The following is an 82,967-nucleotide window of genomic DNA, read 5'->3' on the forward strand; positions in this document are numbered from 1 at the left end:
CGGAGACCGGGCCGGCTCGTAGCGCAGGCCATCGGTCCGGTCGTCGTAGACCGAGAGCTTTTCGGGCACGACCGTGTGGACGCAGCGGATGCCGAGAGCCTGCGCGCGGGCACTGCGCCGCGCGATCAGCCGCGCCCAGGCCCGCAGGCGCAGCCCGTGCAAGGACAGGCGGCGATACTGGCTCAGCACGGCATTGCTGCCGCCGACCAGGAACAGCCAGCCGTCCCGGCCGACATGGACGGTTTCCAGGGGATCGGGGGGGAGCATCGTGGGTGTCTAGCGGGGGCGGAGCGGGGTGAACAGCGCCCGCGCGCCTGCCCCATGCTGGAACCCCGCGGCGCGAGCGCCATTTCGACTGGGCCATGTCCGAGCACGCACCGCCCCTGATCCTGACCCTCCAGATGGAAGAGGATGCCTTCGCGCGGTTCGATGCGTTGCGCCGCCGGCATTTTCCGAAGGCGCTCAACCACATTCCCGCGCATGCCACGCTGTTCCACGCGCTCCCCGGCGACCGGGAGGCCGCGATCACCGACAGGATCGACGCCCTGGCACGCGGGATGGAGGTGCCGGAGGTGACGGTGACGGGCCTGCGCTTCATCGGCCGCGGCGTCGCCTTCGTGCTCGAATCCGAGGCGCTCGCCGCGTTTCGCGGAGGGCTCGCCGCCTCTTTTGCCGATGCGCTGACGCCGCAGGACCGGCAGGGCTGGCGCCCGCACGTCACCGTGCAGAACAAGGTCGCCCCCGAGACGGCGCGCGCCCTGCAGGCGGATCTGGAGCGGGACTTCGCGCCCTTCCGGTTCACCGCGCCGGGGGTGCTGCTATGGCGCTATCTCGGCGGCCCCTGGGAGCCGCGGGCGGCGCTGCTGTTCGGCGGCAGCCGATGAGGGTAAGCCGGCCGCCGATGAGAATCCCCGACATCGCCCGCCGCACGGGCGCGCCCATCGCCGGCAGTGCCGTCCAGGTCTGGCGGCGCTTCCACCTCAACGAGGTGGGTCCCCTGGTCTCCCTGCTGGTGCTGAGCCTCCTCGGCTATGGCTTCTTCGCCCTGGCGCACGAGGTCGGCGAGGGCTCGACGGAGGCGCTCGACCGCAAGCTCCTACTGGCGCTGCGCAACCCTGCCGACCTCTCCGACCCGATCGGGCCGCCCTGGCTCGAGGAGACCATGCGCGACATCACGGGCTGGGGCAGCGTGGTCACCATCGTCTTCATCACCGTGAGTGCCTGCATCTATCTGATGCTGACGCGGCGCCGGCGCATCGCACTGTTCGTGCTGGCCGCCATCGGCGGCGGCGAGGCCGTCTCGACCGTGCTCAAGCTGTTCTATCACCGGCCGCGGCCGGATCTCGTCCCGCACGGCATGGAGGTGTTCACGGCGAGCTTTCCGAGCGGCCACGCCATGATGTCGGCCATCGCCTACCTGACGCTGGCGACGCTGCTCGCGCGGATCGAGCGGAGCCGCCGGGTCAGCATCCTGGTGATCGCGCTCGGGGTGGCCATGACGGTCTCGGTCGGCATCAGCCGGGTCTATCTCGGCGTGCACTGGCCGAGCGACGTGCTCGCCGGCTGGTGCGTCGGGGCGGCCTGGGCGGCGCTCTGCTGGTTCGTCGCCCTCCAGCTCCAGCGCAGCGGCGACGTCGAGCCGACGGGCCCGCCTTCTGCATGACGGCTCCGCGCCGTAAAGGTTAAAGCGGGGTAAAGATTGGCCGAACGCATCATTTGTTGTTTTATCGCATTGTCGATCTGACTGCAGCCGACTGTTCGAAAGCCATCCCTATGAGCGAGCGTCGCGAAGCCACCCGAAGGCGCGTCTTCATCGGCGGTCGGATCGTCCACAGCTGCATCCTGTCCGACACCAACTGCATTCTGCGCAATCTCTCCCCCGCCGGGGCGCGGGTCGTCGTCAGCGGGACGATCCCGCTTCCCGATCGCTTCGCCATCGTCGTCGACAGCCGCGGCACCACGCGGGCCGTCGAGACGGTCTGGCGTTCCGGCGACGAGATGGGTGTGCGCTTCGTGAGCGAGGCGCATGAGCGGGAGGGCGTCGGCATGCTGGAGGACAGCCTCAGGCAGAGCCGGGCCGAGTTGGCGCGGCTGCGGGCGCGGATCGCGGAGATCGAACTGCAGGCTCGTCCCGCCGAATGGGCGCTGCATTGATAGCGGCGGCCCTGACGGCCGACGTCTCCAGGGCCGTACGCCGCGCCGTGACGTTTGTCGGCGGCCGATCGCGCGAAGGGGCGATGTTAACGGCCCCTGGTATGATCCGTTGGCAGGCCGGCACGATCGAGGGGATAGGCCGGCCTGCCCGTCGTCCGCGGACCGCGTGACAGGGCGAACAGCCCGACGACAGTGAGGCAGACGCTTCGCGCAGCCGATTTCATCCCCGGCCCGAGACGCAGAATCGCGAAGCGGTCACTTGCCGATGCAGAAGCCGGCAAACAGGTGGTCGAGCATTTCCTCGACGCCGACATGCCCGACGACTTCACCGAGGGCACGAACCGCGAGCCGCAGGTCTTCCGCCACGAGTTCGGGCGCAGATGTGATGCGGCTCGCGACGCGGTCGAGATGGCTGCAGGCACGGGTCAGGGCATCCCGGTGGCGCTCCCGGGTGACGAGCCCGTCGCCGCCGCCGAGGGAGACCTCGGCGGCGGCCCGGATCGCGTCGAGCAGCGCGTCGAGCCCCGCACCGCTGAGGGCGCAGACGCCGAGGTCGTCGCCGGACCGGAGGGCCGCAAGGAGATCGATCTTGGTCTGCACCGCGAGGCCGCGCTGCGGCGGCGTCGCCGCTTCGCCGGCTTCGTCAGCCGGCAACAGGTGGAGAACGAGGTCCGCATCCTCCATCCGGCGCCGGGTGCGGCGGATGCCCTCGGACTCGACGGGATCGTCGGTCTCGCGCAGGCCCGCCGTGTCGACGAGCACCACCGGCAGGCCGCCGAGGTCGCAGCGCACCTCGATGGCGTCGCGTGTGGTGCCGGGCAGGCTCGACACGATCGCCGCCTCGCGGCCGGCCAGGGCATTCAGCAGCGTCGACTTTCCGGCATTCGGCGGTCCGGCCAAAACCACGAAAAAGCCTTCGCGCAGCCGCTCGCCGCGCCGGCCGTCACCGAGCGCCGCTTGGATCTGCTTCGAGAGCGCCTCGGCGTTGCCGGCGAGCGCCGCGTCGAGGCCGTCGTCGTCGACATCGCCTTCGTCGGAGAAGTCGAGGGCGGCCTCGGTGCGGGCCAGCAGGTCGATCGCGGTCTCGCGCCAGGCGCCGACCTGCCGTCCGAGCGCCCCGTCGAGCTGGCGCAGGGCCTGCCGGCGCTGGGCCTCGGTCTCGGCATCGATGAGGTCGGCGATGCCCTCGGCCTGCGCGAGGTCGAGGCGGCCGTTCAGCGCCGCGCGGCGGGTGAAGTCGCCCGGGCCGGCGGCTTGGCAGCCCGGAAGTCGCGCCAGGATGCGCAACACGGCCGTCCGCACGGCGAGCCCGCCATGCAGGTGGAACTCGGCCATGTCCTCGCCGGTGAAGCTGTTCGGACCGGGAAACCAGCCCACCAGCCCGCGGTCGATCGTTTCTCGTGAGTCGGGGTCACGGATGGCCCGCAGCGAGAGGCGGCGCGGCGCGGGCAGGGAACCGGAGATCGCCTCCAGGGCACGGCGACAGGCCGGCCCGCTGATGCGGATCACGGAGACGGCGGCGCGGCCGAACCCGCTCGCGGGTGCGAACAGGGTGAGGCCGTCGTGGTCTGCCGGATCCGCCATCGCCGAGAGTCCCGCCACCCGCAACGGGTGGCGAGATCGCCGTTCAGGTGTTCATCGAGTCGAAGAAGTCGCCGTTGCTCTTGGTCTGGCGCAGCTTGTCCATGAGGAACTCGATCGCGTCCGTGACGCCCATCGGGTTGAGGATGCGGCGCAGCACGTAGGTCTTCTTGAGGGCGTCGGCCGGAACCAGCAACTCCTCCTTGCGGGTGCCCGAGCGGGTGATGTCGATGGCCGGGAAAATGCGGCGGTCGGAGACCTTGCGGTCGAGGATGATCTCCGAGTTGCCAGTGCCCTTGAACTCCTCGAAGATCACCTCGTCCATGCGCGATCCGGTGTCGATCAGCGCGGTGGCGATGATGGAGAGCGAGCCGCCCTCCTCGATGTTGCGGGCCGCGCCGAAGAAGCGCTTGGGGCGCTGCAGGGCGTTGGCGTCGACACCGCCGGTGAGCACCTTGCCGGACGAGGGCACGACCGTGTTGTAGGCGCGTCCCAGGCGGGTAATCGAGTCCAGTAGGATGACCACGTCGCGGCCGTGCTCGACGAGGCGCTTGGCCTTCTCGATCACCATTTCGGCGACCTGCACGTGACGGGTGGCCGGCTCGTCGAAGGTCGAGGCGATGACTTCGCCCTTCACCGAGCGGATCATGTCGGTGACCTCCTCCGGGCGCTCGTCGATGAGCAGCACGATGAGATAGCACTCGGGGTGATTGATGGTGATCGACTGCGCGATGTTCTGCATCAGCACGGTCTTGCCGGTGCGCGGCGGCGCGACGATCAGCGCGCGCTGGCCCTTACCGATCGGCGCGACGATGTCGATGATGCGCGGGCTGAAGTCTTTCTTCGGCGGCGCGTCGAGTTCGAGCTTGAAGCGCTGCGTCGGGAACAGCGGCGTCAGGTTGTCGAAATGGACCTTGTGCTTGATCTTCTCCGGGTTCTCGAAGTTGATCGTGTTCACTTTGAGCAATGCGAAGTAACGCTCGCCGTCCTTGGGGCCTCGGATCGGACCGTCGACGGTGTCGCCGGTGCGCAGGCCGAAGCGGCGGATCTGCAGCGGCGAGATGTAGATGTCGTCCGGGCCGGGCAGGTAGTTCGAATCCGACGAGCGCAGGAAGCCGAAGCCGTCCTGCAGCACCTCGACGGTGCCCGAGCCGATGATCTCGACCTCCTTGGCAGCGAGCTGCTTCAGGATCGCGAACATCAGCTCCTGCTTGCGCATGGTCGAGGCGTTCTCGACCTCGACCTCCTCGGCGAAGGTGATGAGCTCGGTCGGCGTCTTCGACTTGAGATCCTGGAGCTTGACCTCGCGCACGGCATCGAGATCGGAAGCCGCGAGCGGCCCCTCGACGACGGCTTCGTCGACAGGGGTCGGAGCGTCGTTCTGTGACGTCATGTGAGGATTTCGAGCCGACGGAGTGCGGGAACGGGACGGTGAGGTCGGGAGGTATCGAGCCGGGCGCGCAACGAGCGCCTCAGGTCGAGTTCATCATCGCCAGAAGCGATCGGCCCCTGCAACGCCGTGAGCGGGACCTCGGGTGTCCCTGAATGCGATGCAGCTTCGATCGAAGAGCATGTGTCGTTACCGCGTTTCGTGATCCGGCTCAAGTGCCGGCGATCTTGCGAGATCTGATCAGCGGCGGCGCAGGCGTACGTAGAGCGCGCCGGCTCCGCCATGGTGGCGCGCGGCCTCCTCGAAGCCGAGGACGAAATGGCCGAGTTCCGCGCCGCGCAGCCAATGCGGCACACTGCGCCGGAGCACGCCGCGCTCCGAGAACGCCGACGCCGGTCCTTTGTCGCCGCCCTTGCCGGTGACGACGAGGACGCGGGCATGGCCCGCCTCGCGGGCGCGCAGCAGGAAGCCGACCAGGGCGGCATGGGCGTCGGCCTGATAGAGACCGTGCAGGTCGATGCGGGCGTCGATGGCGAGCGACCCGCGGCGGAGGCCCATCCGCTCGCGGCGCTCCAGGCCCGGCGGCTTGGAAGCGTTCGTCAACTTGAAGGGACGCGGTTGCGCCGCCATCGGCATCGGAGCCAGATCGGCGAGCTTGACCGGCCGCTGCGCGGCCGGCTTCGGCGCCGGTTTGGCCGCAGGCGGGATCGGCCGCGGAGCCTCGGCTGCCTTCGCGGCGACGGCCGGGCGGCGGCTCTCGGGCTTGGACGGTGTCGGCTTCGGCACGTCCGGCTCGGGCTTCGGCTTCGCCCGGCCGCGCAGGGGCGTGATCAGCTTGGCGATCTCGCTCCAGAGACGCGCCTCCTCGCCGGAGAGGAGGCGCAGGCGTCGCGGCGGTCTCATCGCGTCGCCTCAGCGGGCATCCGCCGAAACCGGCGCTGCCGCCGGTTTCGGGAGCAGAACGACGAAGCCGATCGCATGGCGCAGGTTGCCGGCGGCGGCCCCCGCGGCATCGCCCGTCCCCAGATAGAGATCGCCGCGCGCCGGGCCGACGATGGCCGAGCCGGTATCCTGCGCGACGACGAGCTGCCCCGGCGTCTGGCTACCCGGCGAAACCCGCCCGTCGAGCCAGAACGGCAGGCCGTAGCGCCACAGCGTGGAATCGACGGCGAGGCTTCGGCCCGGGGTCAAAGGCACGCCGGCTGCGCCGGGGGGGCCGAGCGCGGCGTCCGCCGCTGCCTCGACCTTGAAGAAGACATAGGCCGCGTTCGTGCGCATCAGCCGGCGGGCTTCGACCGGATGGGCACGCAGCCATCCGGCCCAGCGGGCGAAGGTCAGGCCTTCCAGCGGCAGATGACCTTCGGTCACGATCGTCTTGACCACGGAACTGTAGGGACGTCCGTTCTTGCCGTCGTAGCGCACCCGCAGGCTGCGGCCGTCGGGCAGTCGCACGCGTCCCGATCCCTGCACCTGCAGCACGAACAGGTCGACGGGATCGCGCAGCCAGAGCAGCGGCCTGGCCCGGTCGCCGAGCGCGCCGTCCTCGATCGCGGCGCGGTCCGGATAGGGCTCGAAGCCGGAGGCCGTCCGCCGGGCCGCGCGCAGCGACGGGTCGAGGCCGGGCGGAACCTGTCCCGGCTCGAAGGTCACCAAGTCGTCGGGCCGCGCCAGGATGGCCGCGGTGAATCCGGGGCCGGGAACCGCCGACGCGCTGAGTTCCGGCTCGAAGTAGCCGGTGAGGAAACCCGCACGCCGCTCGGCCTCGATGACGCGCGCCGGCCGCGTCACGCGGTAGGCGCTGAAGGCGGTCTCGAAGAAGCTGCGCGCCGCCTCGCGCGGAAGATCGCGCGCCTTGGCGCAGGCGGCCGCCAGATCGGTCAACGATCCGCGAACGCCCGCCGGCTGGCTCGACGAGGCGAGCGGTGCGCCGCAGGTCAGGCGGAACGCATCGAGCCCGGCGGCGTGGTCGTCGTCCGCGAAGCCCGGCAGGCTTGCGAGTTCGACGGGTTCGAGGACGGCGTCGCCGATCCGCACAGGTTCAGCGGCGAAAGCCCCGGGACTGAAGAGGAGGAATGCCGCCCCGAACGCGGTGGAGGCCGTGTGCCTTGGGGCGGACATGGTTCGCGCGCCCGATCAGCTGCCGGCTTCCGTGGCGACGAGCTGCCAGTTCGGATCGCGGCTGCCCATGGTGCGGGCGAAGGTCCAGACGTCGGGCACCTCGACTACGGCCTCGGCGCTGCCGTCCACCACCTTGCCCTCGGCGTCCCGCGTCGCGGTGATGAGGTTCGACAGGAAGCGCACGGTGATCTGCGCCACGCGGTTCTTCACGTCGACGGCGACGATCTCGGCCTTGTCGATCGACACGAAGGTGGTCTCGGCCGTCTCCTTGCGCTGCTCGCGCTCGGTGATCGCCCGCTCGAAGCCTTCGGCCACCTCGCGCGAAAGCAGCGTCCGCAGGGTCTTGCGGTCGCCCTTGTTGAAGGCGAGGACGATGGCCTCGTAGGCCTTCTTCGAGCCTTCGACGAAGGCGCGCGGATCGAAGGCCGGCTCCAGCTGAAGCACCTGCTCGAGGCCGCCGGCCACCGGCGAACCCGGCTCGGCGATGCCGCGCCAGTCGCGGGCCGGCGCGACGGCCGCAGCGGCGGCGGGCGCCTGTCCGCGATCGGCGCCGGGCAGGCGGACGACGTTGTCGCCGTCGGAGCGCCCGTCCGGCCGGCCGGACGGCGGCTCGGTCCTGTTCCGCTCCACCGGGCGGAACGGCGAGCGCTCGGCCCCCGTCTTCTGTCCCAGCACCGAGCGCAGCCGCCAGATCACGAAGACCGCCAGCGCCAGGAAGATGATCGTCGTAACGTCGAAGGAATCCTGCATCACCGATCCGGGTCGTGGTCACCGCACGAACTTGACAGACACGAACGTGCTCTGGCCGCGAGGCGCTGCGAACCGCCCCGCCCGCGCCCTTTAGCCGAGCCCCGCGCAAGGATCGAGCCGCCAGAACACGGGCCGGCGCGGAGGGGCACGCTCGCGATGATAGCCGGATATGGGGCGACATCGCGAGCGGTTCCAGACGGCGTGAGGGCGCAGGCGCATGGCAGCCGTGATCTCGGCTCGCCGGCGCACCGGATTTCCGGCCGTTCGCAGGTCCGGGATCTCCCGGCGGCCCGCCGGGCTTTCGCTTGTTCGCCTCATGCGGGCATGGTAGCGCGCTCGCGCCCCGGCGGCCGGATCGAGACCCGGCCTGCAAGAGGGCACGGGCGTCGAGGCCCGGAAATGTCCAGGAAGGAGACACGTCATGGCCGATACTTCGGCACCGAACGGCGGCGCGCCGCAGACCGAAGACGTCGCGCCGGCGATCAACGCCCTCGCGCAATACGCCAAGGACCTCTCCTTCGAGAACCCGCTCGCACCGCGCTCGCCGCAGCAGCAGGACGGCGGACCGCAGATCAACATCCAGGTGAACGTCAACGCGCAGCAGCTCGCCGAGCAGGATTTCGAAGTCGTGCTGACGCTCGAAGGCGACGCGAAGGTTAAGAACGAGGTGCTGTTCGCCTTCGAGTTGAAATATGCCGGCGTCTTCCGGATGCGCAACATCCCGCAGGACCAAATCCATCCGGCCGTGATGATCGAGTGCCCGCGGCTGCTCTTCCCGTTCGCCCGGCAGATCGTCGCCGACGCGGTGCGCAACGGCGGCTTCCCGCCCCTCTACATCGATCCGATCGACTTCGTCGGCCTCTACCGCCAGAAGGCCGAGGAAGCGCAGAGCGCAGCGGGTGCCCAGCCCACCGGGCCGCTGGCCTCCTGATCGATACGCCCTCGGCCGCTCGGGCGCACTCCGCGGAAGCGGCAACCGGGTCGGCGCAGCAGTGCGCGACACGATAATCGCTTTGGGGCCGTGGCCGATTGCAACGCGATCGGGCACGGCGCCGAAGGCCCGGGGCGTCAGCCCGCGACGGTCTCGCGTTCGAGGCGGCGGCGGAGGCGGGTGGCTCCGTAGACGGCGGCCAGATGCCGGCGTGCCGCGTGGATCGGCGGCGCCTCGCGCTCGGCGCGGGCGGCTGCGATGACCAGCAGCGTCGATGCGATGGAATGCTGAAGACGTCCCTGGGCGGTCGCCCATGCCAGGACGTCGCCGGATTTCGCCTGTCCGGCGTTACCCGGCGTCGATTCGACGGTCGTCATGATCAGCCCCTTCGAGTCGTTACGACCCCGTCGCCCTCTGGTGGGGCGATCGGGGCAGTATTCGCGGTCCGCTTGGCGCGATCAAGGCAGCTTGGCCGTAAGCCGGCCGATCAGGCGCCGCAGACCGCCTCGATCTTGCTCTTCAGGGTCGCCGCGTTGAACGGCTTGACGATGTAGTTGTTCACGCCGGCCTTCTTGGCCGCGATGACGTTCTCGGTCTTGGACTCGGCCGTGACCATGATGAACGGCGTGGTGCGCAGGCCCTCGTCGGCGCGGACGTGGCGCAGCAACTCGTAGCCGGTCATCGGCTCCATGTTCCAGTCTGAGATCACGAGGCCGTACTTGCGGGTCTTGAGCCGCCCGAGCGCGGCCGTGCCGTCCGAGGCATCGTCGACGTCCTCGAAGCCGAGCTGCTTCAGCAGGTTGCGAATGATGCGGACCATCGTCTGGTAATCGTCGACGACGAGGATCGGCATGCCGAGGTCGAGGGCCATGGAAGGACTGCTCCGGGAGCGGTGCCGGTGCCGTGAGGCGGCTCCGTGATCGGCATCAGATTATGCGGACGGCGTTGCAAAGCGGTTAATCCGCGGCGTCCGGCGCCGCGCCGACCCGATCGCGTCGTCGTATCCGCCGACGCATGTCGTTCGCCGATGGATCCGAGACATCTTACTGTCCTCGGTAGTCGAACCCGGGCCGTCCTGCGCAGAAACAAAAGAACAGGCTTCCGTAATAGGGCGGCCGTGCTGCATATCGTCTTCGTTGCACGTGAAATTCAGTGCGGACGTGCCATGGAAACGACCTGTGGCTGAGATTGAGATTGTTTATGTCACTACAAGTCGCAATGATCAGCGTGGAGCCCCGCCAAAGCGTCGGGCTTTGCCGTATGAACTCGGCGATCCGCTGCCGCGCATCGGCGAGAGCGTGATCATCGATTTCGATGCAGGGGCGCCTGCGCGCTGGATCGTTCAGGATGTCGCCCACGTGATCGAGGATGACCGGCACGGCGTCGTGGTACGCCTCGCGCTCCCGTTCCTGCCGTGAGACCAGGGCGGCTCGCTTGACCCGCCCTCCGCTTTTCGACAGGGACGGCGCCGGAATCGCAACGCGCAGGACCCGATGTCGTCTGGAGAGGAGACCGTCCGGAAGGCCGGCGCCGCGGGTGACCCGAGCGATTCCACGGCCTGGCCCCCGGACCGGACGGCGCGCTTCGTCATCGCGCGCGACGTCGAGCCGCTGCCGCCGGAACTCGCCGGAGCCGTCGTCGCCCTGGGCAATTTCGACGGGGTCCATCGCGGGCACCGCGCGCTGATCGACGCCGTGCGCGAAGAGGCCTGCCGCATCGCGCCCCGGCGCCCGGCGGCGGCGCTGACCTTCGAGCCGCATCCGCGCGCCTATTTCGCGCCCGACCAGCCGATGTTCCGCCTCACCGGCCCGGCGGCGAAGGAGATCGTGTTCGCCCGGCTCGGCCTCGACGGGCTGATCGAGCGTCGGTTCGACGCGGACCTCGCCGGCCAGAGCCCGGCGGATTTCGTCGACGGCCTCCTCAAGACTCAGCTCGGCCTGTCGGGTGTCGTCATCGGGCACGATTTCCACTTCGGACGCGGCCGGTCGGGAACGCCGGCGATCCTGGCGGATCTCTGCGCGACGGCCGGGCTGGCCTGTCGCATCGTGCCCGCCGTCTCGCCCGAGCCCGGGCAGCCGCCGATCTCGTCGAGCGCGATCCGGGCCGCCCTCGGCGCCGGTGCGGTCACGGCTGCGAACGCGCTGCTCGGCTATCGCTGGTTCGTGCTGGGGACCGTCCGTCACGGCGAAAAGCGCGGCCGCGAACTCGGCTTCCCGACGGCGAATCTCGCGCTCGATTCTTGCGGTCTGGCGCATGGCATCTACGCCGTGCGCGTGCGCCTACCCGACGGCACCCTGCGCGACGGCGTCGCGAGCTACGGCCGGCGGCCGACCTTCGACGACGGCGCGCCGTTGCTCGAGACGTATCTGTTCGATTTTTCGGGCGATCTCTACGAGCAGGAGATCGCGGTGGAATTCGTCGGCTTCATCCGCGGCGAGGAACGCTTCGCGAGTGCGGAGGCTCTGGTCGCTCGCATGCATGTCGACGCGGCCGAGGCGCGCGCGATGCTCGTCGGCGACGCTGCCGCCTCGATGCTCGGTTAGGCTCTCTCCCAAAGCACGATCCGGACAGTGGAATCCGGTTGCTCGAGAACATGACGCGATAACGGAGGGCTGAAGCGTGCGGCTGCGTCCTCGAAGGTGCAGCACGCTCCGGCGTTCAGGAACATCCGGCTATGCTGTTGCGTATCGGTTGGCCCGCGCCGTCCCGTGCGTCGAGCGCCGGCCCCGCGGAGACTCGCCCATGAACGCCTTCATCGCCGTCGTCCTCGTCTGCGCGAACGGCATCCCGCAGGCCGACTGCACCGACGACAGGGCCAGCGAGGTGCGCAAGGTCAGGGTCGCGAACGAGCTCGGCTGCACGAGCGGCTGGCAGGAGATCATTGCCCGCACCGATCTGCGCGACGAGATCGGCAAGACCTCCTACCTCAAGACCGAGTGTCGCCGGGTAAAGGAGTAGAGCCGGCCGATCGCCGCCTCCACCCGGTGACATCATACCAGCGGCCCATACGGCTGACGCCTTCAGGGCCGTCCGCCGCACCAGCTGCAGCGTGCATTCGTGCTTACCGACGGCCGCCGCCGGAAGGCGTCGAAGCTTTCGGCCGTCGGTATCAGGCCTCCGGAAGCCCTGGGGCGATCCCGAGGGCGTCGAGGCCTTCCTCCAGCAGGTTTCCGGCATCGGGCGTGCGCAGCAGCTCCTTGACGGCGCCGTCGCCCGCCGCCTCGCGCTCGCGGGCGAAGGCCACCGCGCCGTCCCAGTCCAGCGCATCCATGTCGCCGCGGCCGACATAGAGCAGCGCCAGGAGTTCGGCGCGGCGATCGTCGTCGAGACCGCGGATCATGCCGCGAACCTCGCTCTCCGTGGCATCGTCCGTGCCGGCGGTGAGCACGTCGGTGGCGCCGTCATCGATCGGGTTCGAGCCCGAATCCGGGTCGGTGGCGCCCTCCTTCACCTCGATCGCCCTCAGCCGTAGGACGATCTCGGTGACGGTGTCGACGGCGATGTCCATGGAAACTCCTGACGCGGTGTCGTGAACGGGACGGTGGGTCCGGCCGCCGCGGCCGCAGGCAGGCAGGGAGCCGGAAGCGGGTCCGGTGCGTTCGGAATGCGTCCGGGGGACGCTGCCGAGGCTCGGTGGCCGGAGACCTCCTAACTCACGAAGACCGCCGCGGGTTCGATCCGTCCGGCACGAAAGCCTCCCTCGACCTCCTCGGTACTACGCCCCAGGCCTCATGCCGCGACCGTCCATGTTTTCAGCCGCACGTTCGCTTTCTCCCATCCGGAGAGCGCGCTACCGCATGCCTGTGTATCCTCCGATCCTCACCCTCCCGCAGCCCCGCCTGGCGCGTCGGCTCACTCTGGCGGCCTTGGCCCTCGCCTGGGCCTCGCCGGCCCGTGCCGAGCCCGAGACGACGGCGCCGGCCTGCTATCCGACGGCCGGCGGGGCGCTGGAGATCTGCCGGTCCGGCAGCGAACCCGAGGGCGTGCTCTATGCGCCGCCACCCTGTCGCTTCGGCTACGGCGTTCAGATCGTTCGGCTGAAGGCGCGCAGCGCGCCAGGTCCTCTCCAGGTCGTGTTCCATGCCGAGCCGTTGCGCGAGGGCGGCAAGCGCCGGGAGGACGAGGCCTGCGCGGCGGATCTGCGGGCGACCGATCCGAATGCCGGCGGCTCGGTCCGGTCCGGCCGTCTGGCGGAGCAGCTCGCCGGGACGATGCCGCCGACGGCGTACCGCTTCTGGGGGACCTCCGCTCGCGAGGAGACGCGCCAGCCCCGGCCGAGGCGCCGTGGCCGCCGGAGCCGCGAGGCGAAGCCGGAGGCGGCCCGCCCCGTCCAAGCCGTGCGCGAGGGCAGCGGCGCCCGCGACCCGATGACCGTGGCCGGACGCGACTGGGCCGGCGACGACTATCAATACGTCTTCATGATCGCCACCGAAGCCGTCGAGGAAAATCTCCGCCACGTCCTGATCCAGGCGCGAACCCTCGATTTCGAGAACTTCGACGTCAAATCCCGGCGCGAGGGCTCCGAGGCGGCCGAATGGGTGCCGTTCGGCGAGCAGGAGACGGCGCCGCGCGGTCGCCGCGCGCGTCGGGCGCGACGCCCCGAGCCGGCGGCCCTGGCGCCGGTCATGGACGAGGCCGGCAAGCCGATCGTCGGCAATTGCGCAGGCCGGGGCTTCGACGTGCAGGGGCTGGTCGGCTCGATCAGCGTGGTCGAACAGACCTACCACTACTTCTACACCGACGTGCTCCCGGCGGATTGCGCCGAGCCGACGTCCAAGCGCCGGCTCGGGCTGTACCTCCGCACCAGCCGCGACGTCGGCGCCGAGAGGGCGTGGTCTGCGCCCCGGACCGTCATCGAGACCCTGCCGCCGGACACGCTGGTGCGGGTCGGCAAGGCCAAGGGCATGGAGCGCTGGGTTCTGGCCTATTCCTGCTTCCGGCCGGCCAACGCCGCCGGCGGTCCGGTGGCCGACATCTGCCTGCACTACACCGCGGACCTGTCGCTCGGTGCGTTCAAGGACCTGCCGCTGTTCGCGGAACCGGCGAGCGCGGCACGCTCGCCGGCCCATCTCGGCCTGCGCTCGGGCGGTGACGGCGGCGGGCGCTACGGTCGCGACGGCTTCTTCTGGATGACCGACCGCTACGGCAACGTCGACACGCCGGCAGCCTACCCGACCAAGGGCGGATTCCTCACCTGGCTCGACCGGCTCGCCCCGCGCTCGGACGGCAGCGCCGGGTCGAGCCTCTACGGCCGCCCGGTCTACTGGTCCACCTGGACGGTGCGCTCGCGCTAGCTCAAGCGGCGGCGGATGTGCTCGTCGCGACAGGCGCCGGCTCGTTCGCCGCATGGTCCGGCCCACCGAACAGGGTCGATGGCTCGGAGCGCCATTGCCCCGTCGTGGGATCCTCGGCGCGCCTGTGCGCCCACAGCATCATCACGGCGACGAGCAGCCAGGAACATCCGATCCCGATGAAGAACGACATGCGACTTGAACTCCCGTGCGGCGCTCCGCCGATCCGCGACACCGGGATGATAGGCGGTCGCTCGCGGCCGGCAAGACTTGCCATTGCGCAGGTTCTTGCGAAGGTTCGGGCGCCAAACTTGCCTTCCGGGGACATGGCCCGCGCCCGTCCTGTCCCACCCTCGCGATCCGGTGCCGCATGAAACACATCAAATGGCTCGGCCTGCTGCCGTTCCTCGGCATGCTCGGGGGGCCGTTCGTGTTCAACCGGGTCGAGCCGATGATCTTCGGCATGCCGCTGCTGCTCACATGGCTCGTCGCCTGCGTCGTCGCGAGTTCCGCGATCATGGGCGTGATCTATCTCTGCGATCCGGCCCGCTCCGAGATCGAGCGATGAACGCCGCGCTGCCGATCATCGCGCTCGCCGTATGCGTCATCCTCGGCCTCGGCCTGTGGGCGCGCTCCGGCCACGACATGGATCTCGAACAATGGACGGTCGGCGGCCGCGGCTTCGGGACGATGCTCGTGTTCCTGCTGATGGCGGGCGAGGTCTACACGACCTTCACCTTCCTCGGCGCCTCGGGCTGGGCCTACGGCAAAGGCGGGCCGACCTACTACATCCTCTGCTACCTCTGCCTGATCTACCTGATTTCCTATTGGCTGCTGCCGCCGGTCTGGCGTTACGCCAAGGCCCGCAAGCTCTTCTCGCAGCCCGACTTCTTCGCCGCGAAATACGACAGCCCAGCGCTCGGCATCCTCGTGGCGTTGGTCGGGATCGTTGCGCTGGTCCCGTACATGGTGCTGCAGCTCAAGGGCCTCGGCATCATCGTGGCCACCGCCTCCTACGGGGCGATCTCGCCCACGATCGCGGTCTGGATCGGCGCGGGGACGGTGACGGCCTACGTCATGGCGTCGGGCGTGCGCGGCTCGGCCTGGAACGCCGTCATCAAGGACGTGCTGATCCTGTCCGTGGTGGTCTTTCTCGGGCTCTACCTGCCCTACCATTATTATGGCGGCATCGAGCCGATGTTCCGGGCGATCGACCAAGCCAAGCCCGGTTTCCTGGCGCTGCCCGAACGCGGTCAGAGCGCGAGCTGGTTCGCCTCGACGACGCTGCTCACCGCGCTCGGCGGCTGGATGTTCCCGCACATCTTCGGCTCGGTCTACACGGCGCGCGAGGCGAACGTGTTTCGCCGCAACGCGGTGTTCCTGCCGCTCTACCAGCTGATGCTGCTGTTCGTGTTCTTCGCGGGTTTCGCGGCGGTGCTGCAGGTGCCGGGGCTGAAGGGGCCCGACGTCGACCTCGCCCTGTTCAAGCTCGCGATCGAGACGTTCCCGCCCTGGTTCGTCGGCGTGATCGGCGCGACCGGCGTGTTCACGGCCCTGGTGCCAGGCTCGATGATCCTGATCTCGGGTGCGACCCTCGTGGCGCACAACCTCTACCGGCCGCTGCGCCCCGCCGCGACGGACGCCTCGACGGGCCGGCTCGCCAAGCTGGTGGCGCCGGTCCTCGCGCTCGTCTGCGTGGGCTTCACTCTGCACGGCGGCGAGACGATCGTGCAGCTGCTGCTGATGGGCTACGCCTTCGTCACGCAGCTGTTTCCCGCCCTGCTCGCGAGCCTGATGGCGCGCAATCCGCTCTCGAAGGAGGGCGCGGCGGCGGGCATCGTGGCGGGGGTCGGTGCGGTGGCGGTGACCGCGATCGGCGGTCACACGATGGCGAGCCTGTTTCCGATGCTGCCCGGCCCGGTCCAGGACCTCAACATCGGCGTCGTCGCGCTGGTGTTGAACGTCGTGGTTGCGGTGGTTGTCAGTGTCGCGTCACGGCGAGCGGGCGCAAATGCGCGTGCGGTGACGGACTAGAGGGCAGGTCGGCTCACAGCGTCATTCCGGGGCTCGCTCAAGGCGAGAACCCGGAATCCAGAACCGTCGACGGGTCGAATTGATCGGGATCCGCGCGTCGTACGGACGACCGTCGGCCGATGCGCCGGCCGAGAATCAGGCGGCGCGGGCGGCGGCGTGGCTCCGGTAGAGCCCCCGGACGGCGGAGAACGGAAGCAGAAGGGTCTTCACCACGGCGGTGACGGCCAGGACGGCGAGAACCGGAAGGATCGCTACGCAGATTCCGATCACGGGCATCGCAAGCTCCAATTTTTTACGCGGCGACGCCGTGGCGTTGCCTGGGGGTGACATACCGCGACCCAATCGCGGCAATACGAAGGACGGTTTCCGCATTCCTGCGGAATTCTACCGAGACGGCGCCCCCGGCCCGACGGCGGCGACCCGGCCCGCGCGCGGATGCGCGGCGTCGAAGGCGCTCATCAGGCGGTCGGCATCGACACGGGTGTAGAGCTGGGTCGTCGAGAGCGAGGCGTGTCCCAGGAGCTCCTGGATCGCCCGCAGCTCGCCCTGGCGCGCCAGCAGGTGCGTCGCGAAAGAGTGGCGCAGCGCATGCGGCGTCGCGCTGTCCGGCAGCCCGAGGGCGCCGCGCAAGGCCGCCATGGCGTATTGGACGACGCGCGGCGAGAGCGGCCCGCCCTTCACGCCGACGAAGAGCGGCCCCTCCGGATCGAGGGGATGGGGACAGGCCGCGAGATAGGCGGCCACGGCCTGCGACACCGCCGGCAGCACCGGCACGGCGCGGGTTTTGCCGCCCTTGCCGACGACGCGGACCTCGTCGATGCCCGGCGACGGCGCGTCCTTGCGGACGATGCCCAGCGCCTCCGAGATGCGCAGGCCCGAGCCGTAGAGCAGGGCGATCACGGCCGCGTCGCGGGCGAGCACCCAGGGCTCACGGTCGTCGTCGGGGCGGCTCTCCGACCGTGTGACCGCGATGGCGGATTCCATCGAGAGCGGACGCGGCAGGCGGCGTTCGACCTTGGGCGAGCGCACCGCGCCGAGCGCGGCGACGCCGCCATGGCCCTCGCGTTCGAGATAGCGGGCGAAGGAGCGGATGCCGGCGAGCACCCGCATCAGCGAGCGGCCGGTCAGCCCGTCGGCGCGCCGCGCCGCCATGAAGCCGCGCACGTCGCGCGGTTTCAGCGACACCAGCTTTGCGATCGTCGGCGTGCCGGCGCGGCGGTCGAGATGGCTCAGGAACTGGTGGAGATCGCGGGCATACGCCTCGCAGGTGTTGCCGGCCATCCGCCGCTCGCGGGCGAGCCCGTCGATCCAGGCCTCGGCTGTCGCGCGCAGCAGCGCATCGCCGGCGAACGACACGGGGCCGCCGTCATCGGGCGGTTCGTCGGTTTGGGAGGGGAGGGCTGCCATCGCTGGCGCCCATCAAGGGTCGTTATGGTTGAGGAGGTGTTAACGCGGCGCGTGGCGGACCCTCGCCAACGAAAAAGCGCGCCGGAAGGGCGCGCTGAGTTTCGATCGTTGGGACACTTCCTGGGAAGAAGCGTCGGGATCATAACAAAGCATCACCGGCGCTCAAAGCGTATTCATTGTGCATCATGGGGCGAATGGCGGCGTCCATGCGGTCGGCACATGACGCCGTCGTCAGACCCCGATGCGTTCGATGATCTTCCGGGCCTCGTGCGCGTCGATCGGCATGCTGAAGATGCGGCCCTGCACTTCGGTACAGCCTTCGCCGGTGAGATGCGCGAGCTGGTCCTCGGTCTCGACGCCCTCGGCGATGGTCGGGATGCCGAAGCTGGTGCCGAGCCCCAGGATCGCGCTGACGATGGCGCTGCAGTCGCGGTTGCTGGTGACGTCCTCGATGAACGAACGGTCGATCTTGAGCTTGTCGAACTGGAACATCCGCAGATAGCTCAGGCTCGAATAGCCGGTGCCGAAATCGTCCATCGAGATGCGGACGCCGAGCGCGCGCAACTGGTTCAGCATGTCGAGGTTCTTGTCGGTCTTCTGAAGCAGGACCGATTCCGTGATCTCGATCTCCAGGCGTTCGGCCGGCAGGCCCGAATTCGCGAGCGCGCTGACCACGGCCGGCACCAGGCTGCCGCGCACGAACTGCACGGAGGAGACGTTGACCGCGATCGTCAGCGCGGCCGGCCAGCCGGCCGCCTCGCGGCAGGCCTCGCGCAGCACCCATTCGCCGATCGGAACGATCAGGCCGATCTCCTCCGCGAGGGGAATGAACTCGGCCGGCGAGACCATGCCGCGGATCGGGTGACGCCAGCGCAGCAGCGCCTCGAAGCCCGAGACCTTGCGGGAGCTCAGCGAGATCTGCGGCTGATAGAACACCTCGAACTGGCCGAGGCCCTGGGCGTTGCGCAGGTCGAGTTCCAGCGAGCGCCGCGCCTGGACATGGGCGTCCATGGCCGGGTCGAAGATCCGGAAGGTGCCGCGGCCCTCGATCTTGGCGCGGTACATCGCGAGGTCGGCCGACTTCAGCAGCTCCTCCGGGTCGTCGTCCCCGCCCGATCCGATCACGATGCCGACGCTGGCGCCGATGGTGGTGAGGTGGCCGTGGATCACGCGCTCGCGGCTGGCGATCTCGATCAGCCGGGTCGCCAGGGCGATGGCGCCGTCCGGCTGCTTGTTGCCGACCTGCAATATGGCGAATTCGTCGCCGCCGAGCCGCGCGATCCGGTCCGAGCGCTCCATGACGGCCCGGAAATCCTCGCCGACCGCCTGGAGCAGCATGTCGCCGATCGCATGGCCGAGGGTGTCGTTGACGCCCTTGAAGCCGTCGAGGTCGACGAACAGGATCGCCACCGACTGGCCGGGCTCGTTGCGGACCGCCGCGATGCCGCTGACGAGCTCGTCGCGGAACTGGCGGCGGTTCGGCAGGCCGGTCAACGGATCGTGCAGGGCGAGGAAGCGCGAGCGGGCTTCCGATTGCTGGCGCTGGACGATCTCGCCCTGCAGCTGTTGGTTGATCTCGACGAGTTCGCGGGTGCGCTCCTCGACGCGCTGCTCGAGCTGGTCGTTGACCTGCCGGAGCTCGTTGGCGGCCGAGGCGATCTTGGCCTCGGCACGCTTGCGGTCGACCTGGGCGTTCACCCGGGCCAGCGCCACCTCGAAGTCGACGGGCTTGGTGACGTAGTCGTTGGCCTCGAGGTTCAGGGCCTCGACGACGTTCTCGGATTCGGCCTTGGCCGTCACCATGATCACGGGGAGCTGCAGCGGCGTGTACTTGGCCCGGATCGCCTTCAGCACGGCGATACCGTCGACATCCGGCATCATCACGTCGAGCAGGATCACGTCGTAGCTGTGCCGCTCGATCATCTCGAGGGCGCGGGCGCCGCCATCGGCCTCGGCGACCTCGAAACCGCGGCGCCCGAAGCGGCGCAGCAGGATCGTGCGGTTGTCGGCGATGTCGTCGACGATGAGCAGGCGCGCGGCCTTCTGCGGCTCGCCGGCCGGAGCGTTCGCCAGATAGCTCTGGTCGAACGCAAGATTGTCGCGAAAGTTCATCAGAACTGGACCCCGAGGGCGGCAGGCACGAGAGCGGAAGGCAGACGAGCAGTCGGCAGAAGAGCGGCAGGCGCGAGAGCGTGGTCGGACGCGACGTCGGGCTGGGGCTCGGCGACTTCGGCCGGGATGCAGAAGCTGAACACGGATCCCTTTTCGAGTTCGCTGGTGACGCCGATGCTGCCGCCCATCAGGGTGCAGAGCTTCTGGCTGAGCGCCAAGCCGAGTCCGGTCCCGCCGTATTGCTGGGCGGTCGCGGCCGAGACCTGACGGAAGTTCTGGAACAGGCGGCCGATATCGGTCTGCGAGATGCCGATGCCGGTGTCGCGCACCCGCACGTCGAGCCAGGTACCCGTCGGCTTGCGGTCCATCCGCACCGAGAGGGTGACGCTGCCGTTCCGCGTGAACTTCGAGGCGTTGCTCAGCAGGTTCACCAGGATCTGGCGGAGCTTGGTCTGGTCCGTGTGCATCGTGCCGAACGGCGTCAGCTGCTGGACGGTGAGCGCGTTGCCGTTGGCGTCGGCAAGCGGCTTCACCGTGGCGACGACCTGCTCCAGCAGGTGGCCGAGATCGAAGGTCTCGACGTTGAGTTCGATCGTCTCGGCCTCGATCTTCGACAGGTCGAGCACGTCGACCACCAGCGAGAGCAGGTGGCGCCCGGCGGCGTTGATGCTGCGCACGTCCTTCTGCTTGGTCGCGTCGCTGCCGGGGGGGATGTTTTCGAGGATCAGCTCGCTGTAGCCGATCACCGCATTCAGCGGCGTCCGCAACTCGTGGCTCATCTTGGCGAGAAACACGGATTTCGCCCGGTTGGCGGCGTCGGCGAGCTCCTTGACGATCTGAAGCTGCTCGTTAGCCGCCAGGTAGCGCTCGGTCTCCTTCTCGATCTGCGAGCGCATCGACATCACGTGCGAGTAGTAGATCGCCATCCAGGACATGTAGAGCGTCGCCGAGACGATCGAGATCCAACTCACGATCGCGAGATCGGCCACCGGTACGATCTGCGGGAAGCCGGTACTCAGATAGGCGACGAAGAACACCGTCACGTTGAGCGCGAACAGCCCGACGATCAGCATCTGTTGTTCGGAGAAGTAGAAGAACCCGAGCAGCAGGGCGATGATCAGCCACGGCAGGCAGGGCGAACTCGCGCCGCCGTAATGGTAGGTTCCGAACAGGGCGGTGAAGGCGAGCATCTCGACCGACAGAAAGGCCGCGAGCTTGATGCTTTGCGTATATTTGAGGACGAAGGGCAGCGTCCAGAACAGACACACACAGGCGATGACCGTGTAGCAAGGAAATCCGGGATCGGGATCGGTGCGATAGAGAAACACGCACATCGACTGCGACATCAGCGGCCCGAAGACGTGCGTCAGGACGAAATTGCGCGTGACCGAGAGATCCGAACGCTCGAGATGAGCGGATTGGGGAATGAACCAGTCGACGATGTGCTCGAAGGTGTGTCGCATCGCCACATCCGGGGAATTTCCACCCTGCTAAGTATGAGTTCACACGTTAATTTTCAGTATATCGACCCTCTTGCGTAGATCAGACAGGGCATTAATTAGCCGTAAAACATACCGGAGAGATTGTTGCATCATTAAGCATTCAACAGCATTGTCCAATGCATGCATTCGCCGGCTGCGGCTCGGCGGATCATCGAACGGTTCGATTGCCGTCCTGTCGGAGGTTCGGAAAGTCGACCATGATGGGGAAGCAGACGCTCGAGACGTTCGACCGGTTCGTCGACTGGTTTCTCCATCCGAGCATGGTCGACGACAAGTCGATGCGGAAGCAGGCGCGGCTCTTCCTGCTGAGCCACATCCTCGGGCCGTTCCTCGGCAACGGCGTCGCCCTGGTGCTCTTCCTCGCCGAGCCGGAGCCGGGCTTCGAGGTCGGCGTGATGTTCCTCGCGATCAGCGGCTTCTGGCTGTTCCCGCTGCTGCTGCGCTGCTTCGGCCGGCTCGAACTGCTCGCCCTGATCTCGATCCAGAACCTCACCTTCAGCGTGCTCTGGGTGACGTATTTCTACGGCGGCGCCACGTCGCCGTTCCTGGCCTGGATGATCACCATCCCGCTGCTGGCCTTCTTCTATGTCGGCGACTCCCGGGCGATGCGCCTCGCCATCCTGGTGCTGCTCGGCGTCAACGCCGCCGGGTTCTATGCCGTCTACCACCTGTTCGACGCGCCGGCGCACGGCATCTCGGCGGTGGCCATGCAGCGTCTCGGCCTGCTCTCGACGGCGGCGATCGCGGTCTACGTGACGATGATGGCGCTGTACTACGCCAAGGCGCTGGCCTCGCAGGCCGAACTCGAAACGGTGATGCGCAGCCACAAGGCGACGGCCTCCGCCCTGAAGCAGGCGGCGCTCCAATCCGAGCGCGCGAGCGCCGCCAAGGTCGAGTTCGTCGCCAAGATGAGCCACGAACTGCGCACGCCGCTCAACGCCATCATCGGCTATTCGCAGATGCTGATCGAGGAGGCCGAGGGCGAGGCGGAAGACGAGGATTTCGCCGACCTGCAGCGGATCCAGGGCGCGGGCCAGCACCTGCTCAAGCTCGTCAACCAGATCCTCGAACTCGCCAAGATCGATTCCGGCCGCATGGAGGTCTTCAACGAGACCTTTTCGGTGGCCGAGATCGTCGAGGCCCTTGCCAACGGCCTGCGCGCCAGCGCGGCGGAGCGCGGCAACGTGCTCACCGTCGCCCTCGATCCCGAGATCGGCGCCATCACCGGCGACCGGATGAAGATCGAGAACGCGCTGTCCCAGATCCTGCACAACGCGATTAAGTACACGGAGAACGGGACCATCACGGTCACCGGCGCGCGCGTCGCCGGCCTGCACGGCGAGACCTTCCGGATCGCGATCCAGGATACCGGCATCGGCATCGCGGCCGAGCACCTGCCGAGCCTGTTCGAGCAATTCGCCGTCAACGACGAGCAGACCGCGACGAAGTACGGCGGCACCGGCCTCGGGCTGGCGCTGGCGCGCAAGCTCTGCCGCCTGATGCACGGCGACATCGCCGTCGAGACCGAACTCGGCCACGGCAGCCGCTTCACCCTGACCTTCCCCGTGGAGCCGCCGGCCTCAATCGCCGCGGCGGCGTCCGAGCTCCCGGCACTGCCGGCGCCATCGCAGGATCTCGGCTATCCGCAAGCCGTCGCCGCCTGACACGCGAGGCCGCAGACCATGGCAAAAATCCTGATCGTCGAAGACAACCCGATGAACAGCGACATGCTGTCCCGGCGCCTCGTGCGTCAGGGCTTCGCCACGGTGATCGCCGAGGACGGGCCGAAGGGCGTCGCCATGGCGGTCTCGGAGGCCCCCGACCTGATCCTGATGGACGTGGCGCTCGGCGACATGGACGGCTGGGAGGCCACCACCGCGATCCGCGCCGATCCGCGATCCGCGCAGGTGCCGATCATCGCGCTCACCGCGCATGCGCTGTCGAGCGACCGTGCCCGCAGCATCGAGGTCGGCTGCTGCGATTTCGACACCAAGCCCGTCGACATGCCGCGGCTGCTGGCCAAGATCGCCAGGTGCCTGGGGACCGCCTGAGGCCGTCTCCCGTCAGAGATCGCCGAGCGAGAGTTCGCCCTGTCGCTCGGGCTTCTTCGCCCGCGTCGGCCGCACCCGCATCTCGGGCTTGGCGCGCTTCGGCCGCGGTTTCGGCTCCGCGCGCAGACGCGCCTTGGCCTTGTCGCGGGCGATGGCCTCCGGCGCCTGCGGGTCGTCGGTCAGCCACTTGCCGTGCTTGATCACCTCGTTGACCCGGCCCTGGTTGACCCCGACCTTGAAGGCGATCTCCTGCTGGGTCATCCCCGTCGAGCCGTGCAGTTCGAGGATCGAGCGGGCGAGCTCCGGCGTCATCTTCTGGCCCGTCAGCCGCCGCGCCGGCCGGACGGTCCGGGTGGCGCGGTCGCGGTCCCGCAGGCGCTGCAAGATGGCCAGCGCCATGTTCATGCCCTGCTCGCGCAACGCGTCCTCGAATTCCTTCAGGGTCGCCATGGACGGCTCCTCAGCAGGTCTCGGAAAGGCGCACTGCGGCTTTCCGACAAAAACCTGCGACAACACAAAAACCCACGCCGGCGAGATCGGACGCCTCTCGGCAAACGATCCGGCCCCCGCATGGGTTGCCGCAACATGACAGTCAGAAACCCGCCCGACACCGCACGCAACGGCGCGATCGCGTCATCCACCGGGTTTCGCATCGGCTGCGCGCAAACGCCGCCCGCTTGGCACCCGATCGCAGCCTCGGCTACACCGCTGGCTTTCCCGCGCGAGGTCCCCGCTCATGATCAGCCCGATCCTCCCCGTCAGCAGCGGCGGCGCGGCGCCCGGCGGCAGCCTCGTCGACGCCCTGGAGAGCGGCTCGGTCCTCGTCTTCCGCGATCTCGACTTCCCGTTCAGCCCCTTCGAGCAGCGCTTTCTCGAGCGCCCCTTCGCCGACGGCAAGGCCAAGAACGTCAACATCCGCGGAGCCGACGCCGCGCTGAAGGGCGCGGCCGGCACGGAGGAGGAGCAGGAGGCCTTGCGCCAACTCCTGGTCCGTTATCGCAGCTTCGCCAAGGCGCTGATCGACCGGTACCTCCCCGCCTATAGCGGCACCGTCTCGCTCGCCGGCACCTCGTACCGGCCCTTCGACGTCGACAAGCGCAAGATGAGCTGGCGACGCGACGACACGCGCATGCATGTCGACGCCTTCCCCTCGAACCCGCTCGGCGAGAGGCGCATCCTCCGGATCTTCCGCAACATCAACGCCAACGGCGAGCCGCGCCTGTGGCGGGTCGGCGAGGATTTCGGTGCGATGGCCGAGAAATTCCTGCCGAAGCTGCCCGGCTATTCCGGCCTCAAGGCCAGCGCGCTCGCCGCCCTGAAGATCACCAAGGCCAAGCGCACCGAATACGACCACCTCATGCTGCACCTGCACGACGCCCTGAAACAGGACCTCGCCTACCAGGCCGAGGCCCCGCAGGCGGACGTCCAGTTCAAGCCCGGCGAGACCTGGGTGACGTTTTCGGACCTCGTCATGCACGGCGCCATGGGCGGCAAGTACATGCTCGAGCAGACCGCCTACATTGCGGTGGCGGACCAGGCCGACCCCGAGAAGAGCCCGCAGCGGATCCTGGCGCGGAAGCTGGGGCGGGCGTTGCGGCATTAGTCTCGATCGGATCCTCCGTCATTGCGAGCGAAGCGAAGCAATCCAGGGTCCCATCCTCGACGGTAGCGTGTTGGCCCTGGATTGCTTCGCTTCGCTCGCAATGACGGCAAGGGCACCGAACGATTTAACTTGAACCTTTATGATCGGATCTTTTAACGAACTCTGATCAGTAGAATACTTCCAACATGCTGCGTCTTTGCCTACCGTCATATGAGACCCGATGATGGCTATCGAACTGGAAACGACAGCGATCCTGCCGCCGATGCACCCTGGCGAAGTCTTGCGCGAAGAGTTCATGGTGCCGCTCGGGCTCAGCGCCTACGCGGTCGCCAAGGCTTGCGGTGTGCCCCGCACGCGGATCGAGCGTATCGCCCGCGAGGCGATGGGCATCACGGCCGACACGGCGCTTCGGCTCGGCCGGTATTTCGGCATGGACGCGCAGGTCTGGATCAATCTCCAGGGCCGATACGACATCCTCACCGCGCGCAACGCGATCGGCGAGGATGTGGAGCGCATAGCGCCGCTGGTCAGAGAAGCCGCCTGATCAGGGGGAGCCGGCCTCGCCCTCCGTGAACTCCCGCCACAACAGGATCAGCGCCGCCATTACAGCCGGCCCGACGAAGAGGCCGAGCAGCCCGAAGGTCTCGACGCCGCCGAGGATGCCGAGCAGCACCCAGAGGAAGGGAAGCCGCGTCGTGCCCCCGATCAGCGCCGGCCGCACGAAATGGTCGGCGACGAAGGTGACGACGAAGCCCGCGGCGACCACGACGATCGCCGGCACGAGGTTGCCGTCACCGAGGAGCAGCAGCGCCGCGAGGCCGAAGGCGAGCGGCGCGCCGAAGGGAATCATCGCGGCCACCGCCGTCGCCGCCCCGAACAGCACGGGATGGGGCACGCCGGCGAACCAGTAGACGATGCCGAGCAGGATGCCCTCGCCGATGCCGACGAGGACGAGCCCGTCGACGGTGCCGTGCACGGAGGCCACCATCTGCCGCGCCACCCGCTCGCCGCGCGGGCCGAAGAGGCGCTGGCTGGCCGTCAGGCTCTGCTCGACCACCGTTCGCCCGTCGCGAAACAGGAAGAACAGCGTCAGCAGGGCGAACCCGAACAGCACGATCCGGTGGACGAGGTTCGCGCCGACGGTCTTGGTGAGGTCGCGGTTGGACGCGGTGTTGACGTGCTCCAGCGCTTCCTTGGCCCAGCCGGCATGGGCGAGGTTGGCGTTCCACCAATCCGTCACCGCCTGGGCGCCGAAGGGCAGCCGGGCGACTATGGCCGGGACCGGCAGGCCGGCTTCCTCCGCCGCCTTGGCGTAGTCGAGGAGGTCGTGCGCCTCCCGCGCGGCCTCGACCGCCAGCAAAACCACCGGCACCAGGAAGGCCAGCGCCACCAGGGCCGTGAACAGTCCGGGCCAGAGGATGTTGTGCCTGCCAGGCGGAAACCGGCGTTCCGCCCTGGCGAAAAGCGGCCACAGGGCGATCGCGAGAACCACGGCCCAGACCAGCGCCCGCAGGAAGTCGGACAGGATGTAGAGCCCGAGCGCGAGCAGCGCCGCCGCCAGGACCAGTCGCGCCACGCCCTGCGCCCGCCCGGTTGCCGGATCCGCGGTGAAGGGCCGTTTTTCGGATCTGTCGACCGCCTGCATCGCTTGGCTCCACCCTGCACCCCGTCGTGCCGGGATGGCTCGCTGCATCTAGGCTTTGCCCGGCCGCGACGGAATAAGCACCGGCGGGAAACGTGTGAGCGCCCGATCGGCAGAGCCTCTGGGCCGGTCGTTTCCGGCCGTGCCCCAGGTCCGCGCATCCGGCAAGGTTGCCCGTGCTCCATCGCTTCGTGTAAGGGGTCGCGTTCCTCGCCAGGGCCACCGGGAACCGGCGAAGATCCCCGACCGACGGGCCGAGACACGAGAAAGCGGCGAGCCACGCATGTCCACCGAGTCCGCCACCGGCACGACCGCCACCTTCGACCGCGTCGCCGACATCATCGCCGACACCGCCGACATCCCGCGTGAGAAGATCACGCCGGAGAGCCACGCGATCGACGATCTCGGCATCGATTCCCTCGCCTTCCTCGACATCGCCTTCGCGGTCGACAAGGCGTTCGGCATCAAGCTGCCGCTCGAGCGCTGGACCCAGGAAGTCAACGAGGGCAAGGTTCCGGCCGAAGAGTACTTCGTGCTGAAGAACCTCTGCGCACGCATCGATGCGCTCGTCGCCGAGAAGGCCGCCAAAGTCTGACGAAGCGATTTCGAGCGAAGTGGATCCGGTTCGCGTGAAGAAGTCGCGTCACACGAGAAATGCCAGCTTTCTTCCCGATCCTTCGGGGTCGGGAAGAAAGCTGGCGTAGAGCCTCACATCATGCGGCTCGAATATTTCGAGATGATCGACCAGGTGGTGCGGCTCGACCGCGCCGCCGGCCGGATCGAGTGCGTCGCCCAGGTGCCCGAGGCGAGCCCGGTCTTCGAGGGGCACTTCCCCGGCCATCCGCTCGTGCCCGGCGTCCTGCTCACCGAGACCATGGCGCAGGCCTCCGGCTATCTCGTGCTGGCTCATCTCGACTTCGCGCAGATGCCGTTCCTGATGGCCGTCGACAAGGCGCGGTTCCGCTCCTTCGTCGGTCCTGGCGCGCGACTCGAGATCACGGCGAGCCTGGAGCATGACGGCTCGGGCTACGCGGTGACGAAGGCCGCGATCCGCCACGAGGGCAAGGCGCTCTGCGACGCCGAGCTGCGCTTCCGAACCATGCCGTTCCCCGACGGCCTCGACGCGCCGATGCGCGAGCGGGCGCAGAAGATCGGGCTGCTCGACGGAGCCGGGGCGTGAGCGCGCGAAAGGTCGTCGTCACCGGCATCGGCGTCGTCTCCTGCGCCGGCGAGGGCATCGAAGCGCATCTCGCGGCCTACGAAGCCGGCGAAGCACCGCGCACGGATGCCGAGACCTTCGCGCCCTATCCGGTCCATCCCGTGGTGCCGCTGTCGCTCGACACGCAAATTCCCAAAAAATCGGACCAGCGCCAGATGGAGCCGTGGCAGCGGCTCGGCGTCTATGCCGCCGGTCTGGCGCTCGATTCCGCCGGCCTCAAGGATGACGCCGCCCGCAAGGCCGCGCTCCATCTCATCGTCGCCTCCGGCGGCGGCGAGCGCGATTACGCCGTCGACGGCGCAATCCTCACGGGGCTGCGCGATGCAGCCGATCCCGGCGCCTACCTCAACGAGCACCTGCAGAACGACCTGCGGCCGACGCTCTTCCTGGCGCAGCTCTCGAACCTCCTCGCCGGCAACATCGCCATCGTCCACGGCGTCACCGGCGCCTCGCGCACCTTCATGGGCGAGGAATCGGCCGGGGTCGACGCCCTGCGGATCGCGCAGGCGCGCATCGCCTCGGGCCAGCTCGACGCGATGCTGGTCGGCGGCTCCTATAATGCCGAGCGGGCCGACGTGCTGCTCGTCCACGAGATGGGCGGCTTCCTCCACACGCCGGACTATCGCCCGGTGTTTTCACGCGGCGGTGCGGAGAACGGCGGCTTCATCCTCGGCAGCGGCGCGGCCTTCCTGCTGCTGGAATCGGCCGAGCACGCCGCGGCTCGCGGCGCGAAGGCCTTCGCGGTGATCGATGCGGTCGCCAACGATCGCGTGCGCCGCAAGCCGGGTGCCGTCGCCGAGGCCCTGCCGCGCCTGCTGCGCGAGGCCGGCATCGAGAACCCCGACGTGATCCTGTCCGGCGCCACCGGCGTCGCCAGTCTCGCGGAGGAGGAAGCGCAGGCCCTGAAATCCGCCCTGCCCGACACCCGCATCCGCGCCACCGGCGACGTGATCGGCCATCCGATCGAGGCGGTGCCGCCCTTCGGCGCGGCGATCGCCGCAGCACTCTGTGCGGCCGGCAAGGCCCGCGAGGTCGCGATCACCTCCGTCGGCCACCGAAGCGGCGAGGGCGTCATCCGGGTCACAGCTGCCTGATCGTTCTGAATCACACCGTCATTCCGGGGCCGCGCAGCGGAACCCGGAATCCACCCGTGATGCGCCGCTTCGGCACACCGTCATGCCTAGTCGTAGATTCCGGGTTCGCCTTCGGCGCCCCGGAATGACGGCTAGGGGGAGCGTCGTGCACACTGCGAAAACTTGCGTTAAGGCGATGGCATGAGCGCTTCCTCCACCCGTGACGCCAAGGGCCGCCCGCTCGTCGCCGTGACCGGGCTCGGGATCGTGACGTCGCTCGGCTGCGGCGCGGCCGACACCTGGGAGGCCCTGACGGCGGGGCGCTCCGGCATTCGCACGATCTCGCGCTTTCCCATCGACGGCCTGCGCACCTCCATCGCCGGCACGGTCGACGCCTTCGAGACCGATCCGCTCTGCGCGCCGCTGCTCTCGGAGCGCTTCGCCGAGGTCGCCGCCGAGGAGGCCGTGACCCAGGCCGGGATCGGAGCGGAGTTTCCGGGCGCCCTGTTCATCGCCGTGCCGCCGGTGGAGCTCGAATGGCCGCAGCGCCAGGCACTCGCCCAGGCCTCCGGCGAGACCGGTGACATCACCTATCGCAGCCTGCTGAAGGCGGCCGCCGGCCGGGGCTTCGACGCCTGGCACGACCTGTTCATCTTCGGCACCGTGGCCGATCGCATCGCCGACCGTTTCGGCACCAGGGGTTCGCCGATCTCGCTCTCCACCGCCTGCTCATCGGGTGCCACCGCGATCCAGCTCGGCGTCGAGGCGATCCGGCGCGGCGAGATGAAAGCCGCGCTCTGCATCGGCACCGACGGCTCGGTGAACCCGGAATCGCTGATCCGGTTCTCGCTGCTCTCGGCCCTCTCGACGCAGAACGACAATCCCGAGACCGCCTCGAAGCCGTTCTCGAAGAACCGCGACGGCTTCGTCATGGGCGAGGGCGCCGCCGCCCTGGTGCTGGAAGACGCCGAAGCCGCCCGCGCGCGCGGCGCGAAGATCCTCGGCTACGTGCTCGGTTGCGGCGAGAAGGGCGACGGCTTCCATCGCACCCGCTCGAGCCCCAACGGCGAGCCGGTGATCGCGGCGATCCGCGCGGCCCTCGACGATGCGGGCGTCGGTCCCGACAGCATCGACACGGTCAACGCCCACGGCACCTCGACGCCGGAGAACGACAAGATGGAGGCGCTCGGCTGCGCCGCCGTGTTCGGCGAGCGCATCGCCCGGCTTCCGATCTCCTCGAACAAGTCGATGATCGGCCACACCCTCACGGCGGCCGGCGCCATCGAGGCGGTGGTCTCGCTGCTGACCATCCAGCACGGCCGCATCCCGCCGACCATCAACCACCGCGTGCCCGACCCGTCCCTGACCCTCGACGTCGTCTCGACGGCGCGGGACGCCAAGGTCTCGCGGGTGCTCTCGAACTCCTTCGGGTTCGGCGGGCAGAACACCTGCCTCGTGCTGGCGGACGAGCCGGCATGAGTGAGCCGAAACAGGTCCTCGTCGTCGGCGGGTCCGGCGGCCTCGGCACGGCGATGGTGCGCACGCTCGCCGCGGCGGGGCACAGTGTCAGCTTCACCTACCGCTCGAAGCCAGAGGAGGCGGAGGCGCTCGCCACCGAACTCGGCGCGGCACATCCCGGCGCCGTCTTCGCGGCACACCGCCTCGATCTCGCCGACCGCGACGCGGTCGAGGCCTTCTGCGAGGCGATCGAGGACACGGCCTTTTACGGCTACGTCCACAATGCCGGCCAGTCCGCCGACGCCCTCGCCATGATGCTCGACCGCGACCGGTCGGATCTCGCCATGCAGGTGAACTTCTGGTCGCTGACCCGGATCGCCAAGGTGCTGGTGCGGGGCATGATCCGGGCGCGCTCCGGCCGCATCGTCGCGGTCGGCTCGGTGGCGGCGCTTCGCGGCAACACGGGCAACGCGGCCTATGCCGCCACCAAGGGTGCGATGATCGCCTATTGCCGCACGCTGGCGGTCGAATCGGCCAAGCGCGGCGTCACGGTCAACGTGCTCGCCCCCGGCTTCATCGACACCGGCATGATGGCCTCCTACGCCGCCTATCGCGACACGATGGAGAAGCAGATCCCGGCCGGGCGCTTCGCCGCTCCCGACGAGGTCGCGGCGCTGGCGGCCTTCCTGATGAGCGAACCTGCCGCCTACATCACCGGCGCCGTCCTGCCCGTCGATGGCGGTCTGACCGCGATGATGGGCGTGCACCGCTGATTGTTTCACTCTGTCCCGCAGGGTCCGCGCCCATCGGGTCGTGTCCCCTGCAACCGCCTGCGAACGAGTAGCATTCCTCCCCACAGCGATCGCAACGCGCTCGCGAGCGAGGCCGCAGGAAGAAGGGCGCAGCGATGAATGACAAGCTCATGAAGACGGTGATCGGGGCGATCGTCGCCGTAGGTCTGGCCATCGCCGTGTCCTACGGGCTCATCAGCCAGCAGACCGCCGACAAGGTGCAGACCCAGACGAACGAGGCCCTCTCGGGCAACCAGTCCGGCCAGACGACGGCGCCCCAGCAGCCGGCTCCTGCGCCGCAGAGCCCCACGACCCAGGCACCGGCTCCGAATGCGCCCGCGCCGCAGAATCCTGCACCACGCCCGTGATCGCCGACCTCGAGACCGCGATGCGCCGTCTTCCCCTGCTCGCCGCCGCGGCTCTCCTCATCGGCGCGACCCCGGCCCATGCCGCACCGGAGCCGTTCCGGGTCGAGGGGCTGCCGCGCGGCGGCTTCCTGACCATCCGCGAGGCTCCCGATCCGGACTCTGCCCCCGTGGAGACCATCCCGGTCGGCCGCCGGCTTCTCGGCTTCGGCTGCACCAACGACACGCCGAGCGGCAACACCTGGTGCCGGGTGAAATTCGGCCGCAGCGTCGGCTGGGCGCGGCGGCGGTATCTGACGCCGGATTGAGTTGTTACAGGGTCCTGTCTGCCCCAACGGCTGCGGAACCCGCCACTTGTCATTCCGGGGCCGCGCAGCGGAACCCGGAATCCAGAGCCGCCGGCGCATTCAAACGAACGACCACTGTCCCGAACACAGATGGTGCGTTGGCGGTTCTGGATTCCGGGTTCTCGCCTTCGGCGAGCCCCGGAATGACAGCGGGGAATGCCGAGCCAGCTAAAGTACACGTGCCAAGGACATCCGATGCAAGCCCTCCAACTCTTCGGCGACCGTGACCTGCGCCTGATCGAGGTCGAGGCGCCGCCTCCACCCCCTCCCGGCGAAGTGCAGGTGCGCGTGCGCGCCGTCGGCCTCAACTTCATCGACGTCTGGGGCTTTCGCGGCATGGCCTTCGCCAAGCGCAAGCTGCCGCTCACCGTCGGGGCTGAGGGCGCCGGCGAGGTCGCCGCCATCGGCGAGGGTGTCGAGGGCTTGAAGGTGGGCGATCCGGTCGCGCTCTACGGCGCTGTGACCTGCGGCACGTGCAAGGCGTGCGCGCAGGGCCGTGACAATCTCTGCGAGAATGTCGGCGGGGTTTTCGGCTTTCACATCGACGGGTTTTCGCGCGAACTCATCAACATGCCCGCCCGGCTCTGCGTGAAGGTGCCGGCCGGCGTCGATCACGTCCAGGCGGCCTGCGCCGGCATCGCCTTCGGCACTGTCCAGCACATGCTGTTCGACAATGCCAGGCTGGAGCCCGGCGAGAGCATCCTGGTCCATGCCGGCGGGTCGGGCATCGGCACGACGGCGATCAAGATGGCGAAAGCCATCGGCTGCACGGTCTACACGACGGTCGGCGACGACGCGAAGGGCGAGAAGGCCAAGGCGCTCGGCGCCGATTTCGTCGTCAATTATCGCGAAGAACGCTTCGAGGGCGAGGTCCGGCGGCTGACGAAGCGCAAGGGCGTCGATGTGGTATTCGAGCATGTCGGGGCCGAGACCTGGAACGGCTCGCTGCTCTGCCTCAAGCGCGGCGGGCGGCTCGTGACCTGCGGCTCGACCTCCGGTCCCTCGACCACGATCAATCTGATGCAGTTGTTTCAGCAGCAATACCGCATCACCGGCTCGTTCGGCTGCCGTATCGAAAACATCCGCGACTCGCTCGCGAAGATGGCGGACGGGCTGACGCCGGTCGTCGACACGGTGCTGCCGCTCGCAGACTTCGCTCAGGGGCTCGAACGCCTGGAATCGCGAAAGGTGTTCGGGAAGATCATCGTCACCCTGTGAAACATTGCTTGGGCCGGCACCTCAGGTGTAAAGCCTGACCGCGTCTTCGCCCATCGCCACACCCATGAGCCGCCCGTGCTGCGCCTTGCGCTGATCCTGCAGCGCCATCTGCCCCGCATGGCCGGGCTCGCGACGATTCCGCTGATCCGTGGGCTTTTCCTGATCGCGCGGGCGCTCGGCGCAGATCGCGCCAGCAACACCGGCGCCTGGATCACCCGGAATGTCGGCCCCTGGCTGCCCTCGCACCGGATCGCGGTGGCGAACATCCGCGCCGCCTTCCCCGATCTCGACGAGGCCGGAATCCAGCGCATCGCCCGCGAGGCCTGGGACAACCTCGGCCGCACGGGGGCCGAATACGCCCATCTCGACACCCTGTTCGACTTCGATCCGGACGGGCCGGAAAGGCGCGTTTCGGTGCAGGGCATCGACCAGTTCGTCGCGGTGCGCGACGACGGCAAGCCGGGCCTGCTGTTCTCGGCCCACCTCGCCAACTGGGAGCTGCCCGCGATCTGCGCGGCGAAGTTCGACCTCGAAACCACCGCCGTGTTCCGGCCGCCGAACAACCCGGCCGCGGCGCAGTTCGTCCACGAAGTGCGCCGCAAGACCATGGGCGGGCTTGCGGCCTCGCGGCCCGGCGCCGTCTTCGCGATGCAGGGGGTGATCGAGCGCGGCGGCCATCTCGGCCAGCTCATCGACCAGCATTTCACCCGCGGCGTGGTGGTCGAATTCTTCGGCCGTCCGGTGCTGGCGAACCCGCTGCTCGGCAAGCTCGTGCGCCACCACGAATGCCCGGTCCACGGCGCCCGCGTGGTGCGCCGGCCCGGCGGCCGGTTCACGCTCGAACTCACCCCGGCCCTCGACCTGCCGCGCGACGCCTCCGGGCAGATCGACGTCCAGGGCGCGATGCAGGCGATGACGCGGGTCGTCGAGGGCTGGGTGCGCGAGAATCCGGGCCAGTGGCTCTGGATGCACCGGCGCTGGCGGCCGAACATGCTGCCGAAGCCGAAACCGGCGGCTCCGGTCGCCGCGCCGGCCGCAGCCGTAGAGGTGGCTCAGGCCGGTTCCTGATCCGCCAGATCGTCGAGGAACGTGATGATCGGCGGTTCCGCCAGCCACGTTTCGTAACGGCGATAGACCGCGCGGGTGTACTCCTGCGCGTGGTGCGTCTCGAAGGCTGCGGCATCCCGCCAGCGCTCGTAGAGGAACAGGCGCGGCGAGCCGTCGGCCGCCCTGTGGATCAGGAAGGTCTCGCAACCGGGCTCGGCCCGGGTCTGCGGAACGATTCCGAGGACGGCGGCGCACGCCGCGTCCATGTGCTCCGGCTTTACACGGACTTCGGCGACGGCGACGTAGCTCATGCAATCGGTCCTCTGCAGGTGGCCACGGCCCGGCTCATCGCGCGGCCGTCAGCTGATCCATTCGCCCCTGCGCATCACCGGAACGGCGCGTCCGTCCGGTGCGAGGCCGTCCACGTCGATCTCGGCCGAGCCGATCATCCAGTCGATGTGAATCAGGCTGCGGTTGGCGCCGCGCGCCGCGAGGTCGTCTTCGCTCAGGCCCTCGCCGCCGTTGCGGAAACACTTGGAATAGGCTTGGCCGAGCGCGATGTGGCTCGCGGCGTTCTCGTCGTAGAGCGTGTTGTAGAATAGCAGCCCCGAGGCCGAGATCGCCGAGGAGGCCGGCACCAGGGCGACCTCGCCGAGGCGCGCGGCGCCCTCGTCCGTGTCGAGCACGCGGGCCAGAACGTCGTTTCCGGTCCGGGCGCTCGCCTCGACGATGCGGCCTTCCCGGAAGGTCACGCGGATGCCGTCGATCAGCGTGCCCTGGTAGGAGAGCGGCTTCGTGCTCGTCACATGGCCCTCGACCCGCGCCTTGTGCGGCGTGGTGAAGACCTCTTCGGTGGGGATGTTGGCGTTGCAGACGACGCCGTTCTTCGCGGTCGTCGCGCCGCCGCACCATTCGTGATCGTCGGCGAGGCCCACCGTCAGGTCGGTGCCGGGGCCGCGGAAGCGGAGGGCCGCGAAGCGGTGGCCGTTGAGCCACTCGGTGCGGCTGCGGAGATGGGCGTTGTGGGCGTCCCATGCGGCGACCGCATCGAGCCCGTCGACGCGAGACGCCGAAAAAACTGCGTCCCAGAGCCGGGCCAGCGCCTCGTCCTCTGGCAGATCCGGAAAAACCGTGCGCGCCCAGGGGAGCGTGGCGGCCGAAACGATGGTCCAGTTGGTGGAGAAGCCCGCGATCAGCTCCAGGGCCGGCAGATAGGCCTTCGAGCGCGCTCGGTTGGCGCGCGAGACCTTGTCTGGATCCTGACCGGTGAGGAGGGAGGGATCGTCGCCCGAGATGGCGAGGCGGGCGGCACCGTTGCGGTAGGCATCGGCCATGCCGTTGAAGAGCCAGCCGGCCGCCGTGTCGAAGGCCTCGCTGCTGGCGTGGCTGAACCGGGCGAGCGTCGCGACGTCGTCCGTGTAGAGCGTGGTGACCAGAGAGGCGCCGGCCTTATAGGCCTGCGCGGTGATCGCCCTGGCCAGACCCACCGATTCGAGGGGCGCGGTGAGGATCAGCTCCTGCCCCGGCCGCAACCCGAGCCCGACCTTGACGGCGACCTCGGCCAGCCTGTCGAGGCGCTCGGAAAAGCTCAGGGCGGCATCCTGCGCCCCGCGAACGGCCACGGTCATCTCGATTCCCTCACCCGATCGAAGGCCTCAAGATCGGGCGACGGCGGTGCGGTTCAAGCCGCGCGCGACCAGGTGATGTCGCCGAGGTTCTCGCGGAAGGCGAAGCGCAGGAGGTGGTCGGCGACGACGTTCTCGAGCCGCGTCAGGCCGGCGGGATCGGGCGTCGCGACCTTCATCACGAGGGCGTCGGCGCTCGCCTCGAAGGTGCAGATGCGGTCTTCACCGAACGGCACGACGCCATGGTCGCTGGTCGTCTCGACGGGAAACTTGTGGCTCCAGTGCCGGCAGAGCTGCGTCAGGTAGCGGCTCGCTTCGGAGGTAGGCACCCGTGCCTGTGAGGTCGGCATCGAAATAGTTCCTTCTTCGCGTGGTGCGGTTCAATGTTCGAACGGAATATGGGAACGAAACGCAGTGTCCGGCATGTCAGTCGAGCCGGGCGACATTGCGGCGCACCCTAGAGCGCGCAGCGGGGATTGTGGATCGGCCATCGATCGGGTCTGCGGCACTCCCCACATCTCGGCGGCAAGGGCTCCGAGCCTCATCGTTGCCGAAGGCGGTGCCGAAACCGTTAAGCCTGTGTCACCCATCGCCTCGACCTCCAGGTCTGGGGAAGGCTGCAGCATGCCCGGACGAACGCCGTGGACCGAATCCGATGGCGCAGTGCAGTAGCCGATTATGCCTCCGGTTTGTGCGCTGCACAACAGCCGTCGTCGCGGCAAAACACGGAGACGGTGTGCTGTTGCACCTTTCGCGCAGCCTCGGACCGCGGCGGTCCTTCCGGAATGCGGCGCGTACCCGCGGCGCCCGCCTGCCTGTACAACGCCGTCACAGCCTCGGCGCCGGGTGCCAAACGGCAAAACGCCCCGGCCGGATGGCCGGGGCGCCCGTCATGGAACGTGCGAAACGCCGAAGGCTTACGCGGCCTGCTGGACCGAGCCCTCGATGGTCGGCTGGCTCGTGGGCGTACTGCCCGCGATCTCGATCCGACGGGGCTTCTTGGCCTCCGGGACCTCGCGGACGAGCTCGACATGGAGCAGGCCGTGCTCCAGCGAGGCGCCGGTGACCTGGACGTAGTCGGCGAGCTGGAAGCGGCGCTCGAAGGCGCGGGCGGCGATGCCCTGATGCAGGACCTCCGCCTTCCCTTCGACGGGCTTGCGCTCGCCCTTGATGGTCAACGTGCTCTCGCGCGTCTCGATCGACAGATCGGATTCCGTGAAGCCGGCTACCGCGACCGTGACGCGATAGGCGTTCTCGGCAGTCCGCTCGATGTTGTAGGGCGGATAGGTGGGGGCCTGCTCGGCACTGACGAAACCGTCGAGGGCGGCGAAGAGCCGGTCGAAGCCGACGGTGGAGCGGTAGAGCGGGGCGAGATCGTACTGGCGCATGACATATCCTCTCGATGAGCAACATGTAGACTGGGTCGGTCCGCCCGAGGGCCGGACCGTCGCGCCGCCGCAGCGGCCGGCGCACGATTGATATCGGGACGGTTTTTCACGGCTTCAAGAGTTTTCGCACGCACGCTCGGCAAGGCCCCATTCTCGGAAGTTCCCATTCGACGATGCTGACGCTCAAGCCCACGCCCGGGAACCCGGTCCCGCCCGGCGCGACCCTCATTCCCGTCAGGACGGCCGACGGCCTGACGCTGCGGGCTGCCCATTGGCGGCCGCTGACCCGCACCGAGAAGGGCACCGTCTGCCTGCTCCAGGGCCGGGCGGAGTTCATCGAAAAATACTACGAGCCGATCGGCGAGCTGCGCCGGCGCGGCTTCCACGTCGTTGCCTTCGACTGGCGCGGCCAGGGCGAATCCTCGCGGCAGGTGAGCGACGCCCACAAGGGCCACGTCGCCCGCTTCGACGATTACCGCCTCGACATGGCGGCGATCGCCGAGACCGTGCTGGTGCCCTCGACGCCGGAGCCGCATTTCGGCCTCGCCCATTCCATGGGGGGCGCCATCGCCTTCACCGGGGCGCTGGAGGGCTGGCTGCCCTTCGCGCGGCTGGTGACGGTGGCGCCGATGCTCTCGATCCGGATGGTCAAATATCCGCTCGCCGCCTCGCTGCTGTCGCGCGGGCTGCACCGCCTCGGGCTCGGCAAGGCCTACATCCCGTTCGGCAGCGCGGTCTCGATCGCGACGAAGCCCTTCGCGGGCAACCGGCTCTCGGGCGATCCGGTGCGCTACGCCCGCAACGCCGCTGCCGCGCAGGAGGTCGGCGCGGGCGCGGTGGGCGATCCCACCATCGCCTGGCTCGCCTCGGCCTTCCGCGCCATGCGCCGCCTGCGCGATCCGCGCGTCGCCCCACGCATCGAGATGCCGGTGCTCGTCGTCGGAGCGGGCGCCGACCCCGTCTGCGGACTGCCCACCACCGAGCGCTTCGCCGGACGCCTGCGCGCCGGCCACCTGATCGTGCTGCCGGGCTCGCGCCACGAGATCCTGACCGAGAGCGATGCGATCCGCGCGGATTTCTGGGCGGCCTTCGATGCCTTCATCCCGGGCCATACCCGGTTGGAGAGCGGCACGGCGCGGCAGTCCGTCTCCGAGCCAGCCTGAGAGACCGAGCGAGGAGCGGCGTATGGACAGGCGCGACTTCACGGCTGCAGCCCTCGCCGCAGCGCTGTTGCCGAGGCATGCGGCGGCGCTGGCGGCTCCCGCCTCGGCGCCGGAGGCCACCACCGCGATCGCCATGCTGCTCTATCCCGGCATGACGGCGCTCGACGTGGTCGGTCCGCAGGAAGTGCTGGCGGGCCTGACCGGCGGCACCCTCCACCTCGTCGCGAAGAACATCGGACCCGTGGAGAGCGACACCGGGCTCGCGATCGTCGCCACGCACGACTTCACGACCTGCCCACGCGACGTCGCGGTGCTGTTCGTGCCGGGCGGCGACGGCACGCCGGCGCAGATGCGCGATGCCGATACCCTCGGCTTCCTGCGCGACCGGGCCGCCCGTGCGGCCTGGATCACCAGCGTCTGCACCGGATCGCTGATCCTCGGCGCGGCGGGCCTGCTCGACGGCTATCGCGCCACCTCGCACTGGTGCGTGCGCGACGCGGTGCTGCCGCTGCTCGGCGCGATGCCCGTCGACGCCCGCGTGGTGTTCGACCGCAACCGCGTCACGGGCGCCGGCATTTCCGCCGGGCTCGACTTCGCCCTGGCACTCGCCGCCCGGCTGAAGGGCGACTCCTACGCGCAGACCGCCCAGCTCGTCGCCGAATACGCCCCGCAGCCGCCTTTCCATGCCGGCACGCCGGCTGACGCCGGCCCCGAGATCACTCGGGCGGCCGGCGCGATTCTGGCGGAGTTGGTCGAGGGTTCGCGCAAGGCTGCCGAACGGCGCTGAAGGCGCAGCTTTACCGGGGACGGCGGCCGGCGGATCGCAGGGCAATCCTGGCAGGACCCTTGCGCCGACGGTTTTTTGAACGCCTGATCGTGCCTGACGAAACGGCGGTTCGGGCCGGAGGAAGCGCACATGGCGGCAGGCATCGCGGGCGATCTGTTCCGCATCAAATCCCTGGAACGGCTCAACAAGGATGCGGAGGACGGCGAGAACTCGCTGCAGCGGACGCTGGGTCCCTGGAGCCTGATCGGCCTCGGCATCGGCGCGGTCATCGGCGCCGGCCTGTTTTCCCTCACCGGCATCGCCGCGGCGGAGCATGCGGGACCTGCCGTCGTCATCTCCTTCGCCATCGCCGCCATCGGCTGCGCCTTCGCCGGCATGTGCTACAGCGAGCTCGCCGGCATGATCCCGGTAGCGGGCTCGGCCTACACCTACAGCTACGCCACCATGGGCGAGTTCGTCGCCTGGATCATCGGCTGGGATCTCGTGCTCGAATACGCGGTCGGCGCGGCCACCGTCTCGGTGAGCTGGGCGCGCTACGTCACCCGCTTCCTGCGCGACACGTTGGGGATCAACCTGCCGGGTTCGCTGGTGAACTCGCCCTTCGAGACCTACCAGCTCGCCGACGGCTCCACCGCGCACGGCCTCGTCAACCTGCCGGCGATCTTCATCATCGTGGCGGCGTCCGCCCTGCTGATGATCGGCATCCGGGAATCGGCCCGGGTCAACGGCGTCATCGTGATGGTGAAGCTCGCCGTGGTGCTCACGGTGATCGGCGTCGGCCTGTTCTACATCAAGGCGCAGAACTACGACCCCTTCCTGCCGCCCAACACCGGCACCTTCGGCGAGTACGGCATCTCGGGCGTGATGCGCGCGGCCGGCGTGGTGTTCTTCGCCTATGTCGGGTTCGATGCGGTCTCCACCGCGGCGCAGGAGGCCAAGAACCCCCAGCGCAACATGATGATCGGCATCCTCGGCTCGCTCGCGATCTGCACGGTGCTCTACATCGCCTTCGCCGGCGTGCTCACCGGGCTCGTCCACTATGACCAGATGAAGGGCGACGCCGCCCCGGTGAACACCGCCATCGCGCAGACGCCGTTCCCGTGGCTGCGCGGCCTCGTGACCTTCGGCGTGATCTGCGGCTTCTCCACCGTGATCCTGGTGCTGCTGATGGGCCAGAGCCGGGTGTTCTACACCATGAGCCAGGACCGCTTGCTGCCCGGCTTCTTCTCGGCGATCCACCCGAAGTGGAAGACGCCCTACCGCTCGAACCTGTTCTTCATGGTGTTCACCGGGGCACTCGGCGGCTTCCTGCCGATCAGCCAACTCGGCCACATGACCTCGATCGGCACCCTGCTCGCCTTCATCCTCGTCTGTCTCGGGGTGATCATCCTGCGCCGGACCCAACCCGATGCGAAGCGCGAATACCGCACGCCGCTGGTGCCGTTCGTGCCGATCATGGGCATCCTGTTCTGCGCCGCGATGATGGTCTCCCTCGATGGCGAGACCTGGCTGCGCCTGATCATCTGGATGGCGATCGGTATCGCGATCTATTTCGCCTGGAGCCGCCGCAACAGCCGCATCGGCCGCGAAGAGGGCGACGACGCGCCGACGGTGATGTCGCCGTGAGGCGCTGAGGCCGCCGGGCATCTCCTCTCCCCGCGTGCGGGGAGAGGGCCGCGACGACCTTGTCGTCGGCGCGGCGAGGCGGCAGCCGAAGGTGAGGGGATTGGTGCCGGACGAGACCCATTCGGAGTCGCCCCCTTACCTGCGCTCCGGCTTCGCCTTCGCTTGCCACGGACCCGGCAATGGGTCCGTGGCCCTCTCCCCGCGTGCGGGGAGAGGAGGATGCGCGGTGTTCGATGCGACCGGCCTGGGACGGTTCAAATTACGCCGATCCGCGCCGCGCCCGCTTCCCCCACCCGCCCGACGATCGCCGCGTCCGCAAACCCCGCCCCGCGAATTCGCGAAAGGATCGCCTCCGCCCGGTCGGCCGCGCAGGCCACGAGCAGGCCGCCCGAGGTCTGCGGGTCGGTGAGGAGGTGCCGGCGCCAGTCCGGGAAGTCGCAGGGGAGGTCCACGGCCTCTCCGAAGGCCGACCAGTTGCGGTGCGAGGCGCCCGTGACGAAGCCCGCCTGTGCCAGGGCCGCGGCGGCCGGCAATAGCGGCACCGCATCGGCCTCGAGCGTCAGGGCGACCCCGGCCCCGCGGGCGAGTTCGAGCCCGTGGCCGAGCAGCCCGAAGCCGGTGACGTCGGTGATGGCATGCACGGCCGGGTCGGTGGCGAGTTCGGTGCCGACGCGGTTGAGCCGGGTCGTCGTGGAGATGAAGTCGGCATAGCCGCCCTCGGGGAGCGCCTGCTTCTTGATCGCGGCCGAGTAGATGCCGACGCCGATGGGCTTCGTCAGGATCAGCGCGTCCCCGGGGCGGGCGTCAGCGTTGCGGCGCACGTTCTCGCGGCGGCAGGTGCCGATGACGGCGAGGCCGTAGATCGGCTCCGGCGTGTCGATGGAGTGGCCGCCGGCGATCGGGATGCCGGCCTCCGCGCAGAGGCTCGCTCCGCCCTTCAGGATCTCGGCGACGGTCTCGGCGGAAATCCTGCCCACCGGCATGCCGAGGATGGCGAGCGCCATGATCGGTTTGCCGCCCATGGCGTAGACGTCGGAGATCGCGTTGGTCGCCGCGATCCGTCCGAAATCGCGTGGGTCGTCGACCATCGGCGTGAAGAAGTCGGTGGTGGCGATGACGCAGGTGCCGTCGTCCAGCGCCCAGACCGCTGCGTCGTCCGAGGTCTCGTTGCCGACGATCAGCCGCTCGAACGGCCCGGCCGCCGGCTGGTCGGCCAGCAGCCGGCGCAGCACGGCGGGATCGAGCTTGCAGCCGCAGCCGCCGCCATGGGCGAGGGTGCTGAGCCGGACCGGTTCGGCGTCCATGCGGGTCTCCGTTGCCGAGATTTTTGGGGTGCGCGCGGCCGGCGCCGGCCGTTGTCATGACACTGTCAGCCGCCGGGGCTCTCTTTGGGTAGATCGCGCCAAAGTGGTCGGCGCAGTATCGCGTCGCGGCCCCCACGGTGCAACGAGAGGAGGCGGCAGCATGAGCGGTTGGGCACGGGCCATCGGCGTTTTCGCGATGCTCGCGACGGTCGTGGCGGGCGGCGCGGTCCAGGCGCAGAACTCCGAAAGACCCGCCTTCGTCTTCACCGGCATCCCCGACCAGGACGAGGCCCGATTGGTCGAGCGCTACGGCCGGGTCGCGTCGTATCTCCAGCAGAAGCTCGGCGTCCCCGTGAGATATCTGCCGGTGAAGAACTACTCCTCCGCCGTGACCGCCTTCAGCAACGGCGAGGTCCAGCTCGCCTGGTTCGGCGGTTTCACCGGCGTCCAGGCGCGGCGCCTCGTGCCGGGCTCGCAGGCGCTGGCGCAAGGCGCCGAGGACGCAGCGTTTCGCACCTATTTCATCGCCAACACACGGCTTGGGCTGGTCAAGGCGGCAGACTTTCCAAGGGGGACGGCCGGCAGGACCTTCACCTTCGGCGCGCGCTCCTCGACCTCCGGCCGCCTGATGCCGGAATACTTCATCCGCCAGGCCTTTCCGGACAAGACGCCGGACGAGGTCTATGCGCGCATCGGCTATTCCGGCGAGCACAGCCGCACGATCCAGCTCGTGCAATCCGGCGTGTTCGATCTCGGCGCGGTCGACTACACGGTCTGGGACCTCGATACCAAAGCCGGCAGGGTCGACCCGGAGAAGGTCAACGTGATCTGGGAATCGCCGCCCTTCGCCAACAACCAATGGTCCGTGCGCGGCGACGTCGATCATACCTGGGGCAAGGGTTTTTCGGACAAGCTGCGCCAGGCGCTCCTCGGCATGAGCGATCCCGTCCTGCTCGCTCCCTTCGGCCGCTCGAAGTTCGTACCCGTGACGAACGACGCCTATGCGCCGCTGATCGCGGTGGGGAAGACCAGCGGCATGCTCGACTGACGTCTTCGTCTCCGCAGCCCGTCCGCGAAAGGGTCTGTGACAATCACGATCCGTCGCGCCGCGTGTCCGTGACGTCCGCCGCATTCCTTTGATATCACCGACACTCCCCGCCGGACGGCGTCCCGTCCTCACATGCGGAGGGATCGGAGTATCCGAATGCGCAACTGGGTGTTGGGGATCGTCGCTGCCGTCGTGATGGCGGGACCGTCGCGGGCTGCGGACACGCCGCCCTTCGTCTTCACCGGCATCCCCGACCAGGACGAGAGCCGCCTCGTCGAGCGCTTCGGCAAGGTCGCGCGCTATCTCCAGGACAAGCTCGGCATCCCCGTAAAATACATCCCGGTGAAGAACTACCCGGCCGCCGTCACCGCCTTCACCAACGGCCAGGTCCAGCTCGCCTGGTTCGGCGGGTTCACCGGCGTCCAGGCCCGCAAGGCGGTGCCGGGCTCGCTCGCCATCGCGCAGGGCGCGGAGGATGCCGCCTTCAAGACCTACTTCATCGCCAACACCAAGCTCGGGCTCGACAAGGCGAAGGACTTCCCGAAGGAGACGGCCGGAAAAACCTTCACCTTCGGCTCGCGCGCCTCGACCTCCGGCCGGCTGATGCCGGAGCATTTCATCCGGCAGGCCTTTCCGGGCAAGACACCGGAGGAGGTCTATAGCCGCGTCGGCTTCTCGGGCGATCACAGCCGGACCATCCAGCTGGTGCAGTCCGGCGCCTTCGAGGTCGGCGCCGTCGATTATTCGGTCTGGGATCTCGACAGCAAGGCCGGCAAGGTCGACGCCGCGGCCGTCGAAGTGATCTGGGAGAGCCCGACCTTTCCGGACTATCAGTGGACGGTGCGCGGCGATGCTGACGCGACCTACGGCGCGGGCTTCACCGACAAGCTGCAACAGGCGCTGATCGCGGTGAAGGACCCGGCGATCCTGGAGCCGTTCGGCCGCTCGAAATTCATCGCGGTGACCAACGACTCCTATGCCCCCCTCGTCGCAGTGGGCAAATCGACCGGCCTGCTCGATTAGCCGGCAACGGAATTGGCTCGCGAGTCCTCGGCCCACGCGCCGGTCGTCCTCTCGAACGCCTCGGCCGCCTATCGCGGCCGCACGGTGCTGTCGGGCATCGACCTGACCATCCGCGCGGGGGAGCGCGTCGGACTGCTCGGCCGCTCCGGCGCCGGCAAGTCCACGCTGATCGGGCTGATCCACGCGCAGGCCGCGGGGGCGGTCGCGCTGGTGCCGCAGGCGGCGGCGCTGGTGCGCACGCTCTCGGTCTTCCACAACGTCTATATGGGCCGGCTCGACCGGCGCTCGACGTGGCACAATCTTCGGACTTTGGCCTTTCCGCCACGGGCGGATGTCGTCGAGGTGACCGCTATCCTCGCTCGCGTCGGCCTTGCCGAAAGCCTGAAGGCGAAGGCCGGCGAGCTCTCCGGCGGGCAACAGCAGCGCGTCTCGGTGGCCCGTGCGCTCTACAACGGCCGGCCGATCCTCTTGGGAGACGAGCCGGTTTCGGCCCTCGACCGGGCGCAGGGGGCGGCGGTGCTGGAGCAACTGGCCAGCCGGCATGCGACGCTGGTTCTAGCGCTGCACGACGTGACGCTGGCGCTCGGGCATTGCGACCGGATCGTGGTGCTGGATGCCGGCCGGATCGTCCTCGACCGGCCCTCGCAGGACCTCGATGCGGCGGCGCTGGCGCCGTTCTACGACGAGGGGCGAACGCGCGGCTTCGTCGGCATCGGTCGGGCAGCGCCATGCTGAGCGCACGCCTCCGCCCCGCCAGCTACACCACCGTCTCGCTCTGGTTCCTCGCCGTCGCCCTCGCCGCCCTGCTGCCAGCCGACCTGCACGTCACCAGCCTCTCCCCCTGGGCCGACCTGCGGCGCCTGCTCGACGGCCTGGTCCGGCCCGAATTCGTCGCCGTCGAAGCCTGGAGCGTCGTCTACACGGTCGCCTTCGCGGTGATCGGCGTGACGCTCGGCGCCGGAGCGGGGTTCCTGCTGGCGATCCCCTTTGCGCGCTTCCGCAGCGTGCGGCTCGTCTGCGCGTGCTTGCGGGCCGTCCACGAATTGTTCTGGGCGCTGCTGCTGATGCAGGTGTTCGGCCTGTCGGCGGCGACCGGCATCCTCGCCATCGCGCTGCCCTATGCCGGCATCTGCGCCAAGGTCTATTCGGAGATCATCGAGGAGGCCGACCTGTCGGCGCTGCGGGTGGTGCCGTACGGGACCGGCGCGGTCTCGGCCTTCGTCTATGCCCGGCTGCCGGACGTGGCGGCGAGCCTGCGCCACTACACACTCTACCGGCTCGAATGCGCCATGCGCTCGACCCTGGTGCTCGGCTTCATCGGCCTGCCGACCATGGGCTTCTACCTGGAATCGGCGTTTCGCCAGGGCCGCTACGGCGAGGCTGGCGCGCTGCTGTTCGTCTTCTACCTCCTGATCGGTTCGCGCCGGCTCTGGGTAAGGGCGCGCACGGTACCGGTCCTGATCGTCGCCAGCCTGCTTCTGCTCCCGAAGACCGTGGGCTCGACGGAGGTCTGGCCGAGCCTCGTCCGGTTCGTCACGCAGCAGATCGTGCCCTCGCCCCTGCGCCAGGGCGCCCTGCTCGACCCCGCCACGTGGTCGCGGCTCTGGGCCTGGACTCAGCCGATCGTGACACAGCAGATCCTGCCGGGCGCGGCCCAGACGCTCGTGCTCGCCCAGATCGCCCTCGTCGCCACCGCCATCGGCGCGCTAGTGTTGTTTCCGCTGACGTCGCGGCGCTTCGCGGGGCGGCTCGGCCAGCCGGCGGGGCGCGTGCTCCTCGTCGTCGTGCGCTCGACGCCGGAGTACATGCTGGCCTACGTGCTGCTGCAGAACCTCGGCCCCTCGATGCTGCCGGCGATCCTGGCACTGTCGATCCACAATGCCGGAATCGTCGGCTACCTCATGGGCCGCCACGCCGACGGCCTGCCCTATCGCCCCGACGCGCCGACGGGCCTGAACCTCTACGCGTACGAGACGGTGCCACGCCTCTACGGGCAGTTCCTGGCCTACCTGCTCTACCGCTGGGAGCTGATCCTGCGCGAGAGCGCGATTTTCGGGATCCTGGGTGTCGCGACGCTCGGCTTCTACGTCGATGCGGCCATCTCTGAGCTGCGCATCGACGTGGCTGTGGTGCTGATCGCGGCGACCGTGGTGCTCACACTCTGCGTCGACGCCCTGTCGCGCGCGCTTCGCAAGGCGCTGCGGATCGACACGTTGCCGATGCGGTTGTCGCAGCCGATGGTGAAGGGTGCCGGCGGCTGAGCTTCTCCGGATAGCAAATCGGCTGCCGCGCATACCCTCTCCCCGCACGCGGGGAGAGGCCTGGATGGACCTTGCCGTCCATGCAGGAAGCGGAGGCGAAGCCGAAGCGAAGGTGAGGGAATGGTTCCGGCGGAGGCTCCTCCGGCTGCACCCCCTCAACTTCGGCTGCCGCCTCGTCGCGGCCCTCGCCCCGCGCGCGGGGAGAGGAGGATGCGCGGCCAACGACGATCGACCGGGAAAGGGATCAAGCCGGCATCGGCAGGGCCTGGCGCGGCGGAGCGGGTGCCGGCATGTCCGCAGCCGGTTTCGTCTCGGCGGCGCCGAGCACCGCTTCGATCGTGTCGCGTAGCGACGAGACGTGCTCGTCGGCGTCCACCTCACTGCGCACGGCGGCCTCGGAGGTGCCCTCGTCGTCGATGCGCCAGAGGCCGACCGCGATGCGCTTGCCCGGCAGCTTCTGGCGCAGCCGGCCGACGAGGCGGCGCAGGTGGCCGGGCTCGCCGCCGATGGCGAGCGAGATCACCACCACCATTTGTGCGGGGCCGGCATCGAACCCGTCGATCTGGGCGCGGGCGAGGTCCGAGAAGGCGGCGATTCGGGTGCCGAGGCCGTGCTTGCGCAGCAGCTGCGCCAGGATCGCCGCGGCCGGCTCGTCGAGGAAGCCGCGGCCGGCGACGCAGAGCACCGCCCCCTCCTGCCGCCATGCCTCGGGCAGTTCCTCGGGCTCGGGCGGATCGTCGATCGCCGGAGCGCTGTCGCAGGCCGCCTCGGCCGCCACGGCCTTGCCGGCGAAGAGCCGCCGCACGGCCTTGGCCGGCTGCAGCGGCCTCTCGTCCTCGCGCGATTCCATCTCGTCGATCAGTGCGGTGATGGAGGTGCGGATGTCGCCCTTCTGCTCGAGCGTCAGCACCCCGCGGGCGGCATCGCGCGAGGCGAGTTCGAGGCCCTTCAGCACCACCTCGTCGTAGTACGCCGAGAGCGAGCAGGTCCGCAGGATCGTGTCGGCATGCTCCTGCGCCTCCTCCGGGTCGTCGGCGAGCATGCGCTGGTAGAAATTCTCCACCGGTGTCAGCGCCGGGCGGTCGCTGAACAGCACGTCCAGGAATTCGAGCGCGTCGACGTGGCGGCCGAGCACCACGAGGCAGACGGTGAGCGGCGTCGACAGAATGAGGCCGACCGGACCCCACAGCCAGATCCAGAACAGGGCCGAGACCAGCACCGCGAAGGGCGAGAGCCCCGTCGAGTGGCCATAGACCAGGGGTTCGATGATCTGACCGACCAGCGGCTCGATCACGCCGAACAGGATCAGCGTGGCGATGACCATGCCCCAGCCCGGATCGACGGCGGCCGCCACCGCCACGGGAAAGACCGCCGAGACGAAGGCGCCGATATACGGCACGAAGCGCATCAGCGCGGAGAAGATGCCCCAGAGCACCGGGTTCGGCACGCCGATCGCCCAGAGCCCCAGGCCGATGACGAGGCCGAAGCCGGAATTCAGTGCGAGCTGGCCGATGAAGTAGCGGGAGAGCCGCCGGGCGGCGTCGTCCATCGCGACGGTGGTGCGGTGGAGGTCGCTCGATCCGGCCAGGCGGATCAGCCTGTCGCGCAGGTCCTCGCGCTGCATCAGGATGAAGAGCAGCACCACGAGCACGATGCCGGTGGTGGCGAGCGGCGCCAGCACCGGCGAGAGCACGGTGTTGGCGAGTTCGAGCGGGCTCGGCGGACGGTCCTTCATTTCCACCAGCACGGGCGGGGTCGGCTCGGGCTTGGTCTGCGACGTCTCCGGCTTCTTCTGCTTGTCCGGCTCACTGCCGGCGTCGTGGATCGCCCGGTTGATGTTGGCGACGTAGTCCATGCCCGTGCCGAGCGGCCCCTGGCGCAGGCCCTCGATCTTGCGCTCGATCGTATGCTGGTAGCGCGGCACGTCCTTGACGAGGTCGGCGACCTGCACGCCGATCACGGTGGAGAGCGCCGCGATGATGCCCGAGGCCATCAGCACCGCGATCAGCACCGAGAGCAGCCGGCCGAGCTTCAGCCGGCGAAACACGTGGACGAGGGGGCCGATGACGAAGGACAGCAGGACCGCGATGGCGATCGGGATCAGGATGTCGCGGCCGAGATAGAGCCCCGTGACGATGATCGCCGCCACGATGACCGGCGCGGCGAAGCTGCCCTTCGGCCGTTCGGCGGCAGCGACCCGCGTCGGGCGTGGCGGGACGACGAGGCCGCTGCTTCTCGGATCGCTCTTCATGGCCCGACACAACTCTCTCACACGGCGCGATCGCGACGATGCGCCTCAAGAAACCGTGAGCGGCCGGATTTCGATCCCTGGTGTTTTTTGCAGTGCGGGAGGACTGCATTCAGTACGGGGCGAACGGCGCCAGCACGAGCCCCGCCGCCTCCAGTTCCGCCCGCACCGCCCTGGCCGCCTCGACGGCGCCGGGGTTGTCGCCGTGAACGCAGACCGTATCGATCCCGACGGGTATGCGCCGGCCCGATAGCGTCGTCGCCGCCCCGTCCTCGACCATGCGGCGCACCCGCGTCGCGATGTCTCGGGCGTCGTGCAGCACGGCGCCCGGAGCGGAGCGCGGCGCGAGGCTGCCGTCGTCGGCGTAGGCGCGGTCGGCATAGATCTCGCGGATGGTGCGCAGGCCGGCCCGCAAGCCGGCCCGCTCGGCCGGTAATCCCGGCATCACGACGAAGGCGAGGCTGCGATCGACACCCGCCACGGCCCGCGCGACGGCCTCGGCGATGTCATCCTCGGCATTCGCGAGGTTCGCGAGCGCCCCGTGCGCCTTGACGTAGGTGACGCGGGTGCCGGCGAGCGCCGCGCAGGCCTGGAGAGCCCCGATCTGGTAGGCCACGTCCCGCTCGATGCGCCGTGGTGTTTCGCGGATCGGGGTCCGGCCTAAGCCGCGAACATCGAAGAAGCCGGGATGGGCGCCGATGGCGACGCCGCGCGCCTGCGCGGCGCTGGCCGTCTCGACCATGATGTCCGGGTCGCCCGCATGGAAGCCGCAGGCGACGTTGGCCGAGGTGACGATGTCCAGGAGCGCAGCGTCGTCGCCCATGCGCCAGGCCCCGAAGCCCTCGCCGAGATCGGCGTTGAGATCGATGTTGCGCCGGGTCATGCGTGCCGCCGATCGGCGCAGCAGCAAAGTCTCGGCAGCGGCGGCGCGCCCGCCGCCGCGTAGCGCAGGGCGCTGCAGAAGCAGCCGCCGGTGATGCGCCGTGCCGACTCCGTCATCTCCGATCCTTCCCAGCGTGATCCGAACCGAGGCTACGGCAGCCCGCAGCGGATTTCGATCCCGGCTTCAGCGCCCGTTCAAGTGCAATGGCTCAGCTTGGCCCCACGCACGAGCGCCCCTGTCGTCTCGACAGGCTGCGCCCGGCTCGGCGGCTGTGGATCGCACTTCAGGACGTCATGCTCACCGCTCGGGCCTTCGCCAGCGCTTGCGCCGCCGACCTCATCCGGATCGGGAGCGACGCCGTCTCCGAGGCACCCCGCCGCCATCCGCTGGTCCGCGCCCTCGGCCCGGCCCTGGAGACCGCCTTCGGCCTCGAACACCGAGCGTTGTTTCCCGACGAAATCCAGGCGTTGGTCGAGGCGCTGCAGTCCGGCCCCCTCGGAGACGCGATCGTTTCGCCCGAAACGCGGCCTGCCGAGCGATGTCTGGAAAGCGCCTGATCCATCCTCCGTCGGGAGCTCATGTCCCTGGTTCTTACGGCCGACGCCCGGAGCGAAGTTATCGGGAAACCCGATCCCGCTGTCCCGCATCGTGCGCTGGAGGATGGCGGATATCAGCCGCCGGGACGCGGCCGCCCCTCGATCTCCCGTGCCATCGCCTCGATCCCGGCGGCGGTGCGCGCCAGCGCATCCGGTTCCGCCAGACCGGCGATCCTCGCCGGATCGAGGGCGAGCCCCCGGCGGACGAGATCCGGCCAGTCCGCACCTTCCGGCCAGCCCTGTTGGACGATCGCGGCCCCGAGCCGTGCCAGCGCTTCGGCTTTGCTCGCCTGCTCGTCGTAGGGCCGCGGCTCGGGCAGGCAGACGAAGCGCTTGCCCGCGCCGACCACGGCGGCCACGACGCCGTCGCCGCCGCTGCCGACGACGAGGGACGCCTGCGCGAGATGGGCGCCGACATCCGCGACCCAGCCGTGCAGGTGGAGGTTCGCGGGTCGCGATGCGGCGCCCCCCACGTCCTGCACGGGGCCGAGGACGTGCCAGGCGCGATCCGGTACCGCGCGGGCGGCCTCGGAGAGGGCCGCAAGCCGGCCGCCCTCCCCCCCCTGCCCGAAGACCACGACGATCCGGCCGTCCTCCGGGGCCGGGGCCGGGGCCGCTCCGAGAAATCCCGAATAGATCGTCCTGGCGCGGATCCAGTCCGGCATGTCTTCGGTGTCGAGGTCGGCGGGGAACGGGGCGAGCAGGCGGCTGGCACTGCGGAACGCATCGAGATGCGGCGGGTCGGTCCGTGTCCCGGCGAGCCGCACGACCAGCGTCGGCACGGACAGGAGGCGGCAGAGCAGGGCGACCTCCACCGAGACGTCGACGATCATCAGCACCGGGTCGGCCTCGGCGATCCAGGCCGCGATCCGCGCCATCCGCTCGCGGATGCCGGGATGGCCGAGCGGCGCGTAGTGCAGGCTCGTTGGCCGGTCGGCCTCGCGGTCATGCCCGTCGAAGCCGGCGATGCGGTCGTCCGGCAGGTGGATCAGCGGCCCCGGGGCGTCCCGCCGGTCACACGCGGCAAAGGTCCCGAGCAGCGTGCAGGGCCGGTCGAGCGCCCCGCCGATCAGGCAGGCACGCTGCCAGTGCCCGGCGCCCTGATGATGGACGTAGATGCCGATCGGACGGGTCATGCCGCCCTCTCGCCGAGCAGCGCAGCGAAGCCGGCGAGCGCCGCGTCGAGGTCCTGCAGCGGCGCCGGCGCCGCGCGGGCGTCGAGCCTGCGGCTCGCGCGTTCCACGAAGGCGATGGCGTTCGGACAGGTGTCGGGCGCGATGGCGGCGCGATCCTCGTCCGTCAGCCCGTATCCTTCGCTGACGGCAGACCAGCCTTCTGCCGTGGCGACGTCCGGCCAGGATCGGCGCAACGCCGCGCGGCGCAGGATGAGCGCGTGCCAATGCTCTGGCGCAGGCAGCCGGTAGGCCTCGCCACCGCCCAGGACGGCGAGGCGCCGGAGCATCTCGATCGCCATGCCGCCCTCGGCGCGACCCTCGGCTCGGTCCGAGACATGGACGCGGATGGCAGGACAATGCCGCAGGCGGCCGCCCTGCTCCTGCACGCGGGCCACCAGTGCGTTGTCCTCGCCCCGGCGCAACGCCGGCAGGCCGCCGACCGCCCGGTAGAGGCTTGCCGTCAAGGCGAGGCTCGCGCCGGTATGGTCGCCGTGCCGGGGGGGCGGGTCGTACACCGGCGGATTGAAGCGGTCCTCCAGCGCGCGGACCGCCTGCCAATACGACTCGATCCGGGCGTGCAGGCGGCTGAGACCCGTGTCCGCCGTGGCCTCCCGGTCGATCACGAGACGGCCTCCGACGATCTCGGCCTCGCGGAGCGCGCGCAGGTTGGCGGCGACCCAGTCCGGCGGGAGCCAGGCATCCGCGTCGGTAGTCAGCAGGACGCCGTCCGTGCATCCGTCCGCAGCGAGCCAGTCCGCGCCGGTGTCGAGCGCGAGCCGGCGCGCCGTGCCGACATGGGCCGCGTCAGGCGCGAGATCGACCGCGAGCAGGCGCAGGTCGAGGGTGGCGGTCTCCCCGCCGGCGATCATCGCCCGCACGGCCTCGACCGTGCCGTCGCTACAATTGTTGGCCGCGATCGCGACGCGCAGCCTCGCTCCCGGCGAAAAGCCGTCCTGGGCCGCGAGCGAGCGGATCAGGCGAGGCAGGCGCTCGACCTCGTTGCGCGCCGGCACGCAGACGACGGCCGCCGGTGCGGCTCCCTCGCCCATCGCCGTCAGACCGCTACGGCGTCGAGCAGACATCCCGGCTCCGCCAGCACGGGTGCGGCGGCGAGGACGGAGCGGTAGAGCGCTTCGTAGCGGTCGGTCATGGTCTCGGCGTCGAAAAGGGTCTCGCCGTAGGCCCGGCAGGCCTGCCGGTCGAGCCGGATCGCCGCGCCGATGGCCCGGGCGAGATCGGCAACGTCGTCGGCGCGGGCGCAACGGCCGCAGGCGGGGACGACGAGGTCGGGCAGCGCCCCGCGGGCGAAGGCCGCCACCGGCGTGCCGCAGGCGAGCGCCTCGGCCACGACGAGGCCGAACGGCTCTTCCCAGCGTGGCGTGACCAGGGCGACGGTCGCCCGCCCGAGATGCGCGGCCAGTTCGCCGTGCGACAGGTGGCCGAGATCGGTGAGGTCCGGCCCGAGGCGCGGCGCGATCTCGGTGGTCCAATAGGCGATGTCGGTGCGTGGGCCGGCGAAGACCAGCGGCAGACCGGCGAGGCGCGCCGCCTCGATGGCGAGGTGCAGGCCCTTCTCCGGGACGATCCGGCCGCTCCAGAAGGCGTAGGCCGGGATCGCGGGCTCGGCCTGGAAGCGGAAGGTACCGAGGTCGATGCCGTTGCCGATGACGTGCGTCTCCGGCACCAGCGCCCGCCAATCCTGCGCCAGGGTCTTGGAAACGGCGGCGAACGTCATCCCGGGGGAGGCGGCCGCGACACCCGCGGCGAGAGAGTCGAAGGGCGGCGTGTGCAGCGCCGTGACCATCGGTACGCCGATATGCAGGCTCGCCCGCAGCGGCAGGTCGTGCAGGCTGTTGTTGTGGACGAGATCGAATCCGCCGCCGGCGACCGCATCCATGATCACCGAATAGGCCGCGAACTCGGCGGCATCGACGGCAAGCTCGTGGACCGGATCGGCAAAGGCCTCGCCGGTCGGTGGGCAGACCGTGTGGGGTTCGAGGGCCGGATCCGATCCGTGCGCGGCGAACAGCGTGACCGCATGACCACGCTGCCGCAGGGTCCGCGTGAGGAGGTGCGTCTGCATCTCGAGCCCGCCGCCATAGGGCTGCGCGATCGGATACTTGAGGTGGGCAAGGAGTGCGATCTTCACGGGTGTCCAGTTCGTCCGGCAAGCGTTGCAGGAAGCGGCGCGGCCCGTGCTTCGCCATGTCGCGACAGGCGCTACGGATTGACCGTTCCGTTCACCGGCAACCTGACGTCAACTGGCGAGTTCCTGGCCGGATGTGGATCGGCGAAAGGTCGCAGGTAATCGTGTGGGGATCGTGGGGCGGGCACGGATGCGAGCCATGAGCCGACGGCCGACGCGCCCTGTGGCGGACCCGGCGCGTCACGCCCTCTGGGTGCGGACGACGCATTGGATCGGTGCGGCCGCCTTCCTGGCGCTCGTCGTCAGCGGCACGGGCATCCTGCTCGCCCTGCCGCGCCTGTTCTGGGGCGAGACCGGCGCCAACGACGCCCCCGCCTGGATCGTGCTGCCGTTGCCCGTGAACCTCGACCAGACCGGATGGGGCCGCAACCTGCATCTCCTCGCCGCCTGGGTGTTCGTGCTGAACGGGGCGGTCTATCTCGCCGCCGCCACGCTCGGCGGCCATCTCTACCGGCGCCTGCTGCCCGACGGCGACCAGCTCGGCCCGCGTCATCTGTTTCGCGATCTGCGCGCGCATCTGCGGCTCGGCAGCGTTTCGGACGGCGCGGAGGCTAACCGCTACAATGCCCTCCAAAAACTCGCCTATTGCGCCGTCCTCCTCGTACTGGCCCCGACGATGCTGCTGTCCGGACTGACCATGTCGCCGGGCGTGACCACGGCCTTTCCGGAACTCTTCTGGCTGTTCGGCGGCCGGCAATCCGCGCGCACCATCCATTTCCTCGCGGCCACGCTGCTCGTGCTCTTCCTGGCCGTCCATCTCTGGCAGGTCCTGGCCAACCGGCCGTTGGCGCTGATGCGGGGCATGACGATCGGCCGGACGGCGAGCAGGGGGACGGACACGCCATGAGCAACCTGTCGCGCCGGCAACTGATCCTGGGCTCGTCCGCGCTCGGGGCCACGGGCCTGCTCGGCGGCTGCGAGGCGCTGCCCGGCGGCCCGCGCTTCGACGGCCTCTATGCGGCGAGCGACGCGCTGACCTTCGCGGTCCAGCGCTTCCTGCTGCGCCATCAGCGCCTGGTGCGGGAGTTTCCGCCCGAAGCGATCTCGGCGGTGTTCCCGACCATCAACACCACCGACCCGGACGATGCCGAGTACAAGCGCCTGAAGGCGGGCGGTTTTGCGGAGTGGCGTCTGCCGGTGAGCGGCCTCGTCGCCCGCCCGCAGAGCTTTTCGCTCGCCGACCTGCGTGCGATGCCGGCGCGGACGCAGGTGACGCTGCACAGCTGCGAGCAGGGCTGGTCCGCCATCGCCGGCTGGACCGGCGTGCCGCTGGCCCATCTCCTGAACACGGTCGGGCTCCAGCGCGAGGCCCGCTTCATCGTGATCCGAAGCGTGGACGGCTGGTGGGACAGCTACGACCTGTTCGACGCGCTGCATCCGCAGACCATCCTCGCCTACGGCATGAACGGCGCCGACCTGCCCGTCGCCCACGGCGCCCCGCTGCGCCTGCGCGTCGAGCGTCAGCTCGGTTACAAGTCGCTGAAATACCTGACCGCGATCGAGGCCGTGGCCCGCTTGGACGGGCTCGGCCACGGCCGCGGCGGCATGATCTCCGATCTCGGCCTGCCCTGGTACGCCGGAATCTGATGGCGCGGCTGCGCGACACGTCCACCCTCGTCCCTTTCATCCACAGCGGAGACGAAACGCCGCGTGGTGCAAACCGGCCCATGCGCGTTGTTCGAGCCGGAAGCTGGGCGGCGGCCTCGTGTCGGGACGCCGCCCGATCGATGAACGGTGGCGTATGCGTGAGACCGGACGGCTCGACCTCGACGAACGGGCCGTGGTGCTGGAGCGCCAGCGGACCCTCAAGATGGCGAAATCCGCGCATGCCTACGTGCGCGGCAACACCGCCACCTTCTACGACTGGCTCGAGGGCCTGACCCGCGGCACCCTGCCCGAGGGACCGCCGGTCTGGATCTGCGGCGACTGTCACCTCGGCAATCTCGGACCGCTCGCCGATGCCGATGGCCGCGTCGACGTCCAGATCCGCGATCTCGACCAGACCGTCATCGGCAACCCGGCCCACGACCTCGTGCGGCTCGGCCTCTCGCTGGCGAGCGCCGCGCGGGGATCGGACCTGCCGGGTGCGGTCACCGCGCGCATGCTCGACGGCATGATGCGCGGCTACGCCTCGGGCCTCGGCGGACGGGACGACGACGAGCCGCCGGAGCCGGACGTCGTGCGCAGCGTCCGCCGGCAGGCGCTCGGGCGGCGCTGGAAGCACCTCGCCCGCGAGCGCATCAAGGACGTCGAACCCAAGATCCCGCTCGGCCGAAAATTCTGGGCGCTCGACGACGGCGAGTGGCACGCCCTCGACGATCTGTTTCGCGAATCCACGGTGCGCGACCTCGTGCTGAGCCTGGAGAGCCGCCGCGAGGGTGCCGAGATGCGCCTGCTCGATGCCGCCTACTGGATGAAGGGCTGCAGCTCGCTCGGCCACCTGCGCTACGCTGCCCTGGTGCGGATCACCGAGGATGACGGCCGGCGCAAGCTCGCCCTGGTCGACCTCAAGGAGGCCGTCGCGGCGGTGGCGCCGGCGGCCCCCGGGGCCGAGATGCCGGCGGACCATGCCGCCCGCGTCGTCGCCGGCGCCCGTGCCCTGTCGCCGAATCTCGGCGAGCGCATGCTGCCGGTGCGCCTGCTGGACCGGCCGGTGGTGATGCGCGAGCTGCGCCCGCAGGATCTCAAGCTCGACGTCGACCAGTTTTCGGAAGGGCAGGCCGTGCGGGCGGCGCATTACCTCGCCCACGTCGTCGGCCGGGCGCATGGCCGGCAGATGGACGATGCGTCGGTACGGGCCTGGCGCCGGGAGCTCGGCGGGAACGGCTCGGCGACGCCGGACGCCCCGTCGTGGCTCTGGTCGAGCGTGGTCGAACTCGCCGGGCGGCACGAGGTCGGCTATCTCGAACATTGCCGGCTGTACGCAGCCGAGCGGGTGGCGGCGTAGGAGGCCGGTCTCATGAAGGTGGTGGCGGATCTCTGCATCGTGCCGATGGGCGTCGGTCCCTCGGTCTCCAGCTACGTGCGGGAGATCAAGGCGATCCTCGAGGCCAGCGAGCTCGACGCCGAGATGCACGCCAACGGCACCAACATCGAAGGTGAACTCGCCGACATCTGCCGGCTGATCGAGCTGTGCGAGGCGCGGCTCGCCGAACTCGGCGTCCAGCGCGTGTTCTTCACGATGGCGTTCTCGTCGCGCCGCGACAAGGAACAGTCGATGGCCGACAAGCTCGCCGCCGTCTCATAGCGCGTACGCCCGATACGGTGCTGCCATCACCACGATCCTCATGCTCAGGTGCTCGCGTGAGCGAGCCTCGAAGCACGGCCGACGGCGCCGCAGCGTTTGCCCAGGACGCCCGCACGAGGGTCGTGTCGGAACCGAAGGAAACCATCGGAACCGATGCTTCTTCGAAAACTCCGATACGTCGAGGCAGCGACGGTCGTCATAACCTGGATCGACCGTTGCCGTGCTTCGAGGCCCGGCTGGCGCCGGGCACCTCGGCATGAGGATCGTGGTGGGTGCCACGCATGCCCCTACATGAAGACCGGACAGCGAAGCCAGCCGAACACGCTCTCGTAACCCCGGAGGCACCGACGACCGAGACCCGGCAGGACGCACCTGTCCGCAAGATCATCCACATCGACATGGACGCCTTCTACGCGTCCGTGGAGCAGCGCGACGATCCGGCCCTGCGGGGCAGGCCGATCGCCGTCGGCGGCTCGCGCGAGCGCGGCGTCGTGGCGGCGGCGAGCTACGAGGCGCGGGTCTTCGGGGTGCGCTCGGCCATGCCCTCGGTGACGGCACGCCGGCTCTGCCCCGATCTCGTCTTCGTGAAGCCGCGCTTCGAGGTCTATCGCGCGATCTCGGAGGAGATCCGCACGATCTTTGCCGAGCACACGCCGATCATCGAGCCGGTGTCGCTCGACGAGGCCTATCTCGACGTCACGGAGAACCTGAAAAACCTGCCGACGGCGACCGACGTGGCGCGGGCGATCCGGGGGAGCATCCTGGAGCGCACCGGCCTCGTCGCCTCGGCGGGCGTCTCCTACAACAAGTTCCTGGCCAAGGTGGCCTCCGACTTCAAGAAGCCCGACGCGCTCTTCGTGATCACCCCGGCGATGGGGCCGCGCTTCATCGAGGACCTCGCCATCGGCCGGTTCCACGGAGTCGGCCCCGTCACCGAGGCGAAGATGAAGCGGCTCGGCATCCTGACCGGCGGCGACCTCAAGGCGCGCACGCTGGACGAGCTCGCCGCCGCCTTCGGCAGCCACGCCGCCTATTATTACGGCGTGGCGCGGGGCATCGACGAGCGGCCGGTGCGGGCGCACCGCATCCGAAAATCCATCGGCGCCGAGACCACCTTCTTCGAGGATCTGTCCGAGTTCGATGCCCTCGCCGCCCGCCTGCAGCCCCTGATCGACAAGGTCTGGACGGCGAGCACCGCCAAGGCCGTGCGCGGACGGACCGTCACGCTGAAGGTCAAGTTCTCGGATTTCGAGCAGATCACGCGCGCACGCTCGGTCTCGGCCTGCGTCGCGGATCGTGCGGCGCTCGAGGCGCTGACGCTCGGCCTGCTGCGTGAGGTGTTTCCGCTTCGCCGCAGCGTGCGGCTCGTCGGAGTCTCGCTGTCGGGCCTGGAGCATGGCGAACCGAGGGCGCCTGAGCAGCTCGGCTTCGGGATCTGAGCCTCGCACCCGCCCGGCGTCATCGTCGCGTCGGCCGCCGGAGCCTGTCCGAGCCGGAGCCCTGCTGCGTGCAAGACGATCGGCCCGGCGGCACTTTTGAGCGACACCGTCGCCAAGAGTGCAACCGCCGTATGAAGAAATGATTGCCTGTGCAACGTCCTGCTGAACATATGGGGCGTCGTTGCTTACCCCGGTCGGGAGCTTACAGCGAAGACCAGCCGGGACGACTGCAACCATGGACACCATCTGCTTTCGGCCGGACCCGCTGGACGTCGGCGGTGCGTTCGACCGTTATCGCGAGATGTATCGTGTCGGCTCCACGGTCGAGCCGGGGCCGGGTGCGTTCCATGCCTCCGTCACCGCCATCCGCATGCCGCGGCTGCTGCTGTTCGAGCGTCGCCTGAGCGGCGTCTCGCATGCGCGGGACCGCCGCCGCGTGGCGCGGGACGGCCTCGACCACATCACGCTGCAACTCATCCTCTCGGGAACCATGGCGGTGGCCGTCGACGGATCGATCCGGCATGTCGGCCCCGGCCAGATCGTGCTCTTCGACACGACACGGCCCCAGCGGACCTGGACGGCGGGCGTGCATTCGATCTCGGCCGCGGTCGCACGCGATGCGCTCGCCCCGAGCCTTCGCGACGCCGGCTTCGCGCATGGCCTCGTTCTCGGCTCCGACGAGGCCGGGGAATTGATCGGCTACCTGCGCGCCCTGGGTTCGCGCGCGCCGGCATCCGGTGCCGCCCTCTCGGACACTGCCGCGCCGACCTTGGGAGCCCTGCTCGGTGCGACGCTGGCTGCGCTGACCGAACCCACGCGGGCGAACGCGGCGCTTCTGTCCGCCTCGCGGGCCTATGGCCGGGTCCTCGCCTATGTCGACCGGCATCTGGGCGATCCCGCCCTGTCGGTCTCCGACATCGCGGCCTGCAGCGGCATCTCGCGGAGCGCGCTCTATCGCCTGTTCGCGCCCGTCGACGGGGTCGCCGCCTTCGTCCAGCAGCAACGGCTTCGCAGGCTGCGTCTCAGCCTCGCGGATGCCGACGACGACCGGGCTCTCGGCGCGCTGGTGAGCGAGGCCGGTTTCGCGACGACGGCGCATGCCGCCCGCCGCTTCCGGCGCGCCTTCGGCATGACGCCGAGCGAGTATCGCCGCAACTGCGGAGAGGCAGGGCCCGTCGACAGGCTGCCACCGCGTTCGACACGCCTGCCCAGCCTCGCACCCTGGCTCGACGAATTGCTGTGATCCCCGCCGCATCGCGCATGGTTCACGTCGGCGGCGTCTCGCGAGACGCGCGCCGCCGTTCGTCCGGAGCAGGGATCGGCGCCGGCCTGATCGCGGCCTCGCTCCTCGTGGGGAGCATCGCGGAGGCGCAGACGCCTGACGGCGGCGTGACGCTGCCGGAACTGGCGGTCGCCGGCGATGCCCGCCCGTCGCAGCCATGGGGCCTTGTATCGGCCGGGATCGCGCGGGACGCCGGCACCACCGTCTCCAGCGTGGGACGGAACGGCCCGATCGACGACCGGCCGGCCGCCGATATCGGCACGGTGCTCCTCGACAGCCCCGGCGTCACCACCCGTCCCGGCAATGGCGGACGCGACGTCATCATCTCGATCCGCGGCAGCAACGCCCGCTCGACGCGGGTGACCCGGAACCTCGTGGTGCTCGAGGACGGCTTTCCCCTCACCCAGCCGGACGGCGTCTCGCGCTTCGATCTCGCCGACCCGCACGCCTATGCCGGCATCGACGTGTTCCGCGGGCCGCAATCGGCCCGCTTCGGCAACTACGCCACGGGGGGCGCCCTCGCCTTCCACACGCGCAGCGGCGGCTCGATCGACGGCTACGAGATCGGCAGCGATACCGGCAGCTTCGGTTCTCTCAGCCGTTACTTTACCGTCGGCGGGGCCAGCGGCCCGGTGGAGATCAGCCTGTTCGCCAGCGATGCGCGCGGCAACGGATTTCAGGATCACGCCTCCTACGACACGCAGACGGTCAATCTGCTGGCGACCTATACGCCGACGCCGGACGACCGCTTCGTCCTGAAGGTGATCGACAACGACGTCGACGCCGACCTGCCCGCGCGCTCCTCGCTGAACCAGTTCCGGATCAACCCCTACCAGCGCGGCTGCGCGGCGGCGGCGAGCGCGGCGCCGGGCTGCACGCTGACGAACCTGCCCCGCAACGGCGCCTTCGGCCCGACGGTGGGGGTCACCGCGGACGAGGGCGGCTTCCGCCGCAACGACCGCCGCAGCATCCTGGGCGCGCGCTGGGAACACGACTTCGACGCCGAGACCACGGGCCGGGCGCAGGTCGTTCTCGACGAGCGCAACTTCGATCAGCCGTTCTACGTGAATTCCGTGCGCGGCAGCTATCCGTCGATCAACCTGCTCGCCGACCTGACCCGGCGCACCGACTTTTTCGGACTGCCCGCGGTCGCCAGCGTGGCCCTCAACTATTCCACGATCGACATCCACGCCACGACCTTCAATCGTGCGCCCTATGGCGGCCCGCGGCTCGGCGCGCTGATCGGCGATATCGACGCCGAGCAGTCCAATCTCGGCGGCCGCGCACGCACCGAGGTCGCGCTGTCGGACAGCTGGACCGGCGTGTTCGGCTTCGGCCTCGAGAAATCCGGGATCGCCGGGCGCAGCCTTGCCTACGCCTATTCCGCGGCCGGGCGAACGACGACGCGGACGGAGGCCGACCGCTCCTTCCTCAACCTCGCGCCGGAACTCGCCCTCGTCTATCGGCCGAACGCGGAATGGGCGTTTCGCGGACGGGCCGCGACCGGCTACGCCACCCCGACGGCCAGCAACCTGTTCGTCACGGTCGCGGGTCTGCCCGGCAACAACACCGGGCTCCGCACGCAGCAAGACCTCGGCTTCGATCTCGGTGCGGACTGGACGCCCTGGGCCGGACTGCGTGTGAGCCTCACGACCTTCTACGAGTTCTTCCGCAACGAGCTGGTCGCCCAGTCGCCGGGCCCCGGCCTCCTGGCCTACACCTTCAACGTCCCGGCCTCCGAGCATCGCGGCATCGAGCTCGGTGCCGACTGGGCCTTCGCGCCCGGCTGGCGCGCCGTGGCGGCCTATACCTACGACGACCAGATCTACACGCGCTTCACGGAGCAACTCAGCGCCGGCGCCTTCGTCGCCCGCTTCGACCGGGCCGGCAACGCGATCCCGGGGGTTCCGGCCAACCAGCTTCTCCTCCGCATCGGCTACGACGAGGCCGCAGGGCCGTGGCAGGGTCTCGGCGGCTACGTCGAGACGGTCGTCCAGGACGGCGTCTTCGTCGACGCGGCGAACCGGCTGACGGTGCCCGGCTACGCCATCGTCAACGCCAACCTCCATTACGGCCGGCCGCTCACGGGCGGCTATGCCAAGCGGATCGCGTTCTACGTCGAACTGCGCAACGTCTTCGACATGGTCTACGCGGCCTCGGTGCAGAACCTGACGAATACCATCAGCGCCAGGACAGGCTCGGAGAACGGCGCCGGGATCCTCGCCGCGACCCCCGGATCGATCGTCGCCGGCGCCCCGCGCAATGTCGTCTGCGGGATGAAGCTGTCGTTCTAAGTGCCAGGCCTGGACGTCGCCTCCTCGCGGGCGGTCCTATCGGCGCTCCGGTCGATCGCGTCGGAGGCCTTTCTCGTCATGGCCGGTGCAGCGAAGCGACGCTCAGCCTGTCTGGTCGACGGGAACTGCGCCCAGCGTGTGGGAGCGGGCAGCGCCTCGTCCGATGCCCGGCAACGACGGCGCCGCCTCCTGCCGCTGCGCGCCCACCGCACCCAAAGGTCGAGGAGGGATGTGCCCCAGACCGATCCGATCGACCGGAAATGCGCTCAGGGCTGCGGCGGGCGGATGTCGAGGGGTTCGGCGGGCACCTCGCCGCGGATGCGGCGGCCCTCGTCTTCGGCGTTCTGGCGGTCGCGGGCCTGACGGGCCTGCTCTTCGGCTGCGGCCTGCTGCGCCCTGATCCGTGCCGTGCGCGCGGCCTCGTCGGCGGCCGCCTTCTCCTTGGCGGCTTTCTCGGCCGCGACCTTTTCCTGAGCCGCCTTCTCGGCCGCGGCCTTCAGCGCGGCCTCGCGGGCCTTGTCCATTTCGATGCGGGCGCGGCGGCGCTGGCGTTCGACCTGGTCGGCCTCGAACTGCTCGATCTTTTCCAGCTCCCGCTGCAGGACCAGAGCGGCGAGGCCGTTGGCGAGCGCGCCCGGTTCGATCTCGCGCTTCGGTGCGCTCCAGGAGCCGACGAAGCCGAGTTGGAGCGCCGGTTTGCCGCCGCTCCAGCCCTTCGGCACAGACGCACCGGTCAGCGTACCGCGGGCCTCGATGCGCTTGGCCCTCAGGTCGAGGACGAAGCCGCCGCTCCAGCGCGCTACGCCGAGGTCGAGCTCGACCGGGCCGCTGCGCAGCGTGCTGCCGGCCAGCGTCACCGGCGTCGTCACCGGCCCTTTCGCAGACAGCGCGGCAGCATCGAATTCCTCCGACAGGATCGCCGGGAGCCGGCCCTCGCGCAGCGGATCGTCCTCGGCAAGGGCACGGGACAGCGCCCGGTCGATGGCGGCGGGGTCGGCGCCCGGCACGACGATGTCGGAGAGCGTGACCGCGCCGCTGCCGCCGAGATTGACGGCCAGCGCCGCCGCGCTCTCGCCCGAGCCGCTGTAGCGCAAGGTCGCGGAGAGCGTGCCGCGGATCGGGCTCGCGCTCGCGAGATCCCCGATCGCGACGCCCGACAGCGCCCCCTCCCCCGAGACGCTGGCGCCGCTGCCCTGCCGGGCGATCGTCGCCGATCCCGTGATGCGCCCGCCGGCGAGACGGCCGGACAGGCTCTTGAGGCTCATCGCGTCGCCGTCGAGGGACACCTCGAACGCGGCGTCCTCTGCGATCAGTCCGCGCCCGAGATCGAGCCGGCCGACCGCTAGCGACACGTCGGCACGCGGACGCGTCGGTGCGGGCACGAATCGCGCCTCCGACCAGCCGGCGGCGTCCTTGGCCGTCGCCTTCGGATCGGTCGGGAGCACGAGGGCCGCCGTGAGCCCCGGCAGCGAGAGCGCGCCGAGCGCGGCCTTGCCGGCGAGCGCCCCGTCTGGCCTGCGGTCGAGGCTCGCCGAAACATCCGCTTCGGCGAGACGACCGATCGCCTCGGCGTGCAGGTCTGCGCCCTTTCGCGACAGAGCGATCGTCAGGTCCGCGGGCAGCGGCCCCGCCACCGGCATCGCGCTGCCGGCGAGCGGCACGAATGGCGCGGCATCCGCCGTGACCGCCCGGAGAGTGCCCGCATCCGGCGGCCCGAAATCCGCGCCGAGGAGCAGCGGCTTCACCGTCGACAGCTCCAGGCCGGCGATGCTGCCGGCGACGCTGAGGCTCAGCGGCGTGGTCCCGCCCGCCGCGCGCCGCGCGCTGAGCGTCAGGCTCGCCGGCTGGCGCAGGCCCGCGATGTCGTCGCGCCGGAACCAGCGCCCGGCCCGTGGCGCCGCGATGGTGGCGTCGAGGGTGTCGAGGCGTCCGCCGCGCGCGAGCAGCGAGCCGTCGATCGTGCTCTCCGCAGCCTTGCCCTTGGCCGTGGTGCGGAGCGTGTCCGCCTCGCCGGCCTCGCGTTCCAGGCTCACGTCGAGGTCCAGCGCGCCCTCGCGCAGGAAGCTCGGCAGCAGGCGCGCCTCCGGGATCCAGACCCGGTCGAGCAGGGCGAGCAGCGGCGCGGCCGTGGCGGCGCCGACATGGCCGGCGATCCGTCCGGCTCCGTCCGGCGTGATCCGGCCGGAGAGCCTGGCGTTCGCCCCGGCGAGGTCGGTGATGTCGAGGCGGTCGACGACGAGGCTGGCCCCATCGGATTGGATGCTCGCCGCGATGGTGCCGTTGCCGGAGCGCGCGCCGGCCGGCCCGTAGCGCACGTCCCGTGCCCGAAGCGTCAGGGCGACATCGTGACGATCGAGCGAGGGCAGCAGACCGCCGACGGGGGGCAGCTCGGCGATGTCGATGCCCTGCGCCTGCAGGTTGGCCTCGAGCCGCCCGCGGGTGCTGCCGTCGCCCCTGGCATAGCGGGCCTCGCCCATGAGCCGGGCCTCGCCGAGCACGAGGCGAAGACCCTTGAGCGAGAGGTCGCTCCCGGCGACCGAGAGGTCGGTTGCCGCCTGGATCGGGCGGCCGTCGAGCAGGGCCAGGGCCGGCCCCTCGACGTCGAGGCGGCGCAGGTATCGGCCGAGCCCTTCGGAATTGGCGGCGTCGACGGCGAGATGACCGGTGAAGCGCGGCGCGGCGGCGCCGTCGAACTCGCCCGAGGCTTCCACCTTGGTCGCGCCTGGCGCGGTGCCGGCGAAACGGCGCAGGACGAGGCCGCCGGTGCGGTCGAAGGTCCCCTTCATTTGCAGGTCCGACCAGTCCTCGAAGCCGAGGGCGAGGCTCTCGATCTTGAGATCGAGATCGAGCATCACCGGCAGTGCCGCATCGCCCGAGAGCCCGCGCGCGAGCAGGGCCTGCCCGGCGGAGGAATAGAGCAGCCCGTCGAGGTTCAGCCGGCGCGATTCGAGGGTCAGGCCGGCGCGCCAACTGCGCAGGTTGATCTGTCCAGTGCCGGCGAGCCGCACGGCGTGGCCCGCCGGGTCGATCTCGGCGTTGACGCCCTCGAAGCGCAGCAGCGGACCGCGCGCCTTGAACTTGCCGCCCAGCGAGAACGGCAGTGACGCGCCGGCATCCTTCGTCGGCGGCCCCACCACGAGACGGGCCGAGCCCTCTGCCTCCGGGATCATGGCGCGGAGTTCGCCCGGGCGCCGGGGCTTGGCACCGTCCGCGGGGTCGAGGGGCTTCAGGACGATACGGGCATCGGCCTCGAAGCGGGGCTGTCGCTCGCCGCCGCCCGAGATCTTCACCGTCGCGCCGTCGGCGGCGATCTTGGTGCTGGCGAGACGGAACGGGACCCCGCCGCTGACGCCGTCCATCTGCCATGGGCCGGCGAGCGAGGGCGCCTTGAGGCGTAGGCCCTCGGCGGCGAACTGGTCGGTGCGGCCGGTGGCCGGCACCAGCGTGGTCACGAGCGCCTGCTGGATGCGCAGGTCGTCGATGACGAGGTCGCGGCCGCCGATCGCCTCGCGGAGGCTGCCGGGCAGCATCACCGCGTCGCCCTCGTCCACCGGCAGCTTGAGTTCGGCCCGGCCGATCCGCGTCTCGGTGAAGCGCAGCTCGCCCTTCAGCAGCGGCGCCAGCGCCAGTTCCGCCTTGACGAAGCGCAGGTCGAGGGAAGGCTTGTCGGCATTGTCTCCGAGCTGCAGGCGGTCGAGCCGCAGGCGGGGATAGGGGAGGAAGCGGACCTCGATGCGGCCGTCGCTCTGCGCGGGCAAGCCGAGCGAGGAACCGATCGCCTGATCGATGAGCGACCGACGCCCCGTCCAGTCGACGAAGGGCGGGGCGGCGAGCGCCGCGACCAGGATCAGGATGACGGCGCCCGCGAGCGCGGTCAGGGTGTCACGCACGGTTCGTGTTTCCGCTCGCGCCGCCTCCGTGTCCGGACGGCCTCACGAAGTCCGACGCAGTCACCGTGCCCGTTCGAGCCGAGGCCGCGCCGGCCCTCCTATGCGGCGCCTTAGCACAGTGCCGCGGCGGCTGCCTGTGTCCCGGAGGCGTCAGCGCAGGGTTCAGCGGTGGCGACGGCGCGGGACGTAAGCCTGAGAACCGGCATTGGAGTTGTTGTAGAGCTGGTTGCTGCGGTTCTGGGCGTTCGCCTCGTTCCGGTTGAAGGTCTGCTGCTGCTGCAGGCCTCGGAAGGAATTCTGCTGCTGGAAGGACTGGTTGGCGGCGTTCGACGAGCCGACGCCGCCGGAAAGCTGGGCAAAGGCCGGGCTCAGGCCGGCGAGGACGAGGGCGGACGAGAGGACGAGGATGCGGGCGCGCATGACGGCTCCTGCTGGATTTCGGGTTGGGACGAGCTTCGGGAAAACGACGCGCAGGGGGGATCTGCGGTTCCCGTCCGGGCCTCGACGGCGTTCGCGTTTTGGTCCAGGGATGCCCGAATGAAGTACCAGCCTGACGAGTCGGGCGGCGACGCCCCCGAGCAGCCCGCAGCCCTCTCGATCGCCGCCCGTGCCATGGCCTCCCTGAGGCCGGAGGCGGCCGCCTACAGCTCCGGCCTGAACCCCGAGCAGCGCCGCGCCGTCGAGGCGACGGAGGGTCCGGTCCTCGTGCTGGCGGGCGCCGGCACCGGCAAGACCCGCGTCCTCACGACGCGGATCGCCCACCTCATCGCGACGGGCAAGGCCCGGCCCTACGACATCCTGTCGGTGACCTTCACCAACAAGGCCGCCCGGGAGATGAAGCACCGGATCGGATCGCTGATCGGGCCGGCGGGCGAGGGCATGCCCTGGCTCGGCACCTTCCACGCCATCGGCACCAAGATCCTTCGGCGCCACGCCGAACTCGTCGGGCTGAAATCCGACTTCACCATCCTCGGCATGGACGACCAGCTCCGCCTGATGAAGCAGGTCATCCTCGACCAGAACATCGACGAGAAGCGCTGGCCGGCCCGCGCCCTCGGCCACGTCATCGACGGCTGGAAGAACCGCGGCCTGCTGCCGGAGCAGGTGCCGCCGGGGGAGGCCCAGGCCTTCGCCTTCGGCAAGGGGGGCGCCCTCTACACCGCCTACCAAGCCCGGCTCGCCACCCTGAACGCCGCCGATTTCGGCGATCTGCTGCTGCTCTGCCTCAAGCTGTGGCGGGAGAACCCCGACGTCCTGGAGAACTACCAGAACCGGTTCCGCTACATCCTCGTCGACGAGTACCAGGATACCAACGTCGCCCAATACCTCTGGCTCAGGCTCCTCGCGCAACTCCGAAAAAACGTCTGCTGCGTCGGCGACGACGACCAGTCGATCTACGGTTGGCGCGGCGCCGAAGTCGATAACATCCTGCGCTTCGAGCACGATTTTCCCGGCGCCGTCGTGGTGCGCCTGGAGCGCAACTATCGCTCCACGGGCCACATCCTCGCCGCCGCCTCCGGACTGATCGCCAAGAACGAGAGCCGGCTCGGCAAGACCCTGCGGACCGAAGCCGAGCCCGGTGAACAGGTCACCGTCACCGGCGCCTGGGATTCGGAGGAGGAGGCGCGGGGTCTCGGCGAGGAGATCGAGCAGCTCCAACGGAAACAGCACCCGCTCTCCGAGATCGCCGTGCTGGTGCGGATCTCCGCGCAGATGCGCGAGATCGAGGACCGCTTCGTCCAGCTCGGCCTGCCCTACCGCGTCATCGGCGGCCCGCGCTTCTACGAGCGCGCCGAGATCCGCGACGCGCTGGCCTACCTACGGGTCACCGCCAACCCTGCCGACGACCTCGCCTTCGAGCGCATCTTCAACACGCCGAAGCGGGGCCTCGGCGACGCGACCCTGCAGGTGCTCCACGCCTATTCCCGCGCCGAGCGCATCCCGCTCCTCGCCGCCTCCCGAAAACTCATCGAGACCGACGAGCTGAAGCCCCGCGCCCGCTCGATGCTGCGCGGCCTCGTCGAGAGCTTTTCGCGGTGGGCGCGGCTGGTGGAGACGCAGCCGCAATCGGAGGTGGCGCAGACCATTCTCGAAGAGTCGGGTTACACCGACATGTGGAAGAAGGACCGCTCGGCCGACGCCGCCGGCCGGCTCGAGAACCTCAAGGAGTTCGTCCGCTCGATGGAGGAGTTTCCGGATCTCGGCGCCTTCCTCGAACACGTCTCCCTCGTCATGGAGGCGAGCGAGACGGAGGGCGCGGACCGCGTCTCGCTGATGACGCTGCACGCCGCCAAGGGCCTGGAATTCGACACCGTGTTTTTGCCGGGTTGGGAGGACGGCCTGTTCCCGAACCAGCGGGCACTGGACGAGAGCGGCCGTGCGGGCTTGGAAGAAGAGCGCCGCCTGGCCCATGTCGGGCTGACCCGCGCCCGGAAGCGCGCGAAGCTCAGCTTCGCCGTGAACCGGCGTATCCACGGGATGTGGAACTCCACCATCCCCTCGCGCTTCATCGACGAGTTGCCGCCCGGCGCCGTCGAGGTGCTCGACGCGCCCGCCCATTTCCAGGCCGGCGCCTCGCGCTTCGACCGCAACCCGACGCCGTTCGGCTCGTCCTACGGCACGCCGGGCTGGCAGAGGGCGCAGGCCAATACCGGCCAGAAGTTCGGGGGCACCTTCGGCAGCGGGACGACGGGCCGCTCCGGTGGGCCCCGCCAGATCGAGGGCGAGCTGGTGGCGAAATCCACCGGCTCGGCCTCGACGTTCTCGGAACAGATGCGCGTCTTCCACACCAAGTTCGGCCCGGGAACAGTCGCCGGAGTCGACGGCAACAAGCTCACCGTTGACTTCGACAAGGCCGGCCGCAAGATGGTGCTCGACAGCTTCGTCCAACCTGGATGAGGCGTCCCGCCGGGCTTTTGCGAGTCCGGCCGGTATCGCCCCGAAGCGGGCGAGCGAGGGCGATGGTGTTGACGGCGATCCCGTCATTCCGGTCCACCTCAGGTGCCGACGAGGCGCCTCCCTTTCTGCCCCTCCAAGCCAACGTCGCAATCGTCTCGCGAGTCATACGCGCGTCGTGCGGCTCTGCGATGTGCGTTGCTCGGAAGACGCAGTCCACAGGTCTCGCGCATGTCGTGGGAACTGTTGGAGGGGCTTTGGCTTTGCTCTTGCAAGACTTCGCGTACAGTCGCAGTAAAAGGAGCTCGGCAGTGTAAGTTCAGACAGGTCGAAAGATTTTCCAGTCTCAGGGCATCAAGGTCCAGGTGGAGTGTTGATCGATGAAAAGACGACGCGCACGGCTTGAACTGGTTGAAGATCGTACCGCACGCCTACACCGCACCCGTTTCGACGAAGAACGCCATCTCGCCCCGATCCAACCGCTGACAGACCGGCAAGGCGAATACCTCGACGCCCTCGCCGTCTCCCAACAGGTCATCGTCCTGGGGCCGGCCGGCACCGGCAAGACCTACATCGCGGGGACCCGTGCCGCGGATCTACTCAGACAACGGCGCATCGCGAAAGTCATCATCACCCGCCCCAACGTCGCCTCGGGCCGCAGCCTCGGCTTCTTTCCCGGCAGCCTCGAGGAAAAGATCGCCCCCTGGGTTGCGCCGCTGACCGAGACCATGAAGGAGCGCATGGGCGCCGCCGCCTTCGAGATCGCCCTCAAGACCGGCGACATCGAGATCGTGCCCTTCGAGGTGATGCGCGGGCGCACCTTCAAGAACTGCCTCGTGATCCTGGACGAGGCCCAGAACACCACGGTCGCCGAGATCAAGATGTTTCTGACCCGCATCGGCGACGATTGCCAGGTGATCATCAACGGCGACGTTTCGCAGACCGACCTGCGCGAGACCTCGGGCCTGCGCACCGTGATCCATCTCGTGAAGAGCCGGCTGATGAACATCCCCATCGTCGAATTCACCCTCGACGACATCGTCCGCTCGGGCGCCTGCGCGGAATGGGTGCGCGCCTTCGAGGAAGCGAAGCTCTGACGCGGAGCGGTTCGACCCTTGGGCGTCGAACCGCTCTTCGCGCCGCGTGGCCGCTTGTTCATGATGGGACGCCGGTGGGAGCGCCGCGTGCTGCCGGCCGAGCGTCCGTCGGAAAAAGCTCGGCGAATGCCGCACCCGTGATGCAACGACATCGGGGGCTGAGGGGTTGAGGCCCCGAACACGGTTCATTCTATCGTTGTACGCAGGGGTAGAACGAACCGGTCGCTTCGCCTTTGAAAATAAGAATTGGAGTTCTTCGTGAGGAAACTGACTTTTGCCGTGGCCGTTCTGGCATCGCTCGGCGGCGCCGCTTTCGCGACCTCGGCTTCGGCTGCTCCGGGAGCTCCGATGGGCGTGACCGCCCCCGAGACCACCTCGACCGTGCGCATGGACCGCATGGAGCGCCGCATGATGCACCGTCACATGGAGCGCAAGATGATGCGCCGTCACATGGAGCGGAAGATGATGCGCCGCGACATGAACCGCCGCATGATGAACCGCATGTAATCGACGAAAAAGGGGCCCTCCGGGGCCCCTTCCTACGTCCGGCATTCCATCCTGCGAACCACGGGCGAAGCGGTCCGGCGCGATCATGTCGTCAGTCCGGATTTGGCCCTCGCTGGCTTCGCTCTGGCGACGATGACGGAAGCGACACGCCCGGCCCTTGCACGTTACAGGGCCTCATGCCAGCTTGACGTGTCCGTGAAGGACGATGTGGGAGAGCCCAGGCCGGTGCGAACCGGTCATGGCGCCGACGGAGCAACCACCCCCGGAACCTCTCAGGCACAATCACCGCATCGTTGGACATCTGGAGAGAGGCGCCGACCGTGCTTTCGCAAAACCGACCCGGCGCCATCGAGGCCTGGGTTTGAGTCCCGATGATCGGGAGCTTTGCGAGAGATGCGCCGGAGTCCACCGAAAGAGAAACCTCCCCGCCCCGGCAGTGTGAGGGAAGCTCTCAGGTACCCGCGACAGATGGGGGTAACCGGCCGGCCGCGAGGGCCAGGCCGGGGACCGATCGTCGTGGAGAGCCGATGAGCCCGGACACCGCTGAGATCACCCGCCCGAGCCCTCCCCCGTCGGAGGCATTGAAGCGCACGCCGCTTCATGCGCTGCACCTGCGCCACGGCGCCAAGATGGTGCCGTTTGCCGGCTACAATATGCCGGTCCAGTATCCTGCCGGACTGCTCAAGGAGCATCTCCACACCCGGACCCAGGCCGGGCTGTTCGATGTCTCGCATATGGGCCAGCTCTCCGTGCGATCCGATTCGGGCGATCTCGCCGGAGCGGCTCGCGCCCTCGAAGCCCTGATTCCGATCGACATTTTGGGACTTGCGCCCGGGCGCCAGCGCTATGGCTTCCTTACCAACGAGGCCGGCGGCATTCTCGACGACTTGATGGTGGCGAACCTCGGCGACCGCTTCCTGATCGTCGTCAACGCCGCCAACAAGGAGCAGGACGCCGCGCATCTGCGTGCGCACCTCCCCGAAGGCATCGACCTCGAAGCCATCCCCGACGCGCTGATCGCCCTGCAGGGGCCACAGGCGCATGTGACGCTGGCACGCCTCACCGCCGATATCGACGGCATCCGCTTCATGGATGCCCGCGCCACCACGATCCTCGGCGCGCCCTGCCTCGTCGCCCGATCGGGCTATACCGGCGAGGACGGCTTCGAGATCTCGATACCCGCAGACCGTGCCGAAGAGATCGCGGAGGCGCTGCTGGCCGATGCCGACGTGCTGCCGGTCGGCCTCGGCGCCCGCGACTCGCTGCGGCTCGAAGCCGGGCTCTGCCTGCATGGCGCCGACATCGATGTTGGCACCACGCCGGTCGAGGCCGGCCTGCTCTGGGCGATCCAGCCGGTCCGCCGCCCCGGCGGAGCCCGCGCCGGCGGCTTTCCGGGGGCGAACCGTATCCTCGACGAGATCCAGCACGGCCCCGCGCGCCGCCGCGTCGGCCTGAGGCCCGAGGGCCGAGCGCCCGTACGCGCCGGCGCCTCGTTGTTTGCGGGCGAGGATGACCCGGAGCCCGCAGGCGCCGTCACCTCCGGCGGCTTCGGACCGAGCCTCGGGGCCCCCGTCGCCATGGGCTACCTGCCGACGCCCCTCGCCGAGCCCGGTACCCGCGTGTTCGCCGAACTCCGGGGCCAGCGCCTGCCGCTCACCGTCACGGCGATGCCTTTCGTCCCAGCCGGATTCAAGCGCAGCTGATTCCCCTCACCCTTACGGAGCGACCCATGCTGAGATTCACCGAGGAGCACGAGTGGTTGAAGCTCGACGGCGACGTTGCCACGGTCGGCATCACGAGCCACGCCGCCGAGCAGCTCGGCGACCTCGTGTTCATCGAGTTGCCCAAGGTCGGGGCGAAGCTGAAGAAGGGCGAGGCGGCCGCCGTGGTCGAGTCGGTCAAGGCGGCGTCCGACGTCTACGCACCGCTCTCGGGCGAGGTGACGGAGGTCAATGACGGCGCGGTCGCCGACCCTGCCGGCGTCGGCAGCGACCCGCAGGGCGGCGGTTGGCTCTACCGGATCCGCCTCGACGACGTCTCGGCCATGGATGGGTTGATGGACGAGGCGGCTTATGCGGCGTTCGCGCAGTAGGGATTTTCGGACGAGGCGGGACGCCGGAAAACCTTCTCCCTTTGCGGGAGAGGGGTTCGCGCTCCTGGCGAGCCGTGCGAAAGCATGGCAACACGGCATCCGCCGCCAAAGGTCTTATGCCAAGCTTCCAAATACTCGCCGGCAAAACACATGTCGTGTTCGATGCTTACGGCACGCTGTTCGACGTCAACGCGGCGGTGAACCGCCACGCCGAAGCGATCGGGCCCGAAGCTGAAGCGCTCTCGGCGCTATGGCGGGTCAAGCAGCTCGAATACAGCTGGGTGCTCGGACTGATCGGGCAGTACCGGAGCTTCTGGTCGCTGACCGAACAGGCGCTCGACTTCGCCTTGGCCAAGCACCCGGGCATCGACCGCACCCTGCGCACGCCGCTGCTCGACGCCTACCGCGATCTCGATGCCTATGCCGAGGTCCCGACGGTCTTGTCCCGACTGCGCGCTGGAGGGCTGCGAACGGCAATATTTTCCAATGGAAACCAAGCCATGCTGGATCGCGCCGTCGCCTCCGCCGGCCTCGGCGACCGCCTCGACGCGGTGCTCTCGGTCGACGGTGCGCAGACCTACAAGACCGCGCCGCGCGCCTACCAGCTCGTGCTCGACCGGCTCGGCGTCACATCGAGCGAAGTGGTGTTCTGCTCCTCGAACCGCTGGGACATCGCGGGGGCGTCGGCCTTCGGCTTCACCCCGGTCTGGGTGAACCGCACCGGCCTGCCGGACGAGTATCCCGACCTGCCGCCAGCCGCCGTGGTGGAGGATCTTCGCGGGCTGCTGTGAGCCTCACCCCCGGGCCCGCCCCCGCATCGAGGCCGGCTGGCCGGGCAGTTGCAGCTTGAACCCCGTCGCGACGATGGCGTCGCCCTCGACGCGGTAGACCTGCAAGTTCCGGTCGGCGTAGTTGCCGATGTAGACGTAGCGGCCGGAGGGCGAAAACACGATGCCCTGGGTGACCGCACCGGCCTCCGCCGCACCGGTGACGCGGACTGACCCCTCGGGATCGATGGTGAGCAGCACCGCGAGGCCGGTCCTGGTGTAGTTCGGGCTCGCATGGGGAGCCGAGGCGCCGCGCACCACCGAGACGGCGGCGTGGCGGCCGTCCGGGGCGATATCGAGGGATTCCGGCGTGTCGCCGACGCCGAGCCAGTCGACCACCTTCGGAACGGAGAGATCGGCGTCGATCACGGTGACGCTGTCGGCATTGCCGTCGGAGGGCGAGCCGCCGGTATTGCCGGTGAGCGCCAACCGGGCGTCGGGCGTCACCTCGACGGGATAGACGCCGGCACCCACGGGCATGTCCAGCTTCGGGTCGTAGGAGACGTTGGTGCCGTCGATCGCGAGCACGCCGACCTTGCCGGCCTTGTTCTTGGTGACGAAGGCGCGCCGGCCGTTCGGCGAGATCGCCACCGCGGCTGCCTCGTCGCCGACTTCCACCAGCCCGATCTGTGTGACCTTGGTGCCCGCGATGGTGAGCACGCTGACGCTCTTGCCCTCACGGTTGGCGACGAGGGCAAGATCGCCCGCGCCGTTGATCGCGAGCCCCGAGGGCTGGCGGCCGACGGAGATGGTCTCGACGAGACTCGGCGGATCCGTCGTCAGGTCGACGACGTGCAGCCGGTCGTCGGGCTTCGCGTAGAAGGGCGCGTCGGTCCCCTCCCCCTCCCGGTGCATCGTCACCGAACTCGCCACGAGGCCGAGCCGGCCGTCGGGTGTGATCTGCAGGTTCGTCGGCGGCCCGTAGACGGAATTGTCGAGCAGCATCGTCGTGGCGACCTGCGGATGCGCCTCGTCGCTGACGTCGATGAAGGCCAGCGCGTCTGACCCGTTCGGCCCGTTCCGGTCGCCCTCGGGATCGAAGAAGGTCTTTCCGTCCAGGCCGACGAGGATGAAGGCGGGTGCCTGCGCCGCCTGGGCTGCGCTCGCCCCCAGCAACAAAGCCGCGAGAACCCCCAGGCATCCGGCCCGCTTTTTCGACATGTCGTACGTTCCCCCGGGACCCCTGGCGACCCGTTGCCGGGTTGCCGTCTCGAAGCGTGGGGGCGCGGGCTCGGGAAGGCAATGTGCGGCGTGATCGGAGCGTACCCGCCGGATGCCCGGCGCACGAATTCGCCCCGCCGCGTTTCCGGATTTTTAAGCACGCTGCTGTTTAGCTCGGCTCAACGTCATCGGGAGATTGCAAGCGTGCGTGCCTCCACGTCCTTCGGACTCGTTCATCACGGATTTCGCGCCGCCGTCATCGGCGCATTGGCTCTTGCTGCGGCCGGCCATGCCGATGCCCGCGACGGCCGCAACGGCGCCCTGATCGGCGGCGCGGCGGCCGGCGTGCTCGGCGGCGTGGCGCTCGGCGCCATGCTCAACGGCGGTGCTGCGCCCCCGCCCGGCCCGCGCCCGGTCTATGTCGAGGAAGAGCCCGTGCCGGTCTATGTCCGCCCGCGCCGCGGCCCGGTCTGCCACTACGAGCGCCGCAAGGTCTGGCTCGACGAGGCCGAGTTCACCTACAAGCGCGTCGAGGTCTGCGAGTAGGCACGATCGCCTCGCGACGAACGATCGGGCGCCCCTTACCGGGCGCCTTTTTCGTGAGCCGCCCGCGGCGTCGCGAGCTTGAGGACGACGGCGCCGGCGATCCCCGACAGCAGGGAGCCGACGAGCACGCCGAGCTTGGTCTCGGTCTCGTACAGGCCGTCACCAAAGGCGAGGCCGCCGATGAAAAGGCTCATGGTGAAACCGATACCGCAGAGCAGCGCGACGCCGTAGACCTGCCCCCAGTTCGCCCCGGCGGGTTTCTGGGCGATGCCGAGGGCGACCGCCAGGCGCACGCTCAGCAATACGCCGACCTGCTTGCCGACGAACAGCCCGAGCGCCACGCCGAGCGTGACCGGAGCGACGAGCGCATCGGCCGGCAGGCCGACCAGCCGGACGCCGGCATTGGCGAAGCCGAAGACCGGCACGATCAGGAAGGCGACCCACGGGTGCAGACCGTGCTCCAGCCGGTGCAGCGGCGAGGCCGCGTCCTCCGGCTTGCCCGGCGTCGGGCGGATCGGGATGAACAGGGCGAGCAGCACGCCGGCCACCGTCGCGTGGACGCCGGAGCGTAGCACCAGCACCCACAGCACGAGCCCGAGGGCGAGGTAGGGCCAGAGCGCCCGCACGCCGCTGCGATTGAGCACGAACAGCGCCACCAGCACGGCGGTGGCCCCGGCGAGCATCGTCGCATCGAGACTGCCGGTGTAGAAAAGGGCGATGATCACCACGGCCCCGAGATCGTCGACGATCGCGACCGCGCTGAGAAAGATCTTGAGCGAGATCGGCACCCTCGGGCCGAGCAGCGCCAGCACGCCGAGCGCGAAGGCGATGTCGGTGGCGGCCGGAATCGCCCAGCCGCGGGCGGTGCCGGTGCCGAGGTTGAAGGCGAGGTAGGCCAGGGCCGGCACCACCATGCCGGCCGCCGCCGCTACGCCCGGCAAGACCCTGTCCGGCCAGGTCCGCAGCCGCCCGTCGAGCCCCTCGCGCTTGATCTCCAGTCCCACCAGCAGGAAGAAAACCGCCATCAGGCCGTCGTTGATCCAGTGCAGCAGGCTCAACGGGCCGAGATGGGCGTGGAGCGCGCGGGCGTAGGCGTCCCCCAGCGGCGCGTTGGCGATCAACAGGGCGGCTGCTGCGGCGGCCATGAGCACGATACCGCCGCTGGCCTCGCTAACGAGAAAGGCGCGGAGTGCCGAGATCGGGCGGCGGGCGCGCTTCGGTAGGGCGCGGACGGCTTTGGGCGGCGGCTTCATGGCGGGATGCCGTGCGCGTTGCGCCGCGCCGGTACAAGCCCCGGACCACGATCCGAGACCGACGAGCCGTCATCCCGGATCTGCACGCCGTCATTCCGGGGCGCCGCTCTGCGGCCCCGGAATGACGGTGATCATTCACGGAAACCGGAGCGGGTTCATGACGACATGCCTCGAAGCCCTGGCTACGCCCCACCCCCGATCAGCGCCGTAATCAGAGCCTTTCCCTCCGCCCCGGCCCAATCCGCCGGTCCCTTCATCACGCCGACCTCGCAGCCGTGGGCGTCGATCAGCAGCGTGGTCGGCAGGCCGATGGTGCCGGTCTGCTGCTGGACGGCGGGAAGCACCTTGCCCGCCGGGTCGCCATAATAGGCGAGGTTCCTGATGTTGTTGTCGGCGAGCCATTTCGGCGGCTTGTCGAGGTTGCGCGTCTCGACGTTGATCGCGACGACCTGGAATTTCTTGCCCCCGAGTTCGCCCTGGAGCCTGTCGAGAGCCGGCATCTCGGCCTTGCAGGGGGCGCACCACGTCGCCCAGAGGTTCACCAGCAACGCCTTGCCCTTGAGGGCGGCGAGGCTGGTGGCGGCGCCGTCCGGTCCTGTCAGCTGAAGGACCACGCCCGGCTTCGGCTCGCCCTTGGTGTCGAGGGCGGCGACATCGCCGCGGGCGAGGGGGGCGATCCGCGCCACGGTCGCGGCGGCGTCCGCGCAGGGCTCGGCGGCGGCGAGGTTGCCGAGCTTCGAGCCGGTCCCGTATAGGGCGAGCCCAGCGAGGAGCGCGGCGGCAACACCGCCCGCGACGAGAATGGCCCGGTTCGCCATCAACTGCGCCCGGCCGGCGGGAAGGTTTTGTCAGACATGAGCAACCGGATGTGGGGCGGGCGCTTCGCGAGCGGCCCCGCCGAGATCATGGAGGAGATCAACGCCTCCATCGGGTTCGACAAGCGGCTGGCCCCCCAGGACATCCGCGGCTCGCTGGCGCATGTCGCGATGCTGGGGGCGGCCGGCATCCTGCCGCCGGAGGATGTGGCAGCGATCCAGGCCGGGCTCAAGACCGTCGAGGGCGAGATCGCGGACGGCAGCTTCGTCTTCGACCGGGCGCTCGAAGACATCCACATGGCCGTGGAGAGCCGGCTCACGACAATCGTCGGCCCGACGGCGGGGCGCCTGCACACCGCCCGCTCGCGCAACGACCAGGTCGCCACCGACATGCGGCTCTGGGTGCGCGACACGCTGGACGCCCTCGATGCCCAAGCCGCCGATCTGCAGCGGGCGCTCGCCGAGACGGCGCTGAAGCATGCCGGCACGGTGATGCCGGGCTTCACCCACCTGCAATCGGCCCAGCCGGTGACCTTCGGCCACCACTGCCTCGCCTATGTCGAGATGCTCGGCCGCGACCGCGGCCGGTTCCGCGATGCGCGGGTTCGCCTCAACGAGTGCCCCCTCGGCGCGGCGGCGCTCGCCGGCACCTCCTTCCCGATCGACCGGCACGCCACGGCGGCGGCCCTCGGTTTCGACCGGCCGACGGCGAACTCGCTCGATTCGGTCGCCGACCGCGACTTCGCCCTGGAGGCGCTCGCGGCCGCCTCGATCTGCGCGATCCATCTCTCGCGATTCGCGGAGGAACTGGTCGTCTGGACCTCGGCCCAGTTCAACTTCGTCAGGCTGTCGGACGGCTACACCACCGGCTCGTCGATCATGCCGCAGAAGCGCAACCCGGACGCGGCCGAGCTGGTGCGGGCGAAATCCGGCCGCATCATCGGCGCGCTCACCGGCCTGATGATCGTGATGAAGGGCCTGCCGCTCGCCTATTCGAAGGACATGCAGGAGGACAAGGAGGGTACGTTCGACGCGTTGCCCGCCCTCTCGCTGTGCCTCGCCGCCATGGCCGGCATGGTGCGCGACCTCGAGCCGGTGGCCGAGGTGATGAAGCGCGCCGCGGGCTCCGGATACGCCACGGCGACCGACCTCGCCGACTGGCTGGTGCGGGAGCTGAACATGCCGTTCCGCGAGGCGCACCACGTCACCGGCCGCCTCGTCGGGCTGGCCTCGGCCCAGGGCATCGGGCTCGAAGCGCTGCCGCTCGCCGCGATGCGGGAGGTCGAGCCGCGGCTGACCGATGCGGTCTATGCGGTGCTCGGCGTCGAGAACTCGGTCGCCAGCCGCACCAGCTACGGCGGCACCGCCCCGGCCAACGTCCGCGCGCAGGCCGAGCGCTGGCTCGCGGCTCTGGGGCCGGCCTGACGAAAAATGGTGCCCTGCAACCGGCGGAACCCTGGCGCGTTCATAGTCCAGCTAGGTCGGCCCCGGTATGGGTGGCGCTCAAGCGTAGCGGAGACCGTTCGTCCATGGCCGTCGAGAGCTGGATCAGCCCTGAAGAAACCCCGGCTCTCGCCGAAGCTGCCACCGCCATGATCGAGGACCGCCTAAGCCGGTTCTCCAAGCCCGAGCGTGACGCCTACTGGGCGTCGATCCGCAAGGCCTACAACACTCCCTACAATCCGCCGGCCAGCAAGCGCGCCGCCAAGGTGGCGGTGCCGGTGATCGAAATCCCCGTGAGCGACCTGCCGGACGTCGCGCTGGTGGCCGCCGCCATGACCCCCGAAATGCAGGCGAACGCCGCTGCGGCCTGATTCGTTTTTCGGCCTCGGCGCGTTCTGCCGATCCGGCGCGCGGTCCTCCTTGGCGTGGATGATTTCGCCCGCGGGGGCGATTTTGCGGAGTTTCGCCGTAATATCGTGCGGTTGCGCTTGTTCCCCTGCGTCACCGTTTGCGTTCCGGGACTCCACCGATGCTTCGTCCGAGCCGTCCTTCCCCAGCCAGAGTTCCTGGTGTCGTTCTGTCGTGCCTCGTCGCGCTGGCAATCGTTGCCGTCAGCGCTGGCTTCGACGATGCGCAGGCGCGGCGTGGCCGTCCCAGGAGTGAGGCACCGGTCGACGAGGGTGCCGCAACCGACAAGAAGACGGCCCTGCCGCCGGGGATGCAGCAGGCGACGCCGGTCGTGACGTTCGGCGACTGGAACGTGTTCACGAACGGCCAGGGCAAGGCCCGCGTCTGCTACGCCATCGCCCAGCCGCAGACGCGCTCTCCGAGCACGCTCGCCCGCGACACCGCCTATCTGTTCGTGACGATCCGCAAGGGCGAGAACGTCCAGAACGAGATCGCGGTGATGTTCGGCTTCAAGCCGAAGCCGGCCGTGTCTCAGGCGAAGCCCGGCGCGCCCGCCGGCAAGACCGATCCGTATCTGGCGCTCGGCAGCACGCGCTTCGGGCTGGTGGTGAAGGACGAGAACGCCTGGGTTCAGAATCAGGCCGAGGAGGCCCGCATCGTCACCGAGATGTCCAAGGCTCCGACCGCGACGGTGCGCACCACCTCGATGCGCGGAAAACCCACGAGCGACGACTACGCGCTGGGGGGATTCGGCGATGCGGTGAAGCGCGCACGCGAGGAGTGCAAGTAGAGCCGAACGGGTCCGCCATCGTCATTGCGAGCGCAGCGAAGCAATCCAGGGCAGCACACCCATCATTCGGGAGTGGCCCTGGATTGCTTCGCCGACGGCTCGCAATGACGGGGTTGGCGCAGGTCCGGTCAGACCGCCTGCAAACGCGGTGCTTCATGCCGCAGGGATCGGCCCGGCCGCGAGCGCTCGCGGGCGGCGCGGGTGGCCTGCTCGAAGCTGCGGAAGAGGGTGCCGTCGAGCGTGTCGAAGCTCCGCTCCGACGAATAGAAGCGCACGCCGCCATGCTCCGGCACGGCGATACCGGCCGTGGTCTCGCCGACCTCGATCACGCGTGCCGTCATGCGCTCGTGGAGGATCGGATCGGATACGCTTTTCAATGCAGGCTGAAGGGATGTCATCGGTCTGAAAATCTCCGGCGGCCACGCGAGGGCCGAGAACGACGGAAGAGGGGATGCGAGATATCGGGTCTCGCGATGCCTCAGCGTCGACAGCGTTGGGCCGGCCGGTGGGAGCTATTGGCAAACAGTGTCAGGCTCATTGGCAGGAGCATGGAAAGTCCTCCTCGATGAAGGACCACGAGGCGAAAGCGCTTCGTGATGCTTTAGCGTTTGATGACGCGGCGCAAGCTATGCACTTCAAATCACCGCGGTATGACGATCTCACACAACAACAGTGTGCTCGCTCGGGTTCCTGGGGTCAACGGAAAGTTATTTCGAAGTTCGCTGCGACTGCGAAAGAATCTCGATGCCGGGGCCACACCTCGCAGATCTATCTTGTGTTAATCTCCATGGAGCTTGGAATCGTACTAAGACTAGAATGCGCACGATTGGGTCGTGCATCTCTAGCCTGTAAGACGATCAGTACCTGCCGAGCAATCCGTCGAGCAGTTCGTCAAGTTGCCGATAGTCCTGGAAGACGTGGCCGGCTCCGGCTTCAGCAAGATCCCTGCCAGCCCGGTCGTGGCCCCAATGGCCGCCGCCGGTGAAGCCCAGGACGCGCATGCCGGCCGCGCAGGCCGCGATCACGCCGGGCACGCTGTCCTCGATGACGAGGCAGTCCCGGGGCTCTGCGCCCATCTCCGCGGCGGCATGGAGAAACAGGTCGGGCGCCGGCTTTCCGTGCCGGACCATGGCCGAGGAATAGAGCCGCCCGTCGAAGAGCGGCAGGAGGCCGGTGAGGGTCAGGGAGTGGCGCAGGCGCACGGGATCGCTGCTCGAGGCCACGCAGGTCGGGATGTCGAGAGCCTGCACGGCCGCCGCCACGCCGGCCATGGCGCGGAGTTCCCGGTCGAACACGCCGAGCGTCTCCGTCTTCACCGCCGCGACGAAGTCGTCCGGCACGGCGATCCCGGGATAGTCGTGGGCGATGTGCTCCATGATCGAGGTCATGGAGGTGCCGGCGAAGCGGCTGCGCACGGTCTCGACATCGATAGCGACGCCGATGCGGTTGAGGGCGGCGGTGAGGGTGCCGAGGCTGAGCGGCTCCGAATCGACGAGCACGCCATCGCAATCGAAGATCACCAGGGCGGGACGCTTCGATCCGGTCTCATCCTCTCGGCGCATTCGGTCTCCTGCAGTCGCTGATGTGGGCACTCTCCTCCCCCTTGTGGGAAGGGAAGGGGCCGCGCATGCCGACGGATATCTCGGCCGCGTCCTGGCATGGCGCGCCGATCGGTGGCAACGCGGCACATGCGAGGCTAGGATGCCCGTCGAGCACGCAAGGCCCGCCCGCGCCTTGCGTCCCTCATGTCTGAAACGACGGAAACGACAAGACATTGCCCGGCTACCTGCCTTTCGCGGGAGCGCTCAAGCTCCCCGGCTTCACCTGCGACAATTGCGGCTTCTGGCAGCGGCATTTCGAGACGCCGCTGCAATGCCCGATGTGCCTCGATGCGCGCCACGTCGTGCCGCAGACCGGCTGGCGGTTCCTCAGTGAGCGCGAAGCGCAGGCCGCGTTTCCCTGCCATTGGGAGGAGCTGGAACCGGGCGTCTGGCGCTTCTGGAACGACCCCGTCACCGGCATCGGCCCGAGCGCCTATCTGGTCCAGACGGACCACGGCAACATGGGCTTCGAGGGCTGCCCGGTCTTCAGCACGGCGGCGCTGGACAAGATCGCGGCGCTCGGCGGGATGCAGGTGCTGTCCTCCTCGCACCCGCATGCCTACGGCGCCCTGCCGCAACTGCAGGACCGCTTCGACCCCGAACTCTGCCTGCCGGCCGCCGACTTCACCTGGAGCGCGGCCCTGCAGGTCTCCTGGCCCTACGATGACTTTCTAGAGCCGCTGCCGGGGCTGGAGCTACACCGCACGGCCGGCCATTTCGACGGCCACGCCGTGCTGTTCGACCGCAAGCGAAAAATCTGCTTCTGCGGCGATGCCTTCAAGTTCGAGCTCGACCCGGAAAACTTTCGCCGCGCCCTGACGATCTCGGCCCACAAGGCCTTCGTCCGCGGCGTGCCGCTCACGCCCAACGAGCTGCGGCGCTATCGCGACGTCTTCGAGCGTCTCGACTTCACCCAGACCTGGACGCCGTTCGAGCCGGCGGCGAATTGCGGCCGGCCGGAGGTGCTCGCGCTGCTGGACAGCCTGCTGTCGGGCCGCTCACATGCGGCGCCGGTGCCGATGGAGACGCTCAAGGTCTGAGCGCCATCGCGGTCATTCCGGGGCTCGCCGAAGGCGAGAACCCGGAACCGACCCGTGATGCCGCGCGCCCCATCGTGGGTTCCGGGTTCCGCTTCGCGGCCCCGGAATGACGACGGGAGCTACCCGAACGCCCCGACTTCGTGCTGGATCATCCCCGAGATCTCGCGCACGCGCAGAAACAGCCGCCGGATCGGCTCGAACAGGGTGGCGTGTTCCGCCTCGTAGGTGCCGACGTCGCGCGGGCCGGGGGCCTCGCCGAAATTGAGCCCGAGCGTCGGGTCGGGCGTGATCGGAAACACCTCGTCGAGGAGCGCGAGGCACCCATCGATGTCGAGCCGCAGAAAGCGCTCCAGCAGCGCGTCGCGCGTCAGGCCCGATTGCGGCCGGAAGCTCGGGATGTGGACGGCCAGGAACCAGATCCGGTGGATCAGGGCGAGGCGGATGGCGTGCAGCAGGGTCAGCCGCGCCGACATGGTGGCGAGATCGGGCGCCGCGCTCTGCAGGGCGAGCCAGTCGCAGGTCAGGCGCCCGAACAGCCGGCGCAGGTCCGGCGCGAGGTTCAGGCGTTCCAGGGCGCTTGCCACCACGATCAGCTCGTCGCGGCGCCCGTCGCGGCGGGTGCGGCGGGCGCGCTCCAGCCAGACGGCGGGATCGAGGGTGTCGACATAGGCGCGCAGCACGTCGAGGTCGCCGACGCTGGCCGCATGCTGCACGAGGCGGAAGGCGCGGGAAAAGCGCACCGACTCCTCTCGCATGCTGCGAAAAATGTCGGGCGCGCGGGAGGCGGCCCGGCCGATGCCGTGCAGCGAGTTCGCGAGGAAGCCGAGCTGCTGCAGGATCGCGTTGTTCGGGATCGCCCGCAGCTGGCGCGGATGCGTGATCGTCACCGGGCCGCCGCCATCGGACTGGCGGGCGGCGGGCCG

Annotated in this window: 82 protein-coding genes, 1 pseudogene and 1 riboswitch (1 of these 84 running past the window's edge); of the genes and pseudogenes, 49 read left to right on the forward strand and 34 right to left on the reverse strand. The window is 69.4% G+C overall.

All coding sequences use genetic code 11. From position 1 onward, the window contains the following. Window positions 1-267 carry the 5' portion of an alginate O-acetyltransferase AlgX-related protein gene (locus MHA02_RS03775; RefSeq protein ID WP_147076671.1) on the reverse strand. It extends 639 nt beyond the left edge of the window, so the window shows 267 of its 906 coding nt (coding positions 1-267); the start codon lies at window positions 265-267; its stop codon lies beyond the left edge, outside the window. 95 nt (window positions 268-362) lie between these two features. Between MHA02_RS03775 and MHA02_RS03780 the strand changes: the two genes are divergently transcribed. The 3 genes from MHA02_RS03780 (at window position 363) to MHA02_RS03790 (ending at window position 2,154) form a co-directional block, all read left to right on the forward strand. Continuing rightward, window positions 363-884 (forward strand): 2'-5' RNA ligase family protein, encoded by a 522-nt coding sequence (locus MHA02_RS03780; protein WP_147076673.1) that lies wholly within the window; start codon window positions 363-365, stop codon window positions 882-884. 17 nt (window positions 885-901) lie between these two features. Next, window positions 902-1,663 (forward strand): phosphatase PAP2 family protein, encoded by a 762-nt coding sequence (locus tag MHA02_RS03785; protein ID WP_147076675.1) that lies wholly within the window; start codon window positions 902-904, stop codon window positions 1,661-1,663. Between the two features lie 110 nt (window positions 1,664-1,773). Continuing rightward, window positions 1,774-2,154 (forward strand): PilZ domain-containing protein, encoded by a 381-nt coding sequence (locus MHA02_RS03790; RefSeq protein ID WP_147076677.1) that lies wholly within the window; start codon window positions 1,774-1,776, stop codon window positions 2,152-2,154. Window positions 2,155-2,409: 255 nt separating this feature from the next. Here MHA02_RS03790 and mnmE read toward each other — a convergent pair whose 3' ends face one another. The 5 genes from mnmE to MHA02_RS03815 all read right to left on the reverse strand — a co-directional run bounded on the left by mnmE (window position 2,410) and on the right by MHA02_RS03815 (window position 7,993). Further along, the gene (gene mnmE / locus MHA02_RS03795; RefSeq protein ID WP_147076679.1) at window positions 2,410-3,738 is read right to left on the reverse strand and encodes a tRNA uridine-5-carboxymethylaminomethyl(34) synthesis GTPase MnmE; all 1,329 of its coding nucleotides are present in this window, start codon (window positions 3,736-3,738) and stop codon (window positions 2,410-2,412) included. 43 nt (window positions 3,739-3,781) lie between these two features. Next, window positions 3,782-5,128, reverse strand: a complete 1,347-nt coding sequence (rho, locus tag MHA02_RS03800) for a transcription termination factor Rho (RefSeq protein WP_147076681.1) — start codon at window positions 5,126-5,128, stop codon at window positions 3,782-3,784. A 237-nt stretch (window positions 5,129-5,365) separates the two neighbouring features. Beyond that, window positions 5,366-6,028 (reverse strand): Smr/MutS family protein, encoded by a 663-nt coding sequence (locus MHA02_RS03805; protein WP_147076683.1) that lies wholly within the window; start codon window positions 6,026-6,028, stop codon window positions 5,366-5,368. Window positions 6,029-6,037: 9 nt separating this feature from the next. After that, the gene (mltA, locus tag MHA02_RS03810) at window positions 6,038-7,243 is read right to left on the reverse strand and encodes a murein transglycosylase A (protein WP_147076685.1); all 1,206 of its coding nucleotides are present in this window, start codon (window positions 7,241-7,243) and stop codon (window positions 6,038-6,040) included. A gap of 15 nt (window positions 7,244-7,258) precedes the next feature. Beyond that, on the reverse strand, window positions 7,259-7,993 hold the full coding sequence (locus MHA02_RS03815; protein ID WP_147076687.1) for a Tim44/TimA family putative adaptor protein: 735 nt from the start codon (window positions 7,991-7,993) through the stop codon (window positions 7,259-7,261). A 421-nt stretch (window positions 7,994-8,414) separates the two neighbouring features. On the opposite strand from MHA02_RS03815, the gene secB reads away from it, so the two are divergent. Continuing rightward, complete coding sequence (gene secB / locus MHA02_RS03820) at window positions 8,415-8,924, forward strand: protein-export chaperone SecB (RefSeq protein ID WP_147076689.1); 510 nt, start codon at window positions 8,415-8,417, stop codon at window positions 8,922-8,924. A 137-nt stretch (window positions 8,925-9,061) separates the two neighbouring features. On the opposite strand, the gene MHA02_RS03825 is transcribed toward secB, so the two are convergent. Further along, window positions 9,062-9,301 carry a hypothetical protein gene (locus MHA02_RS03825; RefSeq protein ID WP_147076691.1) on the reverse strand — a complete coding sequence of 80 codons (240 nt, stop codon included), beginning with the start codon at window positions 9,299-9,301 and terminating at the stop codon, window positions 9,062-9,064. Window positions 9,302-9,411: 110 nt separating this feature from the next. Beyond that, complete coding sequence (locus MHA02_RS03830; RefSeq protein ID WP_147044648.1) at window positions 9,412-9,795, reverse strand: response regulator; 384 nt, start codon at window positions 9,793-9,795, stop codon at window positions 9,412-9,414. A 382-nt stretch (window positions 9,796-10,177) separates the two neighbouring features. Here MHA02_RS03830 and MHA02_RS03835 point away from each other — a divergent pair, with 382 nt between their 5' ends. The 3 genes from MHA02_RS03835 (at window position 10,178) to MHA02_RS03845 (ending at window position 11,882) form a co-directional block, all read left to right on the forward strand. Beyond that, complete coding sequence (locus tag MHA02_RS03835) at window positions 10,178-10,342, forward strand: hypothetical protein (protein ID WP_170249004.1); 165 nt, start codon at window positions 10,178-10,180, stop codon at window positions 10,340-10,342. A 75-nt stretch (window positions 10,343-10,417) separates the two neighbouring features. Further along, a complete protein-coding gene (locus MHA02_RS03840; RefSeq protein WP_147076695.1) occupies window positions 10,418-11,467 on the forward strand; it encodes a bifunctional riboflavin kinase/FAD synthetase in 1,050 nt (349 codons plus the stop codon). A 199-nt stretch (window positions 11,468-11,666) separates the two neighbouring features. Beyond that, entirely contained in the window at window positions 11,667-11,882 is a 216-nt protein-coding gene (locus MHA02_RS03845) for a hypothetical protein (RefSeq protein ID WP_147076697.1), read from the forward strand. Window positions 11,883-12,033: 151 nt separating this feature from the next. On the opposite strand, the gene MHA02_RS03850 is transcribed toward MHA02_RS03845, so the two are convergent. Then, window positions 12,034-12,432, reverse strand: a complete 399-nt coding sequence (locus MHA02_RS03850) for a DUF3775 domain-containing protein (protein ID WP_147076699.1) — start codon at window positions 12,430-12,432, stop codon at window positions 12,034-12,036. Between the two features lie 289 nt (window positions 12,433-12,721). On the opposite strand from MHA02_RS03850, the gene MHA02_RS03855 reads away from it, so the two are divergent. Then, entirely contained in the window at window positions 12,722-14,218 is a 1,497-nt protein-coding gene (locus MHA02_RS03855) for a hypothetical protein (protein WP_238180209.1), read from the forward strand. A gap of 1 nt (window position 14,219) precedes the next feature. On the opposite strand, the gene MHA02_RS03860 is transcribed toward MHA02_RS03855, so the two are convergent. Then, on the reverse strand, window positions 14,220-14,408 hold the full coding sequence (locus tag MHA02_RS03860; RefSeq protein WP_147076701.1) for a hypothetical protein: 189 nt from the start codon (window positions 14,406-14,408) through the stop codon (window positions 14,220-14,222). Between the two features lie 177 nt (window positions 14,409-14,585). Between MHA02_RS03860 and MHA02_RS03865 the strand changes: the two genes are divergently transcribed. Further along, entirely contained in the window at window positions 14,586-14,783 is a 198-nt protein-coding gene (locus tag MHA02_RS03865) for a DUF3311 domain-containing protein (protein ID WP_147076703.1), read from the forward strand. Next, on the forward strand, window positions 14,780-16,249 hold the full coding sequence (locus MHA02_RS03870) for a sodium:solute symporter family protein (protein WP_147076705.1): 1,470 nt from the start codon (window positions 14,780-14,782) through the stop codon (window positions 16,247-16,249). Before MHA02_RS03865 ends, MHA02_RS03870 begins: the two co-directional genes overlap by 4 nt. Before the next feature lie 135 nt (window positions 16,250-16,384). On the opposite strand, the gene MHA02_RS21995 is transcribed toward MHA02_RS03870, so the two are convergent. The 4 genes from MHA02_RS21995 to MHA02_RS03885 all read right to left on the reverse strand — a co-directional run bounded on the left by MHA02_RS21995 (window position 16,385) and on the right by MHA02_RS03885 (window position 21,231). Then, window positions 16,385-16,525, reverse strand: coding sequence for a hypothetical protein (locus tag MHA02_RS21995; RefSeq protein ID WP_170249007.1), 141 nt, complete (start codon window positions 16,523-16,525; stop codon window positions 16,385-16,387). A 108-nt stretch (window positions 16,526-16,633) separates the two neighbouring features. Continuing rightward, window positions 16,634-17,656, reverse strand: coding sequence for a tyrosine recombinase XerC (locus MHA02_RS03875; RefSeq protein WP_147076707.1), 1,023 nt, complete (start codon window positions 17,654-17,656; stop codon window positions 16,634-16,636). A 231-nt stretch (window positions 17,657-17,887) separates the two neighbouring features. Further along, window positions 17,888-19,768, reverse strand: a complete 1,881-nt coding sequence (locus MHA02_RS03880) for a putative bifunctional diguanylate cyclase/phosphodiesterase (protein ID WP_210245050.1) — start codon at window positions 19,766-19,768, stop codon at window positions 17,888-17,890. Further along, window positions 19,768-21,231, reverse strand: a complete 1,464-nt coding sequence (locus tag MHA02_RS03885; RefSeq protein ID WP_147076709.1) for a sensor histidine kinase — start codon at window positions 21,229-21,231, stop codon at window positions 19,768-19,770. Before MHA02_RS03885 ends, MHA02_RS03880 begins: the two co-directional genes overlap by 1 nt. 236 nt (window positions 21,232-21,467) lie before the next feature. Here MHA02_RS03885 and MHA02_RS03890 point away from each other — a divergent pair, with 236 nt between their 5' ends. Next, entirely contained in the window at window positions 21,468-22,934 is a 1,467-nt protein-coding gene (locus MHA02_RS03890) for a sensor histidine kinase (RefSeq protein WP_210245051.1), read from the forward strand. An 18-nt stretch (window positions 22,935-22,952) separates the two neighbouring features. Beyond that, window positions 22,953-23,321, forward strand: a complete 369-nt coding sequence (locus MHA02_RS03895) for a response regulator (RefSeq protein ID WP_147076712.1) — start codon at window positions 22,953-22,955, stop codon at window positions 23,319-23,321. Window positions 23,322-23,333: 12 nt separating this feature from the next. Here MHA02_RS03895 and MHA02_RS03900 read toward each other — a convergent pair whose 3' ends face one another. Further along, complete coding sequence (locus tag MHA02_RS03900; protein ID WP_147076714.1) at window positions 23,334-23,771, reverse strand: RNA polymerase subunit sigma-70; 438 nt, start codon at window positions 23,769-23,771, stop codon at window positions 23,334-23,336. 286 nt (window positions 23,772-24,057) lie between these two features. On the opposite strand from MHA02_RS03900, the gene kdoO reads away from it, so the two are divergent. Both kdoO and MHA02_RS03910 read left to right on the forward strand, forming a co-directional pair. After that, window positions 24,058-24,924 (forward strand): Kdo hydroxylase KdoO, encoded by an 867-nt coding sequence (gene kdoO, locus MHA02_RS03905; protein WP_147076716.1) that lies wholly within the window; start codon window positions 24,058-24,060, stop codon window positions 24,922-24,924. A 223-nt stretch (window positions 24,925-25,147) separates the two neighbouring features. After that, window positions 25,148-25,468 carry a HigA family addiction module antitoxin gene (locus tag MHA02_RS03910; RefSeq protein WP_147076829.1) on the forward strand — a complete coding sequence of 107 codons (321 nt, stop codon included), beginning with the start codon at window positions 25,148-25,150 and terminating at the stop codon, window positions 25,466-25,468. On the opposite strand, the gene MHA02_RS03915 is transcribed toward MHA02_RS03910, so the two are convergent. Further along, a complete protein-coding gene (locus MHA02_RS03915) occupies window positions 25,469-26,569 on the reverse strand; it encodes an AI-2E family transporter (RefSeq protein WP_147076718.1) in 1,101 nt (366 codons plus the stop codon). It abuts the gene before it with no gap. Window positions 26,570-26,849: 280 nt separating this feature from the next. Between MHA02_RS03915 and MHA02_RS03920 the strand changes: the two genes are divergently transcribed. The 9 genes from MHA02_RS03920 to MHA02_RS03960 all read left to right on the forward strand — a co-directional run bounded on the left by MHA02_RS03920 (window position 26,850) and on the right by MHA02_RS03960 (window position 34,105). Further along, the gene (locus tag MHA02_RS03920) at window positions 26,850-27,161 is read left to right on the forward strand and encodes an acyl carrier protein (protein ID WP_147076720.1); all 312 of its coding nucleotides are present in this window, start codon (window positions 26,850-26,852) and stop codon (window positions 27,159-27,161) included. Between the two features lie 120 nt (window positions 27,162-27,281). After that, entirely contained in the window at window positions 27,282-27,746 is a 465-nt protein-coding gene (locus MHA02_RS03925; RefSeq protein WP_147076722.1) for a 3-hydroxyacyl-ACP dehydratase FabZ family protein, read from the forward strand. After that, complete coding sequence (locus MHA02_RS03930) at window positions 27,743-28,879, forward strand: beta-ketoacyl-ACP synthase (RefSeq protein ID WP_147076724.1); 1,137 nt, start codon at window positions 27,743-27,745, stop codon at window positions 28,877-28,879. Before MHA02_RS03925 ends, MHA02_RS03930 begins: the two co-directional genes overlap by 4 nt. Before the next feature lie 180 nt (window positions 28,880-29,059). After that, the gene (locus MHA02_RS03935; RefSeq protein WP_147076726.1) at window positions 29,060-30,337 is read left to right on the forward strand and encodes a beta-ketoacyl-ACP synthase; all 1,278 of its coding nucleotides are present in this window, start codon (window positions 29,060-29,062) and stop codon (window positions 30,335-30,337) included. After that, window positions 30,334-31,089, forward strand: a complete 756-nt coding sequence (locus MHA02_RS03940; RefSeq protein WP_147076728.1) for an SDR family NAD(P)-dependent oxidoreductase — start codon at window positions 30,334-30,336, stop codon at window positions 31,087-31,089. Before MHA02_RS03935 ends, MHA02_RS03940 begins: the two co-directional genes overlap by 4 nt. 134 nt (window positions 31,090-31,223) lie before the next feature. Beyond that, the gene (locus MHA02_RS03945) at window positions 31,224-31,475 is read left to right on the forward strand and encodes a hypothetical protein (protein ID WP_147076730.1); all 252 of its coding nucleotides are present in this window, start codon (window positions 31,224-31,226) and stop codon (window positions 31,473-31,475) included. A gap of 20 nt (window positions 31,476-31,495) precedes the next feature. Next, window positions 31,496-31,780, forward strand: a complete 285-nt coding sequence (locus tag MHA02_RS03950) for an SH3 domain-containing protein (protein WP_147076732.1) — start codon at window positions 31,496-31,498, stop codon at window positions 31,778-31,780. A gap of 234 nt (window positions 31,781-32,014) precedes the next feature. Next, window positions 32,015-33,037 carry a zinc-binding dehydrogenase gene (locus MHA02_RS03955; RefSeq protein WP_147076734.1) on the forward strand — a complete coding sequence of 341 codons (1,023 nt, stop codon included), beginning with the start codon at window positions 32,015-32,017 and terminating at the stop codon, window positions 33,035-33,037. A gap of 75 nt (window positions 33,038-33,112) precedes the next feature. After that, on the forward strand, window positions 33,113-34,105 hold the full coding sequence (locus MHA02_RS03960; RefSeq protein WP_147076736.1) for a lipid A biosynthesis lauroyl acyltransferase: 993 nt from the start codon (window positions 33,113-33,115) through the stop codon (window positions 34,103-34,105). On the opposite strand, the gene MHA02_RS03965 is transcribed toward MHA02_RS03960, so the two are convergent. From MHA02_RS03965 to MHA02_RS03980, 4 genes are all read right to left on the reverse strand, one after another. Further along, a complete protein-coding gene (locus tag MHA02_RS03965) occupies window positions 34,090-34,395 on the reverse strand; it encodes a putative quinol monooxygenase (RefSeq protein ID WP_147076738.1) in 306 nt (101 codons plus the stop codon). The genes MHA02_RS03960 and MHA02_RS03965 overlap by 16 nt on opposite strands. A 48-nt stretch (window positions 34,396-34,443) precedes the next feature. Then, window positions 34,444-35,712 (reverse strand): aminopeptidase, encoded by a 1,269-nt coding sequence (locus tag MHA02_RS03970; RefSeq protein WP_147076740.1) that lies wholly within the window; start codon window positions 35,710-35,712, stop codon window positions 34,444-34,446. Window positions 35,713-35,765: 53 nt separating this feature from the next. Further along, a complete protein-coding gene (locus tag MHA02_RS03975; RefSeq protein ID WP_147076742.1) occupies window positions 35,766-36,059 on the reverse strand; it encodes a DUF2218 domain-containing protein in 294 nt (97 codons plus the stop codon). Window positions 36,060-36,626: 567 nt separating this feature from the next. Next, window positions 36,627-37,097 carry an Hsp20 family protein gene (locus MHA02_RS03980; RefSeq protein ID WP_147076744.1) on the reverse strand — a complete coding sequence of 157 codons (471 nt, stop codon included), beginning with the start codon at window positions 37,095-37,097 and terminating at the stop codon, window positions 36,627-36,629. Window positions 37,098-37,270: 173 nt separating this feature from the next. Here MHA02_RS03980 and MHA02_RS03985 point away from each other — a divergent pair, with 173 nt between their 5' ends. From MHA02_RS03985 to MHA02_RS03995, 3 genes are all read left to right on the forward strand, one after another. Beyond that, window positions 37,271-38,260 carry an alpha/beta fold hydrolase gene (locus MHA02_RS03985; RefSeq protein WP_147076745.1) on the forward strand — a complete coding sequence of 330 codons (990 nt, stop codon included), beginning with the start codon at window positions 37,271-37,273 and terminating at the stop codon, window positions 38,258-38,260. Window positions 38,261-38,282: 22 nt separating this feature from the next. Then, window positions 38,283-39,047 carry a DJ-1/PfpI family protein gene (locus tag MHA02_RS03990; protein ID WP_174804645.1) on the forward strand — a complete coding sequence of 255 codons (765 nt, stop codon included), beginning with the start codon at window positions 38,283-38,285 and terminating at the stop codon, window positions 39,045-39,047. Window positions 39,048-39,176: 129 nt separating this feature from the next. Continuing rightward, window positions 39,177-40,673, forward strand: a complete 1,497-nt coding sequence (locus MHA02_RS03995; protein ID WP_147076747.1) for an amino acid permease — start codon at window positions 39,177-39,179, stop codon at window positions 40,671-40,673. 254 nt (window positions 40,674-40,927) lie between these two features. Here MHA02_RS03995 and selD read toward each other — a convergent pair whose 3' ends face one another. Then, window positions 40,928-41,977: a selenide, water dikinase SelD gene (gene selD, locus MHA02_RS04000; protein WP_147076748.1), complete on the reverse strand. Its 1,050-nt coding sequence runs from the start codon at window positions 41,975-41,977 to the stop codon at window positions 40,928-40,930. A gap of 160 nt (window positions 41,978-42,137) precedes the next feature. Here selD and MHA02_RS04005 point away from each other — a divergent pair, with 160 nt between their 5' ends. From MHA02_RS04005 to MHA02_RS04020, 4 genes are all read left to right on the forward strand, one after another. Next, window positions 42,138-43,025, forward strand: coding sequence for a putative selenate ABC transporter substrate-binding protein (locus tag MHA02_RS04005; protein ID WP_147076751.1), 888 nt, complete (start codon window positions 42,138-42,140; stop codon window positions 43,023-43,025). Window positions 43,026-43,181: 156 nt separating this feature from the next. Then, complete coding sequence (locus tag MHA02_RS04010; protein ID WP_147076753.1) at window positions 43,182-44,048, forward strand: putative selenate ABC transporter substrate-binding protein; 867 nt, start codon at window positions 43,182-43,184, stop codon at window positions 44,046-44,048. Window positions 44,049-44,060: 12 nt separating this feature from the next. After that, window positions 44,061-44,783 carry an ATP-binding cassette domain-containing protein gene (locus MHA02_RS04015; protein WP_147076755.1) on the forward strand — a complete coding sequence of 241 codons (723 nt, stop codon included), beginning with the start codon at window positions 44,061-44,063 and terminating at the stop codon, window positions 44,781-44,783. After that, a complete protein-coding gene (locus MHA02_RS04020; RefSeq protein WP_147076757.1) occupies window positions 44,777-46,309 on the forward strand; it encodes a PhnE/PtxC family ABC transporter permease in 1,533 nt (510 codons plus the stop codon). The genes MHA02_RS04015 and MHA02_RS04020 overlap by 7 nt, the downstream gene beginning before the upstream one ends. 244 nt (window positions 46,310-46,553) lie before the next feature. On the opposite strand, the gene MHA02_RS04025 is transcribed toward MHA02_RS04020, so the two are convergent. Further along, window positions 46,554-48,560, reverse strand: a complete 2,007-nt coding sequence (locus MHA02_RS04025; RefSeq protein WP_147076758.1) for an AI-2E family transporter — start codon at window positions 48,558-48,560, stop codon at window positions 46,554-46,556. A 109-nt stretch (window positions 48,561-48,669) separates the two neighbouring features. Then, a complete protein-coding gene (locus tag MHA02_RS04030) occupies window positions 48,670-49,440 on the reverse strand; it encodes a LamB/YcsF family protein (RefSeq protein ID WP_147076760.1) in 771 nt (256 codons plus the stop codon). A gap of 293 nt (window positions 49,441-49,733) precedes the next feature. On the opposite strand from MHA02_RS04030, the gene MHA02_RS04035 reads away from it, so the two are divergent. After that, on the forward strand, window positions 49,734-49,997 hold the full coding sequence (locus MHA02_RS04035; RefSeq protein ID WP_147076762.1) for a hypothetical protein: 264 nt from the start codon (window positions 49,734-49,736) through the stop codon (window positions 49,995-49,997). A 113-nt stretch (window positions 49,998-50,110) separates the two neighbouring features. On the opposite strand, the gene MHA02_RS04040 is transcribed toward MHA02_RS04035, so the two are convergent. Genes MHA02_RS04040 through MHA02_RS04050 form a run of 3 tightly spaced genes read right to left on the reverse strand, consistent with a single transcriptional unit; the run spans window position 50,111 to window position 53,360 of the window. Further along, window positions 50,111-51,172, reverse strand: coding sequence for a glycosyltransferase (locus tag MHA02_RS04040; protein WP_147076764.1), 1,062 nt, complete (start codon window positions 51,170-51,172; stop codon window positions 50,111-50,113). Next, the gene (locus MHA02_RS04045) at window positions 51,169-52,293 is read right to left on the reverse strand and encodes a glycosyltransferase family 2 protein (RefSeq protein ID WP_373318342.1); all 1,125 of its coding nucleotides are present in this window, start codon (window positions 52,291-52,293) and stop codon (window positions 51,169-51,171) included. Before MHA02_RS04045 ends, MHA02_RS04040 begins: the two co-directional genes overlap by 4 nt. Further along, entirely contained in the window at window positions 52,266-53,360 is a 1,095-nt protein-coding gene (locus MHA02_RS04050) for a glycosyltransferase family 4 protein (protein WP_147076766.1), read from the reverse strand. Before MHA02_RS04050 ends, MHA02_RS04045 begins: the two co-directional genes overlap by 28 nt. 196 nt (window positions 53,361-53,556) lie before the next feature. On the opposite strand from MHA02_RS04050, the gene MHA02_RS04055 reads away from it, so the two are divergent. From MHA02_RS04055 to MHA02_RS04085, 7 genes are all read left to right on the forward strand, one after another. Then, window positions 53,557-54,264 carry a cytochrome b/b6 domain-containing protein gene (locus tag MHA02_RS04055; RefSeq protein WP_147076768.1) on the forward strand — a complete coding sequence of 236 codons (708 nt, stop codon included), beginning with the start codon at window positions 53,557-53,559 and terminating at the stop codon, window positions 54,262-54,264. Then, window positions 54,261-55,004, forward strand: coding sequence for a molybdopterin-dependent oxidoreductase (locus MHA02_RS04060; protein WP_147076770.1), 744 nt, complete (start codon window positions 54,261-54,263; stop codon window positions 55,002-55,004). Before MHA02_RS04055 ends, MHA02_RS04060 begins: the two co-directional genes overlap by 4 nt. 154 nt (window positions 55,005-55,158) lie before the next feature. Next, the gene (locus MHA02_RS04065; RefSeq protein WP_147076771.1) at window positions 55,159-56,364 is read left to right on the forward strand and encodes a DUF2252 family protein; all 1,206 of its coding nucleotides are present in this window, start codon (window positions 55,159-55,161) and stop codon (window positions 56,362-56,364) included. Between the two features lie 12 nt (window positions 56,365-56,376). Beyond that, on the forward strand, window positions 56,377-56,664 hold the full coding sequence (locus MHA02_RS04070; RefSeq protein WP_147076773.1) for an MTH1187 family thiamine-binding protein: 288 nt from the start codon (window positions 56,377-56,379) through the stop codon (window positions 56,662-56,664). A gap of 281 nt (window positions 56,665-56,945) precedes the next feature. Next, window positions 56,946-58,103, forward strand: coding sequence for a DNA polymerase IV (dinB, locus tag MHA02_RS04075; protein ID WP_147076775.1), 1,158 nt, complete (start codon window positions 56,946-56,948; stop codon window positions 58,101-58,103). A gap of 235 nt (window positions 58,104-58,338) precedes the next feature. Continuing rightward, window positions 58,339-59,346, forward strand: a complete 1,008-nt coding sequence (locus MHA02_RS04080; protein ID WP_147076777.1) for a helix-turn-helix domain-containing protein — start codon at window positions 58,339-58,341, stop codon at window positions 59,344-59,346. A 17-nt stretch (window positions 59,347-59,363) separates the two neighbouring features. Next, a complete protein-coding gene (locus MHA02_RS04085; protein ID WP_147076835.1) occupies window positions 59,364-61,679 on the forward strand; it encodes a TonB-dependent receptor family protein in 2,316 nt (771 codons plus the stop codon). Between the two features lie 266 nt (window positions 61,680-61,945). Here MHA02_RS04085 and MHA02_RS04090 read toward each other — a convergent pair whose 3' ends face one another. Next, window positions 61,946-65,569, reverse strand: a complete 3,624-nt coding sequence (locus MHA02_RS04090; protein WP_147076779.1) for an AsmA family protein — start codon at window positions 65,567-65,569, stop codon at window positions 61,946-61,948. Between the two features lie 162 nt (window positions 65,570-65,731). After that, complete coding sequence (locus MHA02_RS04095) at window positions 65,732-65,989, reverse strand: hypothetical protein (RefSeq protein WP_147076781.1); 258 nt, start codon at window positions 65,987-65,989, stop codon at window positions 65,732-65,734. Between the two features lie 117 nt (window positions 65,990-66,106). Between MHA02_RS04095 and MHA02_RS04100 the strand changes: the two genes are divergently transcribed. The 6 genes from MHA02_RS04100 to MHA02_RS04125 all read left to right on the forward strand — a co-directional run bounded on the left by MHA02_RS04100 (window position 66,107) and on the right by MHA02_RS04125 (window position 72,951). Continuing rightward, window positions 66,107-68,467, forward strand: a complete 2,361-nt coding sequence (locus MHA02_RS04100) for an ATP-dependent helicase (RefSeq protein WP_147076783.1) — start codon at window positions 66,107-66,109, stop codon at window positions 68,465-68,467. A 377-nt stretch (window positions 68,468-68,844) separates the two neighbouring features. Further along, complete coding sequence (locus tag MHA02_RS04105) at window positions 68,845-69,561, forward strand: PhoH family protein (protein ID WP_147076785.1); 717 nt, start codon at window positions 68,845-68,847, stop codon at window positions 69,559-69,561. Window positions 69,562-69,819: 258 nt separating this feature from the next. Then, window positions 69,820-70,068, forward strand: coding sequence for a hypothetical protein (locus MHA02_RS04110; RefSeq protein ID WP_147076787.1), 249 nt, complete (start codon window positions 69,820-69,822; stop codon window positions 70,066-70,068). A gap of 198 nt (window positions 70,069-70,266) precedes the next feature. Continuing rightward, window positions 70,267-70,366: riboswitch (glycine riboswitch) on the forward strand. 229 nt (window positions 70,367-70,595) lie between these two features. Then, complete coding sequence (gcvT, locus tag MHA02_RS04115) at window positions 70,596-71,771, forward strand: glycine cleavage system aminomethyltransferase GcvT (RefSeq protein WP_147076789.1); 1,176 nt, start codon at window positions 70,596-70,598, stop codon at window positions 71,769-71,771. 26 nt (window positions 71,772-71,797) lie between these two features. Continuing rightward, window positions 71,798-72,160, forward strand: a complete 363-nt coding sequence (gene gcvH / locus MHA02_RS04120) for a glycine cleavage system protein GcvH (protein ID WP_147076791.1) — start codon at window positions 71,798-71,800, stop codon at window positions 72,158-72,160. 116 nt (window positions 72,161-72,276) lie between these two features. Beyond that, window positions 72,277-72,951, forward strand: coding sequence for a haloacid dehalogenase type II (locus MHA02_RS04125; protein WP_147076793.1), 675 nt, complete (start codon window positions 72,277-72,279; stop codon window positions 72,949-72,951). A gap of 3 nt (window positions 72,952-72,954) precedes the next feature. On the opposite strand, the gene MHA02_RS04130 is transcribed toward MHA02_RS04125, so the two are convergent. After that, window positions 72,955-74,148 carry a YncE family protein gene (locus MHA02_RS04130; protein ID WP_147076795.1) on the reverse strand — a complete coding sequence of 398 codons (1,194 nt, stop codon included), beginning with the start codon at window positions 74,146-74,148 and terminating at the stop codon, window positions 72,955-72,957. Window positions 74,149-74,352: 204 nt separating this feature from the next. Between MHA02_RS04130 and MHA02_RS04135 the strand changes: the two genes are divergently transcribed. After that, entirely contained in the window at window positions 74,353-74,694 is a 342-nt protein-coding gene (locus MHA02_RS04135) for a hypothetical protein (protein WP_147076796.1), read from the forward strand. A 35-nt stretch (window positions 74,695-74,729) separates the two neighbouring features. On the opposite strand, the gene nhaA is transcribed toward MHA02_RS04135, so the two are convergent. Beyond that, complete coding sequence (gene nhaA / locus MHA02_RS04140) at window positions 74,730-75,947, reverse strand: Na+/H+ antiporter NhaA (RefSeq protein ID WP_147076799.1); 1,218 nt, start codon at window positions 75,945-75,947, stop codon at window positions 74,730-74,732. 182 nt (window positions 75,948-76,129) lie between these two features. Continuing rightward, on the reverse strand, window positions 76,130-76,765 hold the full coding sequence (gene tlpA / locus MHA02_RS04145; protein WP_147076801.1) for a thiol:disulfide interchange protein TlpA: 636 nt from the start codon (window positions 76,763-76,765) through the stop codon (window positions 76,130-76,132). A gap of 36 nt (window positions 76,766-76,801) precedes the next feature. Between tlpA and argH the strand changes: the two genes are divergently transcribed. The 3 genes from argH (at window position 76,802) to MHA02_RS04160 (ending at window position 79,403) form a co-directional block, all read left to right on the forward strand. After that, window positions 76,802-78,187: an argininosuccinate lyase gene (argH, locus tag MHA02_RS04150; protein ID WP_147076803.1), complete on the forward strand. Its 1,386-nt coding sequence runs from the start codon at window positions 76,802-76,804 to the stop codon at window positions 78,185-78,187. A gap of 104 nt (window positions 78,188-78,291) precedes the next feature. Then, window positions 78,292-78,576, forward strand: coding sequence for a hypothetical protein (locus tag MHA02_RS04155; protein WP_147076805.1), 285 nt, complete (start codon window positions 78,292-78,294; stop codon window positions 78,574-78,576). Between the two features lie 158 nt (window positions 78,577-78,734). Beyond that, window positions 78,735-79,403, forward strand: coding sequence for an invasion associated locus B family protein (locus MHA02_RS04160; protein ID WP_238180210.1), 669 nt, complete (start codon window positions 78,735-78,737; stop codon window positions 79,401-79,403). A gap of 128 nt (window positions 79,404-79,531) precedes the next feature. Here MHA02_RS04160 and MHA02_RS04165 read toward each other — a convergent pair whose 3' ends face one another. Continuing rightward, window positions 79,532-79,744, reverse strand: a complete 213-nt coding sequence (locus MHA02_RS04165) for a hypothetical protein (RefSeq protein ID WP_147076807.1) — start codon at window positions 79,742-79,744, stop codon at window positions 79,532-79,534. Between the two features lie 516 nt (window positions 79,745-80,260). Next, window positions 80,261-80,965, reverse strand: a complete 705-nt coding sequence (locus MHA02_RS04170) for an HAD family hydrolase (RefSeq protein ID WP_147076809.1) — start codon at window positions 80,963-80,965, stop codon at window positions 80,261-80,263. Between the two features lie 212 nt (window positions 80,966-81,177). Between MHA02_RS04170 and MHA02_RS04175 the strand changes: the two genes are divergently transcribed. Continuing rightward, complete coding sequence (locus MHA02_RS04175; RefSeq protein ID WP_147076811.1) at window positions 81,178-82,044, forward strand: MBL fold metallo-hydrolase; 867 nt, start codon at window positions 81,178-81,180, stop codon at window positions 82,042-82,044. 119 nt (window positions 82,045-82,163) lie between these two features. Here MHA02_RS04175 and MHA02_RS04180 read toward each other — a convergent pair. Next, window positions 82,164-82,967 (reverse strand): annotated as a pseudogene (locus tag MHA02_RS04180) (phosphoenolpyruvate carboxylase); the annotation flags it as partial.

The organism is Methylobacterium haplocladii, from assembly GCF_007992175.1.
In the GTDB taxonomy this organism is placed as follows: domain Bacteria; phylum Pseudomonadota; class Alphaproteobacteria; order Rhizobiales; family Beijerinckiaceae; genus Methylobacterium; species Methylobacterium haplocladii.

Coding starts and splice junctions, on each gene's coding strand:
- dinB (WP_147076775.1), top strand. CDS start 56,946: ATGCCCCTACATGAAGACCGGACAGCGAAGCCAGCCGAACACGCTCTC.
- MHA02_RS04045 (WP_373318342.1), bottom strand. CDS start 52,293: ATGTCTGCTCGACGCCGTAGCGGTCTGACGGCGATGGGCGAGGGAGCC.
- MHA02_RS04105 (WP_147076785.1), top strand. CDS start 68,845: ATGAAAAGACGACGCGCACGGCTTGAACTGGTTGAAGATCGTACCGCA.
- argH (WP_147076803.1), top strand. CDS start 76,802: ATGAGCAACCGGATGTGGGGCGGGCGCTTCGCGAGCGGCCCCGCCGAG.
- MHA02_RS04085 (WP_147076835.1), top strand. CDS start 59,364: ATGGTTCACGTCGGCGGCGTCTCGCGAGACGCGCGCCGCCGTTCGTCC.
- MHA02_RS03880 (WP_210245050.1), bottom strand. CDS start 19,768: ATGAACTTTCGCGACAATCTTGCGTTCGACCAGAGCTATCTGGCGAAC.
- MHA02_RS03980 (WP_147076744.1), bottom strand. CDS start 37,097: ATGCGCCAGTACGATCTCGCCCCGCTCTACCGCTCCACCGTCGGCTTC.
- MHA02_RS03790 (WP_147076677.1), top strand. CDS start 1,774: ATGAGCGAGCGTCGCGAAGCCACCCGAAGGCGCGTCTTCATCGGCGGT.
- MHA02_RS03925 (WP_147076722.1), top strand. CDS start 27,282: ATGCGGCTCGAATATTTCGAGATGATCGACCAGGTGGTGCGGCTCGAC.
- MHA02_RS04060 (WP_147076770.1), top strand. CDS start 54,261: ATGAGCAACCTGTCGCGCCGGCAACTGATCCTGGGCTCGTCCGCGCTC.
- MHA02_RS03815 (WP_147076687.1), bottom strand. CDS start 7,993: ATGCAGGATTCCTTCGACGTTACGACGATCATCTTCCTGGCGCTGGCG.
- MHA02_RS03850 (WP_147076699.1), bottom strand. CDS start 12,432: ATGGACATCGCCGTCGACACCGTCACCGAGATCGTCCTACGGCTGAGG.
- MHA02_RS03900 (WP_147076714.1), bottom strand. CDS start 23,771: ATGGCGACCCTGAAGGAATTCGAGGACGCGTTGCGCGAGCAGGGCATG.
- MHA02_RS03785 (WP_147076675.1), top strand. CDS start 902: ATGAGAATCCCCGACATCGCCCGCCGCACGGGCGCGCCCATCGCCGGC.
- rho (WP_147076681.1), bottom strand. CDS start 5,128: ATGACGTCACAGAACGACGCTCCGACCCCTGTCGACGAAGCCGTCGTC.
- MHA02_RS04130 (WP_147076795.1), bottom strand. CDS start 74,148: ATGTCGAAAAAGCGGGCCGGATGCCTGGGGGTTCTCGCGGCTTTGTTG.
- MHA02_RS04055 (WP_147076768.1), top strand. CDS start 53,557: ATGAGCCGACGGCCGACGCGCCCTGTGGCGGACCCGGCGCGTCACGCC.
- MHA02_RS03910 (WP_147076829.1), top strand. CDS start 25,148: ATGGCTATCGAACTGGAAACGACAGCGATCCTGCCGCCGATGCACCCT.
- tlpA (WP_147076801.1), bottom strand. CDS start 76,765: ATGGCGAACCGGGCCATTCTCGTCGCGGGCGGTGTTGCCGCCGCGCTC.
- MHA02_RS03950 (WP_147076732.1), top strand. CDS start 31,496: ATGCGCCGTCTTCCCCTGCTCGCCGCCGCGGCTCTCCTCATCGGCGCG.
- MHA02_RS03855 (WP_238180209.1), top strand. CDS start 12,722: ATGCCTGTGTATCCTCCGATCCTCACCCTCCCGCAGCCCCGCCTGGCG.
- MHA02_RS03920 (WP_147076720.1), top strand. CDS start 26,850: ATGTCCACCGAGTCCGCCACCGGCACGACCGCCACCTTCGACCGCGTC.
- MHA02_RS03845 (WP_147076697.1), top strand. CDS start 11,667: ATGAACGCCTTCATCGCCGTCGTCCTCGTCTGCGCGAACGGCATCCCG.
- MHA02_RS04170 (WP_147076809.1), bottom strand. CDS start 80,965: ATGCGCCGAGAGGATGAGACCGGATCGAAGCGTCCCGCCCTGGTGATC.
- MHA02_RS03935 (WP_147076726.1), top strand. CDS start 29,060: ATGAGCGCTTCCTCCACCCGTGACGCCAAGGGCCGCCCGCTCGTCGCC.
- nhaA (WP_147076799.1), bottom strand. CDS start 75,947: ATGAAGCCGCCGCCCAAAGCCGTCCGCGCCCTACCGAAGCGCGCCCGC.
- MHA02_RS21995 (WP_170249007.1), bottom strand. CDS start 16,525: ATGCCCGTGATCGGAATCTGCGTAGCGATCCTTCCGGTTCTCGCCGTC.
- mnmE (WP_147076679.1), bottom strand. CDS start 3,738: ATGGCGGATCCGGCAGACCACGACGGCCTCACCCTGTTCGCACCCGCG.
- MHA02_RS03965 (WP_147076738.1), bottom strand. CDS start 34,395: ATGAGCTACGTCGCCGTCGCCGAAGTCCGTGTAAAGCCGGAGCACATG.
- MHA02_RS04070 (WP_147076773.1), top strand. CDS start 56,377: ATGAAGGTGGTGGCGGATCTCTGCATCGTGCCGATGGGCGTCGGTCCC.
- MHA02_RS03870 (WP_147076705.1), top strand. CDS start 14,780: ATGAACGCCGCGCTGCCGATCATCGCGCTCGCCGTATGCGTCATCCTC.
- MHA02_RS04030 (WP_147076760.1), bottom strand. CDS start 49,440: ATGACCCGGCGCAACATCGATCTCAACGCCGATCTCGGCGAGGGCTTC.
- MHA02_RS03995 (WP_147076747.1), top strand. CDS start 39,177: ATGGCGGCAGGCATCGCGGGCGATCTGTTCCGCATCAAATCCCTGGAA.
- MHA02_RS04040 (WP_147076764.1), bottom strand. CDS start 51,172: ATGACCCGTCCGATCGGCATCTACGTCCATCATCAGGGCGCCGGGCAC.
- MHA02_RS03875 (WP_147076707.1), bottom strand. CDS start 17,656: ATGGCAGCCCTCCCCTCCCAAACCGACGAACCGCCCGATGACGGCGGC.
- MHA02_RS03940 (WP_147076728.1), top strand. CDS start 30,334: ATGAGTGAGCCGAAACAGGTCCTCGTCGTCGGCGGGTCCGGCGGCCTC.
- MHA02_RS03970 (WP_147076740.1), bottom strand. CDS start 35,712: ATGACCGTGGCCGTTCGCGGGGCGCAGGATGCCGCCCTGAGCTTTTCC.
- MHA02_RS04165 (WP_147076807.1), bottom strand. CDS start 79,744: ATGACGGCACGCGTGATCGAGGTCGGCGAGACCACGGCCGGTATCGCC.
- MHA02_RS03805 (WP_147076683.1), bottom strand. CDS start 6,028: ATGAGACCGCCGCGACGCCTGCGCCTCCTCTCCGGCGAGGAGGCGCGT.
- MHA02_RS04065 (WP_147076771.1), top strand. CDS start 55,159: ATGCGTGAGACCGGACGGCTCGACCTCGACGAACGGGCCGTGGTGCTG.
- MHA02_RS04005 (WP_147076751.1), top strand. CDS start 42,138: ATGAGCGGTTGGGCACGGGCCATCGGCGTTTTCGCGATGCTCGCGACG.
- mltA (WP_147076685.1), bottom strand. CDS start 7,243: ATGTCCGCCCCAAGGCACACGGCCTCCACCGCGTTCGGGGCGGCATTC.
- MHA02_RS03955 (WP_147076734.1), top strand. CDS start 32,015: ATGCAAGCCCTCCAACTCTTCGGCGACCGTGACCTGCGCCTGATCGAG.
- MHA02_RS03825 (WP_147076691.1), bottom strand. CDS start 9,301: ATGACGACCGTCGAATCGACGCCGGGTAACGCCGGACAGGCGAAATCC.
- MHA02_RS04155 (WP_147076805.1), top strand. CDS start 78,292: ATGGCCGTCGAGAGCTGGATCAGCCCTGAAGAAACCCCGGCTCTCGCC.
- MHA02_RS03885 (WP_147076709.1), bottom strand. CDS start 21,231: ATGCGACACACCTTCGAGCACATCGTCGACTGGTTCATTCCCCAATCC.
- MHA02_RS04025 (WP_147076758.1), bottom strand. CDS start 48,560: ATGAAGAGCGATCCGAGAAGCAGCGGCCTCGTCGTCCCGCCACGCCCG.
- kdoO (WP_147076716.1), top strand. CDS start 24,058: ATGATCAGCCCGATCCTCCCCGTCAGCAGCGGCGGCGCGGCGCCCGGC.
- MHA02_RS04100 (WP_147076783.1), top strand. CDS start 66,107: ATGAAGTACCAGCCTGACGAGTCGGGCGGCGACGCCCCCGAGCAGCCC.
- MHA02_RS03865 (WP_147076703.1), top strand. CDS start 14,586: ATGAAACACATCAAATGGCTCGGCCTGCTGCCGTTCCTCGGCATGCTC.
- MHA02_RS03860 (WP_147076701.1), bottom strand. CDS start 14,408: ATGTCGTTCTTCATCGGGATCGGATGTTCCTGGCTGCTCGTCGCCGTG.
- MHA02_RS04125 (WP_147076793.1), top strand. CDS start 72,277: ATGCCAAGCTTCCAAATACTCGCCGGCAAAACACATGTCGTGTTCGAT.
- secB (WP_147076689.1), top strand. CDS start 8,415: ATGGCCGATACTTCGGCACCGAACGGCGGCGCGCCGCAGACCGAAGAC.
- MHA02_RS04010 (WP_147076753.1), top strand. CDS start 43,182: ATGCGCAACTGGGTGTTGGGGATCGTCGCTGCCGTCGTGATGGCGGGA.
- MHA02_RS03975 (WP_147076742.1), bottom strand. CDS start 36,059: ATGCCGACCTCACAGGCACGGGTGCCTACCTCCGAAGCGAGCCGCTAC.
- MHA02_RS03945 (WP_147076730.1), top strand. CDS start 31,224: ATGAATGACAAGCTCATGAAGACGGTGATCGGGGCGATCGTCGCCGTA.
- selD (WP_147076748.1), bottom strand. CDS start 41,977: ATGGACGCCGAACCGGTCCGGCTCAGCACCCTCGCCCATGGCGGCGGC.
- MHA02_RS03890 (WP_210245051.1), top strand. CDS start 21,468: ATGATGGGGAAGCAGACGCTCGAGACGTTCGACCGGTTCGTCGACTGG.
- MHA02_RS03895 (WP_147076712.1), top strand. CDS start 22,953: ATGGCAAAAATCCTGATCGTCGAAGACAACCCGATGAACAGCGACATG.
- gcvH (WP_147076791.1), top strand. CDS start 71,798: ATGCTGAGATTCACCGAGGAGCACGAGTGGTTGAAGCTCGACGGCGAC.
- MHA02_RS04035 (WP_147076762.1), top strand. CDS start 49,734: ATGCTCACCGCTCGGGCCTTCGCCAGCGCTTGCGCCGCCGACCTCATC.
- MHA02_RS03915 (WP_147076718.1), bottom strand. CDS start 26,569: ATGCAGGCGGTCGACAGATCCGAAAAACGGCCCTTCACCGCGGATCCG.
- MHA02_RS03840 (WP_147076695.1), top strand. CDS start 10,418: ATGTCGTCTGGAGAGGAGACCGTCCGGAAGGCCGGCGCCGCGGGTGAC.
- MHA02_RS03990 (WP_174804645.1), top strand. CDS start 38,283: ATGGACAGGCGCGACTTCACGGCTGCAGCCCTCGCCGCAGCGCTGTTG.
- MHA02_RS04160 (WP_238180210.1), top strand. CDS start 78,735: ATGCTTCGTCCGAGCCGTCCTTCCCCAGCCAGAGTTCCTGGTGTCGTT.
- MHA02_RS03780 (WP_147076673.1), top strand. CDS start 363: ATGTCCGAGCACGCACCGCCCCTGATCCTGACCCTCCAGATGGAAGAG.
- MHA02_RS04020 (WP_147076757.1), top strand. CDS start 44,777: ATGCTGAGCGCACGCCTCCGCCCCGCCAGCTACACCACCGTCTCGCTC.
- MHA02_RS03985 (WP_147076745.1), top strand. CDS start 37,271: ATGCTGACGCTCAAGCCCACGCCCGGGAACCCGGTCCCGCCCGGCGCG.
- MHA02_RS04095 (WP_147076781.1), bottom strand. CDS start 65,989: ATGCGCGCCCGCATCCTCGTCCTCTCGTCCGCCCTCGTCCTCGCCGGC.
- gcvT (WP_147076789.1), top strand. CDS start 70,596: ATGAGCCCGGACACCGCTGAGATCACCCGCCCGAGCCCTCCCCCGTCG.
- MHA02_RS04080 (WP_147076777.1), top strand. CDS start 58,339: ATGGACACCATCTGCTTTCGGCCGGACCCGCTGGACGTCGGCGGTGCG.
- MHA02_RS03830 (WP_147044648.1), bottom strand. CDS start 9,795: ATGGCCCTCGACCTCGGCATGCCGATCCTCGTCGTCGACGATTACCAG.